Below are 111,634 nucleotides of genomic sequence, written 5' to 3'. Positions count from 1 at the left end.
GAGCTCCCGGACGGCATCCCCGAGACCATCGACGCGGCAGGCGAGAAGCTGACCGTCTGGATCATGCAGGACGACTACAGCGATTCCACGCTTGAGGCGATGAAGGCCGAGTTCACCGAGCGCACCGGCGCTGAGGTCGACGTGCAGGTCCAGCAGTGGGAGGGCATCGCCACCAAGCTCAGCACTGCGCTCGGCACCTCCACCCCGCCGGACATCGTCGACATCGGAAACACCCAGGTCGCCGGCTACGCGGCCAACGGCGCACTGCTCGACATCACCGCGTACAAGGAAGACCTGCAGCAGGGCAACACCTGGCTCGGTGGTCTCGAAGACCCGGCCACCATCGACGGCGTCCTCTACGGCATCCCCGGCTTCGCCGGCAATCGCGCCGTGATCTACAACAAGGTGCTGTGGGCTGAGGCCGGCATCACCGAGGCTCCGACCACGTGGGAGGAGCTGACCGCTGACCTCGACACGTTGGCCGCAGCCAACACGGCAGCAGACTTCTCGCCGATGTACGTCCCCGGCCAGCACTTCTACGTCGGCCTGCAGTTCCTCTGGGAAAACGGTGGCGAGGTCGCCGTCTCCGAGGATGGCGAGTGGACCTCCACTGCTGATTCGGACGAGGCCATCAAGGGCATCGAGGCCTGGAAGGAATTCCAGAACACCTACTCGGTCGCCTCTTCGCGAACCGTCGACGCTGACAACCCCGAGCAGGAGCAGATCTTCGCTGACGGCAAGGCCGGCGCGATCATCGCCACCAACGGCTCGATCAACGCCATCCTCGGCGCCAACCCCGACCTGACCGAGGACGACCTCGGCACGTTTGCCCTGCCTGGCCAGGTCGAAGACACTCAGCCGGTCATGCTTGGCGGCTCGGTCTGGGGCATCGCGGCGAAGAGCCAGAACCCCGACCTCGCGCTCGTCTGGGCTCAGATCGCCACCAGCGACGACATTCAGGTCGACTACGTCTTCGGGGAACAGGGTCTGATGCCCAACTCCGTCGAGATCGGTGAGAAGGTCGCCGCCGACCTGCCAGACACCAAGGTCGGCTTCTTCGCTGCCGCGCTCAACTCCCGTGCCACCCCGGCTTCCCCCGGTTGGACCGAGGTCGAGGGTGCACGCCTGCTGCAGGAACTGTTCTCTACCGTCGCTGCCGGCACCGCCACCCCGGAGGAGGCTGCGGCCACCTACAACACCAAGGCTGACGCGTACCTGAAGTGATCTCGAAGGGCGGGTACCGCACAGGTGCCCGCCCTTTCCTTCCCGCCGACCTGGAGAATGAAGTGACCAAGAACCCCCGCTCGGCGCGCGCTTTCGCCGACCGCCGACTCCCAGCGTTCCTGCTGCTGACGCCGGCGGGCCTCCTCCTCACTGCCGTGACATTCATCCCGCTCGGGGTGATGGTGTGGATGGCCTTCACCGACTACGACAAGCGCTCGCTGTTCACCGGTGCCTACGAGATGGTCGGCCTTCAGAACTTCGCCGATATCCTCGTCGACGGCGCCTTCTGGGGATCGTTCTTCCGCACGCTCTGGTTCACCGCCTCGCTTGTCATCGGCAGCCTCGTCATCGGCGTCGCCATCGCGCACCTGCTGACCCGGCTCGGATCGAAGATGCGCACGGTCGTCACGATCGTGCTCGTCTTCGCGTGGGCCATGCCGAACGTCGCGGCATCCCTCGTCTGGAACTGGATGTTCCAGCCCGGCTACGGCGTGATCAACTGGATCCTTACCCAGCTGCGTGTGTTCGGCGACATGACCGCCACCGACTGGGGCTCCAACACCGCACTCGCATTCACCTCCATCTGGATGCTCGTGGTCTGGGGCGCGGTGCCGTTCATCGCCCTCACCGTCTACGCGGCTGAAACCCAGGTCGGTGCCGAGTACGTCGAGGCCGCGCGTCTGGACGGAGCATCCGAACGGAGCATCTACTTCAACGTGACGCTGCCGTTCCTCAAGCCCACAATCCTGCTCATCACGATCCTCTCCGTCATCTGGGACTTCAACGTCTTCAACCAGATCTGGCTCGTCTCCAAGGGCGGCCCGGACGGTTCGACCTCGACGCTCGGTGTCTTCACCTACATCACGGCATTCGTCGGCCTCGATCTCGGTACCGGTGCGGCCCTCGCGCTCATCACCGCCCTGCTGCTTGCCGCGCTGACCAGCGTCTATATCCGCCATCTCATCCGCTCGGGGGAGGACAACCTATGAGCATCATGACTCCCACCACCACGACTTCCGTCACCACGCCTCCCACCGCCACGACCAAGGCTCTCGCCAAGAAGCGCCGCGGCCGCAAGCTCGGCACTCCATCGCCGACCGCCAACATCGTTGCGCTTGTCTTCTGCGTGCTCTGGGCCTTCCCGATCTACTGGATGGTCAAGACAGCGTTCACCCCACGTCGTGACGCACTGCAGTCGACGCCGCAGTTCATTCCGATGAACCCGACGCTCGATAACTTCTACACCGCGATCTTCCAGGCCGGATTCTTCGACAACCTCAGGAGCTCTCTGATCGTCGTCACCGGTGCCGTGATATTCGCGATCCTCACCGGTCTGTTCGCGGCTGCCGCGCTCTCGCGCTTCCGCTTCAGCGGGCGTCGTTCGATCCTCGTGATCATCTTGCTGATCCAGATGATCCCCGGCGGTGCGACCCTCATCCCGCAGTACCTCGTCTTCAATGAGACGGGCCTGCTTGGTACCTATTTCGGTCTGATCCTCGCTTACGTTTCGGCGACCCTGCCGTTCTCGATCTGGATGATGCGCAGCTTCTTCCTGGCGTTGCCCGCAGAGCTCGAAGAAGCCGCGCAGCTCGACGGAGCCAGCACGTGGCAGGTGCTCACCCGCATCCTGTTCCCGCTCGTGCTGCCAGGCGTACTCGCGACCAGCGTGTTCACGTTCATGAACGCGTGGAACGACTACCTCATCGCCTACACGTTCATGAAGGACCAGACGATGTACACGCTTCCCGTCTGGCTCGCCTCGTTCAGCTCGCCGATCACCGGCACTGACGTCAGCGGTCAGATGGCGGCATCCGTTCTCTTCTCTCTACCCGTGGTGGTGTTCTTCGTGTTCTTGCAGCGCAAGCTCGTGACCGGAATGACGGCAGGGGCGGTGAAGGGCTGATGCTCGCGCACACTCTCATCCCTCGTCCTCGCCTGTTCGAGACGGCAATCGGTGAATTCGTCATTGCAGAATCCGTTGCGGTCGTGCAGATTCCGGGTGCCACGGACGCTGTCGCTGTCCTCACCGAACGACTGTGGGCCGGTGCTCGCATCCGCGTGGACAACTCAAAGAGCGATGGTGCCGGCATCCACTTCGTGGAGGATGCTGCGCTGGCGTCTGAAGCGTATTCGATCGAGGTGACGACGCTCATCATCACGATCACCGCGGCGGATGCCACCGGCTTCCGCTACGCGGTCGCGACCCTGTTGCAGCTCATGGGAGAAGGAATCTGGCGGGCGGCATCTGCTCTGCCTCGTACCATCGAGATCCCGGCCTGCCGCATCGAAGATGAGCCAGCATTCGAATGGCGCGGAGTCATGATTGACGTGGCGCGGCACTTCATGCCAGTGCGCGAGGTGCTGCGCATCGTCGATCTGCTCGCGATGCACAAGTTCAACCGTCTGCATTTCCACCTCACTGATGATCAGGGTTGGCGGGTCGAGATCCGCGCCTTCCCTCGTCTGACCGAAGTGGCCTCCTGGCGTGACCGCACGCAGGTAGGCGCCGACGACGCGACCGCTCCTGAAGTCACGCGTCCGCACGGTGGCTTCTACACGCAGGATGACATTCGCGAGATCGTCGCGTATGCCGCAGGCCGTGGGGTCGAGGTTGTTCCCGAAATCGATCTGCCTGGACACTCACAGGCCGCCATCTCGGCGTATCCCGAACTGGGCGTTCCTGGCCCGGGCGGTGCGCTGCAGGGGGTCGAGGTCTACCCACGCTGGGGCGTCAGCCCGTACCCGCTCAATGCCGAGAACACCACCGTCGACTTCTTCCGTACAGTTCTCGACGAGGTGCTCGAACTGTTCCCCTCCATCGACATCGGTCTCGGTGGCGACGAGGTGCCTGCGGGGCCTTGGGAAGCCGACCCGCGCTCGCAGCAGTTGGCGCGTGAACGTGGCCTGACTGGTCCGCGGGAGTTGCAGTTCTGGTTCCTCGAGCAGTTGCGCACGCACATCCAGCAGAAGGGGCGGCGGATGCTGGCCTGGGATGAGGTGCTCGAGCACGAGGTCACCTCCGATGTCACGGTGCTCGGATGGCGAGGGGATGCCGGGATCGGTGAGGCCCTGCGCCGCGGCATTCCGGTCATCGCCTGCCCCGACAATCAGCTGTACTTCGACTACCGCCAATCCGAGGATCCCCGCGAGCCGATTCCCGTCGGTGTGGTCGTCGGGCTCCGGGCGGTCTACGACTTCGTGCCGGTACCGGCATGGGCAACACCCGAACAGGCGTCGTTCCTGCGCGGTGCGCAGGCGAACCTGTGGGCTGAGCACATGGAAGATGCGCGAGTGCGCGATTACATGCTGTGGCCCCGCGCGTGTGCACTGGCCGAGGTGCTGTGGAGCGGCCCCGGAGGCGACTTCGACGAATTCGCCGCGCGCCTCGACACGCACTTGCGGCGTCTCGATGAGCGTGGCGTGGAATACCGGCGCACCTCTGGGCCGCTACCGTGGCAGGAGCGTCCCGGAGTGAGCGGACGCATCCAGAACCAAACGGACCGGCAGCAGGAGATCGACGCGCTGACGTCCGCGATCGTACGGTGAACGTGCGAGAGAAGGATGACATGGCACGACAGGGCGAGCCGCCTCGCCGGGCAACCGGCATTCTGGCGCTGACCCCGACGGAGTTGCGCGCGCTGCGACGTGAGCCGCAGTCTCCCGGCGGGCCCGCGATCCACGTCACCAGGCAGCACAACCTGTCGGTCATCCGCCGTCTGCTCTACGCGAACGGACCGCAGACCAGGCCCGAGCTTGCTCGTCTCAGCGGCCTGTCGCTGCCGACCGTCGGCGGACTTGTCTCAACGCTGGTGGATGCCGGCACGGTGCAAGATCTGGGTGTGATCGCGCGGGCCAAGGTGGGCAAGCCCGCATCGCGCGTGGCGATCGATGCCGCCGGTAACGTCTCGATCGTGCTCGATCTCACACACGACGACATGTTCATCGGTGCGCTGGTCGACTTGGACGGCACTGTGGTCGACCGAGTGCAGGTCAACATCGGCGATGCCAGCGGTGACGCCGCGCTGGAGCACGCTGCGGATCTCGCGGCTCTGCTGATCGACCGAGCGACGGCGCAGGTCGTCGGAATCGGGGTGGCGTCGCCTGGGCTCGTGGACGATCGCGGTCAGGTGCATGTCGCCGATCGGCTGCGCTGGCGCGATGTGCCGCTCGCCGACGTGTTGCAGGAACGCACCGGCATCCCCACCGTCGTCGGCAACGACGTCAATCTGCTGGCGCTCGGGCTCAGCCGCTTCCGCAACCGCTCAGGACGCGACGCGATCGTCGTCGCGCTCGACAACGGTGTGGGTGCTGCGGTGCTCGAGGGTGGCGAGCCCGTGCTCGGCGAGCAGTTCGCGGCGGGGGAGATCGCGCATCTCACCGTCGCCGCCGACAGCGAGATGTGCCCGTGTGGACGACGCGGATGCCTCGACATGATCGTTGGCGCTCAGCACCTGGCCCGACGGCTCGAGGCAGAGGGCGAGGGAATCCTCGAACCGTCCGGGCGCATTCTGGGCGAGGTGCTCGCTCCCATCGTGATCATGCTGAATATCAATGTGATCGTGGTGGTGGGGCCGGCATCGCTCGTCGAAGGCCCGTTCGCGGATGGTGTTGTCAGCGGCATCCACTCACGGCTACGCCCCGCGATCATCGAGGGCTTGGATATCGAAGTCGGCGCAAACGATCCCGATCTGGTTCTGCTCGGTGCCGCGGCCACGGTGATGGAGTCTCAGCTCGGCATGCGCTGAGCGCTCTTTACTCCGGAACGCCAGGTCACCGGGTGACGTCGGTGGATGCGCTCGCTGGCCGCGGCTTCGCGTGGAGGACACCGGACATGGCGCCGAGCGCCGCACCGACCACCGTGTCGATGATGCGCTCGAAGGCGATGTCCATCGATCCGATCTGACCGGTGGCGGCGCCCGTTAGCAGTAGTACGAGCGGAGTGATGATCATGAGCGCGAGGGCGTAGTGGCGAACCACCACGAGTTCGACCGAGAACTGCATGATCCCGAGCAGGAGCGCGATCCAGAGACCCGAAGGATGCAGCAGCGCCAGCAATGCATAGACGCCGACGCCGAGCACCGTGCCCAGCATTCGGTGCAGGCCGCGCTGGAACGCAGCCTTGCGCGCGGCGGCTGAACCGATCACGGCGATGGCGGCTCCGACGATCCAATAGCTGCGACCAGGATCGACGAAGGAAGCGATCAATACCCCGAGCACTGACACGATAGCCACGCGCAGAAGCAGCACCTTCGCATCGGCATCGAGCGCCGGGCCGGGTAGCAACTCGCTCAGAGGGCGCGCACGTCTGGCTCGTACTCGGGGGATGAGCAGCGGAGACACGGCAACCAGATAGGCGAACAGGCAACCGCCAGCAACGGCGGCGGTGTAGTCGAGTGGCGTGATCTGAGCATGGGCGACGACCTGGGCCGACAGCCCGAACATCAGCACGAAGAACAGCGGGCCGGGTGGGCCAAGTCGGAATCCGAACGCGAGTCCCGCGCTGACGAGCGCCACGACCACGACGCCAACGCTGACCAGCCAAGGCTCCGCCGCAGCAAGGGCGCCGGACATGGCACTCAGGGTGAGCCCGATGCCGACGAACGGCAGCACTCTGGCGCGCTCGACCACGGGGGACGCACCGGCGAAAAGTACGGTGAACGCACCGGATGCCGCGATATACCCGAGCGTGGGCATCCCCAGCAGCGTCAGCACGACGATCGGCATGGTGAGTCCGATCGCAGCCTGCAGTCCCAGCTGCCAACGAGGACCATGGGACGGGGCGAAGGCGAAAAGACTCACACGTCTATTGTCCTCCCGTCTCCCGCGCGCTTCCGCCGGTCAGCCGCTTCCGGGCTCAGCTGCGGAGAAGGTTCACTCGCGGTCGAGTCCGAAGGTGCGCTTCACAAGCGCCTGCACATCACGGTCGAGTCCGTCCATTCGGCCGTTCATCGCGTCGAGACGAGTGTTCACCGCGTCGAAGCGTGCGCTCATCTCTGCGCGCAGGCCGCCGATCTCGGCACCGAGTTCACCTCGCAGGCCGCCGATCTCGGTGCGAACCACGCGAATGAAAAGCGTGGAGACGACAGTGAGCATGCCGAACATCAGGGCGATGAAGGCCCCGATCATCGTCCATATCTGTGCATCGTTCAATGCGTCCACCCCTTCATTGTCATCGACAAGGTCCACCTTGCCAAGTGGGTCGCCCACAACGCGGAATCGGTGGATAAGTCCGCCGGGCGGACAATTGCGCAGTACGAGTCAGCGGTCGTGCTCAGCGCGCCGTGAGCCAATCCGCGAATGTCTGACGGCCCAGCGCGGCTCCTGGTCCTGGCAGGGCGTAGCCCGCACGCATCCCCTTCATCTGCGCCGTGGGCAGGTTGATCGAGGGGATCCACCCGCGGTGTCCCTCGGCGCGCGCATAGGCCTTGATCATCGCGTCGAGGGCCTCTTCTTGGGGGCCAGCGACGTCGCGGGTGCGTCCCTGAGGAGCCCCTGCGGCGAGGGCGGCAAGGCGCGCGCCCACCTCGCGGGCTGCGATCGGCTGTACACGGGCGCGCGGGGCGAGATGGAGTGGCCCCGCCTTAGCGCGGGCGAACAACTGCGCGGCGAACTCATGGAACTGCGTTGCACGCAGGATTGTCCAGGGCACGGGCGACTCCTCGTACACCTTCTCCTGGGCGATCTTGCCAGCGTAGTAGTCGTGCGGCATCCGATCGATGCCGACGATCGACACCAGCACGAGATGACCGACTCCGGCATCAGCAGCCGCGCGCACCAGATTTCCGGATGCGGTCGTGAAGAACTCGATCGCAACATCCGCTTTCAACGTCGTCACATTCGCGGTGTCGATGACGGCGTCGACACCGACGAGTGCAGAGCTCAGGCCCGTGCCGGTGATGAGATCCACTCCGTGCGAGCGGCTCAGCACCACCGCCTCGTTTCCTGCGGCCTGCACGGCGTCTACGGTGTGCCGACCAACGACGCCCGTACCTCCTGCCACTGCGATCTTCATGCGATGTCCTCCTTCGGTTCGATGATATTCCTGGGCGGTTCTCGGCGCGCGCGGGTTCGGGGCATGAGTACGCAGCGCTCGCTCCTGCGGGCGGCTATTCTGGCTCGATGACTGCAGTGACAGCGCGGCCGGGCATCGCTGACCGGCTCTCTCGGATGATCCAGCTGCCGACGGTGTCCGCTGAGCTCGAAGAGCGCGGAAACGGGCCGTTCGAGGACTTCGTCGCGCTGATCGCAGAGCTGTACCCGCTCGTCCGTGAGCGGCTGACACTCGAGCGTCACACCGATTTCGGGCTGCTGTTCCAATGGAAGGGTCGGACTGTGGCACCCGACGGCCCGCTCGTGCTGATGGCGCACTACGACGTTGTCCCGGTCGATGAGAGTGATTCCTGGACGCATCCGCCGTTCTCTGGCACCATCGCCGATGGCCGCGTCTACGGACGTGGCGCACTCGACGACAAGGGGCCGCTCATCGTAGTGCTCGAAGCCGTGGAGAATCTGCTCGCTGCCGGCTTCGTTCCCACGCGCGACGTATACCTCTCGTTCGGCGGGAACGAGGAGACCTTCGGCGCCGCAGCCGTGGAGATCGCCCGTGTCCTGAAGGACCGAGGAATCGTGCCGTGGCTCGTGCTCGATGAGGGCGGTGCCGTGGTGGATGCGCCGCTGTCGTTCATACAGGGCCGTGCCGCGATGATCGGTGTCGGCGAGAAGGGTGTTCTCACTCTGAAACTCAGCACTCGTGGCGACGGTGGTCACGCCTCGGCGCCGCCGACGCTCACGGCAGTTCGTCGCATCGCCCGTGCGGTGAGCCGACTCGATCCAAGAACGTTCCGTCCTCGCACGCCGAAGGCGATCTCGCGGATGGTGTCGCAGTTCTCCGAACAGGCATCCGGACCATCGCGCCTGCTGCTGAAGGTGCTGGCAGGCGTGCCCTTCCTGACAGCGCGTGTGTTCGCGGCGCTCGGCGGGGAACCAGCTGCGATGGTGCGCACAACGGTCGCCGCGACCATGCAGTCCGGAGGAACAGCGGCCAACGTCATCCCATCGCAGGCATCCGCGACCATCAATCTGCGTATCGCGCTAGGCGAGACGGTCGACGACGCCGTCGTCCGCGTGCGCAAGCGCATCAACGACCCGCTCGTCTCGATCGATGTGCTCGAGGGCAGTGAGCCTTCGGCGGAATCGCCCACCGACAATGCCCAGTTCGCGTTGCTGGGCGAGGCGCTGGAACAGGCTTTTCCCGGCGTCCGGCCGGTGCCCTACGTGATGATGGCCGCAACCGACTCGCGCCACTTCCACCGGTATTCGCCGGCCGTCTACCGCTTCGCGCCGCTGGAGATGTCGAATGCCCAACGGGCATCGATCCATGGCGTGGATGAGAGTGTCGAGATCGCCACTCTGGAGCGTGGCGAAATCTTCCACCGAGCGCTGCTCGAACTGCTGAATTGAGGACGAAGATGTCTCGTACTGCCACACTGGGCGCCCTTGCGTCCGTCGTCGGATTCCTCGCGTTCGTCGAGTTCACCAGCGGCGTGCTGCAGGGCTATTACACGCCGATGCTCTCCGACATCGCTCGCCACCTGCAGATCCACGATGCAGATGTCAACTGGTTCGAGGGCACGCAGCTCATGCTGTCGGCCCTCGTGGTGCCCGCGTTCGCAAAGCTCGGCGACATGGTCGGCCACAAGCGGATGCTGTTGATCTCGACCGCCCTCACGGCCGCTGCCGCGTTGGCGCTGCCGTTTACCGACTCGTTCTGGGTGTTCCTCGTTGCGTGGACGCTCATGGGCTTCTACGTCGTCTGGTTACCGTTGGAGATCGCGCTGATCTGGTCGCGGTCGCGGCGGATGGAGGGGCGCTCGATCATCACCGCTCGCGCTGCCGGACTGCTCGTCGCGGCGCTCGAGATTGGGGCCATTGCGGGCGCGCTCGTCGGTGGTGCACTGATAGATGTGCTGCCGCTCACGATCGTGCTGCTGATTCCGGCGCTGCTCGTTGTGGTGTGTTTCTTCGTCATCCTGTTCGGTGTGAAGGAGTCGCCCGACTCCACCGGGGGCGTGCTCGACACCGTCGGACTCGTGCTCATCTCGATCGCTCTCATCTGCTTCACCGGCGGCCTCAGCCTGCTGCGTCTGGAGGGCGGCCTCGTCAATCCGTGGTCGTGGGCCGTCGTGGTCCTCGGAATCCTGCTCATCGTGCCGTTCGCGTTGTGGGAGCTGCGTCATGACGATCCGCTGATCGACGTGCGCATGTTCCGCTCGCCCGCGCTCGGCCCGGTATTCCTCACCGCCGGCCTGTTCGGTGTGAGTGTGCTCGGCGCTCAAGCTCCGCTGTCGACCTTCGCGCGCACTGACCCGGATGTCTACGGCTACGGTCTCGGAACCACCGGGTTCGCAACCTCGCTGATCATCGGCATCTACCTCGTAGGCATGATCACCGGTGCACTGCTCTACTCGCGGATCGCCCGCCTGATCACGCCCCGGCTCACGCTCATCGGGGCGGCGCTGCTGGTCGGCATCGGGTTCCTGCTGTTTCTGCCGTTCCACGACGCCTACGCGCAGGTGATCACGAACATGGTGATCGTCGGTATTGGTTCCGGGGCGCTCGTCGCCGCTCTCCCGGCGGCCGCGGCTTCCGCTGCTCCCGAAACGCAGACCGGCGTCGCGACTGGTCTCACCAACTCGGTGAAGACGCTCGGTGGGGCGATCGCCTCGTGCGTGTTCGGCATCGCGCTGATGCACGGGGTCGCCACGACAGCCGGGGCGACCGAAGGAACGGCCGGATCGCTTCAGGGCTACATGACGGTGTGGGTCGTCTGCGGTGTGACAGCACTCGTGGCGGCCGCGCTGCTGGTGTTCGTGCCGAAGCAAGCGTTCACTGACCGTGCGGCGGACGAGGCGGAGGTAGTGCCCGCTCCGTGAGCAGGACCTGCGAGCGCGTTTCTCGATCGCACGCTCAGAACAGCGCGGTCGGAAGGGCGCCTTCGAATTCCAGTAGCCAGCGCTTTGTCACGAGCCCTTGGCCGCTGTCACCCCCGGAATAGCCGCCCAAGCCGTCGCTGGCGACCACACGATGGCAGGGAACAATGATGGGGATAGGGTTCGCACCCATGACGGCGCCGACGCCGCGGGCAGGGATGCTCGTGCCGCTCCTGGCCGCGAGCTCGCCATAGGTAATTGACTGCCCGTGCTCGACGGTCTCTGCCAACGCGGTCAGGACTGCGCGCGTGGTGTCGGACTGCTGGCCGAGATCGAAGGGAATGTCGAACGTCGTCAGCCGGCCGTCGAAGTAGGCGCGCAGCTGCCGCAGGGCTTCGGCGAGGAGCGGATCGTGTGGGTGATCGGTCGACGGCAGGGGAGTCGTTCTCCACGCCAGGCGCGTGATCGCCTGGCCATCGCTCACGACAGTAAGCAGGCCCACCGGGGACGCGAGAGTGTCAGACGATGACATGCATCCGACCCTAACGGCAGCCAGAGACACTGTCAGTGCGGGGTGTGGTACTCGGCTTCGCCGCGCTTCCAGTACCCCTTCACGATTGCCCGCGATGAGTCGATATCCCAGCGCTTCAGCAGCGCACGACCGGGCTTGACGATGGCCTGCTCAGCGGCGATGAAGACGAACGGGTCGTTGCCCACGGCATCCGCTTCGGTGAGCCCCTCCAAAAGGATGATCAGCGCGGAACCCGCCGGGGCATCGCCGCGGTGCAGCCATTCGACGTCGACCGGTGCCTCGATGTCGAGCTCTTCTTCGGCGTCGTGCACTTCGATGACGATGCGTGCTGGCTGTTCGCCGATCAGTGCTGCGAAGCGACGGATCGCAGGGATCGCCGTCTCATCGCCCACCAGGAGCCACGAACCGGGGGTTCCGGTGATCACCGCAGATCCCCGCGGTCCTCCGACGCCGATCTTCGAGCCGATCGGAGCGCTCGCCGCCCATACTGCCGCCACACCCTCGTCGCCGTGCACGGCGAACTCGACCTCGAGCCAGTTGTCACCCCACACCAATGGTGTGTATTCGCGGCTGGGTGCGGCTCGCATCTCCTCGACGGAGTCGGGCATCTCCTCAGGGAAGAACAGCCGCATGTGGTCATCGCTACCGAGAGAATCGAAGCCGAAAAGATCATCGCCCTCGAGGCGTACACGCACAAAATTCGGAGCGAGCTGCTCGCGCGCCGTGAGCGCGACGGTGCGGAACTGGAGATCGAGTGGATGACGCTCCAGCGAGAAGGCGGATTTCGGATCGGTCATGAAGTTAGGCTAGCCTACATAACGACGAGCTGAGGTAAGCCTTACCTTTCTCCGCACCTTCCCCGCACACTCCAGAGGAGTCCTCTATGTCTTCGCGACGTCCACTCGCCGCAGCATCCTTCGTTCTCGTCTCCGCGCTGGCCCTCGCTGGCTGCGCATCAGCGACGGCAGAGGCCGAACCCGACACCACTGCGGCGGAACAGGAGACCCTGACCTTCGCCTGGGACCGCAACGTCGCCGGTGAAGATGAAGACCCAGAGTACGAGGAGACGACCGTCGAGGTTCCCCGCAACCCCGAGAAGATCGTGGCATTTGAGATGGCCAGCGTCGATACCATCGGCGCGTTGGGCGGCGAGGTCGCAGGCGCTCCGCTCGACTCGGTGCCGGAGTACCTGCAGGACAACCTTGCGGATGACGCATTCAACGCAGGCACGCTGTTCGAGGCCGACCTGATCGAGATCGAGGCGCAGCAGCCCGACCTCATCATCATCGGCGGACGCTCCTCCGGTCTCTACGAAGCGCTGAGCGAAATCGCGCCGACCATCGACCTCGGGATCGCCGGCACGTACCTGGAGACCCTAGAGCGCAACACCACGTTCTTCGGTGAATTGCTGAGTGCGGAAGCCGAGGCAGAGCAGGCGCTCAGCGATCTGAACGACGGCATCGACGAGGCCAAGGCCGCGGCCAAGGAAGCAGGCAACGGACTGGCCATGATGGTCTCCGGTGGCGAGCTCAAGGCGATGTCCCCGACTCCGCCCGAGGGCGGCAGCGCAGCGGTGCGCGGTGGTCTGATCTACGACGTGTTCGGTGTGGAGCCCGCGATCGAAGACATCGCCGCAGCGACGCACGGCGACCCGATCTCCTTCGAGTTCCTTCTCGAGCACAACCCCGACACGCTGTGGGTCGTCGACCGTGACTCTGCGACCGGTGAGGTCGAAGCAGGAAACGCTGCGGCGGAGGTGCTCGACAACGACATCGTGAAGCAGACCAGCGCGTTCCAGGACGACAACATCGTCTACCTCAACCCGACCGCGTGGTACATCGTGTACGGCGGCGTCGAGACGACGCAGCTGCTGATCGACGACGTGCTGCAGATCGCAGAGTGATCGCACTCCTGCACGTTCTCTTCTCGTTGTGACCGTCACCGCCCCCGCGGCGCAGAGCACCCCCACCCAGGCTCGACCTAGTCGTACCTGGGTGGGGGTGCTCATCGGCGTCTGCCTTGTCGTCCTTGCCGTCGTCAGTCTCTTCGTCGGAGTCTCTGACGTCTCGCCGATGTCGCTTCTCGACGGCGGGTCGGACAGCACCCCGGCGTTCCTCCTGTTCGCCAGCCGCATCCCGCGAACCGTCGCCGTGCTGCTCGTCGGGGCGTCTCTCGGAATCGCCGGGCTCATCATGCAGATGCTCGTGCGAAACAAATTCGTCGAGCCAGGCACCACCGGCGTCACTGAGTTCGCGACCTTCGGCATGCTTCTGGTGATGGTCTTCGCGCCGGGCATGGCGCTGCTCGGAAAGATGGGTGTCGCCGCCGTCTTCGGCCTCATCGGCACCTGGGTCTTCCTGCAGGTCGTCAAGGCGGTGCCGGTCAGGCAGCTCGTGCTGGTGCCGCTGGTGGGCATCATGCTTGGCGGCGTCGTCGCGGCCGTCACCAGCTTCTTCGCGTACCGGTTGGACCTGCTGCAGTCGCTCAGCACCTGGGCGCAGGGCAGCTTCGCCTCGATCATGCAGGGGAGGTACGAGTTCCTCTGGATAGCCGGAGCGATGGTCATCGTCGCCTGGTTCGCCGCCGACCGATTCAGCGTCATCGGCCTCGGCGAGGAGTTCGCCACCAACCTGGGTCTGGACTACCGCAAGGTCGTGGCGATCGGGATGGTCGTCATCGCCATCATTACCGCTGCAGTGCTCGTCACCGCCGGTGTCATTCCGTTCCTCGGACTCGTCGTTCCGAACGTTGTCAGCATCATCATCGGCGACAATGTGCGCCGTGCCATCCCATGGGTCGCAGGGCTCGGTGCGGTATTCGTGCTCGCGTGTGATCTGGTCGCACGCGTGGTTCGCTTCCCCTACGAGATGCCGCTGTCGGTCATCGTCGGCGTGATCGGCGCTGTCCTCTTCCTCTGGCTGCTGCTGCGAAGGAGGAGCCGTGCACACTGACACTCTCACTCGCGCAGCACCTTCGCGCTCGCGCATCCGCAACGCGTGGGCGAAGCCGCAGGTTCGGATCGGCACTCTCGTCGTCGTCGTTCTCGCGCTCGCTGCGGTGTACCTCTTCACCGACATCCCCGGTTCTCTGTTGTTCGCACTGAAGGTGCGCAGTCTCACGGTCGGCGCGATGCTCGTCATCGCCACCGCTGTCGGCGTCTCCACGGTGGTTTTTCACACCATCACCCAGAACCGCATCCTCACTCCATCGATCATGGGGTTCGACGCGTTCTACGTGCTCATCTCCACGATCATCGTGTTCTTCTTCGGCTCGGCATCCTTCCTCGGCGCAGACAAGCTCACGCTGTGGATCGTGCAGGTGATCGTGATGGTCGCCTTCAGCGTCTTCCTGTTCACCTGGCTGTTCGGCGGCAAACGACGTTCCATCCATCTGATGCTGCTGGTCGGCATCGTGCTGGGGACGTTCTTTCGTGGATTCACCGAATGGATGCAGCGGATGCTGGACCCGCTCGACTTTCAGATCCTCTCCGACGCGATGTTTGCCTCGATCACCAGACCCGATCCGACGCTGCTCATTTTCACCGCGATTCTCGTCGTGCTAGGCATCGTCGCCGTCATCCCCATGCTGCGCACCCTGGACGTGCTGACGCTGGGGGAACCGGCCGCCGTCGGGCTCGGCGTGAACCACAAGAAGACGGTGATGGCGCTGTTCATGGTCGTCTCGATCATGATCGCGGCATCCACAGCCCTGGCGGGGCCGATTCTTTTCTTCGGGCTCATCGTGGCGAACCTGGCATATACCTTTGCCGGAACCTTCCGGCACGTGTGGACCCTTCCCGCGGCTGCACTCATCGGCGTCGCCTGTCTGCTGCTCGCCCAGATCGTGCTCGAGCAGATCTTCGGGTTCGGCGGCAGCCTTTCGATGGTCATCGAGTTCGCCGGTGGTCTGTTCTTCCTCTATCTCGTTCTGCGAAAGGGGGCGCGATGATCGCGCTCGGAGGCGCCACAAAGCGCTATCACTCCCAGACTGTCCTCGACGACGTCACCATCGAACTCGGTGACGACGGCGTGACGGCGCTGATAGGACCTAACGGTGCGGGCAAGTCGACGTTGTTCGGGCTTATCGGCCGTCTCATCAAGCCGGATGCCGGCACGATCGAGGTGGATGGGATGGACGTGTCCGTTGCGCCCTCACACGAGCTGGCCAAGACGCTCGCGGTGCTGAGACAGGACAACCACATCGCCGCGCGCCTCACGGTGCACGACCTCGTCGAGTTCGGTCGCTTCCCGCACTCGCGAGGGCGGCTCACTGTGGAGGACCGCACACATATCGACCAGGCGATCGACTACCTCGATCTCAACCAGTTCAGGGAGCGCTTCCTCGACGAACTGTCTGGTGGACAGCGGCAGCGTGCGTTCATCGCGATGGTGCTCGCTCAGGACACCAAGTACGTGTTGCTCGATGAGCCGCTGAACAACCTCGACCTGAAGCACATGACCGAGATCATGAAGCTCATCCGGCGAATGGCCGACGAACTCGGCAAGCGTGTCATCGTGGTGCTGCACGACATCAATTTTGCGGCGACCTACGCTGATCGCATCGTCGCGATGCGCGACGGGCAGGTGATCGCGGATGCTCCGGCGGCCGAGATCATGCGCCCCGAGGTGCTCGAAGAGGTCTACGGCACACCAGTGGATGTGCGAGAGATCGATGGGCAGCGCGTCGCGCTCTACTACAGCTGAGAATGTCGGTGCTGAGCTAGAGCTCGATGCCGTGCGTCTCGTCGTTGACGCCCGCGTTGCCGCCCTTGCGTGATTCGGCGGAGATCAGCCAGACCAGCGACACGATCAAAGCCAGCAGCAGGCCGAGCCACACGTTCTGAAGAATCAGTCCGATCACCACGCCGAGCACGATCAGGGCGATGGTTCCGCCGAGCCACGTCAAACGCTGCTTCTTCGTCGCTGCCATGTGGCCAGCCTAGTGGTCGGGGTCGTCGGGGCCCCGGGGTAGCGTCCACGCCCCGGTCTAGGTGCGTCCCTAACGGCGGGCGTCGGCGGTGAGCAGGGGCGTCGGCGAGCAGAGCGCCGTCCGGCTCAGCGCGTGCGATGGTCCTCCGGAGCGAGGCGCGGGCCGCGGCGAGCCTCGCGTGGGCCGCCGGCCAGGATAAGACGGATGACGCGCTGGCGGTGGCCCGCCCATGGGGCGAGGAGTTCCAGCATCCCATCGTCGTCGACGCGGGCGCCGGTCAGTGCGAAGCCGACCTCATGAGCGAGGTGGTAGTCGCCGACGCTCACAGCATCCGGGTCGCCTAGCGCACGTATGCGGGTCTCGGCTGCAGTCCAGGCCCCGATGCCGGGCAGGCTCGTGAGGATGCGCTCGCGGTCGTCACCGGTCTCGGCTGCGATCACAGCATCGGCGATGCGCTGCCCGCGCTCCGCCGCGCGAACGATCGCACGGGACTGCGGCGGCTCGACACCAGCGCGGTGCCACGCCCAGGACGGGATGCGTTGCCAACCGTCGATCGTGGGTGGTGCGAACATCGGTCGAGGGGTCGGGCCAGGTGCACGTTCACCGAAGCGGGCAATGAGGGTGCGCCAGGCGCCGAAGGCTTGAAGGGATGTGACCTTCTGCTCGATCACGGCGCTCGCAAGTGCATCGAAGACCAGGTTGGTGCGGGTGAGTCTGCTGCCGACTGTTCGACGGGCGATGTCGGCGAGAATCGGATGCCCCGCTACATCGAATCCGCTCGCATCGTCGTCAGCGCCGCAGAGCGCGGGCAACTGTTCGAGCACCCAGTCTGCTCCGGGTCCCCACGCCGTGGCGTGGATGCCCTCGCCGCTTTGCCGCAGTGCCAGGGTGGCGATGCCCTCAGGTGTGCGGCTGGCGCGCCACAACGTTGAGCCATCGACGACCGTCGTCGGATCCTTCGGCCCGCGCATGAGCACGCCGACCGTGCGGAAGAGGTTCAGCGGGTGTGCCGGGTGGTATGTCGCGGTGAGCGGGGCCGGCATATTCGGCGCGGCATCCGCTGTCATTGACATGCGAACACCCTACGCCGAGTGTCCGACACGGTAATGTCTCGGCACCCTCCGGGTTCGGGAGGTGACGCACTTTGTCGGGTAACTGCGGCAGTAGCGACCATGTGCGACCCCCGATGGGAGCCTCGGGGTCTGCTTGCGTCGGGAGGTGGCGCACATTGTCGCGTGGCTGCGGTATTGGCGACCATGTGCGACCCCTGCGGGGAGACGTCTGCGGGGAGACGTCTGCGGGGTGACCTCGCGCGGTGCCGAACCGCGGTTGTGCTCAGAAGCGGTCAGGCGAAGGCGTGCCGTGGCCGTAGCGGATGACGACGTCAGCGTGACGGTCGAAGCGGTAGCCGACGCCGCGCACGGTGCGCACGATGTCTTCGTAGCGGCCGAGCTTGGCGCGCAGCCGACGCACGTGCACATCGATCGTGCGCTCGCCGGGGGTCTCGTCATCCGGCGACTGCCACAGTGCACCGACGAGCTCAGTGCGCTCGATCGTGCGGCCCTCGCGGAGTACGAGGTATTGCAGCAGCTCGAATTCCTTGTAGGTGAACGCGGCGGATTCGCCGTCGATCAGCACGCGCTTGCGGGAGATGTCGACGGTGACGCCGTAGTTCTCGTCCTGCTCCTCTTCCTCTGCTGCCTTGGTGCGAGCGATCGCACCCGGCTCCTGCAGGGCGAGGCGGACGACGTCAAGGTCGCGGCCACCCGAACCGTGAGGTGCGAGAGCGACGGTGGCGTGCGTCTCGGCACCGGGGGCGAGTTCGGCGAGCGTGCGGCGGAGCGCGTCGACGAGAACCGGCAGGCTGACGCCGGCTTCGGCGGCCTTGAGCTCGTCGAGTCCGACGTAGAGGGCGAAGCCACGCGGCGAGCGGGTGGCGGGAAGATCAGCGGTGACAGCGGGAGCGACAGCAGGCTGCTCGGCGAGTGGCGGAACAGCGCGGAGGTGCGGGGCGCGGGTGGCTGGACGCTCGAGGAGTGCGGATTTCGACATGATGATGGGTCCTTGCGAAGGGGTGAGCCGATACGGCTCTAATGTGTTGCGTGAATGACCGAGAGGGCCGGGATCGAGCACGGGGGTGGGTGCTCGGGGCTCAGGCGTCGCAGATCGCGAATTCACCGAGCGTGGCGGGGTGGCTGTGGTCAACTACACATTCGGCAACACATGCCAATGCAGCCGGGCATCATCATCCCGGCAGTCCTGTTCGCCTCCTGGGCGGACAAAGGGCGCGCATTGGTGGTCATGGGGGGATTATTACTGACGAAGTCGTACCGTGTCAAAACGAGTCCCCGCGTGTCAAAGGCAGATAGCGTGGAGATGTGACCACTTCGACCACCATCGACGGCTTCATCCTCACTGATGAGAAGGATGCTTCGCGCTACACGCTCATGCGAGATGGAGTGCTCGTCAGCGCTCTCGACTACCGCGATGATGGGTCGACGATCGCGCTGACCAGGGCCTTCACTATCCCGACTTTCCGCGGGCATGGGCATGCGGCACGCGTGGTTGCTGGTGCCGTCGCCGAGATCGAGAGCCGTGGCGATCGTAAGGTCGATCCCGTCTGCTGGTACGTCGCCGAGTGGTTTGAGCAGAACCCCGATCACGCAGGGCTGCTGCGCCGACGCTGAGTCCGGATCGTGTGACGTTCTGTTACGACAGCCTTGCCGCATCCGTCTCGTTTTCACAGGGACACGCACGTTAGAATATATCTCTGCTCAGCACCGTTCGCTGAGGCGGTCAGCCTTCCGAACGGGAGCTGGTCCGAGGCTTGAAACCTCCGGCATCCTCATCAGACACCGGAGGTTTTCTCATGTCTCAGACTCTGCGCGCCCACCCCAAAGCCAAATGGTGGGCCCTGTTCGTCATCTCTCTGACGCAGCTCGTCGTCGTCCTTGACGGCACCATCGTCAACATCGCCCTGCCGCAGGCGCAGATCGCCCTGGATATGGACGATCACCTGCGTCAGTGGGTTGTCACCGCCTACGCGCTCTCGTTCGGAGCCCTGCTGTTGCTCGGCGGGCGTGTCGCCGACTACTGGGGTCGCAAGCGCACCTTCATGGTCGGCATGGTCGGCTTTGCCCTGGCATCCCTCTATGCGGGTCTCGCGGCCGCAGGTTGGGAGCTGATCCTCGGACGCGCCTTGCAGGGTGTCTTCGCCGCGATGCTGGCGCCCGCCGCACTCGCGCTGCTGACGACGCTGTTCCCGTCCGGCAAGGAGCGCAACATCGCCTTCGCTGTCTTCGGAACGGTCGCCGGTACCGGCGCCGCAGTCGGCATGGTGCTTGGCGGATTCCTCACCGAGTTCTTCGACTGGCGCTGGTGCCTGCTGGTGAACCTGTTCTTCTGTGCGGTCGGTCTCATCGGCGGTGCGCTGTTCCTCACCGAGAGCCGGGCAGACGGCGACAAGCGGTACGACCTGTGGGGAGCGCTGCTGGTCACTGCCGGCCTCGCATCGTTCGTGTACGGCTTCAGTCTCGCTGAGACCGGCTGGACCAACCCGCTCACGGTCGGCTTCATCGTGCTCGGACTCGTCCTTCTCGCGGTGTTCGTGTGGGTTCAGGCGAAGGTCTCCAACCCCTTGCTGCCGTTGCGTGTTGTGACGAATAAGGTGCGCGGAGGGGCCTTCCTCATCCAGGCCGTCGCCGGCAGCGTCATGATTGGCGCGACCCTGTACCTCACCTTCCACCTGCAGATCGTGCTCGGCATGGGCGCGCTCGAAGCCGGCGTCGCCAGCCTGCCGCTGCCTCTGGGCACCATGGTGCTGGCCGGACTCGCGACGAAGATGCTCGGCCAGATCGGTCCGCGACTGATGCTCATCAGCGGACCCCTCGTGGTCGCAGCGGCACTCGTGTATCTCTCGTTCATCACTGCGGACGGCAACTACTTCGTCCAGGTCGCCCCGGCGCTGCTGGTCATGGGCTTCGGAATGTCGTTCGTCTTCATTCCGTTGCAGAACCTTGCCCTCACCGGCGTGGCACCGCACGACGCCGGTATCGCCTCTGCCGTCACCAACTCGGCGATGCAGATCGGCGGATCGGTCGGACTCTCGATCTTCACCGCCGTCTATGCCGCGATCGTCGGCGGCCACGCGCAGGGCGAGGTCGGTCTCGACACACTCACGGACGGCTACGGCGGAGTGTTCCTCGCCGCAGCGGTCGCCATGGTGCTGGCATCTGTCGTCGCGTTCACGATGGTGCGCGGTCGCAAGGAAGACCTGATGCCCCAGCACGCTGCGGTTGCCGCGGATAAGCCAGCGTCCTCGGACACAGACACGCTCTCTCTGGCGCGCTGATCGGGATGCCACGGCGGGCCTCGGCGGTAATGTCCGAGGCCCTCCGTACGGTGTGAATATGCGAATCCTGCACACCTCTGACTGGCACATCGGCCGCACCTTCCATGGCACCTCGACCATGGATGCGCTGGCCGAGGTGCTGTCGGCGCTGGTCGAGCAGGTGCGCGGCAACGCGGTGGATGCTGTGATCGTCGCGGGCGACGTGTTCGACTCTGCTACGCCTGCTGGCCCCGCCTACACACTGCTGGGTGACATACTCGCCGCTCTCCACGACACCGGCGCAAAGGTCATCGTCACGAGCGGCAACCACGACTCCGCGGCCCGACTCGGATTTCAGGCGCGACTTCTGCGTGACGGCATCCACATGATGACAGACCCGCTTTCTATCGGCGAGCCGATCACGATTGACGATGCCGATGGGCCTGTGCATTTCTACGGCATCCCCTATCTCGAGCCTGCGATCGTGCGGCAGCACTGGCCAGAGGTGCTGCTTCGCACCCAGGCACAAACCATGGCGCACGCGATGTCACTCGTGCGGGCCGGTATGGCATCGCGCGAGGGACGCTCCGTGGCGATCGCGCACTGCTTCGCGGCAGGTGTGGATGCCACGGCCGGACTCGAACGCGAAGTGCGCCAGGGCGGACTCGATGTCGTGCCGCTAAGCGTGTTCGACGGGCCGGACTACATTGCTCTCGGTCACATTCACGGACGCCAGGCGCTGAGCGAGCGGGTCCGCTACGCCGGAGCGCCGCTGCACTACAGCTTTGGCGAGCAGCACAAAGAGCGCGGCTCGTGGCTGATCGATCTTGATGCTTCTGGCCTCGCCTCAGTCGAGTGGCTGGCGTTGCCGGTGCCGCGTCGTCTCATCACCCTTACCGGAACGCTCGACGAGATCCTCTCGGCGGAGAATGTCGCCACCCACGCAGATGACTGGGTGTGCGCCGTCTACACCGACGCATTGCCGCAGGCCGAACCGATGCGGCGCCTGAAAGAGCACTTCCCGCACTGCGCGATGGTGCAGCACGCCCCCGTCAGCGGCGCCGAGCGTGTGGAGCGGTCCTACGCCGCGCGGCTGGAATCGGCTGTGACTGATACCGAGCGCATCGAGGCATTCCTCGAGCACGTGCGCGCCGGCCAGGGCGCGAGCGAGCGAGAGAGCGAACTCATCCGCGAGGTGCTCGATGAGCGCGTGGTGGCAGAGGCTCTCGTCTAGTGCGTCTTCACCGCCTCGAGATCCAGGGCTTCGGCCCGTTCCTCGATCGACAGATCGTCGACTTCGACAGCTTCGCTGACGACGGTATCTTCCTCATCGCTGGGCGTACCGGTGCGGGGAAGTCGAGCATCCTGGATGCCGTCTGCTTCGGCCTGTACGGGGGAGTGCCACGGTACGAGAGCGGCGATAAACGGCTGCGCAGCGACTACTGCGCTCCTGAAGATCTCAGCGAAGTCGTCGTCGAGTTCACTACGACGGCCGGCAGGTATCGGGTGACGCGCTCGCCGGAGTACATGCGGCCCGCTAAACGTGGCGGAGGCTTGACGAAGCAGGCCTCGGGTGTCCAGCTTGATACTCTCGCCGACGCTGGTTGGGTCACGCTAGCTGCGAAAGAGCGGGAGGTCGGGCACGAGCTCGACGAGATACTTCAGCTGAGTCGCGAACAGTTCCTGCAGGTGATCCTGCTCGCACAGAATCGGTTCGCCCGGTTCCTGCTCGCCGACAGCAAGGAGCGACAGTCGCTGCTGCGACGGCTATTCGGCACTGAGCGCTTCGAAGACGTGCAGTCGCGTTTCGACGATCGACGCAAGACGGCAGAGAACGCGCTCGCCGGGCGCTTCGCCACTGTCAACGCGGGGCTTCAGCAGGCGGAGCGGATGGTGACTGCCGCGCAGCTGTGGGGCGAGCATGAGCCGGTTGATACATCTGCGGAAACGACCCAAATGCGCCTCGAGCAGCTTCGCGTCGCGCTCGATCGGGCCGAGTACCAGGTCGAACGCCGGGTCGCTGAGAGCGCTGAAGCCGAGACCCGAAGCACCGCGGCGGAAGCAGCCCTGACCCGCGCACGCGAGGAGCGTAAGGCGCAACAGGATCGGGACGCGACCCGAATCGCCGTACAGCGAATCGACGCCGAAGAATCCGAGATCGCCGCGGCCCGCACGACGCTGCAGCAGGCGAGAACGGCCGAGGCACTGCGCGCAACCCTCAACGCCGCAGATCGGGCCGCCAACGACCGCGAGAAGGCCGAGATCGCCGAACGCGCAGCCCGCGAAGTCTGGGGTGCCGCTGACATCGAACTTGTTGACATCGAACGCGGCGAGGTCACCGCCGAGGCACTGGAAGCATGGGCTGAGCAGCGGACCAGCCAGAGTGGCGAGTGGAAACGTGCGGCTGAGCTCGAGCGGAGCGCCACAGCTCTCGCTGTGGAGCAGGCGGACGCTGTGGAGCAGGTCACCGTAGCATCCACTCTCGTCGACGCGCACGATACTGAACGGGCAGAACTTCCGGCGCGGGTCACCGAGCTGACCGCCCAGCGGGATGCCGCGCAGCGCAGCGCCGACCGCCTCGATGACCTGCTCACAACGCTGAACGCCGCGAAGGCACGCCGAGACGCGGCAGTGAAGGCCGAGCGGCTTCATAGCGACCTCGACAAGGCCGAACGCGCGCTCGTAGCCGCCAGCAGTGCGCTCGACGAGGCGCAGCTCGCGCTCACACAGTTGCGCCGCCGCCGTCTGGACGGCTTCGCCGGAGAACTCGCGACCGCACTGATTCCGGGGGAGCCCTGCACCGTGTGCGGGGCCACCGAGCATCCCTCACCGGCCGAACACAGCGATCCCGTCTCGCAGGAAGACGTCGAGGCGGCCGAAGCCGTGCGCGACACCGCAGCAAAGAACGATCGCGAGGCGCTCGACAGGGTGTCCGACCTGAAGCGCAATCTCGCAGCCGTTGACGCGATGGCTGAAAAGCGCTCTGTCGCTGTGGCTGAGGACGAGGTCACCGCTGCGACATCCGCGCATACCGAGGCACTGGCCGCCGCCGGTGCACTCCCTGCCGCGGTCGCTGCGCTTGGCGAAGCCATTGCGCGTTCTGCGCAGCTCGAGAAGGACCGCGCAGAGGCGGCAGATGCGCTGGCGAAGGCGCGCGAGTCGCTCGCCTTGATCACGCAGCGCAGCGCCGAGGCGCAGACCGTCATCACCGCGGCACGCGGATCCTTCGGCACTGTCGCCGCGCGTATCGCCGAGGTTACCGCGCACGTCGCAACCGCCCACGCCCTGGCGGATGCTCTCGAAGAGGGCGCCCGGCGGGAGAGGGCACTCACCGAGGCCGCGGCGGAGCAGGCACGCGCGCTCGCGGCATCCGACTTCGACGACACCACGGCCGCGCGGCTGGCGCTGCGGTCAGCAGCCGAGCAGCAGGGGCTTGAAGATCGCATCTCGGGCCACAACGTGCAGCGCGAGAAGCAGCGCGAGCTGCTATTGGCGCTGGAGATGCGGGCGCTTCCCGAGGAGCCGATCGAGCTCAGCGGGGTTGAAGAATCAGCGGCCGGCGCTCGTACGGCATGGAAGGACGCGATCGATGCCGCAGGGCGAGCGAAGACCACAGTCGAGCAGCTGGGCGGACTCATCGACTCGGCCGCGGCCGAATACGCAGCCAGCGCCGCGCAGCAGGCCGACTTTGAGGTGCTGAAGGGCCTCGCCGACACCATTGCCGGTCGTGCCGGCAATACGCACAAGATGACGCTGGAGACCTTTGTGCTCGCCGCCGAACTCGAAGAGATCGTGGGGGCAGCCAACCGCCGCCTCAGCGACATGTCGACCGGGCGCTACCAGCTGCAGCACTCCGACGCACTCGCGGCACGTGGTGCGGCATCCGGCCTGGGAATCGTCGTATTCGATGCGTTCACCGGACAGACGCGTCCCGCACAGTCACTCTCCGGAGGTGAGACGTTCCTCAGCTCACTCGCGCTCGCGCTCGGCCTCGCCGAGGTCGTCACGGCCAGAGCCGGCGGCATCCAGCTCGACACGCTATTTATCGATGAGGGCTTCGGATCTCTCGACGCCGACACGCTCGAGGTCGCCATGCGCACGCTTGACGAACTGCGCTCTGGCGGGCGCACCGTCGGCATCATCAGCCATGTCGAGTCGATGCAGGAGCAGATTCCCGCGCAACTCGTTGTGGAACAGACCGCGAGCGGGCCGAGCCGCATCCGCTCCTGACACGAGACGGCCGCGTCATCCCTGTTCGGGACGACACGGCCATCAGTCCACACGAGGCGGGTTCACGCGTTCGACGGAACCCATTCCGACACGGCGTTCAGCGCCCGTACGTCGTCGGACGCCAACTCGAGTCGTGCTCCGGCGAGAAGTCCGGCGACCTGGTCGACCCGTGACGCACTGGCGATCGGCGCGGCGACGGTCGGTTGCGCTCGCAGCCACGCCAACGACACGGACGCGATCGACGCATCGTGCTGGCCGGCGATGCGCTCGAGCTCCCCGATGATGCGGAGTCCGTGCTCGGTGGCGTACTTTGCGGCACCGCCGGCGCGCGGAGAATCGACTGCCGCAGCATCCGTCGAACGGTACTTGCCGGTGAGGAACCCTGCCGCCAGCGCGTAGTACGGAACCAGGCTGAGCCCGAACTCCGAGGCTGTGGGGATGATGCTCTCCTCCACATCGCCCCGGTGTACGAGGTTGTAGTGCGGCTGGACGGCGACGGGAAGGGCAGTTCCGGCCTCCTGTGCGAGCGAGATCCACGAGCGGATGCGGTCGGCCGAGTAGTTCGACACGGCGGTGTAGCGCACCAGACCGTCGGTGACGAGCTGTCCGAAGGCCGCGACGGTTTCCTCCAGCGGCGTCTCGGTGTCATCGAAGTGCGCGTAGTACAGGTCGATCGTGTCGACCCCGAGACGATTCAGCGACGCCTCTGCGGCGGCGCGGACGTTCTTGGCCGACAGACCCTTGAACTCTGGGTGGCTGCTGACCTTCGTCGCGACGACGACGTCGGAGGGCCCCCGTGAGGCGAGCCACTCGCCGATGATTGTCTCGCTCTCGCCGCCGCTGTTGCCCGGCACCCAGGCGCTGTAGCCGTCGGCAGTGTCGATGAAGTTGCCGCCTCCGGACACGAAGGCGTCGAGGATCTGGAACGACGCATCGCGATCGGCGGTCCAGCCGAACACATTGCCGCCGAGGGCGAGCGGGAAAACGTCGAGGTCGCTGCGGCCGAGGAGGGTCATGGAATCTCTCTTTCTTTCGTCTACCCGAGTCAAGCGCATCCGCGGCATGCATATTCGGAGTCCGTCACGGAGACGTAACACTCAGGGGAGATACTGGACGCATGACGCTTCAGCAGCAGATCGCGCAGACCCTCGGCGTGCACGCCGAAATCGACCCGGCGGCCGAGATCGAACGGCGCGTGCAGTTTCTTGTCGACTACCTTGTGAAGACCGGCGCGAAGGGTTTCGTGCTCGGCATCTCCGGCGGGCAGGATTCCACTCTTGCGGGGCGCCTCGCGCAGCTTGCCGTCGAGCGCGTGCGTGCGAGTGGCGGTGCTGCCGACTTCACCGCGGTGCGGTTGCCGTACAAGGTCCAGCACGATGCGGATGACGCTGCCGCCGCGCTCGCCTTCATCACGCCAGATCGCTCGGTTGAGGTCAATATCCAGGGCGGCGTGGACGGTGTCGAGAAGGACATCGAGCAGGCGGCCGGGGCCGACGTCTCAGATTTCAACAGAGGCAACATCAAGGCACGCATCCGCATGGTCACGCAGTATGCGCTCGCGGGGCACGATGGACATCTCGTGATCGGCACCGACCACGCCGCCGAGGCGATCACGGGCTTCTTCACGAAGTTCGGTGACGGCGCGGCCGATGTTCTGCCGTTGGCAGGCCTCACCAAACGCCAGGGCAAGGCGTTGCTGCGCGAGCTGGATGCTCCGGACCGGCTTTGGCTGAAGGTTCCCACCGCTGACCTTCTTGACGGGCAGCCCGGGCGTGCAGACGAGGATGAACTCGGACTTACCTACGAGCAGATCGACGACTACCTCGAAGGCAAGCCGGTGGATGCTGACGCTGCTGCCAGGCTCGAAGGCAAGTACCTCGCCACACAGCACAAGCGCCACCTTCCGGTCGGCCCTGCAGATGACTGGTGGCGCTGACGGGTCGAGTGCCCGTGCGGGGCGAGCACTGTCTGACGTCCCCGCTAACCTCGAAGCATGCGGATCGATACCCAGGCCCAACGCGTCATCTTCAGCGCCACTGACCTGAAGGCTGCCGCAGAGTGCGAGTTCGCCTGGGCGCGCGCGATCGATGCGAAGCTCGGACGAGTTCCCGCTGTCGAAGAGACGGTGGATGCCACGCTCGCTCGGGCGGCCAAGCTCGGCGATGCGCACGAGCTGAAGGTGCTCGAGGCCTACCGCGAACAGTTCGGTTCGGATGCCGTGTACGAGGTGTCGAAGGTGTCATCGGCCGACCCTGCTTCACTCGCTGCCGTCGTCGCTGAGACGGGGGAGGCGCTTCGCTCCGACGCAAAGGTGCTGTTCCAAGGAGCGTTCTCCACCGAGGAGTTCGTCGGTTTTGCGGATTTTCTGCTTCGCGAAGACGACGGGCGCTGGCGCGTGCAGGATTCGAAGCTCGCCCGCAAAGCGAGAGTAACCGCACTCATGCAGCTGGCGGCATATGTTGACCAGCTGGACGGCCTCGGCATCCCGCGATCCGACAAGGTCGACCTCATCCTTGGTGATGGAACGATCAGCACCCACTCCGTCGACGATCTGCTGCCACTGTTTCACGTTCGTAGAGCGCGACTGCGCGCCGTGATCGCCGACCGCGACGTGCCTGCTGGTGCGGCGGGTGCTCCGCTCGCCTGGGGTGACGGCAGAGGAGACCTCGACATCTCTGCGTGCGGACGGTGCGCGACGTGCACAGAGCAGGTAGACGCTGCGCGTGATCTGCTGATGGTCGCTCGCATGCGTCCGGTGCAGCGTGCGCGGCTGCGCGCCGCCGGAATCGAGACTATCGACGACCTTGCCGCGGCAGGGGCTGCGCCTGATGGCATGAACGTCGACACGTTCGAGTCGCTGCGCGCCCAGGCGCGACTGCAACTGCGTGCCGATGCCGATGACGCTCCGACGTTCGACGTCTATCATCCGCAGGCCATCCACAATCTGCCGCGACCGAGTCGGGGTGACATCTTCTTCGACTTCGAGGGTGACCCGCTCTATACCGAGCCCGCTCCGGACGGGCACGCGCAGTGGGGCATCGATTACCTGTTCGGTTGGGTCGACAACGACGACCAGTACACCCCGCTCTGGGCGCACACATTCGCCGACGAGAAGCGCGCACTCGAGCAGTTCCTCGATTTCGTGAATGTGCGAAGGGCCGCCCACCCCGACATGCACATCTATCACTACGCGCCGTACGAGACATCTCATCTCGTCGCGATGGCATCGCGCTATGGCGTCCGCGAGGGCGAGGTCGACAAACTACTGCGCGAGGGCGTTTTCGTCGACCTGTACCCGCTCGTGCTGCGAACAGTGCGCGTTGGATCACGCTCATATTCGATCAAGAAACTCGAGCCGCTCTACATGGGCGACGACGTGCGAACGAGCGACGTGCAGAAGGGCGACGACTCGATCGTGCAGTACGTCGCTGCACGCCAGCTGGCGGCGGCAGGCGAGACGTCCGATTCCGAGGCAGTGCTTGCCGATCTCGCTGACTACAACCGCTACGACTGCGTCTCGACTCGGCGCCTGCGCAACTGGCTGATCGAGATCGCGAAAGCAAGGGGTGTTAACCCCGCCCCACCGGACGCGGCCGAGGAGCTGGTGTATGAGCCTTCGCATCGTTCGGTCGCCCTGCTTGCCGACGCCGAGCGCGATGTCGAGGCTGGCGGCGACGGTGAAGTGCATCGCGTAGCCGCGGCGGCGATCGACTACTATCCGCGTGAGGCGAAGAGCTTCTGGGTATCGCATTTCCAACGACTGCGTGAGCCGGTGTCGATGTGGGATCAGACTCGCGACGTCGTGCGGGTGGATGCGACTGGCTCCGTGCTGCGACGTGACTGGAGCGTCGAAGAGGGGCGCCGCGTCATGTCTCGCGAGATCGAGATCCGCGGCGAGATCTCGCCCGGCACGACACTCGGCGAGGGGGCGAACCCGTTCGCACTGTATCCGTTCCCGGCGCCCTTCGATGTCGAGGCGCCATCCCGCGCGATCCACGTGCCGCGCACAGTAACCGTTGTCGAGACGCTCGACGACGGCTACGTGATCGCTGAGACGGCGGTGGGCGGACAGACCTGGGGCGAGTTTCCGCTCGCGTTGACACCAGCGGCACCGCCCCGCGTCGTCTCGCTGCAGGGTGCGATCGATGAGTGGGCGGATGCCGTGCATGAAGCGGCACCGTCATTCCCCTCAGACGCCGCGACCGACATTCTGCGCCGTATCCCTCCGCGCACGGTCTCCGGCGCGGGGCTGCCTGCGGCGGGGGATGACCCGATCGATGCGATCGTGCGGGGCCTCCTCGATCTGGACCGCAGCTATCTCGCAGTGCAGGGACCTCCAGGAACGGGCAAGACCTACACAGGATCGCGTGTGATCGCGCGCCTCGTGAACGAGTACGGCTTCCGAATCGGAGTCGTTGCGCAGTCTCACGCCATCATCGAGACACTGCTGGAGCGTGTCGTCGCCGATGGGGTGCCACCGGGGCAGGTGGCGAAGGCGCCGAAGGAGAAGGGAAGCGCGCCGAGTTACACGGTGATCCCGAAGAGCGGCATGGCGTCGTTCCTCTCCGAACGACAAGGCCAGGGCGTCGTCGTCGGCGGCACCGCCTGGGACTTCAGCAATACCGGACGTGTAGAGCGCCACGGCCTAGACCTGCTCGTGATCGACGAAGCCGGCCAGTTCTCGCTCGCCTCCACGATTGCCGTCGCAGCGGGAGCTGCGCGGCTGTTGCTGCTCGGCGATCCACAGCAGTTGCCACAGGTCAGCCAGGGTGCGCATCCAGAGCCGGTCGACACCTCCGCACTCGGCTGGGTGATGGACGGCGACGCCGTCGTCCGCCCGGAGTACGGATACTTCCTTGATCACAGCTGGAGGATGCACCCGGCAGTCGCTGGACCGGTCTCACGGCTGTCGTACGCGGGGCAGCTGGCCTCGGCAAGCGGCACCGAACGACGCGCAATCGACGGGGTCGAACCAGGGCTGCACGTCGTTCCGATGCGTCACCGAGGCAATGCGACACAGTCCGCTGAGGAAGCGGCCGAGGTCGTGCGGATCGTGCGTGAGCTGCTCGGCCGCGAGTTCACCGACATGGACCCCGAAGCGGCGCCCCGGCCTCTGACCGAGGCGGACTTCATCGTGGTCGCGCCCTACAACGCGCAGAAGCAGTTGGTGATCGACGCGCTCGCGGCGGCAGGGCTCTCCGGCGTTCCGGTGGGGACGGTCGACAACTTCCAGGGCAAGGAAGCAGCGGTGTCGATCACGACTCTTGCGGCCTCCAGCGGGCGGGATGCGCCACGCGGTCCGGAGTTCCTGCTGCTGCAGAACCGGCTGAATGTGGCGATTTCACGCGCTCAGGTTGTGGCGTACCTGATCCACTCACCCGCGCTGCTCGACGACCTGCCTTACACGCCAGAAGGAGTCGCGCGGCTCAGCGCCTTCGCACGCCTGGTTGGTGCCGGTTGAATCCGATGAACGGATGTCGGACGCCGATGCTAGCGTCGCGGGCATGACATCAAACCCACCACACCACTCGCTGAACTATGTCGAGCTGACCGTCACTGATATCGGCGCGGCCAAATCCTTCTACGCAGATGCCTTCGGCTGGAGCTTCGTGGATTATGGGCCGGATTACGCCGGGATCGCATCTCCCGCGAATGATGGTGAAGAAGTCGGAGGGCTCCTCGCTGCTTCTCATCCGCGCCCGAACGGTGGTCCATTCGTGCTGCTCTTTTCAGACGACCTGGATGAGTCGGAGCGCGCCATCGTCAGAGCAGGCGGCGCGATTGTGCAAGCAGCCTATGCGTTTCCGGGCGGTCGCAGACTGCACTTCACTGACCCCAGCGGTAACGAACTCGGAGTCTGGGCGCGGCAGTAGTCGGTCACCGGTCGCGGTCAGCGGGCTGCAGTTCCGCAGCCATCGGAAGAGTCAGACCGTGCCGTACAACCGGTCGCCGGCATCGCCGAGGCCGGGAACGATGTAGCCCTTTTCGTTCAGGCCCTCATCGAGAGCACCCAGGACGAGGGTCACATCTCGGTCGCCGACGATCTTCTCGATGGCCGCGACACCCTCGGGTGTGCCGAGCAGGCAGATTGCCGTGACATCCTGCGCACCGCGCGCGAACAGGAACTCGATTGCCGCGCCCAACGAGCCACCGGTGGCAAGCATCGGGTCGATGGCGAAGCACTGGCGGTCACTGAGATCGTCGGGGAGGCGCTCGGTATAGGTCGTCGGCTCGAACGTCGTCTCGTCGCGAATCATTCCGAGGAAGCCGACCTCAGCGGTGGGAAGGAGCTTCACGAGCCCCTCCAACATTCCGAGGCCCGCGCGCAGGATCGGAACGACGATTGGCCGCGGCTCAGAGATCTTCACACCCATGGTCTTGGTGACCGGGGTGGTGATCTCGACCGGAGTGACCTTGACGTTACGGGTTGCTTCATAGGCGAGCAACGTCACGAGCTCTTCCGTCAACTGCCGGAAAACAGGAGACGGGGTGCGCACATCGCGCAGCACCGTGAGCTTGTGGGTGATGAGAGGGTGGTCGGCGACGTGGACACGCATAAACACCAGATTAGTGCGCCACAGCCTGTCTGAATGATGTGGGTTTATCGGGGAGCCGGTCTCAGGCCTCTTCGGCGAGACGCGCGGCCCGGCGCTCGCGCCACTGTGCGTTGATCTTCTTCGAGTTCAGGGCGAAGAAGAGAGCGGTGATGAGAGGTGCAGCAGAGACGATGAGGACGTGGGCGAAAGTTTCCATGCCTTGAATTTATCGAGCCGCAGATTCACCCGAATCCGCCGCGGGGTGGATCTTCGGCAAGCGGCGGCATCCCCCGCAAGGCGGATGCGCCGCCAGAAGAAAGCCGTCTCACGCAGTCGGGTCTGGATGCTCGATGTCGAGGCGCACGCGCTGTGCGGCGAAGCGGGTGATGAGGTGCTGCAGAGGGGTGCCGTCGGGGAATGCGTCGAGCGATTCCGTGACGAGGACGATCGCGCCGGCGTCCAACCCCAGCAGGGCGGACTCTGACGCGGTCGCGTGTCGCGCCGAGACGACGGTCGACACGCGCACGTAGTCATCGACGCCGCTGGCACGCAGCGCCGAGGTGACCGAGGCCGTGCGGCGCAGCGAGGCGGCGATGTCGGGGAACTTTGCGGCATCGAACCAGCGCGTGCCGAGCGCGAAGGGCTCCCCGTCGACGGTTCGCAGCGACTCGACACGAACGGCGTCTCCATCGGTGATCTGCAATCTGCGCGCGACGTGCGCCGGAGCGTGTTCCACAGCGCTCTCGATCACTCGGCCGGCGGCGGAACGCTGTCCGCCCAGGCTGGTGGTGAGCCTTGTGCGCATGCCGATGCGGTGCACATGCACTGTGCTGCTCGTCACGAAGGTGCCGCTGCCGCGGCGGGATTCGACGAGTCCGTCGGCGGCGAGGGAGGCGAGCGCCTGCCTTGCGGTGTGCCGATTGACGCCGAATCGCGTCGCAAGCGCGGTCTCGGCTGGCAGTCGGTCGCCGGTATGCAGGTGCCCGTCTGCGATGTCCGCGCGCAGCTCCTCCGCGATGAGGCGCCAGGCGGAATAGCCGGTTGCGCGCGGCGGTACTGCATCGCTCACTGCTTCTCCTCATGCTTGTTCACCGGACGTTCACGCGATCGTCGGCTGTTCGTTCCGCCTTGCAGGTTCCTTGGTTCTCATCTTGCCACTAGCGTTGCAGTTGTCTAGAAAGATAGACAACTTTTCGAGAGGTGAAAATGAATCGGGATGACGACACCGCACGCGCTGAGGCAACACGGCGGCGCACGGCGCGTGTGCTCGCAGGCGCGTCCGAAGCTGACCTGGCGGCGCTGTGGGATGCCTGGCCCGACCGGCCGGAGATCGAGTACGTCCGAGGCCCGGAGGCGGGACTGGTGATGGTGCAGGGCCGCGTCGGCGGCACCGGCGACCGGTTCAACTTCGGGGAGGCCACGGTGAGCCGTGCAACGGTCGTGGCCCGCGGCATCCGGTCAGAGACCGTCGGCACCGCCTATGTTCTGGGCAGTCATCCCGAGCACGCCGGTCTTGCCGCGATCTTCGAGGCGCTGTTGGCAGGTGAGGCGCGCGAGCGCGTCCTCGCAGACGTCATCGTGCCCCTCGAGAATGCCCAGACCGATCGGGATGCCCGCACACAAGCGGATGCGCGCAAGACGGTCGTGGATTTCTTCACTGTTGCGCGCGAGAACGAAGGTCCCGATTACGGAACGGATGACGAGGACGACGAATGACGACTCACTTGGACTCGCGGATGCCTGGCACAGGGCGCCATCTTCCCGGCTTCGCCGACCCGGTGCAGGACGCACAGCTGATCTTCCGCGCAACCCTCGCCGCTCTCGCCCGCCCGACTCTCACTCAGGACTTCGTGCCGGCGACGCAGCCGCCAGCACCGCTCAGCGCGGCGACGGGGGCTGTGCTGCTGGCGCTGTGCGACGAGCAGACTCCGATCTGGCTCGACAGCGTGCTGCGCGCGTCCGATGATGTCTGCGCGTGGCTGCGTTTCCACACCGGAGCACGCCTCGTCGATGCCGAGAGCGATGCCCTCTTCGTCGTCGCATCGTCCCCATCCACCGCACCGCGTCTCACCGAGCTCGCCGCGGGCACGGACGAGGAACCGCACCGCTCAGCGACGCTCGTGATCGACGCCACTGGTGCCCCCGGAATCGGCAGGCTCACCGCGACCGGTCCCGGCGTGAACGGCTCCGTCGACTGGGATGGTGCCGGCCTCCCGGCTGGATTCCTCGCGCAGTGGCAGGAGAATCACGCACGCTTCCCTCGCGGCGTGGATGTCATCCTCACCGATCACGAATCGATCCGGGGTCTGCCCCGCAGCACACGGCTGCAGGGCGCCGAGAACAGGAGCGTCTGATGTACGTCGCCGTCAAGGGAGGCGAGAAGGCGATCGCCAACGCGCACGCCCTCCTCGCCCAGCGTGGACGTGGCGAGGAATCCGCCGCACGCATCGACTACGAGCAGGTACGCGACCAGATGGGCGTGCTCGTCTCGCGCGTGATGGCGGAGGGTTCACTCTACGACCCGGACCTCGCTGCGAAAGCGCTGCTGCAAGCCCAGGGCGATGTGCTCGAGGCCGTGACGCTGATGCGCTCGTACCGCACGACGTTGCCCCGCTTCGGGGTGACCATCGCGATCGACACCGCGGGCCTTCCACCGGAGCGGCGCGTGTCGGCGACCTTCAAGGACATCCCCGGCGGTCAGCAGCTCGGCGCGACCTTCGACTACACGCACCGACTGCTTGCCGACGATCTCGACGACGTCGATGATCTCGACGCCTTCGAGCCGGCAGGAGACCAGCTTGATGGCGAGCCGATGCCGCGGGTTACGGATCTGCTGGGCGTCGACGCGCTCATCGAGCCGGACCGGCCGGAGGGCGAGGACTGGACGGATCCGGATCCTGCTGACCTGACTCGCGAGCCCACATCGCACCCGATGAGCCGCGCCGAACGGCTGCAGGCGCTCAGCCGTGGCGACGAGGGCTTCCTGCTGTCGCTCGGCTATTCCACGCAGCGCGGCTTCGGCCGCACCCACCCCTTCGTGGGTGAGGTTCGAGTGGGCGAAGTCGAGATTGAGTTCGACGCCCCCGAGATCGGTCATGCCGTTCCGATCGGCCGCATCGAGGTCACCGAGTGTCAGATGGTGAGCCAGTTCGTCGGCGGTGCGGATCGTCCGCCTCAGTTCACCCGTGGCTACGGACTCGTCTTCGGCCGCGGCGAGCGCAAGGCCATGTCGATGTCGCTCGTCGATCGTTCGCTGCGGCACGAGGAGTTCGGCGAGCTCGCGAATGCGCCAGCCCAGGACGAGGAGTTCGTGATCAGCCATGCCGATAACGTGCAGGCGACCGGATTCGTGGAGCACCTGAAGCTCCCGCACTACGTCGACTTCCAGGGGGAGTTGGTGCTGCTGCGCCAGCTGAATCAGGACTTCCGCAAGCGCAGAATCTCCCAACAGCGCATCTCCGAACAACAGAGAGTCGCCGCAGAAGCACAGGAACAGGAGCAGGACGCATGAGTGCGCCGCGCATCGTCTACAACGAGGGCTACCTCGACGAGCAGACCAAGCGTGTGGTGCGCAGGGCGCTGCTGAAGGGCGTCGCCATTCCGGGGTTCCAGGTGCCGTTCGCCTCAAGGGAGGTCCCGATGCCGCGCGGCTGGGGCACCGGCGGCGTGCAGGTGACGGCATCCATCATCGGACCATCCGACACCCTCAAGGTGATCGATCAGGGCGCGGACGACACGACCAACGCGGTCTCGATCCGGCAGTTCTTCGAGAAGGTCGCCGGCACCAGTGTCACTACGCGCACCGATGAGGCGACCGTCATCCAGACCCGCCACCGCATCCCCGAGACGCCATTGGGCGACGGACAGATCATCGTCTATCAGGTGCCGATTCCCGAGCCGCTGCGCTTCCTCGAACCGCGCGAGACCGAGACCAGGCGGCTGCACGCCCTCGAAGAATACGGCCTGATGTACGTCAAGCTTTACGAGGACATCGCCCGATACGGTCACTTCGCGACCACCTACGACTACCCGGTGCTCGTGAACGACCGCTACGTCATGGCGCCGTCACCGATCCCGAGCTTCGACAACTCGAAGATGCATCAGAGCCCCGCTTTGCAACTGTTCGGCGCCGGCCGTGAGAAGCGCATCTACGCGATCCCGCCGTACACGGATGTGGTGAGTCTCGGCTTCGAGGACTTCCCCTTTGAGCCGCAGCGCTTCGACACGCCCTGCGAGATCTGCGCGTCCGAGGGCGTATACCTCGATGAGGTCGTCATGGACGACCGCGGCGCCGTGATGTACGTGTGCAGCGACACCGATCACTGCGAGCGCACCGCCGCTCGGAAGGAGGCACTGCTGTGAAAGGCGACGCAGACACGACGGACGAGCAACCGCTGCTGAGCGTGACGGACGCGGGGCACGCCTACGGCGATACCTTCGGATGCCGGAACGTGAGCTTCGACCTGTGGCCGGGGGAGGTGCTCGCGATCGTCGGGGAGTCCGGCTCGGGCAAGTCGACGCTGCTCGGGATGCTGTCGCAGCGCCAAAGCATTGATGAGGGCACCGTGCAGTACCGCACGGCCTCCGCTGGCGGGCCCGCCGAGCTCGTCGACCTCGCCTCTCTCAGCGAGCGTGAGGTTCGACGGCTGTGGCGCACCGAGTGGGGCTACGTGCACCAGAACGCGATCGACGGGCTGCGCATGCACGTCAGCGCTGGCGGTAACATCGGCGAGCCGCTCATGGCGAACGGATGGCGTCACTACGGCCAGATCCGGGAGCAGGCCGAGCAGTGGCTCGCTCGCGTCGAGATTCCGATCGACCGTATCGATGACGCGCCGATCACCTTCTCCGGCGGCATGCGCCAGCGTGTGCAGATCGCCCGCAACCTCGTGTTCGGGCCGCGACTGGTCTTCATGGATGAGCCGACGAGCGGCCTCGACGTGTCGGTGCAGGCGCGTCTGCTCGATCTCATCCGCTCACTCGTCGCCGATCTCGGTCTCGCCGTGGTGATCGTCACCCATGACCTCGCGGTGGCGCGGCTCATCTCGCACCGCACGCTCGTGATGAAGGATGGCGCGGTCATCGAATCCGGGCTGACGGATCGCGTGCTTGACGATCCGCAGGCCGCGTACACCCAGCTCCTCGTCTCCTCGATCCTTCAGGACTGACATGAACCAGAAAAGTGACATGACCTCCGATCCGGTGCTCAGCGTGCAGGACGTCTCGAAGAGCTTCACCCTGCACCTGCAGGGCGCGCAGCAGCTGCCGGTGGTGAGCGGACTGACCTTCGACGTGCCGCGCGGCACCTGCGTGGTGCTCGGCGGGGAGTCCGGATCAGGTAAGAGCTCGGTGATGAAGATGGTCTACGGCAGCTACGGCGTCGACTCCGGACGCATTCTGCTGGCCCAAGACAGCGGAGAGCTCGACCTGGCGACGGCGCAGCCGCGTCAGGTACTCGCCGCCAGGCGCTCCACGATGGGCTATGTGAGCCAGTTCCTGCGAGCGGTGCCGCGTGTGCCGGCGATCGACGTCGTGGCCGAGCCGCTCGTCGAGCGCGGTGTGGATCGCGAGACCGCGCGTGAGCGGGCAGGCGAGCTACTCGCGCGCCTGACAATCCCGGAGCGACTCTGGCAGCTGCCGCCGGCGACCTTTTCCGGCGGTGAGCGCCAGCGCGTGAACATCGCGCGCGGTTTCGTCCTCGAGCGCTCGCTGCTCCTGCTCGACGAGCCGACCGCATCCCTCGACGCCCGCAACCGCGAGGTCGTCATCGGTCTGGTCCGCGAAAGCCTCGCGCGGGGCGTCGGAATCCTTGCGATCTTCCACGACGCCGATGTGCGGGACGCCGTGGCGGATGCGACCGTCGACGTGCAGCGGTTCGCTCCTGCTGCAGCCATGGCGGGAGTTGCCGCGTGACACGCTACGCGGTGTACGCCGTGCCAGGGGTGCTCGGCGAGGGCGATGACCCCGCGGCCGTCCGCCTGAGAAGCGCAGTCGAGGCCTGGTACACGCAGGAATCGTTCCGCGACCTCACGGTGGATGCACGTCGCTACGGCTTCCACGGCACGCTCAAAGCACCCTTCCGTCTGGCGGAGGGACGGGCCGAGGCGGAACTGCGTGACGCTGCCGAGGACTTTGCGTCCGCACGCGCATCGGTCGTCCTGCCAGGGCTTCAGGCCCGCAGCTTGGGCGGGTTCCGCGCACTGCTCCTGCACGGCGACGAGACCGGCATCCGGTCACTCGCCGACGAGGCGGTGCGCTCGTTCGATGAGTTTCGTGCGGCACCGGATGCCGCTGACATCCGCCGTCGTCGGCCAGAGAAGCTGCCACCGCGGCAGCGGGAGCTCTTCGAGCAGTGGGGCTACCCCTATGTGCTCGACGAGTTCCGCTTTCACCTGACGCTCACCGATCGCATCCGACTCGAGCGAGAGAGCGAAATCGACGAGGCCCTCGCCGAGCACTTCGCCGCTGCGCCGACGGACGTTGTCCTCCGCTCGATCGCGCTGTTCGTCGAGCCCGAACCCGGGGCTGCGTTCGAACTGCTCTCCGTCCACCCGCTCAGCGCTCATGATTCCGAACGCGCCACTGATTCCGAACGCGCCCCTGAATTCGACACCGACCCGCAGGAGACCGTCTGATGCCGTCCACGATTCTCACCAACGCCCACATCGTCCTCGGCGACGAGGTGATTCACGGATCGCTGAGAGTGGAAGGCGGAGTTATCGCCGAGATCTCCGATGACCCGACTCTTCCCGGCATCGATCTGGCCGGCGACTATCTCATGCCCGGCATCGTGGAGCTGCACACAGACCAGGTCGAGACGCATTTTCAGCCCCGACCGAAGCGCTACTGGGATCCGATCACCGCGGTGATCGCCCACGACGCGCAGATGGCAGCGTCTGGGATGACGACCGTGCTCGATGCTCTGCGCATCGGCACTGGGCCGACCGATGGCAACCGTATGGCGGCGAACGCGCGGCTGCTCGTCGACGCGGTCATCCACGCGGCTGAGTCGGGGCTGCTGCGGGCTGATCACTTCGTACACCTGCGCTGCGAGGTCTCCACACCTGATGTGGTGGAGGTCTTCGACGAGGTCGGAGCACACGAGCGCGTGCGGATGGTCTCGCTCATGGACCACACTCCTGGTCAGCGCCAGTATGCGGACGTCGAGGCATTCCGCACCTACATGGTCGGCAAAGGGCGGCTGGCCGACTCAGAGTTCGACTCGCACGTCGAGGAGTTGCATCGGCTGTCGGCACAGTACGCAGACCCGCACCGGCGGTTGATGGCTGAACGCGCCACCGCACGGGGCATCACGATGGCAGCTCACGACGACGCAACGCAGGCGCATGTGGACGAAGCATCGGCGCTGGGCGTGCGGATCTCGGAGTTCCCCACGACAGTCGATGCCGCGGTGGCGGCGCGGGCTGCCGGCCAGCTCGTGGTGTCCGGCGCGCCGAACATCGTGCGCGGGGGATCACACTCCGGAAACGTCGCGGCCGTCGACCTGGTGCGAGCGGGTCTGCTTGACATTCTCTCGAGCGATTACGTGCCGGCGAGTTCGCTCCAGGCCGCGTTCGTGCTGGTCGCTCGTGGCGACGCGACTCTGCCGCAGGCCTCGAGGCTCCTCAGCGCGAACCCGGCTCGTGCGGTCGGCCTTGACGACCGCGGGGTCATCGAGCCCGGCCTGCGAGCGGACCTGATCCGCGTGCATGCCTACGAGGGAGCATCGAGCGAACAGCATCCGCTTGGGTCCGCAGTGCCGGTGGTACGGAGCGTCTGGCGCGAGGGCGAGCGGGTCGCATGAGCGGCGCAATCGTTGCGGTGGTCGGCGCGAGCGGATCTGGCAAGGACTCGGTCATCGACTCTGCCCGCGCACTGCTCACCGAAAACGCAGTGCGCACCGACGGCGCCGCCCCCACCGACGGATGCACCGGATTCGTCTTCCCTCGCCGGCTCATCACGCGACCGGTAGGGCCAGGCGAAGACCATGTACCCATAAGCGTCGCCGACTTCGCGAGGATCGAGGACGAGGGCGGATTCGCGCTGAGCTGGCGTGCACACGGGCTTTCGTACGGAGTGCCCGCCGCGGTCCTTGACGCAGTGCGAGGCGGCGACGTCGTGGTCGTGAATGTCACACGAGGGGTACTGCAGGGGCTTGCCGAGCGCTTCGTACGTTCCGCCGTGGTCCGCATCTCCGTGCCTGAGGAGCTGCGCCGTGCGCGCATCGCCGACCGCGGTCGGGAGGTGGATGCCGACATCCACGCGCGGATGAGCAGGGCCGATCCGTCCCCGAATTTTCCTGTCGACCTTGAGATCGTCAACGACTGCGCTCTCGAAGACGCCGGTCGCACGTTCGCCGACTTCCTGAACACCCTGTCTTCGCGCCTCGCCGATCACACCGAGGGCGTGGCGGCGGGGCAATAAGCTCGGAGCATGGGCAAGGCGGATGACGACGGGATGCTGCGAGCTCTCGCGCTCGCCGCAGAAGCTGCAGCTGCGGGGGAAGTGCCCGTCGGCGCGGTCGTGCTCGACGGCTCCGGTCGCATCATCGCCGAGGGGCGCAACATCCGCGAGGAGACGTACGACCCGACCGGACACGCCGAGGTCGTCGCGCTGCGGCAGGCCGCGGCATCCATCGGGTCATGGAATCTAGAAGGTCACACGCTCGTGGTCACCCTTGAGCCGTGTGTGATGTGCGCGGGGGCGATCCTGCAGTCGCGAATCGGGCGGGTGGTGTTCGGTGCCTGGGATGAGAAGGCAGGAGCCGCGGGGTCGATGTACGACGTGCTGCGCGACCGTCGGCTGCCGTACCGCGCCGAGGTCATCGGGGGAGTTGCAGAGGAGTCCGCGACCGCACTCCTGCGCGACTTCTTCGAACAGCGTCGCTGACCGTCCGAGGCCTTGAGGCGGGTCAGTCGGCAGACTTCAGCACGAACGCATCGGTCGGGGGCTCCGGATCGATTGCCGGACGGTAGATATCCGGCTCGATGTAGATCGCACGGGCGACGGGAACGGCATCCCGAATCTGCTTCTCGATGTGATTGATGTCGTCTGCGGCTTCGCGCACAGTCTTGTCCGAGGTCAGCGCGATCTTCGCAGCCACCAGGAGTTCATCCGGACCGAGGTACAGCGTCTTGAGGTGGATGATCTTTTCCACGTCGGGGCATCCGACGATGGCATCCATGATCAGGTCGAGATCGGCCTGGTTCGCGCCCTCGCCGACCAGGAGGCTCTTTGTCTCGATGCCGAGAACCAGCGCGATCAGCACGAGCAGCACACCGATGGCGAGCGTACCGAGGGCGTCAAACACGCTGTTGCCGGTGATGACGGTGAGCCCGACACCGAGGAGCGCGAAGGTCAGACCCGTGAGAGCGCCGACATCTTCCAGCAGCACGATGGGCAGCTCTGGGGCCTTCGAGCGTCGCACGAACGACACCCAGGACTGCCCGCGCTCGCGCACCAGGTTGCTCTCTTTCACCGCGGTGCGTAGTGAGAACGACTCCAGCCCGATCGCGATGACGAGCACGACGAGCGGCAGCCACCACCACACCGGATCAAGCGCGTGCGGGTGCGTGAGCTTGTCGATGCCCTCGTAGATCGCGAACAGCCCACCGACCGAGAACAGGATGATCGACACCACGAAGGCGTACACATAGCGCTCGCGCCCGTACCCGAACGGATGATCGCGGTCTGCGGAGCGCTTGGCTTTGCGTCCGCCGAGCATGAGCAGCAGCTGGTTGCCGGAGTCGGCGACCGAGTGGATCGCCTCTGCAAGCATCGAGGCAGAACCGGAGAGCGCCCACGCCACGAACTTCGCAATTGCGATGCCCAAGTTCGCCAGGAACGCCGCGAGGATCGCCTTGCCACCACCGGATGCACTCATGCCGCGATTCTAGTTCCGCACGTGGGGAAGTGTAGGAGCACCTTCGGCGTCGTCGGATGCCGCGAATAGGATGGCCGCATGGCTGAATCGCTTCCTTCTCTCGCGTTCCTTGGTGCCGGATCCATGGGTGGAGCCATTCTGCACGGCGTCGTCGCCTCTGGGCTCGAGGTCGACGGTGGCATCATCGCGACCAATCGCACGGCCGCGAAGGCCGCGAGTCTCGCAGGCCTCGAGGGCGTGACGGCGATTGCGCTAGACGAGCAGCCGACCGGAAATACGGCTGCTGCGGCTGCTGCCCGCATCATTCTTGTCGGAGTGAAGCCGGCGATGGTCCCCGACCTGCTGCGCGAGATCGCGCCTGCTGTGCGAGACGATGCGATCGTCGTGAGCCTTGCCGCCGGCGTCACTCTGGCGACGTTCGCCGAGCACCTCGGCGCTGATGTCAGTGTCATTCGTTCGATGCCGAACACCCCGTCCACCGTAGGCAAGGGTGTCACGGGGCTTGCCGCCGGGGCTGCGGCATCGGCTGAGGATCTCGCGGTCGTTCGCCGCTTGTTCGAACTGGTCGGGGCCGTGGTCGACGTACCAGAAGACAAGATCGATGCGCTGTCCACCATCTCCGGCTCGGGTCCTGCCTACGTGTTCCTGCTCATCGAGGAGCTTACGAAGGCGGCGATCGGCAAGGGCTTCAGCGAGGCGGATGCTCGTCTGATGGCAGAGCAGACCTTCATCGGCGCGGCCGCTCTGCTTGCGGCGTCCGGAGAGAACCCCGCCGAGCTGCGTCGCCGAGTGACGAGCCCGAAGGGCACCACGGAGCGGGCGATCGCGGTGCTGCAGGACGCCCATCTCGATCAGGTCTTCGCCGAGGCGACGGACGCTGCGCTGGCGCGCGCGAGAGAGATGGCCGCGGGGAACTGATCGCGGGCGGTTACCTGTCGAGGCTGGCGAATCGCTCGATATCGCTGTTGGTGCCCGAGACGATGATCAAGTCATGGTTCGTGACGACGGTGTCGGCCTCGGCATAGCGGAATGGCTTGCCGGGGCTCTTCACACCCACGACCGTGACCTTGTACTTCGAACGCACGCCCGACTCGTTCAGCCCGACGCCGCGAATGAACTTAGGCGGGTACATCTTCGCCAGCACGAAGTCGTCGTCGAAACGGATGAAGTCCAGCATCCGGCCGCTGACGAGGTGCGCGACGCGTTCGCCGGCCTCGCGCTCGGGGTAGATGACGTGGTTTGCGCCCACGCGAGCGAGGATCTTGCCGTGCGACTGAGAAACAGCCTTGGCCCAGATCTGCGGGACCTTCAGGTCGACGAGATTCGCTGTAATGAGCACGGATGCCTCGATGAGCGAGCCGACCGCAACGACAGCGACCTGAAAATCCTGCGCGCCGATCTGCTTGAGGGCATCGATGTTGCGGGCATCGCCTTGCACGGTGTGCGTGACTCGATCTGACCACTTCTGGACGAGCTCGAGACTCTCGTCCATCGCGAGCACCTCGCGATCGAGACGGTCGAGCTCTCCCGCGCACGCAGCGCCGAATCGACCGAGTCCGATCACAAGCACGGGAGCATCTCCCCGGAGCGCTTCAACCAACGATCGGCCTTTCCACGGGCAGCGAGTAGAGCTGCGAACGCGATGTCGCGGCGACTGCCGCGGCGAGAGTCACTGTACCAATGCGCCCCATGAAGATGGTGACGGCCATGACGTAGGTGGCAGAATCAGGCAGTTCCGCGGTCAGGCCCGTCGAGAGCCCGACGGTACCGAACGCGGAAATCACGTCGAAGAGTACATGTTCGAGCGGGGCCTTCGTGAGCTGCGTGATGATGATGGTCGACAGCGCGACAATCGTCGCGCCCCACGCCACAACGCTGAGCGCGACGCGCTGCACGTCGCTTGGGATGCGGCGACCGAACGCCTCCACGGACTGACGTCCGCGTGCCTCGGACCACACGGCGATGGCAAGGACGGCGAGAGTGGTGACCTTGATACCACCCGCTGTCGATGCCGAGCCGCCGCCGACGAACATGAGCATCGACATGACGAGCGTGGAGGAGCCGTTCAGATCAGCGATCTCGATCACGCTGAACCCTCCGGATCGGGTCATCGCAGAGAGGAAGAACGCCTGGAACGTGGTGTCTCCAGCGTCCATCGAACCGAATGTGAGTGGGTTGTCGTACTCGAGAATGAGGAAGACTGCGGCTCCGGCGATGAACAGGATCACCGTCGTGATCAGCGTGAGCTTGGAGTGCAGCGACCAGCGTTTCACGTGCCAGTGGTGCTTGGCGAGCGTGTAGATCACCGGGAAGCCGATACTGCCGAGGAAGACGCTCACCATGAGCACGGTGAGAACGAAGTAGTCATCGGCGAACTCGGCAACGCCGGTGGCGTTCGGCGCGAAACCGGTGTTGGTGAACGACATCGCCGCGTAGTACGGAGCTTCCCAGAGGGCGGCGAGCGGCGGAATGCCTGCCATCAGCAGGCCGGGGTAGAGCAGCGCCGCCACAATGAGCTCAATCACCAGCAGCGACATCGCGACGGTCGTCAACAACTGCCCGACCTCACCGAGCCTCACCGTCTGACCCTCGTTGACGACGCCACCATGAGCGCGCAGCGGGTTGGTGTCTCCGGCCGCCATCAGCTTGGCGCGCAGCCCGAGCCTCTTCGAGATCACAAGGCCCAGCAGTGATGCCAGGGTCAACACGCCCATGCCGCCGATATTCACCCCGAGGAAGATCAGCACATGTCCGAACGGCGACCAGTGTGTTGCCATGTCGACGGTGGCGAGGCCGGTGACGCAAATCGTCGACACGGCAGTGAACAGCGCATCGCTGATCGGCGTGATCGTGCCGGACGCTGAGGCCAACGGCAGTGAGAAAAGGCCGGTGAAAAGCAAGATCAGAGCGACGAAGATGGCGATCGCAAAGCGTGACGGTGACGAGGTGATGAGCCGGCGAATGAAGTGCCAGAGATCGCCCGCACGCGTGCGCGACGACGACGACAGTCCAATGCTGGACATCGAGACCCTCCCTGAGCTTCTTCTGAGATACCCGTCGAGGATCGTTCGACAAGTCATCGACATGGTACTCCGCGACCGGGGCGACTAACCTGATCTCATGACCGACATCTTCGACGTGATCGCAGACGGCACCAGGCGCGATATTCTTCAGCTCCTCCTGCGCCGGTCATCTGAGGAAGACGCCGGCATCAGCGTCTCGCACATCGTCAGCGAACTCGGAATCAGCCAGCCGACGGTGTCGAAGCACCTTAAGGTTCTGCGCGAAGCAGAGCTGGTGAGCGTGCGCGAAGACGGGCAGCGTCGCTTCTACAGCATCGATGTTGGGCCGCTCGAGGTCGTTGACGATTGGCTCGTGCCCTTCCTCGTCGACGCCTTCGGCGACGACGCACCAGACATCGATTTCTCTCTCGTCCCGCTTCCCGATGGTGCCGCGCACGCCGCCGAGGTCTTCGGCCGCGCCGCGGCATCCGCAAAGCATGTCGTCACCACGGCGCTCAAGCGCCTCGGGACCTGAGCCGCACGCAGCCCAGGTCCCGAATACCGCGCTGTTTCAGCGCTGACCGGCCTTCCGGCGGAACAGCCGCGCGCCCCACACCACGGCGACCGCAAGGATGCCGACGCACCACGCGATCGCCCACCACGGTTCGGCATTCAGTGGTGTGCCCATCAGGAGCCCGCGGATCGTCTCGACAATTGGAGTGATCGGCTGGTTCGCCGCGATCGGCTGCAGCCACTGCGGCATGCTCGCGACCGGCACGAAGGCGCTGGACAGATACGGCAGGAACAGCAGCACGAAGCCGTAGCCGTTCGCACCCTCCGGCGAACCTGCCGCAAGCCCGATCGCGGCGAACAGGTAGGTGATCGCCAGGATGTACAGCGCGATGAGCGCCGCGGCGGCGATCCATTCGGCGAGATTCGCATTCGGGCGGAACCCGACAAGCGCGCCAACCCCGATCACGATTGCGGTGGCGACGAGGTTGCGCACCAGGCTGGCCACCACGTGTCCGGTGAGGACGGCCCCTGCGCGCAGCGGCATCGTACGGAATCGGTCGATGATGCCGGTGCGCATATCGTTCGCGACGGAGACTGCCGTCGAGGAGGCACCGAATCCTGCGCACAGGATGATGATGCCCGGCACGACATAGTCGACATAGTCGCCTGAGGAATCGATGGCCCCGCCGAAGATCCAGGTGAACATCAGCATGAGCATCACCGGCAGCATGATCCCCATCAGTAGAGATTCGCCGTCGCGCAATGAGTGCCGAAGGCTCCTGCCCACGAAGACACGCTCCGCGGAGATACCTCGCAATGGTGGGCGGACGGACGGGGGAGCGGATGCCGCGGTAGCGGCGAGTGCGGTGGTCATGCGATCTCCTTCACAGGGGTCCTGTCGGTGGACTTAGCGGCGCTCGTGACGGCGAGAAACACGTCGTCCAGCGTCGGGCGGCGCAGCGTCACGACCCCGTCTGTGCCCTGCTGGTCGAGTAGATCGAGCGCTCGCCGCAGATCGGAGACGGTGCCGTCAGTGGCGATCTCTCGGAGCAGTTCGCCATGCTCGTCGTGGAGTTCGACGGTGTCGCCGCCGATGCGAGCTTTCAACGCTGCAGCGGTGCCGAGCGCGGCGATGCGTCCCTCGTGCAGCACCGCGATACGGTCGGCGAGCTGGTCGGCCTCCTCGAGATACTGCGTGGTGATGAACACCGTGGTTCCGGCCGCGGCGAGGGAGCGAATGATGTCCCAGAGGTCGCGACGGCTGCGAGTGTCGAGGCCGGTGGTCGGTTCGTCGAGGAACAGCACCTCCGGCGTCACGACGAAGCTCAGCGCCAGGTCGAGCCTGCGGCGCATGCCTCCGGAGAAGGTGCTGACTTTGCGGGCCGCGGCATCCAGGAGGGCGAAATGAGTGAGCAACTCCGTCGCGCGTCGGTGGGCGGCCGTGCGTCCTAGACCGCACAGACGACCGAACATCACGACGTTCTCAAAGGCAGTGAGCACGTCGTCCACCGCGGCGGACTGGCCGGTGAGACTGATTCGTCGTTGCACCTGCGTGGGCTCGGATGCCACGTCGAATCCGCCGACGCTCGCGGTGCCGGCATCCGCCTTGACGAGCGTCGTGAGGATATTGATGGCGGTGGTCTTGCCCGCGCCGTTCGGGCCGAGCAGAGCGAACACCTCGCCGCGCGCGACGGTGAGATCGAGGCCGTCGAGAACGGTCTGAGCGCCGAAGCTCTTGCGGAGCCCTCGGACATCAATGGCTGGTGTGGTCATGAGCAGATCTTTCTGTGTAGGACGCAAACTGTGTATGGCATTAACAACTGTGTATGACCGTAACACACTGTTTACTAAATAAACAGAACTAGGATTGGCGACATGAGTGACATCGAACTGCCAGAGCTCCCGAGAGGGATCGCCCTCGCCTGGGGAGTGGCTGCCAATCCGCAGCGCGGGCCGAAGCGTGAGATGAGCGTCGAGAAGATCGTCGCCGCAGCTGTCGAACTGGCCGATGCGGAAGGGCTTGGCGCGGTGTCGATGGCTGCTGTCGCTGCGTCGCTCGGGTTCACCCCGATGTCGTTGTATCGCTACGTCACAGCGAAGGACGATCTGCTGCTGCTCATGCAGGAGGAAGCGACCGGGCTGCCGCCGGAGGAGCATCGTGAGCAGGAGGGATGGCGCGCGAAGCTGCGCGCGTTGTTCGAGGCGCAGGTGTTGCACTATCTCGCCCATCCCTGGATGCTGTCGCTTCCGATCACAGGGTCGCCGATCACACCGAACAGCTCTGCGTGGATGGATGCAGGGCTGGCGAGCCTCGAAGGCACGCCCCTCACCGACATCGAGCGTCTCGCGGTCGTGCTCACGGTGACGGGAGCTGCCCGCTGGTACGGCATCGTGCTTGCCGGGTACACGCAGCAGGAACGCTCGACGGGGATGTCGTCCGAGCAGATCGCGGTGTACGAGGCAGAGATGTTCGATCGTGTCATCACTGCCGATGAATACCCCGCGCTGCGAAGGGCGATCGATGCAGGTGTCTTTCTGGCGGAAGATGATCCGTTCCGCTTCGGCATCGAGCGTAGCTTCGACGGCATCGAGGCGTACATCGCAGGCCTTGACCGCGGGGATCAGCGCGTGATCACTGATCAGTGGGTCGAGATCGAGCCTCCTGAACTCGCCGTGGATAAGAAGGTTCGCGAGGCGCGAAAAGCCGTGCGAGTGGCAGAGAAGGCTCTGCGTGACGCCCGCAAGATCGAGCGGCAAGTGCTGAAGGATGCACGCGAGCGCCTCGCGCGGGGGCGCTGACCGTGCCCTATTCACACAGGCCACAATCGCCCCGCAGGTTTACACGCGTCCCACCTTCCCTCTAGAGTGTGCTTCAGAGAAAGGGGTAATGGGGATGCCCGAAGTTCCAGATGTTCGATTCCTGACGGTCGCAGAGGTCGCAGAGATCATGCGTGTGTCGAAAATGACCGTCTATCGACTGGTGCACTCCGGTGAGCTGCCGGCGATTCGTTTCGGACGCAGTTACCGCGTGCCAGAGTCGGCAGTTGCCGACGTCCTCCAACGGCCGATCTCAGAGGTCGGCTGACCGTCTCGGCTCGTTCGCCATGGTCGTGCACTTTGCACCGGCCGTGGTTTGATAGAATGATCCGAGGCATTTTCCGTGCCCGTACCCGGGTGTCCGACATACTGCGACGCCCAGCCCCTTGACTTAGTGAGGTTTCCGTGGGTTCTGTCATCAAGAAGCGCCGCAAGCGCATGGCGAAGAAGAAGCATCGCAAGCTGCTTCGTAAGACTCGCCACCAGCGCCGCAACAAGAAGTAAGCGCGGCAAAAGACACAAGCGCCCCCGGCCTGCTCACAGAGCTTGTCGAAGGGGCGCTTCGTGTCTGTATCGCCATTTAAAATCTGTGTCGCCGTTAAAATCAGCCGCCGTTTTATCTCAGAGACACGACCGTGAGGATGTCATGAAGTCGATCAACATCGCAGACCTCGCCGCGCGCGAGAACACCCCGCTCATTGATGTGCGCGAGAAGGACGAGTTCGCGGCAGGGCATGTTCCCGGTGCGGTGAACATTCCGATGTCTGAGATCGCAGACCGACTCGAAGAGCTTCCGGCCGAGGCCTTCGACGTCATCTGCCAGGCCGGCGGGCGCTCCGCACGTGTCGTTCAGGCGCTTGAGCCACGCGGCTATGACGCGACCAACGTCGAAGGCGGCACCGGTGAATGGATCGCCGCCGGTCACCCGGTCGAGGTTCCTGCCGCGTGACGACGATCACGATCATCGGCAAGCCGGGCTGTCACCTGTGCCCCACGGCGCTGGAGATCGTGGAGACCGTGGTGGCTGAGCTGCCTGATGAGATCGGCGACGACATCGAGATCGTCGAACGGTCGATCGAAGACGATCCTGCCCTGTATGAACTTTGGTGGGAGAAGATTCCTGTCGTGCTCATCGACGAGGAACTGCACGCGCACTGGCGGGTTTCCCCCGACCGGCTGCGCCAGAGACTGGAGCAGAAATGACGATTCGCCACGTGGTCACCTGGAAGCTCAAGAGCGAGGATGCTGCGGAGCGCGGCGAGCAGGCTGCCGAGGTCGCTCGGCGTCTGAACGCGCTGGACGGCGTCGTGCCCCAGTTGCTCTCAATCTCGGCGGGTGCGAACGTGGTGTACCCGGATGCGAACTGGGACGTCACGCTGGTCGCCGACTTCGCCTCGGTCGAGACGCTCGAGCAGTATGTGGTGCACCCGGCTCATGAGGATGCCGCGGTGTACATTCGCTCGGTCGTCGCCTCGCGCGTGGCTGTCGACTTCGAGGTCTGAAGCCGCGGCATCCGGCAGGGCTCGCATGAGTGAAACGCAAACGTAACCCTATGAGTGGGTGAGTATGTGTCGCCCCGTGTCAGGATGATCTGCATACCCGTCCGTGGGCTTAGCCGCCCCGTCACCTTGGAGCGGTCATGCCCCGTCGCCGTAATCTCATCTTTGGTCTTGCTCTCGTAGCGACCGCCACGCTAACTCTTGCCGGCTGCGCTGGTGGAAGCGATGCGGGCGGAGAGGGCGCCACGCCCACAACCGGCGGAGACGACTACGGCCTCATCGAAGCTGGCGTTCTCACGGTCTGCTCCGACATTCCGTACGCTCCCTTTGAGTTCGAGGATCCCAGCACGGAGACCGGCTACTCGGGCTTCGACATCGATCTGCTCGGTGCCGTCGCGGAGAAGCTCGATCTGACGCTCGCGGTGCAGGACGTCGGTTTCGACGCGCTGCAGTCGGGTACAACCCTTGCCGCAGGCCAGTGCGATGTCGGCGCATCGGCGATGACCATCACTGACGAGCGCAAGGCGAACATCGACTTCGCCGACTCGTACTACGACTCGCTGCAGTCGTTGCTGGTGCGCGCCGATTCCGGCATCGAGTCGATCGAAGATCTGGACGGCAAGACCGTCGGTGTCCAGCAGGGCACCACCGGCGAGGCATACACGAACGAGAACGCCACTGGTGCCGAGGTTGTCTCGTACCCGTCGGACGGTGAGCTGTGGCCGGCATTGCAGGCAGGAAACATCGACGCGATCCTGCAGGACCAGCCGGTGAACATCGAGCACGAGAAGGCCGATTCGACGTACACGATCGTCGAGGAGTACGACACGGATGAGGCCTATGGTTGGGCCTTCGCGAAGGGCGAGCGCGGCACGCTGATCGAAGCGGTCAACACGGCGCTGCAGGAGCTGCGCGATGACGGGACCTACCAGACGATCTACGACTCCTACTTCTCGGCGAAGTAGTAGGGGCGGTTGCGGGCGATGGCGATGAGACGTACAACCCGGAAGAAGCTATACCGGGTCACGATGTATGCGATCTTCATCGCCATTGTCGTGTGGGTGGCGATCGCCACCGACTGGGTGAAGATCACGACGGTCTTCTTCAACGTCGAAGTGGCGATCAAGCAGTTCCCCAACATCATCGTGATCGCGCTGCGAAACACGGTGCTGTTCACGCTGATCGCGTTCGTGGGTGGGGCGATTCTCGGGGTTCTGTTCGCGATCATGAAGCTGTCCAGCGTCGGGCCGTACCGATGGTTCGCCACCGCGTGGATCGAGCTGTTCCGGGGCATGCCAGCCATCCTGACCCTGTTCATTATCGCCTACGGTCTTCCGATCGGGCTGGGGTTCAAGATGCCTGGCGGGGCCATCGTCTCGGGCCTTCTCGGCCTCATCATGGTGTCATCCGCCTACATCGCAGAAGTCGTGCGATCGGGGATCCAGGCAGTGCCAAAGGGGCAGACCGAGGCCGCTCGGTCTCTCGGGATGTCGCCGATGAAGACCATGTTCTGGATCGTGCTCCCGCAGGGATTCCGCATCATCATTCCGCCGATGACCAACGAGTTCGTGTTGCTGCTGAAGGACACATCACTCCTGTTTGTCGTCGGATCAACGATCGCGACGAAGGAGCTCACCACCTTCGCCCGTGACGCGCAGTCGATGGACGCGAACTCGACGCCGCTGATCATGGCGGCGCTGCTCTACCTGGTGGTGACGATTCCGCTCACACGGGCGGTTGCGTGGCTGGAACGAAAGATGGCGAAGCAGCGATGAGCACCGACATGATCGACATCAACGCCCCGGCCATCGAGGTCCGCGGGCTGCGAAAGAGCTTCGGCGACAACGAGGTGCTAAAAGGTATCGACCTCACGGTGACCCCCGGCGAGGTGGTCTGTGTGATCGGGCCCTCCGGATCGGGCAAGTCGACGCTGTTGCGATCGGTGAACCTGTTGGAGGAACCCACCGCCGGCAAGATTCTCATCGAGGGTATCGACGTCATCGATCCTGATATCGACATCGACCGCGTGCGCACCCGCATCGGGATGGTGTTCCAGAGCTTCAATCTGTTTCCGCACCTGAATGTGCTGGGCAACCTCACACTCGCGCAGCGCCGCGTGCTCAAGCGTTCCAAGGCGGATGCCGAAAAGGTCGCTCACGAGATGCTTGATCGCGTCGGTCTCGCCGAGAAGGCCGATGAGTATCCGGGACATCTTTCCGGCGGTCAGCAGCAGCGCGTGGCTATCGCACGGGCGCTGTGCATGAACCCCGACATGATGCTGTTCGACGAGCCGACCTCAGCGCTTGATCCTGAGCTCGTCGGCGAGGTGCTGCAGGTGATGCGCTCGTTGGCGGACGAGGGCATGACGATGCTCGTCGTCACACACGAGATGGGCTTTGCCCGTGAAGTGGGTTCACGCCTGATCTTCATGGATGGCGGAGCGATCGTAGAAGAGGGCGACCCGCGCGAGGTGCTCGCGAATCCCCAGCATCCACGTACCCAAGACTTTCTGTCGCGCGTGCTCTAGCGTCCCGCGCGCCAGCGCCCCCTGGTACCGTCGAGGCCCCCAGTCGGAGACGTCTGCAACGGGAGGCCTCGATGGGAACAGGGGGCGCCGGTGTCAGTCTTCGACTTCAGCGCCTCGATGACACGCTACTTGGGTCGCACGGCTACCGGAACGGGTTCGACAGCGAGATGTACGCGGTCGCCGAACGCGGGGTGGAACTGCGCGTCGTGCTGCACGCGCACCAGCTCGCCGGAATCGGTCTTCACGAGAGTGCGGCGGATGCTGCCGAGGAAGGTGCTTTCCTCGACGATTCCGCTGGTTGCGGCATCCGCTTCACCCGCGAATCGAAGGTTCTCCGGGCGGAGATGTACCTCGACCTCGCCCTCGGCAGGGGAGTTGGTCGGCAGGTCCCGGCCCCAGACCGTGACGCGGCCACCCGCCGCGACACCCGAGACGATGCTGGAGAGACCGACGAAGGCAGCGACATGCGCGGTCGCGGGCCGCAAATACAGCTCCTCAGGGGTGTCGATCTGGTCGATGCGTCCGGCATCCATAACCGCGATGCGGTCGGAGACGGCCAGCGCCTCCTCCTGATCGTGGGTGACGAAGACTGTCGTGATCCCCAGGCGCAGCTGGATGCGGCGGATCTCGTCGCGCAGTTGCACGCGCACTTTGGCGTCGAGCGCCGAGAGCGGCTCGTCGAGCAGTAGTACACGCGGTTCGGTTACCAGTGCGCGGGCGAGTGCCACGCGCTGCTGCTGCCCACCGGACAGCTGGTGCGGGAATCGGTCGGCGAATCCCTCGAGCCCGACGAGCGCGAGGGCATCCAAAGCGCGCTTTGCTGCCTTCGCCTTGCCGACGCCACGGCGACGCAGTCCGAACGCGGTGTTGTCGTCGACGCGCAGATGAGGAAAGAGAGAGTACGACTGAAAAACCATGCCGATGTCACGCTTGTTCGTCGGCACTCGGGAGACGTCCTGTCCACCCAGCAGCACAGCGCCACCATCAGCGTTCTCGAGCCCCGCGAGCACGCGGAGCGCGGTGGTCTTGCCGCAGCCGGACGGGCCAAGCAGCGACACGAACTCGCCAGGCGCAATGTCGAGGTCGACGCCGTGCAGCACACGGTTCGAGCCGTAACTCTTCTCGATGCCCTGGAACTGCACGCGGGTTCCCTCGCCCGCCTCGGACAACAGCATGTTGTCCTTCGTCGGGGGGAGAGTGTTCGGGGTTGTCATGAACGGGCCTTTCGGTTGCCGCGGGCAGCGCGGCCGATGACGAGCAGCAGCAGGAAGCAGAACAACAGCGCCAGCAGTGTGAAGATCGCCGGGGCGTAGGCGTCCTGCTTCTGCACGACGACCAGCGCGGTCTGGAAGACCTGACGGTTCAACAGCGAGGCGATCGTGAACTCGCCGAGCACGACGGCGATGGAGATGAGGGAGCCGGCGAGCAGCCCCTGACGGATGTTCGGGGCGAGCACCTTCACGACCACGACCGGCCAGCTTGCGCCGAGCGAACGGGCGGCCTCTGAGAGCGTCTTCAGGTCGGCGGCATCGATGGATGCCTGGATCGATCGGAACGCGAACGGCAGCACGGTGATCCCGTAGGCGAACGCCAGCGTCCACGTGCCGGTGCCGAGTGTACGACCGATCTGCAGGTAGATCGGGGCAAGACCGACGACGAGCACGATCGCGGGGATCGAGATCGGCAGCAGCACCACGAATTCGAAGAACGGCTTCAGCTTCGGAAAGCGCAGGTTCATCAGGATCATCGTGGGTGCCAGCAGCAGGAGCACGATCGCCACAGTGACGACGGCGAGGATGAGTGAGTTGCCTAGTCCCGTCCAGATTGGCTTGATCGCGGCGGAGGCAGCAGGGTCGAACAGCGCTACCCAGCGATCGAACGAGAAGCTGCCATCCTTGCCGCGCACCGTGTAGAGGAAGGTCGATAGCAACGGGATCGCGAAGAACGCGCCGACCAGGATGCCGATAATCCAGCGGGTCGCGCGGGAGGGGGCGATACGGTTCATGACTGCCACCTTGCTGCCCGGCGCTGGATGACTGAGTACAGCCCCATCACGATGCCCACCACGATGATCATGCCGAGGGCGAGTGACCCTGCGAGGTTCTCGCGGCCGAGCACGGTCTCGCTGGTGAGCGCGGCACGAATCTGCAGCGGGACGATCTGAGAACCCTGGCTGATGAGGGCGGCAGCCGTGGCATATGACGAGAACGCGTTCGCGAACAGCAGCAGCAGGCTTGCGAAGAACGAGGGGGCGAGGACAGGGAAGCCAACGTGTAACCAGAAACTCGCGCGCGTGCCGCCGAGGGTGAGGGTGGCCTCTGTCCACTGCGGCTTGAGTGCCGCGAGTGCGGGCATGAAGGTGATCACCATGAGGGGCACCTGGAAGTACAGATAGGGCATGATCAGGCCGGGCACCTCGTAGAGCCACATCCCGTTCTCATACAGGTCGAGCCCGAAGGTGTCCTTGAGGAACAGTGTCATGACGCCTTGTCCGCCGATTGCCGCGATGAAGACGAACGCGAGCATGACACCGCCGAACTGGGCGAGCACGCCTGCTGCGGCATCCACCGTCGAGCGCACAGCGCCCTGTGGGTTCATGCCGAGCAGTGCGTAGCAGACGACGGCGCCGACGACCGCGCCGACGACCGCGGTGAGTACGGAGAGGCCGGCCGAACTGGCGAAGGTGTTCAGTACAACGGGATCCGCGAGCGCGGTGACGTTGCTCCACGTGAAGGAGCCGTCTTTGGTGAAGAAGCCCGATCCGATCGCGAGGAGTGTCGGTACGGCTAGGAAGAGCAGCACATATGCCGAGAACGGCACAAGTCCCAGCCATGCCCACGATGGCGCAGACCGTCGGGCCGTGCGAGACGGCCCGACGGCGGTGGGGGCGGATGCCGAGGCATCCGCCCCCAGGGTCGCAGACGTCACTGGATCGCCGCAGCCCACTTCTCACCGAGCAGCGTGCCGGCGTTGGTGCTCTGCTCCTCGGTCGGGACGACCGTGTCTGCCGGCACCTCTGGTAGCGCTGCCGCCAGGTCTGCATCGATCGTGCCGGCCTCTGTCATGGCCTCCATACGCACCGGTCGGGCGCCGCCCTTGAGCCACAGGTTCTGCACGTCGTCGCTGTAGAGGAACTCCTGCCACAGGCGGGCAGCCGCCGGGTTCGGGGCATCCTTGTTGATCGCCTGGTTGTAGTAGCCGGCGTAGCCGACACCATCGAGAACGACGACCTTCCAGTCAGGATTGTCGGTGGAGAGTCCGGCGTTCAGGTAGTCCCAGTCGAAGACGATGGGGGTTTCGCCGCTGGCGACCGTGGCCGGCGTCGCGTCGACCTTGAGGAAGTTTCCGGCCTTCTGCAATTCGCCGAAGAAGTCGATGCCAGGCTGGAAGTCATCCAGCGTGCCGTCGGACTGGACAGTGGCCAACCCCACAGCGGCGAACGCGGCACCGGCCTGCGTCGGGTCACCGTTGATCGCGACGGCACCCTTGTAGTCGGCGCCCAGAAGATCGTCGAGCTCGGCCGGAGCGTCGAACTTCGAGGAGTCGTAGCCGATCGACAGGTATCCGCCGTAGTCGCCGACGAACAAACCGGTCGGCTCCTTCAGAGCGTCAGGGATCTCGTCCCAGGTCTGCACCTGGTAGGGAGCGAAGACGTCGGTGCTCGAAAGCGCCACGGCGAGGCCGAGGTCGAACACGTCAGGGGCAGTGTCGAGGCCCTCATTGGTCTTCGCGGCCGTGATCTCCTCGGCGCTGGAGACGTCGGGGGACTGCTCGTTGATCGTGATCTCGGGGTATGTCTCGGCGAACAGGTCGAGGACCTCGCCGTAGTTGGCCCAGTCGCGGGGGAGGGCGATGACGTTCAGCTGGCCCTCGGCCTTGGCCGCGGCCTCAAGGTCTTCGAACGAGCCGAAAGCGTCTACAGATGTCGCCGTCGCGGCATCCACGCCGGAATCTCCACCATCGCCTGTGGTGTCATCTCCGCCGGAGGCGCAGGAGGTTAGTACGAGGGCGGCAGTCGCGGCCAGGGCGATGCCTGCGACGAATCGCTTACGAGGGGTGAAGCTTGCCATGATGTTCCTCTCGGTGTCCGGCGCTGTGGAGCCGGTTTCGGGTTGCGAGAGGACGCTACGCGCCGGCGGTTACCCGCTGTCTCAATTCACGTGAACGAGAGGTAACCGACCGGTGGCGCGCGGTATCCACCTGCTCTCCGCACACTAGCGCCGGATGAGTACCGAGGTCTAGACCCGAGCCCGCACCCGCGGGGTGAAGAACAGCCGACACCCCTACACAGCGACGAGACCCGTGTTGCAGACGTCTGCAACACGGGTCTCGGGGACAACCCGGGGCCTCGGCGTTAGGACTCGTCCTCTGGCACGAAGTCGACTCCGGCCTCAGCGCGCTGCGCATCGGTGATCGGCGCCGGCGCCGAAGTCAGCGGGTCGAAGCCGTTGCCGGTCTTCGGGAACGCGATGACCTCGCGGATCGAGTCGGTCTTGGTGAGGTGCTGCAACACGCGGTCCATGCCCAGCGCGATGCCGCCGTGCGGCGGGGCACCGAACTTGAACGCGTCAAGCAGGAAGCCGAACTGCTCATCGGCAACCTCATCGCTGATGCCCATGACCTCAAAGACGCGCTTCTGAACGTCCTCGCGATGGATGCGGATCGATCCGCCGCCGAGTTCTGAGCCGTTGCAGACGATGTCGTATGCGTAGGCGAGCGCAGATCCTGGATCAGTGTCGAACGTGTCCGCGAACTCCGGCTTAGGGCCGGTGAAGGCGTGGTGAACGGCTGTCCAGGCGCCAGCGCCGACGGCGACGTCACCAGATGCCACAGCGTCGGCCGCAGGCTCGAACATCGGGGCGTCGACCACCCAGGTGAATGCGAAGACGTCTGGATCGAGGAGGCCGAGACGGCGACCGATCTCCACGCGGGCAGCGCCGAGCAGCGCACGGCCTTCCTTTGCAGAACCGGCGGCGAAGAACACGCAGTCGCCTGCGGCAGCGCCCACGAGGTCGGCGAGGCCGGCCTTCTCAGCATCCGAAAGGTTTTTGGCGACAGGGCCGCCGAGCGAGCCATCCTCGTTGAACAGGACGTATGCAAGGCCACGCGCTCCGCGCTGCTTGGCCCAGTCCTGCCAGGCATCCAGCTGCTTGCGTGGCTGGCCGGCGCCACCAGGCATCAGCACAGCGCCGACGTAGTCGGCCTGGAACACGCGGAACGTGGTGTCCTTGAAGTAGTCCGTCGCCTCGACGAGCTCGAGACCGAAGCGCAGGTCGGGCTTGTCGGAGCCGTACTTCGCCATGGCGTCTGCGTAAGTGATGCGCGGCAGCGGAGTGTGGACCTCGACGCCGATAGTTGCCCACATCGCGGGGATGACGGCCTCCATCATCTCGATGATGTCTTCCTGGTCGACGAAGCTCATCTCGATGTCGAGCTGGGTGAACTCCGGTTGACGGTCGGCGCGGAAGTCCTCATCGCGGTAGCTGCGCGCCATCTGGTAGTACTTCTCGATGCCGCCAACCATGAGCAGCTGCTTGAACAGCTGCGGGCTCTGCGGAAGGGCGTACCAGCTACCGGGGTGCAGGCGCGCGGGCACGACGAAGTCGCGGGCGCCCTCAGGCGTGGAGCGTGTGAGCGTCGGAGTCTCGACCTCGACGAATTCTCGTGTCTCGAGCACATCGCGTACTGCCTTGTAGACCTTCGAACGCAGACGTAGAGCGGCTGCCGACGACGGACGACGGAGATCAAGATAGCGGTACTTGAACCGAACATCCTCACCGATCGTCTCGGTGTCACCGAGTCCGGTAGACACCTGGAACGGCAGGGGAGCGGACTCGTTGAGAACTTCGACTTCGGATGCGATGATCTCGATGTCGCCGGTGGGGAGGTTCGGGTTCGCGTTGCCTGCGGGGCGCTGCGAAACCTGGCCAGTCACCTTCAGCACGAACTCGCTGCGCAGCGGGTGTGCAGTCTCTTCGTCGCGGATGACCACCTGGGCGATGCCAGAGGCATCGCGGAGATCGATGAACGCGACTCCTCCGTGATCACGACGACGATCAACCCACCCCGTGAGGGTGACGGTCTGACCAATGTGTTCGGCTCGCAGGGAGCCGGTCGTGTGAGTGCGAAGCACGGAAGATTCCTCCAGTTCAGTAAAGGGAACTCCGCCATTCTACGTGGGCACGTCGTGCGTGCCGTCGCGCCTGACTCACCGCTGCGACATCCCTAGACTGACCTCATGCCTGCCGACCGCCTTCATCTCGTCCGCCACGGCGAAGTGCACAATCCCGAACGGGTTCTCTACGGTCGCCTTCCGAATTATGGGTTGAGTGAAGCAGGCAAGGCGATGGCGCGGTCCGCCGCAGAGTACATCGCGGGACTCGATCGCTCGGTGACCTCGTTGCGCTGCTCACCCTTGCAACGCGCTCAGGAATCAGCAGAGCCTTTCACCGAGATCTTCGGGCTGGACCCGATCATCGATGAACGCGTCATCGAGCCGACCAACGTCTTCGAAGGCACGCGGATGAGTCGCTCACTGCGCAACCCGCTCAATTGGTGGCACCTGCGTCGACCATCGGTTCCCAGCTGGGGCGAGCCGTACGCGTTGATCGCCGATCGTGTGGAAGAGGCAATGAACAGCGCCTGGCACGAGACCGACGGTGGCGACGTCGTGTTCGTCTCGCATCAGGCGCCGATCTGGATCACACACCTTAGTGTCGCTGGACTCCCGCTGCGCCACGATCCACGCACCCGCCGCTGCGCGCTGTCGAGCGTGACCTCTTTCGAGCGGGTTGGCGATGTCTGGCGGGAAGTCGACTACGCCGAACCCGCTGCGACCGGCGGCGCCGTCGACGTCGGCGCCGTCTGAGCCGCCGCGTCTACATCACGCGCTCAATTCCTGCACAACGAACGCCGCGGCCAGCTGTCCTGCGGCGGCAGCCTGGATGACGGATGCAACAGGCCCCGGCATCGTCGCGCGGTGAGCGAGATCACCCGCGGCGAAGATCCCGGGTGCGGAAGTGCGCCCGAAATCATCGATCTCGATCGCACCGCTGGGCAACATCTGTAGTTCTGACTGCGCGGCGAACGGAGCACGCTGACTGATCGATCCGGCCGCGACGAACAGCCCGGCCAGCGCGGTGTCGGTTCCGCCGGCGGCGACGATCACGCCACCGTCCGGCCCCGGTCGCACCGAATCAACGACGTGGGCGGACACCCGTGCTCCCGCCGTCTCCAGCATTGCTCTCTCGTCTTCTGTCACGGCGACGTCGACGGGGAACACCGTGATTCCGCCGACCACCGGACCGAGCAGTGCAAGAAGGTGTCCTGCTCGCTGTCCGGCGCCGATGATGCCGATCTCGGCACCATTGAACTCGTGGCCGTCGCAGAACGGGCAGGCGAAGGCACGGTGGCCCCAGAGGTCATCGAGCCCAGGAACAGCCGGGAGATCATCGGTGACACCAGTCGCGAGGATGATTCGCCGTGCATGTTCGAACTCGCCGCCTTCGAGCGAGACCCTGAAGTCGTCTGCAGCCCCGACGATGCTCTCCGCCACGGCAGTCCTGAACTCCACATCGGGATAGGCCGATAGTTGCGCGCGAGCCCGTGCGCGGTGTTCGGCTGGGGGAGTACCGTCGTCGGCCAGCACGTTGTGCATATGAGACACCGGGCCATTTCGGTACTGTCCGGAGTCGAGCACGAGCGTGCTGCGATGCATCCTTCCAAGGGTCAGCGCTGCCTGCAGGCCTGCGGGTCCAGCACCGATCACGATCGCGTCATACATGGGTGGGTTCCTCTCTGATCTTGCGTTCTGGACCAGTGTGTGACTTCATGTCAACATGAAGTCAAATACGTCGAGTTCATGGTCCGTCGGCGAGGTCGCGGAAAAGTTCGAACTGCCCAGCAATGTGCTGCGGCACTGGGAGAGCGTGGGGCTCCTCCGCCCCGAACGCGACTCGGCCGACCGCCGACGATATGGCGAGGATGACATCGTGCGCATCGCCGTGATCAAGCGAAGCAAGGCCGCAGGAATGACCCTGGAGCAGATTGCGGTGCTACTGGATGACGGACGCAGGGGGCGCCACGAAGTGCTCTATGCGCACCTCGCAGACATCGATCAACGGATGCTGGAGATGCAGCGCTCGCGTGAGATGACCGAGCATGCACTGCAGTGCAGCGCCCACGACATCACCACCTGTCCGAGGTTCAGAGCCGGGGTTGACGACGTGCTTGCCCGATTCTGAGAGGCCCGTCGATGCGTCCAGATCACCCATAGAATCCCAGGCTTAGACTGGTTGACGTGCCACTCGCTTCGACGATTCGACCGATTCGCGACGGCCGCCTCTCCCGCACTCGACGTTCGCGTCGTGTGGCCGGAGCCGCGTTCGCCGTGCTGTTCGCTGTCGCTCTGACCGCCTGCACCGCCGACCCCGTCGCTCAGCAGTTTCTCGAGGGCGATGACAAGGGTTACATCTCGGCAGAGCTCACGGTCGTTGAAATCGCTCCTGACGATCGTGGTGAACCCGTCGAGTTCGGCGGTGTCACAGAGTCCGGCGACGAGTTCGCGAGCGCAGACATCGCCGGCGATGTCACGGTCGTCAACTTCTGGTACGCCGCCTGTGGCCCGTGCAGGGTCGAAGCGAAAGACCTTGAGTCGGTCTGGCAGGAGTACGAGGGCGACGGAGTCTCGTTCGTCGGCGTCAACACCTATGACCAGGCCGATACCGCACGCGCGTTTGCTGAAGAATACGACGTGACCTATCCGAGCCTCATCGACGTGGACAACGGCGACGCGAAGCTCGCATTCGCCACGGTCACTCCGATTCAGGCGACCCCGACCACGCTCGTGCTCGACAAGCAGGGTCGCGTCGCAGCGCGCATCATCGGTCCACTTGATGGCCCGTCGATTCTCTCCACGCTCGTGCGGGATGCACTCGCGGAGAGCGCGTGAACACAAACGAACTGATCGGTTCCGGCGCACTCTGGCTCGCGATTCCGGTCGCGATGCTCGCTGGGCTCGTGTCGTTTCTTTCGCCGTGCGTGCTGCCGCTCGTGCCGGGCTATCTCGGCTTCCTCGGCGGTGCGGTGGCGCCGCGGGGCGCTTCTGACGCTGCGGGGAACGCATCAGTGGCCGGACGCGGACGCCTTGTGCTCGGTGTGCTGCTGTTCATCCTCGGTTTCAGCGTGGTGTTTATCGCCTTCACCGTGATCGGCGGCACGGCGGCGGTCTTCTTCTTGCAGTGGGGCGAGCTGATCACCCGCATCCTTGGCGTCGTCATCATCGTGATGGGCCTTGTTTTTCTCGGGCTGTTCGGCTTCGCGCAGCGCGAGTTCCGCCTGCACGTCAACTCGAAGACCGGCCTGATCGGCGCGCCTCTTCTGGGGTTCGCACTCGGGATCGGATGGGCACCGTGCATCGGGCCGACGCTGGCCGCAATCACTGCAGTCTCGTGGACGCTCGGCGATCCTGTCCGGGCCGGCCTCCTCGGCTTGGCGTACAGCCTCGGCCTTGGCCTCCCGTTCCTGCTCGTCGCCCTCGGTTTCGGCTGGGCAACGAAGACGATCGGGTTCCTGCGCCGCCACATCCGCATCGTGAACATCATCGGCGGGGCCATGCTCATCCTGCTCGGCATCCTGATGGTCAGCGGCCTGTGGACCGACATCATGTCGCGACTCGGGGCGGTGATGGGCAGTGTCATCCTCCCGCTCTGATTCCCGTCCAGATCTGAAGAACAAGGATGCTGTGAACAGCGACGCCTCCGATCCTCTGCGCCCCTCCGATCACATCGACGGCGATGGCGGGGGGATCACCCAACCGAAACTCGGCTTCGTCGGATGGCTGCGGTGGGGCTGGCGTCAGCTGACCTCGATGCGCACCGCGATCATCCTGCTGCTGGTGCTCGCGATCGCGGCGATCCCCGGCTCGATCTTCCCGCAGCGAATGGCCGACCCGAACGGCGTCACGCAGTGGCAGACTGACAACCCCGATCTGTTCCCTGTGCTCGACGCGTTGAACCTGTTCGACGTGTACCTTTCGCCGTGGTTCTCGGCGATCTATCTGCTGCTGTTCATCTCGCTGGTCGGATGCGTGATTCCGCGCATCAAGCACCATCTGAAGGCGCTGCGCGCGCGGCCGCCACGTACGCCGGCGCGACTGCAGCGGCTCGAAGATCACCGTGAGGTCACGCGACCTTCTGCGGGCGCAGGAGGCGCGGCGGATGCCGATGTTGAAGCATCCCGTGCGATCGATGTCGCGCAGAAGCAGCTCAAAGCACTCGGCTATCGCGTCGAACGCTACGACAGGGGCCGCACCTACTCGGTCTCTGCTGAGCGCGGATACTGGCGTGAGACCGGCAACCTGATCTTCCACCTCGCACTCGTCGGCGTGCTGCTCACCGTCGGCATCGGCGGCAGCTTCGCGTACACCGGACAGCGCGTGATCGTCGAAGGGCAGACGTTCGTCAACACACTGCTCGACTACGAGTCGATGAACCGCGGACGTTTCGTCAGTGACGACGCGCTCAGCCCCTATGCGGTGACCCTGGACTCGTTCGATGTGACGTACCAGGAGTACGGCTCCGCGGCATCCGGCCAGGCAGGCAATTTCTCCGCCAACGTGTCGGTGCGCGAGAACGGCGAGACGAGCGAGGACGCCGTACGGGTGAACCATCCGCTGAGCGTCACCGGCGACAAGATCTACCTGCTCGGCAACGGCTACGCGCCCACGCTTACCGTGCGCAACGCTGAGGGCGAGGTTGTCTACAGCAACTCGGTGCCCTTCCTGCCGCAGGACAACAACATGACCTCGCTCGGAGTGGTCAAGGTCACCGACGGGATGCCGCAGCAGCTCGGCATCGCGGCGTTCTTCTACCCGAGCGCGGCCAAGCTCGACACCGGCGCCTTCACCTCGGCGCACGGCGAGCTGCTGTCACCGTTGCTGACTCTGGATGTATACGAGGGCGACCTCGGCATCAACGAGGGAACACCTCGCTCGGTGTATGTGCTCGACACAGGGGAGCTCACGAAGCTCACCGGCCGCACGACCGACGTCGCATCGATCGAGCTGCAGCCAGGTGAGAGCGCCGACCTGCCGAACGGGCTCGGAACGATCACCTTCGAAGACGAGTCGCCCGCTGGCGCCACTAACTATGAGCAGTCGGTCAAGCGCTTCGTGTCTCTGCAGATCCACCACGACGATTCGGCCGTGTGGGTGCTCGTTTTCGCACTGCTCGCACTTGCCGGACTCATGCTCGCGCTGTTCGTTCCTCGCCGCCGTATGTGGGTCAAGGCGAGCGCCGCAAGCGACGCCGTGCAGCTTGAGTATGCCGGTCTTGCCCGCGGGGAAGACCCGACTCTTGCCTCCGCGGTCGATGATCTCGTCGCCGGCCACACACGACTGCTCGATGTCGGCCCCACCCTCGATAAGCCGCGAAAGTAGACTGGCACCATGGACCTCGATTCCCTCTCGATCCTGTTCATCTGGACAGCGATCGCGATTTACGCGGCAGCATTCATCGCCTACGCATTCGATCTTGCGCGGCGCTCAGAGGTGAGCGCCGATGCGCGTCTTGCGCGCGAGGGTGTGCTGGTCAGCGCCGGCGCCGGTGCGGCTTCTGGTTCGGTCCTGACGGCAGATGTGGCATCCACAGAGCCAGCCAAGCCGCGCTATCTGATGGCACGGATCGGCACCACACTCACCACGCTGGCGTTCGTGTTCCACCTGGCGGCGACGGTGCTGCGCGGTATCGCCGCACAGCGCGTGCCGTGGGCGAACCTGTATGAGTTCGCGATGATCGGCACCCTGCTGGTCGTACTCGTCTATCTGTTGATGCTCACCCGCGTCGATCTGCGCTTCCTCGGCACGTTCATCACAGGTCTGGTCATTGTTCTGATGGGGGCTGCGGCGATCAGCTTCTATGTCGGCGTCGTGCCGCTGATGGACCCGCTGAAGAGTGTGTGGCTCGTCATCCACGTCTTCGTGGCGTCGTTGTCGACGGCGTTCTTCGCGTTGGCGTGCGGACTGTCAGTGCTGCAGTTGATGCAGGAGCGTCGTCAGCGTCGCATCGCTGAGAACGCCGAGAAGCCCGGTCCGGCATTCCTGCGCACGCTTCCCACGGCCGACCGGTTGGAAGGCATGGCGTTCCGCTTCGCGATCGTCGGCTTCATCCTCTGGACCTTCACGCTCATCGCCGGCTCCATCTGGGCTCAGGACGCTTGGGGCCGCTACTGGGGCTTCGACGTCAAGGAGACGTGGACCTTCATCGTCTGGGTGCTCTATGCCGGGTACATCCACGCGCGCGCCACTCGCGGCTGGCGCGGCAATCGCTCAGCATGGCTGTCGATCGTCGGCTTCACCGCGGTGATCTTCAACTTCACGATCGTCAACGTCTTCTTCAAGGGTCTGCACGCGTACTCCGGCCTGAGTTGAGCCGGCGCTTGCTGATCGGGCGTTTCCGCGTGTGACAGTCTGACCTCCCACTGCCGCGCCCGGTCGCTGTAGGCTCATCGCGGGGGCAAGGGTACCGTGGCAGCCAGCGGAGGGATGACCAGAATGCCCATTCTCGTTGGAATCGTTGAGGATCATCCTGCGATGCTGCTCGGAACCGTCGCGATCCTGAACAACACCACAGACATCCGTGTCGCCGCGAGTGGAGCCACGGCGGCCAACATTGTTACTCGAGGACGACGCCTCGATGTGGTGTTGCTGGATCTGTCGCTCTCGGACGGCACCGATCCAGCCTCGAACATCCGCACGATCGAACCGCTCGGGGCCAGCGTTCTCGCCTACACCTCTGGTGAGCGGCCGTATCTCATCCGCGAGGCGGCACGGGCCGGAGCCGCGGGTATGATCCGCAAGTCGGAGCGGATCGAGGTCATCATCGACTCCGTGCGCCGTGCTGCCCGTGGACAGACTGTCGCCTCCCCGGACTGGGCCGCCGCTCTCGACTCCGATCGCGACTTCGTCTCGGCCCATCTCAGCCGGCGTGAAGCCGAGGTGCTGTCGCTGTACGCCTCGGGGGAGACAGCAGAGCGCGTCGCGCAGGCCCTGTTCGTGTCGCGGGAGACCGTCACCGACCATGTGCGACGCATTCGTGCGAAGTACGCGGCCGTCGACCGCGCCGCTCCCACGAAGGTTGACCTGTTCCGCAGGGCCGTTGAGGACGGTCTCGTGTTGCAGGATCGATGAGCCACAAAGCGGTGACTGCCCCTGCTGTCGACCGGAAGCTCGGGTCGATAATCGCGGTCTGCGGTCTCCTTGCGACGCTCGCGGCGTGGCAGCGCATCATCGCCCAGACCCCGCAGTTCGCGCTGTGGTGGACAGCCATCGCCTTCCTGCCGGTCGTGCTCTTCGGGGTCCTGGCCGTTGCGGGTCGCCGGGTTCCGTACGATGTCCTTCGGATTGTCTGGGGCGTCATCGTCCTGGTGGTGGCGTTCGTGCAGGTGACGATGTTCCTGGGATACGGCGGAACCGATCCGGATGCGCTGCGCTCCTGGGCATGGATGCTCGAGCCGGTGGCGATCTGCCTGCTGCCGCTGCTTGTCCGCCCGACCGCGGCCATCGCGATCGGCGTGCTCGTCCCGTTCACATCGGCATTGTCCGCGCTGTTGTTCGTTGGGCGGGTCCCCGAGATGGCGCTCGCGATGACGCCGATCCATTTCGGGAACATCGCGGTGCTCGTCGTAGTGATGGGTGTGCGCACTCGCCTGTGCCGCCTCGAGATTGCCGAGCATCGCGCCCGCGGGCTCGAGGCGCGCTCGCTGCGGACTCAGGCGCGACTGCGGCGACAGCAGGCGGTCGCCCGCCTCGTACACGATGATGTGCTCTCCGCGCTCACCGCGGCGAGTCACCTCTCCGGATCGACCGGTCCCGAGCTGCGCCAGGCGGCTGTCGCTGGTCTTACATCCCTCCGGGTCGCAGCCGGTGGCGGGGCGGTCGCCGACCCGGACTCGGGCGACGTCGACGCGGCCGAGGCCCGCGGTGTCCTGCTCGGCATCGCCGCAGGCTCGGCCCCGGGTGAGAGTACGCGGATCAGGCTGCGTCGAGGGACAGTGCCAGCCGAGGTGCTCGCGCGCTCCTCTCATGCGCTCACCGAGGCGTTGCGCAATAGCGTGACCCACGCACGAACCCAGCTCGCACCGACGGTGATCGGCAGCGTCGGAGACGGGCGACTCAGCCTCGTCGTTTCGGACCAGGGCTCCGGTTTCGACGTGACCGCGACGGATCCCGAACGACTGGGCATGCGGCTCAGCATCCTCGGGCGCATGCGCGATCTCCACGGCGGCACGGCGACGGTGACGTCCGGTCCGCACGGGACGCGCGTCGAGGTCGGCTGGCAACGCACGGCGTCCGAGGTGATCGACACCGGCCTCTCCACTCCGACCGCGCGCATCGCCCTCATCGGAGTGTGGATGACGGGAGTCGTGCACGGCCTGCTCGTCGGACACCTCCCGGGGACGGGCGCCGGACCGACGTACGCGGCTGCACTAATCGGCGTGCTGCTGGTGACGACGCCGCGCCCAGGGGCGCTCCGTCGGGCCACTGCCTTCGCTGGCATCGGCTGCAGCATCGCGATCACCGCATCCGTGCTGATCTACTTCGACCTCATCGGTGCGCGTGCGGCCGAGATCTGGCTGCTGACCTTCGCGTCCTACATCGTCGCGGTGATCGCCGCGCGCGGCAACACAGTGATCGGCGGAATCGGGGCGGGCACGATTCTCGTGCTGCTGGGTGCATGGGGCGTCATGCGGAATCAGGACGCGATAGATCTGGCCGCGATGGCTACGCCGACGATGATCTCGCTGCTGGTCGGGTACACCTGGCTGACCGGCGTCGTCGCCATCACCCGGAAGGAGCGCGGCGTGCAGTCCGCGGTTCGACGTGCCGCCACGAGTGCCGCAGTCGCCGCTTCTGAGAGGTGGGCCTCCCGTCGTGAGCTGACGGAGATCCTCGGCCTGGCAGAACCTGTGCTCACTCGCATCGCCACCGGCGAAGCGGTGGATGAGGAGCTCCTTCGAGAGGCCAGGGCCGTCGAGGGCAGCATCCGCGACCGCATCCGAGCGCCCTTGCTGCATCATGTCGTTCTGGCGGAAGCCGTGTCCGCAGCTCGGCGCCGAGGGGTGCAGGTGCTGCTGCTCGCCGACGAGGATCCGCGCTCCGCGCGGATCTCGCGCAAGCTCGCGACGGCGATCGCCTGCGCGCTCGCGCAGGATGACGCATGCGCCATCACCATACGTGCGTTCGCAGCGGGCGGCGAGGACGTCGTCTCGATGTCGATTCAGTGTGCGGACGGTGGGGGCGAACGAATCGTGTTCGATCGCGAAGGTCGATCGATCGGGGATCAAGCGATTCAGCTCGTGAACGGCCAGATCAGCGGCACGTAGAACACCGCCACGGCGAAGAACAGCACCATGAGGGGGAGTCCGAGCTTGGCGTAGTCGCCGAAGTGGTAGCCGCCCGGTTCCATCACCATCAGGTTGGCAGGCGTGGCGACGGGGGTGAGGAATGCGGCGGCTCCGGCGATCGTGAGCGCCATCATGAATGGCTGCGGCGAGACATTCATCGCGACGGCCAGCGCGATTGCGACGGGGGCGACGATGAGCACGGTCGCGGTGTTGCTGATCAGCTGGCCGAGCACCAGCGTGATGAGCACGATCACGGCGACGGCAGCGTAGGGTCCGGCATCCCCGAGCATGTCGCGCAGTCCCTCAGCGATGAGTCGGGCTGCGCCCGTCTCTTCGAACGCCGTGGCCAGCGGGATCATGCCGGCGACGAGGATCACCGTCGTCCAGGAGATTGCCCGGTAGGCCCTGGTCATCGAGACGACGCCGGTGAGGATTAGCGCGCCAGCCGCAAGCAGGCTCGCGATCGCCGCCGGCACGATACCGGTCGCGAGCAGGATGATCATCGCGACCAGGATCACGAGGGTGCGCTTGGCGCCGGTTCCGAGCGGGACGGATCTCCGCAGTGTGTGCGGTGCGTCGACCACTAGCACTTCGTCGCGCTTCGCCGTGTGCCGCTGCAGGTCATCCCATGAGCCGTCGAGCAGGAGCGCGTCGCCCGCTCGGAGGTCGGTCCCTGTTTCGTCGAGAGCCTCATCGCCGCGGCGGACGCCCAACACCACGAGATCTCCGCTGGGAGTGCTCATGCCGGGGAACACATGCATGCCGATCAGTGAGGAGCGCGGTGGCACCACGACCTCCGAGACACCGCGACCCGATGACATCAGAGTGCGCTCGGGGGCGATCTGGTAGTCCGTCCGCAGCGTCGAGGCCAACTGCTCGAGGTCGATGGGTGCTGCGGCCGGGGTGCGATCGGGCAGCAGCCGTGACCCGAAGAGCAGGATGATCGCCAGAGTGCCGACGAGCAGCGGGAGACCGGCGAGGGCGAACTCGAAGAATCCGAACTGCCTGCCGCCGCTGTCTGCGGCCATGTCGGAGACGATGATGTTCACGGGCGTGCCGGTGAGCGCCAGCATGGAGCCGGCGTGCGCCGAGAATGCGAGCGGCATGAGCATCTGCGACGGTCGGATGCCGGCGCGGGCGGCGACCACGACGACCAGGGGCAGCAATGATGCCACTGAGCCGTTGACGCTGATCACGGCCGTCAGAAGGGCGGCCAGCAGACCGATGGTGAGAAGCAGTCGAATCCTGTTCGTGCCAGTGCGATTGATGACCTCGTTGCCGGCCCATGCGACGATCCCGGTGGATTCCAGCGCCTCGCTGACGACGAACAGCGCGGCGATGAACAGCACGGTCGGGTCGCCGAAGCCGGCGAGTGCGCTGTTCAGATCAAGAATGCCGAACAGGTACAGGGCGATCGAGACGCCGACGGCGACGATACCGAGCGGTACCCGGTTCGACACGAAAGCGATCACTGCGCAGAGCAGGATGACAAGGGTCGTGACGATCGGATCCATATACCTTGACGATAGAGGGCGCATCCGCACGGGGTATCCCCCACTTCTGGGGGGACGGGTTGCAGCCGAGATCGCGCGTCACGATTATTAGGGCATGGCTGCTGAAAAGGCGTTGAGTGCCCCGGATGCCGAGAGCAAGGGGTTTTTGAACTGGATTGAGAAGGTCGGCAACAAGGTGCCGAACCCGACGATCATGTTCGTCTACCTGATCGGCATCATCGCAGTGCTCTCCGCGATCCTGTCATGGGTCGGCGTTTCTGTCACGGACGACGTGGTCACACCCGTGCCCCGTGACGAGTTCTCGCAGATCAATGAGCACCTCGGCGGCACGTGGAGCATCTACGACTCGACCACTGGCGAGCCCGCGGAGGTTCCCGACTACATCGTCGAGGAGCGCACCTTCGATGTGCGCAACCTCCTCTCGGTCGAAGGTGTGCGCTTCTTCTTCAGCTCCTTCGTCGACAACTTCGCCGGTTTCGGCGTCGTTGCGGTCGTGCTAATTGCGATGGCCGGCGTTGGTGTCGCGGAGCACGCCGGCCTGATGGGGGCTCTCATCAGGCGGGTTGTCAAGGTCGCCCCGCCGCGCTGGCTGGCATTCATTCTCATCTTCGTCGGTGTGCTGTCGTCAGTGGCGACGGACGCCGGCTACCTGATTCTCGTGCCGTTGGCGGCGGCCGCCTTCCTCACAGTCGGGCGAAATCCGCTCGCGGGTCTCGCCGCCGCGTTCGCCGGTGTCGGCGCCGCATTCGGGGCGAACCTGCTGATCACGCCGAGCGACAGCATGCTCACCGAGATCACCAACGAGGTGCTGACCTCTGCCGGCATGCAGCCGATCGAGGTCACGCAGAACTTCTACTTCGGGATCGTCTCGTCGTTCCTGCTCGCGGCCGTCGCGCTGGTGGTGACGGTGTTCATCACCGAGAAGCGGCTGGGCAAGTATGACCGGAGCGAACTCACCATCGCGGACGATGCCGAGGCGGTCGATCACGACGCCGAGGCGCGCGGGCTGAAGTTCTCGTTCTGGGCGCTGATCGCGTTCGTCGTGTTGATCCTGCTGCTGACGCTTCCCCCAGGGGCACCGCTGCGCGATCCGGATACCGGCGACATCATCGGCACGACGCCGTTCATGGCCAGCCTGGTCTTCATCATCTCGCTCGCATTCCTCGTCTGCGGTGTCGCCTACGGCGCCGGAGCGAAGACCCTTCAGGGCGGTTCCGCCGCAGTCGGCGCCATCGGCAAGACCTTCGCGAGCCTGGGTGGGTTGCTGGTGATGTTCCTGATGATCGCCCAATTCATCGCACTGTTCAACTGGACGAACCTTCCGACGGTTGCTGCCGTCTCCGCTGCCGATCTGCTGCAGCAGGCGAACGTTCCGGCGATCGTGCTGTTGCTCGCCTTCATCCTGGTGATCGTGATCCTGGACTTCATCCTCCCCGGGCTTGTGCCCAAGTGGGTCATCTTCGCACCGGTGTTCATCCCGATTTTTGCCTCGCTCGATGTCGCTCCGCAGACGCTGCTCGCCGCCTACCGCGTCGGCGATTCGCCGGTCAACGTGCTGACGCCGCTGATGGTCTACCTGCCATTCATGGTGACCGTCGCCCAGCGGTACAAGAAGGATGCCGGCATCGGCACGATCATCGCCCTGATGATCCCCTACGCGATGTGGATGCTCCTGGCATGGACGGCGCTGTTCACCGTCTGGTTCTTGCTCGGTATCCCGTGGGGGCCAGGATCCCCGGTGGACATGGTCGGCTGAGCCGCTGCCGCGACTGACTGACGCTGAACGCATTCGAACAGAAGGAGCAGACCCATGCAACGCAGCCCCAACAAGGTGATCCCCGTCGACCTCGCCACGATGCCAGGCCTGGACGCACTCGACGCCGCCGTGATCACGATCGGTACGATCGGGGCCGACGTCGAGGCGATCGGCGTCGGGGTCTACTCGGATGCAGATGTACCGGGCGAGCTCGGATTCGATCGTGCAGCACTCGAGGGTGCCGGGTTCACAGCATCCGAGGGCAGCACGCTCCTGCTCCCGCGGGCAGGTGAACCCGACCTCGTCGCGGTCGGACTCGGCGCGCGCGCCGACGCGGATCCGCGCGTGCTGCGGGATGCCGCGGCTGCGCTCGCGCGTGCGGCATCCCGCCGCTCCCGCCTCGGGCTGCGCATCGACGACCTCGCCGGTGTGGATACAGCGGCGGCCGTTCGGGCGCTCGTCGAGGGCGCACTGCTCGCCCGATACCGCTACACCGTTCTCAGCGCCTCGTCGAAGCATGTGGGTTTGGTAGCACTGACGGTCGACGTCCCGGGCGGGACGGACGCGTCCGCCGTCGAGGCGTTCGCGACCGCTCGCGCGGCCGTCGTCGCGCGCGATCTGGCGAACACCCCGCCGGGCCACCTGACCGCCAGCAACATGGGGGACATCGCCGTCGATCTCGGTGCACGGTTCGGCTTCGACGTGGAGCTCTTCGACAAGGCCGCGCTCATCGAGCTCGGTTGCGGCGGGCTGCTCGGTGTGAACCAGGGCTCAACCGAGGAGCCGCGGATGATCAAGCTGACCTATGCGCCGTCGGGCTCCGTCCGCCACCTCGGTCTCGTGGGCAAAGGCATCATGTATGACTCCGGCGGCATCAGCCTGAAGCCGAGCGACCCGATGCACCTGCTGATGAAGATGGACATGGGCGGCGCTGCCGCGGTGCTTGGGGCGTTCACAGCGCTGCGCGACACTGGCGTCACCGCGAAGATCACCGGGTGGCTGATGTGCACGGACAACATGCCCTCCGGGACGTCGTACAAGCTCGGCGACGTGCTCACCACGCGCGGCGGAACGACCATCGAGGTGAAGAACACCGATGCCGAGGGACGCCTCGTGATGAGCGATGCGATGGTGCTCGCCAACGAAGATGGCGTCGATGCGATCATCGACATCGCGACCCTCACTGGCGGAGCCCTGGTGTCACTGGGCCCGTCCACCGCACCGGTGTTCGGCAACGACCAGTCGACGGTCGATCTGGTCCGCGCGGCATCCGAGACCGTCGACGAGCCGGTCTGGCAGCTTCCGCTCGAGAAGAAGTATCGCAAGCAGCTCGACTCTGAGATCGCCGACATCGCGAACCTCGGCGGCCCGTTCGCGGGGGCGACCACTGCGGCGCTGTTCCTGGAGCACTTCGTCGGTACGACGCCGTGGGCGCACCTCGACATCGCCGGCACCATGCAGACGGAGAAGGACGACTCCTGGCGCACCGCGGGAGCGACCGGCTTCGGCGCGCGGATCCTGCTCGAATCGGCGCGCAATTTCGCGCCGGATGGGCAGTCCTGACGGACGCCACGTCGTGCACCAGCTGACCTGACCTCATCCAACACACCAAGGAGTAACACGTGCCATTCTGGTCCACGATCTGGGACACCATCTGGTGGTTCCTGACCATCTTCATATTCGTCGCCTATCTGATGGCGCTGTTCTCGATCATCAGTGACCTGTTCCGGGACCGGAAGCTCAACGGGGTCGCCAAAGCGATCTGGCTGCTCTTCCTGGTTTTCCTACCGTTCGCCACAGCACTGGTCTACCTGATCGTGCGCGGTCGAGGCATGGGCGAGCGCGCCCAGCGCCAGGTCATCGATGCGCAGGAGTCGACGAACGAGTACATCCGGTCGGTCGCTGGGACGGCGGCGACGCCGACCGAAGAGATATCGCAGGCGAAACAGCTGCTGGATGCTGGCGCGATCACGGCCGAAGAGTTCGCCACCTTGAAGCAGGCGGCTCTCGCCAAGGCCTGAATCTCGGTCAGCGTGCGCCTTCACCGGCGCGCGCTGACCGACTACCACGCACGGCGGTGTGTGGGAAACTGACCGCAAGTCGCATTCTCATCTGCAGGAGGAACCCATGCCACTGTCCGCATACATTGGGCCGCTCAGCTTCACCGTTCTCGCAGTACCCGTCGGCGCGGATCTCACCGACGTCGTCGGCGATCTGCAACGGCTGCGCGGATCACACACGATTGAGGTTCTGGACGTCGAGCTGATCGAACGCGACGCCGAAGGCGTGGTGCGACGGAACGTTCTGTCAGACGAGGCCACCGATGCGGTGCTCGGCGAGCTGTCCGCAGTCGAGACCGACCTGCTGGACTCCGAGGACATTGAGCAGATCGGCTCTGAACTTGAGCAGGGTGAACAGGCCCTGGTCATCGTCTATGAAGACCGGAGCCTGGCATCCGTCGGCGACCGGATCATCGGTCTCGGCGGTCGCGAGATCTTCTCTGGCGGCATTGACGTCACTGACCTGGATACCGATGGCGACAGCGCCTCGGAGGAGGAATCATGAGCCTGCTACGCACCGCGGCCCGCGCATCCGTCGCGGCACGAGTGGTCGGAAATGTGCAGCGTCGGCAGCAGAACCAATGGGCGGCACAGGATGCAGCCGCCGCGGCTGCCGCGCCGCCAATTCCGCCGGTGCCGGTGGCGCCCGCACCAGCGGCACCCGCGGGCGCTGCCACGCCGACGGACGAGATTATCCGCGCGAAGCAACTGTTGGATGCTGGCGTGCTCACGGCAGCCGAGTTCGAGACTCTGAAGCAGGCGGCGCTGGCCAAGGCGCTCGCATGACTATTCGTTTGGCGAGGACGTGGAATCCGACCAACCGGTGAGCGCACAGCCAGAGCGGACCTCTGACGAGAAGCCTCCCATCGGTATCGGAACCCTGGCGACGTCGACCGGAGGTGTATACGGCCTCATCATCGTGGCCGGGATGATCGTCGTCAGCAGCAATCTGAGCGATGACACCGGCGCGGCGTTTCTCTCCGTCGTCGCCACGCTGCTGGTCTTCTTCGCAGCCCATGTTTACGCGGCAGCCGTGTCGTGGATGGTGAGCCCGGAAGGTGAGCGCCGTGGAATGGGCGAAGCATTCCGCCATGGCCTACACGACTCGGTAGGCCTGCTCCTGCTGGGCGCGATCCCCATCGCCGTGCTGGCCCTCGGAGTCATCGGCGTCCTTCGCGACGCCAACGCGGTCTGGCTCGCTCTCGGAGTCGACGCGCTGCTGTTGGGCGCGCTCGGCTGGTTCATCGCGGCCACGCGCACTGACAACATCTGGGCACGACTCGGTGGCGCTCTGCTTACGGCCACGTTCGGCGGCATTCTGATCGCCCTCAAGGCGATGGTCCATCACTAAGGATGCTGTGAACACGAATACCTCGACCCCCGACACCACGCACAGCAAGGCTGAAGGCCCCCGTCGCTGGTGGGCTCTCGACCCCGGCGGGTCGATCGGTGGGCTGTTCCTGGCGATCCTTTCCGTGACCCCGTCGCTCCTGCCGCGGCCGGCGCTGTTCCAGGGTGCGATCGCGGCCGTCGCGTTCGGGCTCGGGTACATGCTCGGTGTCGCGGTCTGGGCGATCCTCCGCCGCACCATTCCTTGGCGCCCAAGCCGAACAGTGCAGCGCGCCTTATGGATCGTTTATGGACTGCTGTGGCTCGTCGCGCTCGGCGCCCTCTCTGTGCTCTCTTTCGTCTGGCAGAACGAGGTGCGATCACTTGTGGAGATGCCGCCGCTGCCCGGCATCGATGTGGCGGCATTCCTGCTTGGTTTCCTTCCTGTTGCGGCGCTCCTGGTCGCGATCGGCAAAGGAGTTCGGCGACTGCATCACGCGCTTCGCCGAACCTCCGGCGCTGTCATAGGTCTCCTCGGCACGCTGACCGTCATCGTCGCGGCGCTTGGTGCTTTGCTGCTCGCCGTGATGATCGCCGTGGACGGGATCTATCTGAATCTCAACGGAGTTGCGGATGCGGATGCTGTGCAACCCGCTTCCACCTACCGTTCTGCCGGTGTCGACTCCACGATTGATTGGGACACCCTCGGCCGGCATGGGTCGAACTTTGTCGGCGGAGGCCCGACGGCATCCGAGATCGAAGCGGTGACTGGCGAGCCCGCCCTCGAACCGATCCGGGTGTACGCGGGGTTGGAATCTGCACCGACGGCTGCCGAGCGAGCGGATCTCGTGGTCGCTGAGCTCGAACGGACGGGCGCTTTCGAGCGTTCAGTGCTGGTCGTGGCGACGGCGACGGGATCCGGCTGGCTTGAACCGCAGACGGTCGACGCGCTCGAATATCTGCACGCGGGTGACACCGCAATCGCCGCGATGCAGTACGCCTACACGCCGAGCTGGGTATCGTTCCTGTTCGATGCGGATGCCCCGGTCGAGGCCGCAGGATCGCTCTTCGATGCGGTGCATGAGCGTTGGGTTCAGCTCCCGGCGGACGATCGGCCCATGCTCATCAGCTATGGGCTGAGCCTCGGCGCGCACGGCAGCCAGGCACTGTTCGACGATATCGATGATGTGCGTGCACGGACGGATGGGGCACTGTTCGTCGGTAGCCCGAACGGTGCGGAGCTGTGGCGGACGCTGCAGGAATCTCGAGATCCGGGGAGCCCCGCATGGCAACCCGTACTGAACGACGGTAGCCAAGTGCGGTGGCTGTCGAAGCTGGGCGACGAACAGGTACTCGCAGGCGAGTGGTCAGAGCCCAGGGTGCTCTATTTGCAGCACGCGACGGATCCGGTGACATGGCTGGGCCCCGAACTCATTTGGAGCCAGCCGGAATGGCTGGACGCCGACCAGCGCGGTGCGGACGTGAGCCCGTCGATGCGATGGATACCGGGGGTCACCGCGGTGCAGGTTGCCGTCGACATGCTGATGGGGGAGTCGGTGCCAGCGCGCCATGGGCACAACTTCGGCGACGTCATCACCACGGGTTGGCGAGAGGTCACCGGTGACGCAGGACTCGATGCTGCGGCCATCGCCCACATTCAGGCGGTCATCGAAGCCATGAGCGTGGAATCAGACTGATCGGCCAGGTCGGCCCAGCGGGATGACCTCGCCCGGCGCTTCCGCGCGTCCGGGTGTCGCAGATTGCCGCGTTGCCTGCCTGAATGCGGCAACCTGCGACACCTGCGACGATCTGCGCTCGCGGGAGGGGCCGCACATTGCCGCCTCCCAAGCCTGAATGCGGCAACCTGCGACACCTGCGACACCTGCGACGATCTGCGACACCACAAGTCGGGTACCGGTTCGGCTCAGCCCAGCGGGATGACCTCGTAGTGCTCGACCCCACCCTGGTACCAGACCAGCTCCGCCTCGTATACGACCTCCGTGGGTTGATCGGAGTACTCGCGCGCCACCGCGGCCGCAACGACGGCCCACGCCGGCGCATCCATTGTCTTCCCGTAGACGACCGACAAATGGAACGTCCAGTCCTCGAGACTGCGCTCGTCGAGACGACGGAAGTCGGTGCTGGCGAGAAGGTCGGTCAACGTCGAGTACGCCGACACGAGGGATGCCGTGCGCGCGAGTCGTGCGATGACGATTTGCCACGGAGCGGGGAAGATGTCGATCGCTTCGGTCGCGACTTCAATCGGATGCTGCGCCGCACCCCATCCGCGCACGAGAGCGCGGACATCGTCCAAACGATCCGCCTCGGAGAAGCCGCGCAGCGTGACGTGCGCGGCGTGCGGGTGCGTCACTCCGACCGGAAGCGTCTTGAGAACGGCATCCTGCACTGCCGCGTAATCGTCGGCGACCGCTCCGACGGGCCGCAGCAGCAGGTACTGCTGCCCCTCCAGCGAAGCGAGCTGGGCGGGATCGATCATGATCGGGCGACGCATGGGACGACGATAGACCCGCACCGAGGGGATATTGAAATCCCCTCACCACAAGACTGTGGAGAGGGGATTCTCGTACTTCGCTCGATGCTAAGCCGCGGCGAGCACAGCCTTTGTTGACGTCGTGCGACGCAGCGCCACTACGACCGTCGTCGCGACGAGAGACAGCACACCCCACACGACGAGCGCTGCGATCGCGCTGCCGTTTGCGGCGATCAACCCGGTGAATGCGGACGCAGTCGGCAGTGCGCCACCGATCGAGGCGAGCCAGCCGGGCACAGTCGAGATGAGGCCGGTGGCCACGGCGATGACACCGACCAGCGCGCTGACCCAGCGTCCGATCCCGCCAAACAGAGCGACCAGCGCCTGATTCACCGCGGCGAACGCGATGCCCGCCAGCACGGCCGTGCCGGCGAACGCCCACCATGCGCCGGCGTCGTACTGAGCGACGATCTGAACGATCACTGCCACGAGCACACCCTGCCCGGCGCCGATCAGCGCGGCCGGTGCGAACGCCTTGAGCGTCAACGCGGCGGAAGACCGGCGGGAGGTCAGCGTGCGTGCCGTGTGAGCGCGCATCACGATGAACGATGCCAGAGCGCCAAACCACAGCACCACAGCGGCGAGCAGCGGAATGGCGGTGGGCCCGAAGATCGTGTTCGCCTGCGAATTCGAGGACACGGGATTGGCGATGACGGATGCCAAAGAGGTCGACTCCTCGTCGTCGAACGAGGGAAGCGACTCGGATGCTGTCTGAAGCCCACCGGCGAGATCTCCGGTGCCCGTCGCGAGGGTGTCAAGACCGGTGGCGAGTTCGCTCGCTCCAGTGCCCAGGGTGGTTGCTCCGCTGCTCAAGGAAGTTGCTCCGCCGCTCAGCGAGCCTGCCCCACTGCTCAGCGCTGCGGCACCTGACGCAGACTGGTCGATGCCTCCGGCGAGCTGTCCTAGTCCGTCAGCCAGAGTGATCGCGCCTGACCCCGCAGCGCGCATCTGCCCAGCGAGTTCCTGCGAAGCCGCCGTATCGAAGGAGGTCAGACCGCCCGCAGTGCCGGCAGCGGCCTGTGAAGCCTGCCCGGCAGCGCCCTGCAACGCAGGCAGCGTGTCGGTGATCTGCGCAAGCCCCACGCACACCGGGTCGGTCGTTTCGCGGCCGGCGCATGCCGCTTGCAGTGCGCCAAGGCCGGTGGCCAGTTCATCCAGGCCGCCTTCGACGCCGGCGGTCGCCTGCTGGGCGCCGTTGGCCGCAGTGAACAGTTCGTCGGGTACGAGTCCGTTCTGCTCGAGCGCCGCGGCGCCATCGGTCAGCCCCGTTCCCAGCGTGGTCGCTCCGGCACCCGCCTCTCGCGTCTTGGCCGAGAGCGTGCCGAGGCCTGCCGAAAGCTCGGAAGCCCCGGAGCCCAGCTCCGTTGCGCCGTTGGCCAGCTGGGAGGCCCCGTCCGCGAGCTGCGTAGCGCCGCCCGGAAGTGCCGCAGCGCCATCCGCCGCCGACCGTGCACCGGTCGCAAGTTCCAGCGCACCGGATGCCGCCTCGCCGATCTGGTCCCCGATAGTCGTGAAGCCGACCAGCACGTTCTCCATGGTCGCCTCCGACAGCATGGTTCCCATCGTGGCTGCCGCGGCATCCGCAATCTGCCCTGTGATCAGGTCGTCGGCGACGAGCCCGTCATCCGGCGTCGTCACGCTGATCATCGCCTGCTCTGCGTTGCCGCCGCCGTCAGAGATCGCCTTTCCTGCCGATGTGGCGGATGCTGAGAACTCCGCGGGGATCGTGATGACTGCCTGGTAGCTGCCATCGGCGAGGCCCGCAGCGGCATCCGCTTCATTGGAAATCACCCAGTTGAGGTTGGAGTCCAGGTCGTCAGTGCCCTCCACGAGACCTGCGGAAAGCTGCCGGCCGAGTGGCGTGTACTGATCATCGATCGTGACCGGCTCATCGAGGTTGACGATCGCAGCGGTCATGCTGTCCAGGCGTTCGGTCGGGTTCTGCAGGGCAGCGACCAGGATGCCGCCAATCAGGGCAGGCAACAGCAGGACGCCCAACAGTGTGAGCCAGGAGATGGGCCTGCGGGAGCGGGCCCGTTCAATTGAGAGGGTCATGCGTTTACCTCAGAGGAATCGTCGTGAATCGATGTCGAAACAGTTGAAGCCCCGCTGTGCGGTGCGGAAGCATCGAGTATGTCGACGGTCGGCCAAGAGGCCTCCGCCAGGATGAGGCAGGCGAGAGCGGCGTCGGATGCGGTGGCGAACACTGCGAGCTGGCGCGAGGCCGTGGCATCCCGAAGCATCGCCGTGGCCTGATCTCGCTGGCCGCCGGTGAAGCGGTCGATGCCGTCGACCACGATGATCTTCGACGTTCCGCGCAGCGCTTCTCGCAGGTCGAGCAGTGCGGCATCCGCGTCATCCACCAGTACGCAGCCGACGTGACTGCGCACCCACGCGGCGCGTCCGGGCATCAGGTGTCCCGCGACGCGCAGCTTGCCGTCATCCGGGGTGAGTCTGCCGGCGACTGCCAGCGCGAGCGCACGGCGCGCGCGGCCGTTGTATCCGGTGGCGACCATAGCCCCGCCAGGGGCGACGCGCAGTGTCAGGGCCTCGATGACCGGAGCATCCGCGCTGAGCACGAGGTCGTCCGCGGCGACGATCGAGTCGTCACCGGGCCACGCCGCGAGGTGTCGTTCGCGTTCGACGGCTTCACCCTCGATGTCGACGCTGGGGAGGATCTTCTCGAGCCATGCCGGTAGCTCCCAGGCGCGCTCGCCGAGGATCGCCATGAGTGCGGGGATGAGCGTCATGCGCACGAGGAACGCATCGATCGCAATGCCGGCAGCAAGGCCGAGTGCGATCGGTTTGAGCGAGGAGTCGCCCTCCGGCACGAACGCCACGAACACGGCGAACATGATCAGGCCCGCAGCCGTGACGACCTTCGCCGATCCCGTGAAGCCGCTGCGAACTGCGCGGAGCGCAGCAGCCCGGCGCGTCGCACGGTAAGGCGATTTCGAATCGGGGTCATGCACGAAGTCCTCGCGCATGCGGGAGACCAGGAACACCTGATAGTCCATCGCGAGCCCGAACAGCACGCCCATGAGGATGATCGGCATGAAGCTGATGATCGGCCCGACCTTCGCGACGTGCAGGAAGTCGGCGAGCCAGCCCCATTCGAACACGGCGCCGACGATGCCGAATGCGGCGATGATCGAGAGCAGGTATCCGAGGGCGGCGGTGATCGGCACCCAGAGCGAGCGGAACACGATCGTCAGCAGAATCAGCGACAGCCCGATTACGAAGATGCCGAACGGCAGCAGGGCGCCGCCGAGCTGATCCGAGATGTCGATTGCAACGGCGGTGAAGCCGGTGACCTTTACATCGATGCCGAACTCTTCGAGCCATTCATCGTGGTGCGCGCGCAGTTCGCGCACGAGATCGCTGGTCGCCGGGTCATCCGGCGCAGTTTCGGGAATCACCTGAACGATGCCGGTGTCTGCCGTCTCGTTCGGGGTGGCGAGGACAACTTCCTTCACGCCGTCGATCTGGGCGACGGCATCTCCGAGGTCTTCCATGAGCACAACCGGATCCGTCGAGGTGACGATGGTTCCGGTGAGCACCAGCGGGCCGTTGAATCCAGGGCCGAATTCTTCTGCGACGAGGTCGTAGCTCTGTCGGGCCTCGTCCTTGGGGGCAAGCACGCCGGCGTTGGGCAGTGCGAGGTTGAGGCTGAGCGCGGGGATCGCGACGACGCCGAGTCCGATGACGACGGCGAGCGAGGTGAGTATCGGATGCTTCGTCACTCCGCCGACCCAACGTTCGCTGAATCCGCGGCGGGGTTTCGTCTTTGAAGTCTCGGGAGCTTCTTTGCCCTTCTTCGGCGCCCTCACGCGCTTCGGTCGGCCGACGATCCGTCCCTTCATAAACCCGAGCACAGCGGGCGTCAGGGTGACAGCGATTGCGACGGCAATGGCCACGGCGACGGATGCCGCGATACCCATCGTCGTCAGGAACGGGATGCCGGCGAAGCCGAGTCCGATCAGAGCGATGAGCACGGTGATACCGGCGAATACCACCGCCGAACCCGCCGTTCCAACAGCGCGGGCGGCGGACTCCTCCGGATCAACGCCGTCGCGCACCTGATCCTGGTGTCTGGCCATGATGAACAGGGCATAGTCGATGCCGACGGCGAGCCCGAGCATCAGTGCGAGCAGCGGAGTTGTAGATGACACGCTCGCGAAGGCCGTCGCGGCGAAGATGCCGCACATCGAGATGCCGACGCCGAGCATCGCGGTCAGCAGGGGGAGTCCCGCGATCACGAACGAGCGGAAGGTGACGATCAGCACAAGCAGCGCGATGATCAGGCCGACGGCTTCGGTGAGCGTCACGCCCGGGATTGAGATCGCGAAGAGATCGCCACCGAGTTTGAGCTGCGAGCCTTCGGGAAGCTGCCCTGATAGATCATCGACCGCTGCGGTGAGCGTGTCTTTCGTCTCGTCGGACACATCGGTGGCCTGACCGTCGAACTGCAGTTGCACGATGGCCGCCGTCTCGTTCTCGTTGATCATGCCCGAGATCATCTCGTCATACGGGGAGGTGACAGCGATCACTCCATCGAGGTCGGCGAGCTCGTCGACGGCATCCTCAATCGGCTCGCGGTAGGCGTCGTCAGTGATCGAATCGCCGGAGGCTGCCACCACGATGAACTGCGCGTTCGTGCCGCTCACCTGGGGGAAGGAGCGCGAGAGCTGCTCGAGGCCGTCCTGCGACTCAGTGCCGGGGATGCTGAAGGAGTTGTCCGTGCCCTGGTTGAGCGCGAGGGCTCCGCCGCCGGCCGCGGCCAGGATGATCAACCAGGCGACGAGTACACGCCACGGGTGTACGAAAGACCAGCGCCCGAGAGACGACAGCAGTGTGGACACAGATTCCTCCGAGAGTCCGGATGGGAGAATGGATACAGAGGTGTATCCGATACATCTGTGTATCCTACGGTGAGTCAGAAGTGCGAATCTGTGCGCCAGATGTGAAACTTGCGGCAGGCTCAGGACTCGCCCTGCGACAGAGCGCTGGCGCCCTTGCTCAGTGACCGGTATGAATGGAGGACGATGTCAATTCCCGTGACGAGGCGGCGCGAGAACACGCGTGCGCGCCTGCTGGACGCCGCATCTCAAGTGTTCGCGGAAGTCGGCCTCGAAGGTGCCAGCGTCGAGGCGATCTGCGAACGTGCGGGCTTCACTCGTGGCGCCTTCTACTCGAACTTCGAATCGAAGGATGAGCTGTTCCTTCAGTTGGCATCGGTAATCGCCGAGAGGCGGCTCGCGCTCGTGCGTTCGCGCATCGATGAGTTCGTCGAAGCTGGAGTGCTGAGCCGCGACGCCGACCCGATTGACCTCGTGCGGCAGGTGATGGAATCGGGCGAGGACGATCGCCTCAGCGTCCTGATGATGAGTGAGATTCGCATTCGTGCGCTACGCGATGACGCGTTCGGTGCGGCGTACCTCCTGCAGGAACGCGAGCTTCGCGCCAGCATCCAGCAGATCATTCAGGGCATCGTCGATGCCGGTCTCTTCGCGCTGCGTATTGACGTCGCGACTGCGGCGGGGCTACTGATGACGGTCTGGGAGCACTCGATGGCATACGGTGCGATCGAAAGGCAGTCGCCTGCCCAGCTGCAGCATTCCGGTAGCGAATCCCTCGGCGAACTGGTGAAACTGATCGTCCGCACAGACTGATTTGGACTGGCTGATCCGCACGTAACCCGGATGCGTCGAGCGGCGCTCGCTAGCAGTGCGGCCAGCGGCGCTCGCTACAGCAGCGCGTGGCAGCGGGTCAGCCGCTCGAGCCACCAGTCACGACGGTCGGCGGATGCCGCGAGCCGCTCAAGCGTCGACCCATCGGGGATGACTCGGCCGACTGTGATCGCCCCGTCGAGAGGTAAGAGATCGGCGACGTCCTCTACAAAAAGTGCTCCGGTGCCGAGACCACAGTCGAAATCGAGGTGGGGGAGTGCGGCCGCGAGGGCGGCGCCCTGGCTGAGTCCGACGGCAGTGTCCAGAGCGCTGGAGACCACTGCCGGAAGACCCGATTCGGCGACGATTTCAAGCGCTCGGCGAATGCCGCCGAGCGGCTGTGCCTTGATGACGATGAGGTCGGCGGCGCCCGCTCGGGCGACGGCGATGGGATCCTCGGCCTTGCGGACGCTCTCGTCAGCGGCGATCGGGATGCCCATGTACTTCACGCGTGCGCGCAGCTCTGCGAGCTCGTCGACTGTGGAACACGGCTGCTCAGCGTATTCGAGATCGCACTCGGCGAGGGCGTGCAGGGCACGTTCGGCCTCATCAACATTCCAGGCGCCGTTCGCATCGACCCGCACGCGGCCCTCAGGGCCGAGCACATCGCGCACGGCGTGCACGCGGGCGATGTCGTCGCTCAGGAGCTGGCCGGGGTCTGCGACCTTGACCTTGGCGGTGCGGCATCCGGGAAAACGAGCCAGTACCTCGGGAACGCGGGCGGCGTCGACGGCAGGCACCGTGGCGTTGACGGGGATGCGGTCGCGTAGCGGCGCGGGCTGAGCGTTCCAGGCGTAGTCGATCGCCGCGGCGAGCCAAGTGGCTGCCTCGGCATCCGCATATTCAATGAACGGGGAGAACTCGGCCCATCCCTCTGGCCCCTCGAACAGCAGTGCCTCACGCACATCGATGCCACGGAATCGGGTGGACATCGGCAACGCGACGACGCGGGCGGTGCCGAGCAGATCTGCGATCGGGACGTTCATGTCCCCATCATGCCCTCTTCGTGTCCGCATCGCCGTTCCCGTCGCGATTTCTGTCGCCTGAGTCGAGCTCCAACGACAGAAATCGCGACGAGAACGTCAGGTCAGGTGTTTCTGGAGCTCGGCCATGCGCTCTGACGGGGCGAAGCCGAGGTGGGTGTTGATGGCGAGCATGTGGGCATTCACGCCGGCGTTGTAGGTGTAGACCGACGTAACGGTGGGGGCGTGGGTTTGCAACATCCGCAGGTTGGCGATCTTCACGGCCATGCCCAGTCGGTGTCCGCGCGCGGCGCGGTGCACCAGGGTGCCCCACTGATACGCGTTTCCATCGTGTCCGGACACGACGATATGCGTGAACGCAACGGCTCGGCCGTCGGCATCCAGGGCGATCGTGCCGTAGCTGGTGCGGTCCTGCTGCAGGAGCAGGGCCTCGGTCTCGCGCACGTTGGCGATATCGACCGTCTTCGCCTCGATGTAGCGATCGCCGACGGGGGCCTCGGTATCGACAGCGGCATCCAACTCGGCCCATCCGGCGACGTACTCTTCCGGAACTGCACCTATCCACGAGTGCAGGGTGTACCCGGCGGCGCGTGCGGATGCCTCGGCCTCAAGCCGGTCGAGCAACCCGCCATCCACCGGAAGATGCAGCCGACTCTGCACATCGCCGAGCGCGAGTGCGTATCCGTGGCGTCGGGCGAACTCGCGGCCGGGAACTCCTGCGCCGTCTTCGCCTGCGGCATACGGCCAGGAGGTCTCGCCGTCCAGGATGCTGCGCTCGGCAGCCCGCGCCTCTGCCTCAAGTGTGGCGAGCACCGCGCTGCCGATCCCGCGGCGTCTGAGCGCTGGCACGACGTGCACGCCGATGCCCGCGCTGCGCACATTGTCGCGCAAGGGCAGGGCGAGTCGACCTGCGGCCACAACCTCGCCGTCGATGTACGCGAGATGTGCGCGCCGTTCGATCGTGTCAGTGCGCTGCTGAAGCTCGAGGCGTGACTCCTCGAGGGTCCACACCGAGGTGTCCGCTCCGCGATCAGCACGCTCTGCGGTCGCGTAGATCTCCCACCAGGTATTCACATCAGCAGTGTCGAAGGGGTCGATCTGGCGCACATCCATGAACTCGACGCTAGTCGCGTCCTCCCCGCTCCCGTCGCAGCTTGTGTCTCTTTCGCGCGCTTAGAGCCGAACCAATTGCGACGGGAACGGTGGTCGAACGACAAATATTAATGTGCGCTTGACTATAGTGTGTGAGGCACAGTAATGTGATGGGCATGAACGAGACGCTCGATACTCACCTGCAGGAGCTGCGACGCGGCACAGTGGTGCTCGCGTGTCTGCAGCTGCTGCGTACACCGGACTATGGGTACGCACTGCTCGAAGAGCTGGAACGCAGAGGCTTCGCCACCGATGCGAACACGCTGTACCCGCTGCTTCGCCGACTGGAGAAGCAGGAATACCTCACCAGCGAGTGGAACACCGACGAGGCGCGGCCCCGCAAGTTCTACCGCACCTCAGACGCAGGCATCCGCCTCGCCGACACACTCACCCAGGACTGGCTCGCGCTCACTGCCGCGATCGCCACGCTCACCTCCACATCTTCAGACACAGAGGAACGCTGAAATGACCTCCACGCTCACCGAGCGGTACATCGCCGCCGTCACAAGAACTTTGAACCCCACAGCCCAGGATGACGTGCGTATCGAGCTCGAGGCATCCATCGCCGATGCCGTCGACGCGCGTCTCGAGCAGGGGCAGACACAAGAGGATGCCGAGCGCACCGTGCTCACGGAACTCGGCGATCCGGCAGCGCTCGCCGCGGGATTCGCCGATCGACCGCTGCTGCTGATCGGTCCGCGCTACTACCTCACCTGGTGGCGGCTGCTCAAGCTGCTGCTGATCATTGGTCCTGTCTCGGTGGCCGGTGCGGTCGCGCTCGGTCAGGCGATTGCGGGCGGGACCATCGGCGAGATCATCGGGTCGGCCATCGGAATCGGGCTGAGCGTCGCCATGCACATCGCATTCTGGGTGACGCTGGTGTTCGCCGTGTTGGAGCGCACCGGCGCAGATACCGGGGTGCGCTGGAACGTGGACCAGCTTCCAGAGCCGCAGGCGAAGGATGCGTCGCTAGCCGAACTCATCACCTCGCTGGCATACCTGGTGATCGTGACAGGCGCGGTGCTCTGGGATCACTTCCGCGGTTTCTTCCCCACCGACGGCGAGCACATCCCCATCCTCAACCCTGAGTTGTGGCCCTGGTGGATCACGGGACTCTTCGCGCTCCTGGTGGCTGAGGTCGTGATTGCGATCGCCGTCTACGGGAACCGCCGTTGGAACAAAACCCTCGCCATCATGAACACAGCTGTTGCGGTGCTGTTCGTGAGTTGGTGGCTGACGCTTCTCGGTCGCGGTCAGCTGATCAACCCCGACTTTGTGGAGTTCGCCTTCACCGGCGCTGTCGATGAGAACGTGCTGCGCATTCTGGCCGTGCTGACCGGGTTCGTTGCTGTCGGCATCGCAGTCTGGGACTCTATCGACGGCTGGCGCAAGGCACGCCGCGCGGCACTCCAGGCATAGGCTGGGCCCATGGTCTCCGAGCTCTTCGATCCTGCGGAATGGGCGCTTGCGCCCGGCGCCGAGGACTACACAGACATCACCGCCCACGTCACACACGACGGCGGTGTCGCGCGCATCGCGTTCAACCGTCCGGAGGTGCGCAACGCCTTCCGCCCGCACACGGTTGACGAGCTATACCGCGCGCTTGACATCGCCAGGCAAGATCCGAAGATCGGCGCGGTGCTCCTCACCGGCAACGGCCCGAGCGCGAAGGACGGGGGCTGGGCGTTCTGCTCCGGCGGCGACCAGCGCATCCGCGGACGTGACGGGTACAAGTACTCCGAAGACGAGACATCGGTGGCCAACCCTGCGCGCGCCGGACGCCTGCACATTCTCGAGGTGCAGCGACTGATCCGCTTCATGCCGAAGGTCGTCATCGCTGTGATTCCCGGCTGGGCAGCGGGAGGCGGACACTCGCTGCACATCGTCTGCGACCTGTCGATCGCCTCCGCCGAGCACGGAAAGTTCAAGCAGACGGATGCCGACGTCGGCAGCTTCGACGCCGGTTACGGCTCGGCGTATATGGCGCGCCAGACCGGGCAGAAGATCGCTCGTGAGGTGTTCTTCCTCGCCGAGGAGTATTCCGCGCAGCGCGCGTATGAGATGGGCTCGGTGAACCGGGTCGTGCCGCACGAGGAGCTGGAGCGTGAAGCGCTGAAGATGGCGCGCACCGTACTAACGAAGTCGCCGACGGCCATCCGGATGTTGAAGTTCGCGTTCAACGCGGCTGACGATGGGATGGTCGGCCAGCAGGTGTTCGCGGGTGAGGCGACGCGTCTGGCCTACGGCACCGATGAGGCTGTGGAAGGTCGCGACGCGTTCCTGGAGAAGCGCGCCCCCGACTGGACCTCCTTCCCCTACCACTTTTAATCCGACCACCACAGCGCGCGAGACTTCACTTATGTCCCAGATTGACTCCGAAAACAGCACACACGCGAAGTCTCGCGCGCTGATTTCGACGAATGGGGAAGACCCGCTTGCGCTGCAAGCGGCGCTGCGAGCGGCACTTGATGGTGGACCGGCACTCGGACTAGGGATGCTGGGCGATCAGCCTGCGACCGTCGATGTGGGTACGACCGTGGTGATCGGCACCTCCGGTTCCAGTGGCATCCCCAAGCGGGTAGTCCTGAGCGCCGAGGCCCTGCGCGCAGGTGCCGAGGCGACTGCGCGTCGGATCGGCACGGGCAGCTGGCTGTTGGCGCTGCCCGCGGGATACGTTGCCGGCTTGCAGGTGCTGGTCCGTTCGATTCTCGCGGGGACTACGCCCGCCGTAGTGGAAGGCGCGTTCTCACCCCGCGCGTTCGCTGAGGCGACGCTGTTGATGCCGCGGTCATCGGACGCTGAGCAGCTGTTCACCTCACTCGTGCCCGCTCAAGTGGCGACCCTGCTGGAAGCGGCCGAAGAAGACACCACAGTACTTGCCGCGCTGCAGGCATACCGTGCCATCCTCGTGGGTGGGCAGGCGCTGCCCGAACCAGTGCGCGTACGCGCGGCCGAGATGGGCGCACGGCTGGTGCGCACCTACGGTTCGACCGAGACGAGCGGCGGATGCGTGTACGACGGCATCCCGTTGGAGACGGTCGCAGTGAAGACGGTCGACGGAGAGCTGCGCATCGCGGGTCCTATGCTCTCCGACGGATACCTCGGCGATCCCGGCCTCACGGAGCGGACTTTCGTGCGGGATGATCTCGGCATCCGCTGGTATCGAACCGGCGACCTTGGCATCGTCGACGACGGCGTCGTTCGGGTGCACGGCCGCGCCGACAACGTGATCGTGTCAGGCGGTGTCAACATCTCACTCGATCGTGTCGAGCAGCTGGTTCGTAGCGTCCCTGGACTCACCGGTGCCGTGGTTGTCGGCGTCGAGGACGAACGATGGGGCGAAGCATCCGTGATCGTCGCCGCGCGCGGTGAGGCGCTACGCCGCAGCGAGGCCGAGCAGCTCGAGCATGCGCGCGAGGTCGTCGCCGCAGAATTGGGCAAGCCCGCGCGCCCCGCCAGACTCATCATCGTCGACGAGCTGGCGCTGCTGGCATCCGGCAAGCCCGACCGTGAGGCAATCCGCCGCATGCTCTGACATTGCTCGCGAGACTTCACGTGTGACGCCGAATCGGGCGATTTTTATGACACAAGTGAAGTCTCGCGAGCGCGGCGGGCGTGGGATGCTGGGGCGATGACCACGTACACCCACGGGCATCACGAGTCGGTGTTGCGCTCGCACAGCAATCGCACGATCGCGAACTCAGCCGAGTACCTACGGTCACACCTGCATGCTGAAGCGCTTCTGCTCGATGTCGGTGCGGGCCCCGGTACGATCACGGCCGAGTTCGCAGAGCACGTCGCACGAGTTATGGCGACAGAGATCGGTGTCGACGAGCTCGCGCTCTCCCAGGCACGCGCTGCAGAACTGGGCGCGGCGAACATCGACTTCTCCGTGGAAGACGTGCACGCGCTGAGCTTCGCTGATGACTCTTTCGACATCGTGCACACACACCAGGTTCTGCAGCACGTCGCTGATCCGGTGCAGGCGCTGCGCGAGATGCGGCGGGTTGCCAAGCCCGGCGGCATCGTCGCTGCACGCGATGCCGACTATGCCGGCTTCATCTGGTTCCCGCTGCTGCCCGAACTCGATGAGTGGCTGAGGCTGTACCGTGCTGCGGCACGCACGAACGGTGGGGAGCCGGATGCCGGACGTCGACTGCTCTCGTGGGCCCGAGCCGCGGGGTTCGAAGATGTCACGGCGACAGCATCCACCTGGTGTTATGCAACGCCAGATGAGCGCGCGTGGTGGGGTGGCATGTGGGCCGACCGCATTCTCGAGTCAGCGCTTGCGCGTCAGCTGGTCGACAGTGGGATGGCGACCGGCGCGGACCTCCAGCGCATCAGCGCCGCGTGGCGGGCGTGGGCGGACGACGGCGACGGCTGGTACCTCGTGCCGCACGGCGAGATCATCGCTCGCGCGTGAGGCAATGCTTGTTGCGCCTGTTGGAGGATGTTGCGGGCGTCGGAGATTATCGGCCGATTTCTCCTACAGGTGCAACACCCTCCCGTGTACGTGCCGCGTCAGATACATCGCGCGACGGATGTTGCGAGCCGGCACCTCGCGTAGCGTGAGAGGGTGATCCGGCCGCTGTCTCGCACCTCGCTCGTCCTCGACATTGTCGGGGCGTTCGTGCTGTTCGCGGTGCTGACACCGACTTCCCTGGCGTTCTACGCACCAGGAGGCCTCAACACGGCTGTGCCGGAGGCCATCGGCATCTTGGCACTGGTCATTGCGGGTGTGCTGCAGTTCGGCGCGGTCGCGATCGGACGACTCGCTCCGGGAATCGCGCTCATCGCCGCCTGGGCGGGAGCGATCGTGCAGCTGGCGGGCGGCCACGGCCCGCTGCCGATCAACCTTGCGATCCTGGGCGTCCTATATGCGACCGGCGCGTGGGGCACGACTCGCGTCTTCTGGGCGGGGCTTGCCTCGTCGTTCGTCGGCGGCATCATCGCTGCCGCGCAGATCATGTTCGTTACCGAGGGGCTGGCGACGACCGGATTCGCCAGCATGATGGCAACGTTCGTGCTCGTGGCCTTCATGAGCATCCTCGCGCTCGGTTCTCCCTGGCTTGGAGGCTTCGGGTGGCGGATGGTGCTGCGCTGGCGCGCCAGCCGCGAGGCACAGGCGATCGCCGAGGTCGCCGCAGCGGAGGAACAGGAACGGGTCCGCATCGCCCGCGACATGCATGACATCGTCGCGCACTCGCTGGCAGTGATCGTCGCGCAGTCCGACGGCGCGCGCTACGCCGCAGCATCCGATCCTGGAGTGGCCACCGAAGCGCTCGGCACGATTGCGCAGACGGCTCGCGGAGCGCTGTCTGATGTGCGGATGCTGCTGACGCAGCTGCGCCACCGCCAGGGTGACGGGCCGCAGCCCACCATCGCCGACCTAGAGCAGCTGTTCGTGCAGGTGCGACAGGCGGGGCTGGATCCGCGCGTCACAGTCGATCCGATGCCGCCGGGGGAGCCGCCGGCGGCGATTCAGCTCGCTGTGTATCGCATCCTGCAGGAGGCGTTGACGAATGCGATCAGGCACGGTGCGGGCGGCGCCGGTGCTGTTGTCGACGTGAAACTGGCATGGCTGGCCGATCGGATTGACTTCGAAGTGCGCAACGCGGTCAGCTCTGCTGCTGCTCAGGGAGCGCCCGGCGGGCACGGCCTGGTCGGCATGCGCGAGCGAGCGCAGCTCATTGGCGGCGCGCTCAGCGCCGCGCGCGAGGGCGACGAGTTCGTCGTGCGCGGGACACTGCCGATCGGCGTGTCATCAGACGGCTTTGAGGCTCCGGAGGGAAACGCATGATCCGCGTACTGCTCGTCGATGACCAGTCCCTATTCCGCGCAGGCATCCGGATGCTGGTCTCATCTCAGCCCGATATGGAAGTCGTTGCAGAGGCCGGCAATGGGCAGGAGGCGCTCGCCGCGGTCGCGCAGGCGACGCCAGACGTCGTACTCATGGACATTCGGATGCCGGTGATGGATGGTCTGACTGCCACAGCAGAGATCCTCAAGGCACCGGATGCACCGAAGGTCGTGATGCTCACCACCTTTGACCTGGACGAGGCTGCGGCACGAGCCATCCGTCAAGGCGCCAGCGGGTTCCTGTTGAAAGACGCTGACCCCGAGTTTCTGCTCGCGGCGATCCGCACTGTGCATTCCGGATCGAACGTGATCGCAGCATCCGCCACCCGCGAGCTGTTCGAACACTTCACAGAGCGGACGAGACCGGTGCCGCCGTCATTCGCCTCATTGACGGATCGCGAGAAGGAGATCTTCGCGCTCGCCGCGCGCGGCCTGTCGAACGCCGAGATCGCGGGGCGAGAGTTCCTGAGTGAGGCGACGGTGAAGACGCACATCAGTCGCATTCTCGCCAAGCTCGCGCTGCGCGACCGGGTGCAGCTCGTCGTGTTCGCCTTCGAGCACGGGCTGGCATAGCCGCCGCTCGCGAAACAACAAAACCACGCCGAGACGACCGCGTATCGCCGTCGTCTCGGCGTGGTTTTGCGGACTCGGGATCATCCTCTGGATGTAGGCGGATGCTACCCGCGGCCGATGCAGCCGAGAGGCATCGTTCGTAGCGTCGTAGGTATGGAGATCACTACCAGCGACCTCGGGCTCGCAGCCCGCGTCCAGCACCTGACCAAGTCCTATGGCACAGGCGAAGGCGCCGTCACAGCGCTCGATGACATCAGCGTCGGCATCCGTCGCGGACAGTTCACGGCGATCATGGGTCCCAGCGGCTCGGGCAAGTCCACGCTGATGCACATCATGGCGGGGCTGGATGCTCCGACCGAGGGGCGTGCCTGGATCGGCGATACCGACATCACTGGCCTGGGCGACCTTGACCTGACCATCCTGCGGCGTCGCCGCGTCGGCTTCATCTTCCAAGCGTTCAACCTGGTGCCGACTCTCGACGCTCTCGGCAACATCATGCTGCCGTTCGAGCTCGACGGGCGCAGGCCGACCGCGATCGAGCGCGCACGTGTCAACGGCCTCATCGAGCGGCTCGGGCTCTCGACGCGGCTGAGCCATCGTCCGCACGAGCTCTCCGGAGGACAGCAGCAGCGCGTCGCAATCGCGCGTGCGCTCTCGACCGCCCCCGACCTCGTCTTCGCCGACGAGCCGACGGGGAACCTCGACTCGGCAACGGGCCGAGAGGTGCTGCAGTTGCTCGCCACGGCGAGCCGGGAGCATGGCCAGTCGATCGCGATGGTCACGCACGACGCGATCGCCGCGAGTCACGCCGACCGAGTGCTGTTCCTCGGTGACGGGCGTATCGTCGCCGATCATCCGCGGCAAAGCGCAGAGGAGATCTCGGCATACATGCTGGCAGCGGAGGTGGCGGCATGAGCGCGGTGGCGACATTCGTTCCCGAATCAACGGCCACCGGCCCGCGGTTCGACTGGTTGCGCGATCGGGGGATGGGCGCCAGCATCCTGGTCGCGGCGCTTGCGTCGGCGTTCGGTGTCGTGCTCGTCGAGGCCACCGCATACATCGGCGTGATGCTGAGGTCGGATCCCTATATCGGCGACAGCGGCACGCTTGCCGTGGTCGTCTCGATCCTCACCGTGCTGCTTGTCGGCGTCGCGCTCTATGTCGCGGCGATCGTCACCGCGAATACCTTCTCGACGATCATCGCTGGCCGCACCAGGCGCATCGCCCTGATGAGGCTGATCGGCGCGAGCGCGCGCTCACAGCGAGCGGAAGTGGCCAAGCAGGGGCTTGTCGTCGGCGTGATCGGAGCCGTACAGGGGCTGATTATTGGGCTGCTGCTCGCGGCATCCGGTGTGTATCTTGCCGAGAGGTTCCTCGGCCCCGTCGCCGACTTCACGATCGCTCAGCCGGCGATCTTCATTCCGGCGGTCGGTGTCGCTCTCACGACCTGGGCAGCGGCCTGGAGCGGTTCGCGCCGGGTGCTTGCGGTGACGCCGTTGCAGGCGATCGCCGGTTCCGTCGAGCGTTCGCATGAGGATGCTTCGGCACGCCCCACCCGGCACGTCGGGGCGCTGCTCTTGCTGCTCATCGGTGCCGCGCTGCTGGTGTTCGGAATCATGGTGGGTTTGGTCTCACCGCTGGGCGTCGTGATCGCGTTCTTCGGCGGACTGCTGTCGTTCACCGGACTGTCGGTCGGTGCGGTGCTCGTGATGCCGCCGGTGCTGAGGGTCGTCGGAGGCCTGTTCGGGCGTTCGGCGACGGCCAGGCTCGCTGCCGAGAATGCTCTACGGTATCCGGAGCGCTCGAGCCGCATGGCAATCGGCGTGGTGATGGGTGTGACGCTCGTGACGATGTTCGCCGTGGCCTTGGAATCAGTGAAAGTGCTGTTGGCGAAGGCTGCCGGCGGTGAGCTCGATCCGCAGTTTGCGGTAATCATGGACAGCTTCGCGGCCGTGATGATGGTGCTGGTCGGTATCTCGGCGGTCATCGCCGGAGTGGGGCTCGTGAATCTGCTGACGATCGGTGTCGTGCAGCGTCGACGAGAACTCGGGCTGCTGAGGGCGATCGGACTGTCGAATCGACAGGTGCGGCAGATGATCCTGCTGGAAGCGTTGCACATCACGATCGCGTCGACCGTGACTGGACTCGTGCTGGGGGTGCTGTACGGCTGGATCGCCGCGCAGTCCCTGCTGGGGTCGGTGCGGATGCCGCCGTTCTTCGAAGAGACGGCCGGCCTGGTCGCTCCCGCGGTGCCGTGGATTCCCGTTGTCGTGATCGTTGTCGCAACAGCGGTGCTCACGCTCGTCGCAGCGGCGGCACCGACGCGCCTCGCGACGCGAGTCGCTCCCGTCGAGGCGCTCGCCGTGGACTAACCGCGGACCAACCGCGATTGGCTGGCCGGGTTGAGTGGCCCGGTTGAACGGCCCGGATTGAGCGGAGCGTCAGTGCGTCTTCTGACTGAGCAGCTCGGCCGAACGATCCCAGAGCTCGCGCGCGAGATCGCGATTGAGAGTCTGCGGATTGTTCCGGCGTGCTGGCTTCCGCTTCTCGTAATAGACCCCAGACTGCCACTCGGAGCCGGGCGTTGCCGTAGCCAGCCACACCAGTTGATCGGCACCTTTCTCGGGACTCAACATCACTGCCCGTCCGAGGCGACTGTTGTAGAACCACTTCATGAAGCTCGCGCTTTCGGTGGCGAACCCGGTGGCGACGAGACCGGGGTGGAATGCGGCAGCAGACAGCCCCTGTGCGTGGTATCTACGGTGAAGCTCGGTCGTGAACATGATGTTCTCCAGCTTTGCGGTGCCGTAGGCGAGTTGTGGCGTGAAATCACGGTCGTGGTCGAGATCATCCATATCCACCCTGCCGAAGAGGCGTGCGCCGGCGCTCGACGTTTGAATGACACTTGCGTTGCTCGCGACCAGCTTGTCCAGCAGAAGCGTGGTCAGCAGGAACGGGGCAAGGTGGTTGATCTGGAAGGTCTTCTCGAATCCATCGATCGTCTTGGTGCGGTCACCGAAGATGCCACCGGCGTTGTTGGCGAGAACGTCGATACGCGGATAGGACGCATCGAGTTCTGCGGCGAGAGTCCGCACCTCCGTCAGGTTGGCGAAGTCGGCAACGAAGTGATCCGCGCCCAGTTCCCGGGCAACCGCCTCGGTCTTCTGCCGAGACCTGCCGACGATGACGATCCGGTGCCCGTTTCGATGAAGCTGACGGGCCGCAGCGGCACCGATGCCGTCGCTTGCTCCGGTGATCACGATGGTCTTCGGCATGACATCCCTCTCGTCGCTCGTCATGAGCAAGGCTACGAGAAGACGACCGCGTCATCGAGTCGGCGCCGTCGCTGAACTTTCGTCGACGCCCCGTCTCCGCGTCGAGACCCCGTCGCAATTACGTGATTGCGACGGGGTCTCGGCGGCAGGACGGGGCCGCGGTGATTCGAGCTCAGACGCGGTGCGGCTCGACGATCGACTTGATCGTCGCCGGGTCTGCGGTGGACTCCAGGGCGTCCTGAGCCTGTTCGAGAGTGAACGTGCCGGTGACCATTGCGTCGAGATCGACCTGTCCGGTGGCGGCGAGTGCGATCGCTGCCGGCCACGTGTTCGCGTAGCGGAAGACGCCGGTGAGAATCAGCTCGTGGGACTGGATTCGTCCCACGGGGAGCGCAAGCGTGCTCTGCCCCATGCCGACGAGCACCGCACGGCCGCCGGGGCGGAGCGCCTCGATGCCGCTCCACACGGCGGGTGCTGCCCCTGAAGCGTCGATGAACGAGTCGGCGTGCACGCTCGCGATCGCCGAAGCGTCGGTGCTCGGGTCGAGTACCGATGTGGCGCCGAATTTCAGAGCGGAAGCGCGGCGCCCCTCGCTGATGTCGGTGACGATGATCTCGGCCGCACCGGCGGCACGCGCCACCTGCGCCAGTGCCAATCCGACCGGCCCCGCGCCGGTGATGAGCACTCGGTCGCCGGGGGCGATCTGCGCCTTGCGTGCGGATGCCACGGCGACGGAGAGCGGCTCCAAGAGCGCCGCGGCCCAATCGCTGACGGCATCCGGGATCTCGTGAGCGAAATGACTCTGGATCGTCACGTACTCCTGGAAGGCCCCGTCGGTGCCGGGGATCGCGTAGAACTTCATCGCTGGGTCGAGGTTGTAGTCGCCACGCAGCGACTCCGCCGATTGCGTCGAAGGATGCTGCGGCTCCACCGAAACGCGCTGCCCGATCCGCGTCGGGCTGATGTCGGCTCCGACGGCGACGATGACTCCGCCGGACTCATGGCCGAGCACGAGGGGCCCGTCCAGCGTCCAGTCTCCGAGGTGGCCGTCCTTGTAGAAGTGCACGTCAGAGCCGCACACGCCGACCGCAGTGACACGTACAAGTACCTCGTCGGCCGCGGGGGTGGGCGTAGGACGTTGCTGCAGCACGACCTCGCCGGCCTTCACCAGCACGCTCGCGCGCATCGTCGGCGTCGGGAGGTGCGCGATGTCTTTATTAGTGCTGGCCACGATGCCTCTTCCTCATGTTCACATTCGAAGTTGACATCGGAATGTGATGTTTCTATGTTGAATATAACGTAGTTACGTGTCAAGATCACAGAGAACCTAACATAGGCCCGTGACGAAAGCCGATGGCGGCGAAAGCACAAACAGGAGCAAAGATGCGCGCAATTGTATTCACGTCCGAAGGCCAGCTGGCACTCGAGGAGCGTCCTACGCCGACGCCCGGATACAAAGAGATCCTCATTGAGACTGCTGCGGTCGGCATCTGCGGAACCGACACGCACGTGTTCGATGGCGAGTTCGAGGGAACGGTGTTCCCCCTGGTTCCCGGACACGAGGCGACCGGCACGATCGTCGCTCTCGGCGAGGGTGTGAACAGCGGCGTCTTCGACTTCAAGGTCGGCGACCACGTCGCGGTGAACCCGAGCACCACCTGCGGTGAGTGCGAGTTCTGTCTCAATGGCCACCAGAACCTCTGCCGTTTCTGGAACGGACTGGGTGTGGTCGCCTCTGACGGTGCGGCGCAGCAGTTCTTCACCGCACCAGCCGGCAACGTCTACAAGCTCAAGCCGGAAACAGACATCTATCAGGCAGCGCTCATCGAGCCGCTCGCGTGTGCGATCCGCGGGTGGGATGTTCTGCCGCGCCGCCTCGGCGACCACGTCTTGGTCTACGGCGCCGGGACCATGGGCCTGCTGATGGCGCAGCTCGCGGGAAAGGCTGGAGCCGCCACCGTCACGATCGTCGACCTCAACGCTGCCCGCCTCGAGACCGCTGCTGAGTGCGGGATCGAGCTGCGCTACACCAGCCCCGACGAAGCAGAGCGTGAGAAGTGGGATGTCGTCATCGACTGCACCGGAAACATTCGGGCGATCGAAGACGCACTCACCCGCGTGAAGCCAGCCGGGTTCTTCCAGGACTTCGGCGTTGCGCCAGCAGATCAGATGGCGAAGTTCTCGCCGTTCCGCGTTTACCGCGACGAGATCTCGATCGTCGGAACCATGGCGGTCCTCAACTCCTTCGGACGCGCCGTCGAGCTCTTCGAAGCAGGGGCGATCAACGCTCCGGCCATGATCAGCCACTCGTTCATTCTCGACGATTACTCAGATGCGCTGGATCTGTTCCGGCGGGGTGAGGGGCGCAAGCTCCAGATCCGTCCGAACGACACCGAATCGCGAGTGTTCCTGTGAGCGGGGCGACCAGCGCCACCACGTCGAAAGCGCCGCGCAAGAAGCTCTCTCCCGGCGCCAAACGCGGCGTCTGGATCGGCGTGATCGTTCTCGTCATCCTCGGTATCGTCCTGGGCACCAAGGCCGTCCCGAGTGACGATCCGCTTGCCCAGGGGGCCGTGGCGTTTGACCCGGCGACCTTCGGCGCGGACAACTTCCCCACTGTTCAGGAGGGAATCGTCGATCGTGCGACTTCTGCCGCTACGCTCGCCGAGGCCATTGCGGCAGATCCGGACGCCGCGGCTGCCGAGTACGCGGTTGCCAGCTCCGGAGGGCCCGTTTACAGCGTCAAGTTCACTGGCGTCGTCGGCGAAGGACAATCGGGCATCTATCCGGTGACCGTCGAGGGCGTGCCGAGTGACCTCCTCATCCGCGTGCAGACCGGCCCCGCCATCAACGGCACCGAACTGCGTGACGCGAGCGGGGATATCGAGTTCGGTCAGTTCAAGAACCAGATTGACTTCCAAAATGCTGCCGCTGCGCTCAACGAGCAGTTGAAGGTCGACGTTCTCGCAGACATCGATGCCTCAGCCCTTGCCGGCAAGACAGTCACAGTGACAGGTGCATTCACCATGGTGAACCCGGCCGGATGGCTGGTCACCCCGATCGAGATCGACGTCGAATGACTGACGCTCCCGGCTTCGACGACGTCGTCCTCGAAGCCCGAAACATTGTGAAGACGTACGGGGGAACCCGTGCGCTCAAAGGTGTGAACTTCGAGATCCGCAAGGGAACCGTCACGACGCTCTTCGGTGAGAACGGCGCCGGCAAATCCACGCTCATGAAGATTCTCTCCGGGGTGGAGCAGCCGACGTCGGGCGAGATCATCCTCGACGGTGAACCTGTTGTCTTTACCTCGACGACCGTTGCTCGAGACCGCGGCATATCGATCATCCACCAGGAACTCAGCCTGGCCCCGAACTTGTCAGTGCGCGACAACATCTTCATGGGTCGCGAGATCACCGGTGCGTTCGGGGTCGACTATGCGGAGGAAACTCGCCAGGCGAAGGCGCTTCTGCTCGATCTGCAGTTGCCGATCGAGCCGGACACCCTGGTCGCAGACCTCCGGGTCGGCCAGCAGCAGATCATCGAGATTGCTCGCGCGCTGTCGGTGAACTCTCGGATCCTCATCATGGACGAGCCCACATCGGCGCTCGCCGCCGCAGAGGTCGAGGTGCTGTTCGGGATCATCCGTGATCTGCTCGCTCGCGGTGTGGCGATCGTGTACATCTCTCACCATCTCGAGGAGGCGCTGGAGGTCACCGACCACGCTGTCGTCCTCCGCGACGGCGCGATGACTGCCAGGGGCCAGCGTGCTGACATCGACCTCGAGTGGATCGTCCGCAACATGGTGGGCGAGAACTTCGATCTGGGTTCACCACCCGCCGGTTACGAATTCGGCGACACAGTGCTCAGCGTCAAGGGCCTCACGGTGCTTGACCGAGAGAACCCAGAGCGCGCGATCGTCAACGGGCTCGATCTCGACGTCAAAGCCGGCGAGATCGTCTGCATCTACGGTCTCATGGGGGCCGGGCGCACCGAGTTGCTCGAGGCGATCGCGGGCAAGGAGCCTGTCGCTGAGGGGGACATCCTTCTGGACGGTGAATCCATCCTCTCGAAGTCGATTGCGAGTCGCATCACCTCTGGCGTCGGTCTCGTCCCCGAGGACCGTCAGCGTGATGGGCTCGTGCAGACCTTCGATGTCGGCACGAACCTCACCCTCGCGAGCCTGGACAGCAGCCTTGTACGCGGAATGATCTCGCGCCGCGTGGAGAAGGCCCGATCGCAGGAGCTCATCAAGTCGGTCACCGTCAAGACGCCAGGGCCGGATCTCCCGATCGGCTCGCTGTCCGGCGGCAACCAGCAGAAGGTCGTGATCGGAAAGATCATCGCCACGAACCCCAGGGTCATGCTGCTCGACGAACCCAGCCGCGGGATCGACGTCGGAGCGAAGGGCGAAGTCTTCCGCCTACTCGCCGAGCGTGCACGCAGCGGCCTCGCGGTCGTCTATTCCACCTCCGAAGTGGGCGAATGCCTCAGCATCGCGCATCGGATCATCGTGATGCGACGTGGCCGGATCTCTGCCGAGTTCACGCCCGACGTTTCCAAAGACATGATCATGGCCGCCTCCGGCGAGGCCGTGGCCGCCTGAATCCCAGATCGGATCCGACAATGACGACGACAACGACCACCGCCATCGTGGCAGGTAAAAAGCAGTTCTCATTCACGAAGCTGCTTATTGAAGGGCGCGCCTTCCTCGCGCTCATTCTGATCATCATCGTGTTCTCAGTGATGTCGCCGAACTACTTCACGGTCGACAACATTCTGATCATGGCCTCCCACGTGGCCATCTACGCCCTCCTGGCACTTGGCATGCTGATGGTGATCCTGAACGGAGGAATCGACCTTTCGGTCGGATCCACTCTCGGGTTCTCCGCGGTCATCGCCGGCTTCCTCCTGCAGGGTGTTCCGATCAACTTCCTGGGGATGACGCTGTATCCGAACGTTCCCGTGGTGGTGCTGCTCTCGTGCGGCGTCGGCGCTCTCGTCGGACTCGTCAACGGCATCCTGGTCTCGAAGTTCAACGTCGCGCCCTTCGTCGCGACGCTCGGCATGCTCTATGTCGTTCGCGGCCTCGCACTGCTGATGACGAACGGGCTCACGATCAACAACCTGTCTGGCGCCCCCGAACTCGGAAACACCGGGTTCGACTGGCTCGGGTTCAACCGCATCCTGAACATTCCGATCGGCGTCATCATCATGGGCGTCGTCGCGTTGATCCTCGGTGTCGTGCTCGGGCGCTCGAAGTTCGGCCGCTGGCTGTACGCATCGGGCGGCAATGAGCGGGCAGCAGAACTGTCGGGTGTTCCTGTCAAGGCCGTCAAGATCTGGGTTTATGTGATCTCGGGCACGTGCGCCGCGATCGCAGGTCTCATTCTGGCGTCGACTCTGACGAGTGCGAGCCCGACGGCCGGCAACACCTACGAGCTCACCGCGATCGCTGCCGTCGTCATCGGAGGAGCTGCCCTCACCGGTGGCCGAGGCAACGTCCGCGGTACGCTGCTCGGCGCTTTCGTCATCGTCTTCCTCTCTGACGGTCTGGTCATTGTCGGCGTCTCCGCCTACTGGCAGATGGTCTTCATCGGTGCGGTCATCGTGATCGCCGTGCTGCTCAACACACTGCAGTACGGGCGTCGTCGTAAGCCTTCCGCTTCCAGCGCGGCTGCCCCTTCGTCGCCGGCGTCTGTCGATGCCGCGACTCCCACAGCGTCGGAAAAGGATGCTTCGGCTACGGCCGAGCCCAAATCCTAACCACGAACTCGGCACCGACGAACGTTGCCGAGCCATCAAGAAAGGACACAATCACATGGTGCGCATGAAAGCACTTGCTGCCTTCGCAACTGCGGGCGTGCTCGTCCTCGGCCTCGCTGGCTGCGCCAGCGGCGGTGCAGACGAATCAGCCGAGCCGACCGATGGTGGAAGCGGTGACGGCGGAGGTCTCATCACGATCATCGTCAACGACCCGTCCAACCCGTACTGGAAGACCGAAGGCGACGTTGCCACGGCTGTTGCCGAAGAGCTGGGCTACGAGGCAACGGTGGGCGCTCACAAGGGCGACGCCAACACCGAGAACACGCTCATCGACACGGCCATCTCGAACAAGTCTGTCGCGATCATCCTCGACCCGGCGAACGCTGACGGTTCGATCGCTGCGGTGAAGAAGGCCAACGCGGCGGACATCCCGGTGTTCCTGGTGAACGCCGAGATCAACGAGACCGGCCTCGCGAAGGCGCAGCTTGTCTCGAACAACGCTCAGGGTGCTGCTCTCGGCGCTCAGGAGTGGGTCTCCGCCATGGGCGAGGCCGGCGAATATGTCGAGCTTTTCGGTGCTCCGGCAGACAACAACGCTCAGACGCGCTCGAACGGTTTCACGACCGTGATCAGCCAGTACCCCGAGCTCGTTCAGGTCGGCAAGGAAGTCGCCGACTGGGACCGCACCAAGGGTCACGACAAGATGCAGTCACTGCTGCAGGCCAACCCGAACATCAACGGTGTCATGGCAGGCAACGACGAGATGGCGCTCGGCGCGATCGCGGCTCTCAAGGAAGCAGGCAAGCTCGAGGGCATGGTCGTCGGTGGTTTCGACGGTGCACCTGACGCTGTAGAGGCTGTCATCTCTGGCGAGATGGCCTACACGGTGCTGCAGCCGGTCGCTGTCTTCGCCGAGGAAGCCGTTGTCCTGGCGGATACCTTCATCCGCACCGGCGAGGCTCCTGCGGAGGAGAAGCAGTCCTTCGACTGCATCCTCATCACGGCGGACAACGCGGCCAACATGACGGCGCCGTTCACCTACACGCCCTGATCGGCTGAGTAACATCTCGCGCGAACCTGCGCGAAACAGCGGGGGCGGGAGCCTGCCGGCATCCGCCCCCGCATTTTCACCCCAAGACCGAGAGACACTATGAGCTACGTTGTGAATGACCCAGCGGCCTTCGCCGATGAATCCACTCTCGGATTCATTGCGGCGAACAAGGCTCTCGTGCGGCGCGTGACCGGTGGCGTCGCACGTCGATCGGCAACGCCGGACGGACAGGTCGCGATCGTCGTCGGCGGTGGATCCGGTCACTACCCCGCCTTTGCCGGCCTTGTCGGCGCGGGGCTCGCGCACGCTGCGGCATTGGGCAACGTCTTCGCATCGCCGAGCAGCCAGCAGGTCTATTCCGTCGCCAAATCTGTGGCGACGAAGGCCGGAGTTCTCCTGAGTTACGGGAACTACGCCGGCGACGCATTGAACTTTGATCTCGCGCAGCGCAGGCTGATCGCCGAGGGCATTCCCTGCCATACGGTGCGCGTGACTGATGACATCTTCAGCGCCTCGGCGGAGGAGCGAGAGAAGCGCCGCGGAATCGCGGGAGATCTTGCGATCTTCCGAGCTGCGGCATGGGCCGCCGAGCAGGGGCTCGACCTAGACGCTGTCGCCGCGATCGCCGGCCGTGCGAACGAGCGAACACGGTCCATCGGCGTCGCCTTCTCAGGGTGCACTCTCCCCGGAGCATCCGAGCCGCTATTCACTGTCCCGGCCGGGCAGATGGCGGTCGGAATGGGCATTCACGGCGAACCTGGCATCGAGATGAGGCCCTTGCCCACCGCGCGCGAGATGGCGGAGTTCCTCGTCGAGAGTCTGCTCTCAGAACTCCCGGACGGCGTCGTGCTCGAGGGTGCCAAGGCAGGCATCATTCTGAACGGCCTCGGCGCAGTGAAGTCAGAGGAGCTGTTCGTCATCTACGGCACTGTCGCCGCAGAGCTGGAAGCCGCCGGGATTACCGTGGTCGACCCTGAAGTCGGCGAGCTCGTCACCAGCTTCGAGATGGCCGGTGTCTCGCTGACTGCTTTCTGGCTCGACGACGAGCTTGAGGCGGCGTGGACCTCGCCCGCATACGCCCCGGCGTACCGCAAGGGCGTTGTGGCGCGTGGGGATGCGATTGATATCGCCGACGAGGCCATGGACGAGACTTTTGCCGCCGTGGGCGACGCCTCTGCCGCTTCGGTAGCAAGCGGGCAGCACGTGGCCGCGGTCATCGAAGCAATTCGGGTGGTCATCGATCGCGAGGCCGACGAGCTGGGACGGCTCGATGCCATCGCCGGTGATGGTGACCACGGCATCGGAATGAAGCGTGGTTCGCGCGCCGCTGCTGCGGCGGCGGCGGAAGCGGTCAAGCGCGGCGCGGGGGCAGGTACCGTGCTTACGATCGCGGGAGATGAGTGGGCCGACAAAGCAGGTGGCACCTCTGGCGCGCTGTGGGGCGCCGGGCTCCGCGCGGTAGGCGAGACGATCGGCGATCAGGATGCTCCGGATGCCGGAAGTATCGCCGCAGGAGTCGAAGCTGCTCGTGCGGCGATCCAGGACTTCGGAAAGGCGATTGTCGGGGACAAGACCCTCGTCGACGCGCTGGTCCCGTTCGTAGAGACGCTGGCAGCGCGGGTGGCCGATGGAGCCGGACTCGCTGCGAGCTGGACGGATGCCGCAGCAGCAGCGAACACCGCGGCCGACGCGACGGCAGACCTGCTGCCGCGGATGGGACGGGCCCGCCCGCACATGCAGAAGAGCCTCGGCACCCCTGACCCCGGTGCGATTTCGCTCGCGCTGGCGATGACCGCGGCATCCGCCGTGCTGAACGATGTCGCGCAGAACAGTGCAGAACCGAAGGAGAACTCATGACCGCTCAGTGGCGCATTGTCGTCGGATCCGACGACGCAGGATTCCAGTACAAGGAAGCACTCAAGGCCGACCTGGAGAATGACCCGCGCGTGGCGTCGGTCATCGACGTGGGAGTGGATGCGGACGGGCACACTGCTTACCCTCGTGTGGCGATCGCTGCGGCTGAGAAGATCCGTGCGGGTGAGGTCGACCGTGCTCTGCTCGTCTGCGGTACCGGCCTCGGTGTCGCGATCGCAGCCAACAAGGTGCCAGGTATCCGTGCGGTCACCGCGCATGACAGCTACAGCGTCGAGCGCAGCGTGCTCAGCAACAATGCTCAGGTCCTGACCTTCGGACAACGCGTCGTCGGCCTTGAGCTCGCGCGCCGCCTGGCGAAGGAATGGCTCGGCTACGTCTTCGATGAGAGCTCTGCCTCTGCTGAAAAGGTCGCTGTCATTGAGGAGTACGAACAGACAGGTACCTGTGAGTGACCAGTCGACGGCTTCCGGGAGACCGGCATCCGAACGGCCGGTGATTCTCGGGGTGAGTCTGAAGCTGTACCTCGACATCGCTCAGACCTCACAGTGGGCGCGTGACGTCGCTGTGATCGCACGCGAGCATGAAGCGGTGCAGAGCGGGGCAGTCAAACTGTTCGCGCTGCCCTCTTTGCCGGCGCTTCCTGCTGTGCGCGCTGCGCTGACAGGCAGCGAAGTGGCCTGGGGTGCGCAGGATCTCCACTGGGAGGATCGCGGCCCGTTCACCGGTGCGATCAGTGGCACGGATCTCGCCGCTGTCGGCTGCAGTGTCGTGGAAGTCGGTCACGCCGAGCGACGGCACGTGTTCGGCGAGAGCGACGAGGTGGTCAAGCGCAAGCTGGAAGCAGCCTTCCGCAACGGATTGACACCGGTGTTTTGTGTCGGCGAGCAGGAGGAGATGTCGGCGGATGCCGCGGCCGCGGAGTGCATCGCTCAGCTCGATGCGGCGCTCGACTCCGCACTCGACGCTGCATTCGCGCACTCTGATGCCGATCAGCAGGATCTCGCCAGTGAGCTGATTGTCGCTTACGAACCGGAATGGGCGATCGGCAGGGCAGAACCGGCGTCGGTGGAGCATGTCATCGCTGTAGCGGGAGCATTGCGCGCACGGCTGGCTTCCGAATCATCGTTGCGTTCCTCCTGGGTGATCTACGGTGGCAGCGCGCAGCGCGGCACCCTGACCGCCCTTGGTGACAGCGTCGATGGGCTCTTCCTCGGCCGTTTCGCCCATGACCCAGAGGATCTCGCTCACATCATTGACGAAGCCGCCGCGCTACGGTGAATGGCGGGAGGTCGAATTCGATGGACAGCGCGATAGATGAGGACGAGACCGCGGCGAGTGAATCGCGGCAGAGTCGACAGCTGACACGCCAGCGCGCCATCACTGAGGCTGTCATGGCCGAAGGTTCGGTTCGGATCGAACAGCTTGCGGAGCGCTTCGATATCAGCGTCATGACGGTGCACCGTGACCTCGACGACCTCGAGGGGCGCGGGCTCCTGCGCAAGAACCGGGGAGTCGCCACCGCGCTGTCGACGGCACTCGTTGAGTCCTCCGACGTGTACCGGTCGGGTCGAGAGGGCACTCAGAAAGAGGCGATCGCACACGCCGCGCTCGAATTCATTGAGCCGGGGCAGGCAATCATGCTTGATGATTCGACCACCGCGATGCACCTCGTCCCGCATCTGAGGGCGAAGCGGCCGCTGACGGTGATCACCCACACGCTCACGATCATGGATCAGCTCCGTGGCGCCAATGGCATCACCCTGCTGGGGCTGGGCGGTGAATATCACAACTGGTGCAGCTCGTTCATGGGACACATCACCACCACCGCCATCAAGGCGATGCGTGCCGACCTGTTCATCATGTCCACAGCGGCGATCACCGATGACGTCGCCTTCCATCAGACGCTGGAGACGGTGGATGTCAAGCGCGCCATGTTCGATTCTTCGATGAAGCGGATTCTTCTGGCTGACAACACGAAGTTCGACAAGCGGGCGCTGCACGCACTGTTGCCGCTGACCGAGTTCGATGCTGTCATCGTCGATGCAGACACAGACGTGAGCCATATTTCTCGTCTGCGCGACAAGGGCGTCGAGGTCGTAGTTGCGCGCCGAGTGTCGGCTGTGCGCTGAGCTGAGCGGTCCGTACTCGCGAGTCCCCGGCCATAGGCTGGAGTGATGTCGCAGCCGTTCGATCAGTCCTCGTATCAAGTCCGCCACGAGTGGGGAGTCACGGGTCTTCAGCGACTCGCGCCAGCCGATATCGTCGTGGTCGTGGACGTGCTGCGTTTCTCGTCGACGGTGACGGATGCCGTGGCATCTGGGCGCACAGTCTCATTGACGGATGCCGTGGGCTGGTCGCGCAACGGCGCAGCCACGGCCGCTGCCGCAGCGGAAACCGGTGCGACCGTGCTGCTCGGGTCGCTGCGCAACGCCTCTGCCGTCGCGCGCACCGTGCTCGAGATCCAGAATCGCCGCCAGCAGCGCACCTCAGTCGCCGTGATCGCGGCGGGCGAGCTCACAGATGCCGGAGAGCTCCGCTTCGCCGTTGAAGATCAGCTCGGTGCGGGAACGATCATCGCGGCTCTCAGCGATCTGGGTGCCGACCACACTTCGCCGGATGCCGCGGCAGCATGTGAGTCGGCCAGGGGGCTGCGCCGGGCGATGAGGCATTTGCTCACCGCATCCGGGTCTGGCAAAGAACTCGCGGACGGTGTCGACGCGACTGCACGCATCGAGGCGGCCGGCCTCATCCCGACCGAGACAGCCGCAGCCGCCGAGGTTGATGCGAGCGATGCCGTGCCGGTCCTCGTGGATGGCGTCTTCGTCGCGTTCGAGGCTTAATCGCGCGGCATCTGCGCGGCGAGCCGCACGGCCGCGCTGATCTCGCGGCGCACCCAGCTGAAGGCGAATCGCGCATCGAACGCCCGTGAGCACTTCGCGCATGACGTCGGCCGGTTCGGCTGCCGGTGTCTGTACGTCACGTGGCCTGCAGGGCAGGTGCCGACCCACGGTGCCAGCTCTTCCGCCGTCTCACCGCGGTGCGTCGTGCCCCCGACGTAGCCGAGGTCACCGGCGATGCGCTTCCATTTCGCTCCATGCGCAGCCCGGTGCCCGGCGAGTGCATGCGCGACTTCATGCAGCAGCACCTGATGGATCTCATCGTCTTCGAACCTGGCGGCGAGATAGCGCGAGACGGTGATCCGTTTCGCGCGAAAATCGCACTGACCGGCGCGACGCTTTGCATGGTCGAAACCGAACGACCAGGATTCGTCAAGGTGCAACCGGATCAGCGCTTCGCCCCAGATGCGCACACGGTCAAGTTCCGCCATGCGCCAAGGCTAAATCATCCCGCCGACATTACGCGACAGGTGACGAAAACCGTGCCGGTCAGCCCGAGATGAGTTGCCCGCTGCTGCGCTTCTGCGCGGCTTCGATCGCCAGCAGTGCGGTCTCAAGTTCCTGGTCGGGGGCACCAGTCTCTCGGCGCAGAAAAAGCGCGCGCTTGAAACTTTCGCGCGCAGCGTCGTAGTCGCCGGCGTCATAGGCATTCTTGCCGTGATGCTGGTGCGCGAACGCCGCGATCGATGCCCAGCCCTGCCCTTCGGCTTCCGTCGCACACGTCGTAAGTTCCTGCTCGGCTGCCGCGTACGCACCGCGGTATTGCAGGATCGTCGCGTGCAGCACGCGCGAGCGCAGCACATCTTTGCGGGTGCCGGCCATTCGTGCCACTCGCACCGACTCGTCAGACAGCGTGAGCGCTTCATCCAGACGGTCGAGGACCTTTAGCAGCCAGACACGTTCCAGCAGCGCAGGCAGGCTCCGCTGTGACTCGATCTCGGCCAACCGGTCGGCGCATTCGCGCTGATCGACCTGTTCCCGAAGAGTCTCTGAGTCGTAACCCCTGATGTAACCCATGTGCTCTCCTCTCGCAGCGCTCCTCTCAGTGTGCCTGTCAGTTCAGCGGACTGACGGTTGGCGCGCCCCGGACAGCGATTTCAGCGCAGGAAGATCGACGCGTCAGGCTTCGGGGATGCCACGGCGTCCGCATCGGTGACGATCCGCGCACCCTTCGCGAACGCTTCTACTTCCGCATCCTGAGCGATCTTTGCCGGGTGGGGGCCCGCTGCCAGCATCCGCGGCAGCCATTCGGTGGGTAGGGGAGAAGCGGATGCCGCGACCACAAGGTTCCCGAATCGACGGCCCTTGAGTACCTGGGTGTCGGCGAGCAGTGCGACTTCTGGAAGCACCTGCGCGACGGTCGCGACCTGACGCCTGGCGAACGCGAGGCCCGGACCGTCGGCGACGTTGATGAGCAGCACTCCGGTGGGAGCGAGCAGGGCGCGCAGCTCGGTGTAGAACTCGACGCTGGTCAGGTGCGCCGGCGTCTGAGCGCCGGAATATACATCCGAGACGACAAGGTCGCATGCGCCGACGAGTGCGGCTGGAAGCTTCTTCACACCCTCGCGGGCATCACCGATGCGGATGCGGATCGATGCTCCGCGCGGCAGCGGAAGGTGCTCGCGGACGAGAGTGGCGAGAGGGGCTTCCAGCTCGATCACCTGCTGTCGAGAACCCGGCCGCGTCGCTTCGATGTAGCGCGGCACAGTCAGCGCACCTGCGCCGAGATGCACGGCGGTGAGAGCCTCGCCGGGAGAGGTCAGCTGATCGATCACCGCACCCATTCGCACGACGTACTCGAAGTGCAGATGTGTGGGGTCGTCGAGGTCGACGTGTGACTGGGGCGTGTCATCGACGATGAGCTCGAACCCGCTCGTGTACTCCGAGGGGATGATCCGCGCGATACCGCCGTGATCGAGGCGGGCCTCAGGATGCTCGGTGTCCTTCGCGCGCGTTCTGCCCATGCTCTTGAGCCTACGACGTGCCCGGGCGGCACTGATCAGGTCACGCAACGTTACCGAGCTGATACCGGATCGCAACATGGATGGGTTTGGATTCCAGGAGCGGGCTGGGTAGCGTCGAATCATCACCGTGATGAGAGCGACGACGCTCTCAGCACGCGCAATGAAGCGCCCCACAGGGAAGGTACACAGCATGCTCCACTCATCCATGCGCCGGCGAGGACTCATCGCCGTCACCGGAACCGCGATCGCAGCGCTACTGCTCGCGGGTTGCGTAGCCAGCGATCGCGGCGACGACACAGGCGAGCCCGCTGAGGGCGCGGGGGACGTCGACGGCACATTCGTCTTCGCCGCGTCATCAGACCCGGCCAGCCTCGACCCGGCCTTCGCTCAGGACGGCGAGACATTCCGCGTCTCACGTCAGATCTTCGAAGGACTCGTCGGCACCGAGCCCGGCACAGCCGACCCCGCCCCGCTGCTCGCCGAGTCGTGGGAGCCGTCTGAGGACAACATGGCGTACACCTTCGCGCTGAAGGAGGATGTCACCTTCCAGGACGACACCCCGTTCAACGCTGAAGCGGTCTGCTACAACTTCGACCGTTGGTTCAACTGGGAGGGCCTCGCCGCTTCTGAGGCGTTCGGCTACTACTACAGCAAGCTCTTCCACGGGTATGCGTCCAACGCCGCGGATGCCGTCTACAAGTCCTGCACCCCGGACGGCGATTACTCGGTCACCATCGAGCTGAACAAGCCGTTCGCCGGCTTCATCCCCTCCCTCTCGCTGCCCGCATTCTCGATGCAGAGCCCGTCCGCCCTCGCTGAGTTCGAAGCGGATGCCGTGAGCGGCTCGGCCGAGGCGCCTCAGATGTCCGAGTATGCGATGGGGCACCCCGTCGGTACCGGGCCGTACCAGTTCGACTCCTGGGCGCCAGGTGAGAACGTCACCCTGACGAGCTACGACGGCTACTGGGGCGACAAGGGTCAGATCAACGAGATCATCTTCCGCACGATCGATGACCCGACTGCGCGCCGCCAGGCACTCGAGTCCGGCTCCATCGACGGCTACGACCTCGTCGGTCCCGCCGACACCGCTGCCCTCGACGAGGACGGCTTCACCATGGTGCCGCGCCCGCCGTTCACGATCCTTTACCTGGCATTCAACCAGGCGATTCCTGCACTGCAGGACCCGAAGGTGCGCGAGGCGCTGTCCTACGCGATCGACAAGGACGCCCTGATCACTCAGGTTCTGCCTGAGGGCACTGAGAAGGCCATCGAGTTCATGCCGGACTCTGTCAACGGCTATAACCCGGACGTCACGACGTACGACTACGACCCCGAGAAGGCCAAGGCGCTGCTTGCTGAGGCAGGATACGACGAGGCCAACCCGTTGGCGCTTGACTTCAACTACCCCGTCAACGTGTCGCGTCCATACATGCCAGACCCCGAGCAGATCTTCACCGTGCTGTCCACGCAGCTCGCCGAGGTCGGCGTCGAGACCACTCCGGTCTCCGAGGAATGGGTCGAGTACCTCGACCGCACCACCGGCACCCCTGACCACGGCATCCACCTGCTGGGGTGGACCGGCGACTACAACGACACAGACAACTTCGTCGGTGTGTTCTTCGGCGCGCAGAGTTCGGAGTGGGGCTTCGACAACCCGGAGCTCTTCCAGAAGCTCGCTGACGCCCGCGGGGTTTCTGACCTCGACGAGCAGAGCGCACTGTACGAGGAGATCAACGAGGACGTCGCAACGTTCATCCCCGGAGTGCCGCTCGCGCACCCCGCTCCCACGCTGGCATTTGACCCGCGTGTGGAGAGCTACCCGGCCAGTCCGGTGAACGACGAGGTCTTCACAGACATCGTCCTCACCAAGTAGGGCTCACTCGGTGCGACACCCCTCCGACCAGACTGATCGGAGGGGTGTCGTGCCGCACCTGAAAAGCTGGGAGATACCTCTTGCTGCGTACCATCGGCAGGCGACTGCTGTTCCTCATACCCACACTGATCGGCCTGAGCATCCTGCTCTTTGCCTGGGTCAGGGCCCTTCCAGGCGGCCCGGCCGTCGCTCTTCTCGGCGAGAAGGCGACACCGGATGCGATCGCCAGGGTCAACGAACTTTACGGCTTCAACAAGCCGCTCCTTGAGCAGTACTTCATCTGGGTCGGCCGGCTCGTGCAGGGTGATTTCGGCGCATCGATCCAGACGAACCGTCCGGTGCTCGAGGAGTTCCTCCGCCGGTTCCCTGCAACGATCGAGCTGTCTATCGCGGCGCTCATCTTCGCGGTGGGCGTCGGCGTCCCGTTGGGCTACTGGGCCGCTCGCCGGCACGGGAAGCTCACCGACCATGCCTCCGTGGTGCTGAGCCTGATCGGCATCACGATCCCGGTGTTCTTCCTGGCATTCATCCTGAAGTACGTCTTCGCCGTGCAGCTGGGCTGGTTGCCCTCCGACGGCCGCCAGAATCCAAGGATCGACGCCACTCATCCGACCGGGTTCTACGTCTGGGACGGCATCATCACTGGGGAGTTCGACGCCTCATGGGATGCCATCCTGCACCTCGTTCTGCCGGCGCTGGCATTGGGCACGATCCCCCTGGCGATCATCGTACGCATCACCAGGGCGAGTGTCCTCGAGGTGCAGAACGCCGACTACGTGCGCACCGGCCGGGCGAAGGGCGTCGCCCCGGCGACGCTGCGGAATCGCTTCATCCTCCGTAACTCCATGTTGCCCGTGATCACCACGATCGGGCTACAGACGGGACTGCTGATCTCCGGCGCGGTGCTCACCGAGACGGTGTTCGCCTTCCCTGGCATCGGCGCTTTCCTTGCGAGAGCGATCTTCACCAGGGACTTCCCGGTGTTGCAGGGGTTCATCATCTTCATCGCGATCGCATATGCGTTGATCAACCTGGCTGTTGATGTTTCCTACAGCCTGATCGACCCGAGAGTGAGGGTCCAATGAGTGCAGTTCTTCCCCCAGCCCAAGGCGGCGGGATCATCGATACCGTCGCTGTCGCACAGGCGGAGCTCAAGGACGGATCCGGCGGGTTCTGGCAGGACGTCTTCCGCCGCATCCGTCGCAACCCGACCGCATGGGCCGGCGCGGTGATCGTCGTGCTGTTCATACTCGTCGCGGCCTTCGCGTCGCTTCTCGCTCCGTACCCGGAGACGGCGCTGCCCGGCGCGAAGTTCATCACGCCGACTCACATTCCAGGGCCGGGCGAGCTGCCAGAATTCCCCCTGGGGCTTGACCGGTTCGGCGGCGACGTGCTCTCCAAACTCATCTGGGGTGCGCGGGCGTCTTTGCTGGTCGGTGTCATCTCCACAGCCCTTGGCTTGGTCGGCGGCATGATTCTCGGACTGGTCGCCGGCACATTCGGCGGCTGGGTCGACACGGTCATCATGCGCATCGTCGACATCATCCTGTCGGTTCCGAACCTGCTCCTCGCCGTCTCGATCGCTGCGATCCTCGGGCAGACTCCGTACGCGGTGATGATCGCCATCGGAGCATCCCAGGTGCCGATCTTCGCCAGGCTGCTGCGCGCATCCATGCTGCAGCAGCGCTCATCTGACTACGTGCTCTCCGCGCAGACCCTGGGTCTGGGTCGCGGCAGGATCACGATGTCGCATGTCCTGCCGAACGCGGTCGGACCGGTCATCGTACAGGGCACGCTGACGTTGGCGACCGCCGTGATCGACGCGGCGGCGCTCTCCTTCCTCGGCCTCGGCGGAGGACGGCCGGAGACGGCTGAATGGGGGCGGATGCTCACGTACGCGCAGAGCGAGCTGGCGATCGCGCCGTGGCTGGCATTCTTCCCTGGCATCTGCATCGCGGTCACCGCGCTCGGCTTCACCCTCTTCGGTGAAGCTCTGCGTGAGGCCATGGATCCGAGAACGAGGGCACGCTGATATGTCGAAGGAACAGAACATGAGCACCGCTCCGCTGCTATC

Annotated in this window: 112 protein-coding genes (2 of these 112 running past the window's edge); 78 read left to right on the top strand and 34 right to left on the bottom strand. The window is 65.2% G+C overall.

All coding sequences use genetic code 11. The annotated features are described in order from the left end of the window. The 5 genes from AC1C2O_RS08760 to AC1C2O_RS08740 form a co-directional block, all read left to right on the top strand. On the top strand, positions 1-1,224 hold the 3' portion of the coding sequence (locus AC1C2O_RS08760) for an extracellular solute-binding protein (protein WP_495430045.1). Its footprint begins 99 nt before the window's first position; 1,224 of the gene's 1,323 nt are visible here — the last part of the coding sequence; its start codon lies off the left edge, out of view; it ends in the stop codon at positions 1,222-1,224. A gap of 62 nt (positions 1,225-1,286) precedes the next feature. Continuing rightward, complete coding sequence (locus tag AC1C2O_RS08755; protein ID WP_495430044.1) at positions 1,287-2,213, top strand: carbohydrate ABC transporter permease; 927 nt, start codon at positions 1,287-1,289, stop codon at positions 2,211-2,213. Then, complete coding sequence (locus AC1C2O_RS08750) at positions 2,210-3,127, top strand: carbohydrate ABC transporter permease (protein WP_495430043.1); 918 nt, start codon at positions 2,210-2,212, stop codon at positions 3,125-3,127. Before AC1C2O_RS08755 ends, AC1C2O_RS08750 begins: the two co-directional genes overlap by 4 nt. Next, positions 3,127-4,770 carry a beta-N-acetylhexosaminidase gene (locus tag AC1C2O_RS08745; protein WP_495430042.1) on the top strand — a complete coding sequence of 548 codons (1,644 nt, stop codon included), beginning with the start codon at positions 3,127-3,129 and terminating at the stop codon, positions 4,768-4,770. Before AC1C2O_RS08750 ends, AC1C2O_RS08745 begins: the two co-directional genes overlap by 1 nt. A 20-nt stretch (positions 4,771-4,790) precedes the next feature. Continuing rightward, positions 4,791-5,969 (top strand): ROK family protein, encoded by a 1,179-nt coding sequence (locus tag AC1C2O_RS08740; protein ID WP_495430041.1) that lies wholly within the window; start codon positions 4,791-4,793, stop codon positions 5,967-5,969. A 25-nt stretch (positions 5,970-5,994) separates the two neighbouring features. Here AC1C2O_RS08740 and AC1C2O_RS08735 read toward each other — a convergent pair whose 3' ends face one another. The 3 genes from AC1C2O_RS08735 to AC1C2O_RS08725 all read right to left on the bottom strand — a co-directional run bounded on the left by AC1C2O_RS08735 (position 5,995) and on the right by AC1C2O_RS08725 (position 8,236). Continuing rightward, on the bottom strand, positions 5,995-7,023 hold the full coding sequence (locus AC1C2O_RS08735) for an FUSC family protein (RefSeq protein ID WP_495430040.1): 1,029 nt from the start codon (positions 7,021-7,023) through the stop codon (positions 5,995-5,997). Between the two features lie 72 nt (positions 7,024-7,095). Beyond that, positions 7,096-7,383, bottom strand: coding sequence for a hypothetical protein (locus tag AC1C2O_RS08730; protein WP_495430039.1), 288 nt, complete (start codon positions 7,381-7,383; stop codon positions 7,096-7,098). A 112-nt stretch (positions 7,384-7,495) separates the two neighbouring features. Further along, the gene (locus AC1C2O_RS08725) at positions 7,496-8,236 is read right to left on the bottom strand and encodes an SDR family oxidoreductase (RefSeq protein ID WP_495430038.1); all 741 of its coding nucleotides are present in this window, start codon (positions 8,234-8,236) and stop codon (positions 7,496-7,498) included. Positions 8,237-8,343: 107 nt separating this feature from the next. On the opposite strand from AC1C2O_RS08725, the gene AC1C2O_RS08720 reads away from it, so the two are divergent. After that, complete coding sequence (locus AC1C2O_RS08720; RefSeq protein WP_495430037.1) at positions 8,344-9,684, top strand: M20/M25/M40 family metallo-hydrolase; 1,341 nt, start codon at positions 8,344-8,346, stop codon at positions 9,682-9,684. 8 nt (positions 9,685-9,692) lie between these two features. Continuing rightward, positions 9,693-11,156 carry an MFS transporter gene (locus AC1C2O_RS08715; protein WP_495430036.1) on the top strand — a complete coding sequence of 488 codons (1,464 nt, stop codon included), beginning with the start codon at positions 9,693-9,695 and terminating at the stop codon, positions 11,154-11,156. Positions 11,157-11,190: 34 nt separating this feature from the next. Here the strand turns inward: AC1C2O_RS08715 and AC1C2O_RS08710 are convergent, their stop codons facing one another. Both AC1C2O_RS08710 and AC1C2O_RS08705 read right to left on the bottom strand, forming a co-directional pair. Then, on the bottom strand, positions 11,191-11,685 hold the full coding sequence (locus AC1C2O_RS08710) for a methylated-DNA--[protein]-cysteine S-methyltransferase (protein ID WP_495430035.1): 495 nt from the start codon (positions 11,683-11,685) through the stop codon (positions 11,191-11,193). A gap of 32 nt (positions 11,686-11,717) precedes the next feature. Beyond that, a complete protein-coding gene (locus AC1C2O_RS08705; protein ID WP_495430034.1) occupies positions 11,718-12,482 on the bottom strand; it encodes a siderophore-interacting protein in 765 nt (254 codons plus the stop codon). A gap of 86 nt (positions 12,483-12,568) precedes the next feature. On the opposite strand from AC1C2O_RS08705, the gene AC1C2O_RS08700 reads away from it, so the two are divergent. From AC1C2O_RS08700 to AC1C2O_RS08685, 4 genes are read left to right on the top strand one after another with little or no spacing between them, the layout of a single operon-like run. Further along, a complete protein-coding gene (locus AC1C2O_RS08700) occupies positions 12,569-13,588 on the top strand; it encodes a siderophore ABC transporter substrate-binding protein (RefSeq protein WP_495430033.1) in 1,020 nt (339 codons plus the stop codon). A gap of 28 nt (positions 13,589-13,616) precedes the next feature. Further along, a complete protein-coding gene (locus AC1C2O_RS08695; RefSeq protein ID WP_495430032.1) occupies positions 13,617-14,636 on the top strand; it encodes an ABC transporter permease in 1,020 nt (339 codons plus the stop codon). Then, a complete protein-coding gene (locus AC1C2O_RS08690) occupies positions 14,626-15,633 on the top strand; it encodes an iron chelate uptake ABC transporter family permease subunit (RefSeq protein ID WP_495430031.1) in 1,008 nt (335 codons plus the stop codon). The genes AC1C2O_RS08695 and AC1C2O_RS08690 overlap by 11 nt, the downstream gene beginning before the upstream one ends. Then, entirely contained in the window at positions 15,630-16,388 is a 759-nt protein-coding gene (locus AC1C2O_RS08685; protein WP_495430030.1) for an iron ABC transporter ATP-binding protein, read from the top strand. Before AC1C2O_RS08690 ends, AC1C2O_RS08685 begins: the two co-directional genes overlap by 4 nt. Positions 16,389-16,404: 16 nt before the next feature. Here AC1C2O_RS08685 and AC1C2O_RS08680 read toward each other — a convergent pair whose 3' ends face one another. The 3 genes from AC1C2O_RS08680 to AC1C2O_RS08670 all read right to left on the bottom strand — a co-directional run bounded on the left by AC1C2O_RS08680 (position 16,405) and on the right by AC1C2O_RS08670 (position 18,666). Continuing rightward, complete coding sequence (locus AC1C2O_RS08680; RefSeq protein ID WP_495430029.1) at positions 16,405-16,614, bottom strand: hypothetical protein; 210 nt, start codon at positions 16,612-16,614, stop codon at positions 16,405-16,407. A gap of 125 nt (positions 16,615-16,739) precedes the next feature. Continuing rightward, the gene (locus AC1C2O_RS08675) at positions 16,740-17,687 is read right to left on the bottom strand and encodes a DNA-3-methyladenine glycosylase family protein (protein ID WP_495430028.1); all 948 of its coding nucleotides are present in this window, start codon (positions 17,685-17,687) and stop codon (positions 16,740-16,742) included. Between the two features lie 262 nt (positions 17,688-17,949). Beyond that, entirely contained in the window at positions 17,950-18,666 is a 717-nt protein-coding gene (locus tag AC1C2O_RS08670) for a winged helix family transcriptional regulator (RefSeq protein WP_495430027.1), read from the bottom strand. Between the two features lie 326 nt (positions 18,667-18,992). On the opposite strand from AC1C2O_RS08670, the gene AC1C2O_RS08665 reads away from it, so the two are divergent. The 4 genes from AC1C2O_RS08665 (at position 18,993) to AC1C2O_RS08650 (ending at position 25,174) form a co-directional block, all read left to right on the top strand. Next, positions 18,993-19,301: a GNAT family N-acetyltransferase gene (locus AC1C2O_RS08665; protein WP_495430026.1), complete on the top strand. Its 309-nt coding sequence runs from the start codon at positions 18,993-18,995 to the stop codon at positions 19,299-19,301. A 182-nt stretch (positions 19,302-19,483) separates the two neighbouring features. Continuing rightward, entirely contained in the window at positions 19,484-20,965 is a 1,482-nt protein-coding gene (locus AC1C2O_RS08660; protein ID WP_495430025.1) for an MFS transporter, read from the top strand. A gap of 58 nt (positions 20,966-21,023) precedes the next feature. Further along, positions 21,024-22,178 (top strand): exonuclease SbcCD subunit D, encoded by a 1,155-nt coding sequence (locus AC1C2O_RS08655; RefSeq protein ID WP_495430024.1) that lies wholly within the window; start codon positions 21,024-21,026, stop codon positions 22,176-22,178. Further along, positions 22,178-25,174, top strand: coding sequence for an AAA family ATPase (locus AC1C2O_RS08650; protein WP_495430023.1), 2,997 nt, complete (start codon positions 22,178-22,180; stop codon positions 25,172-25,174). The genes AC1C2O_RS08655 and AC1C2O_RS08650 overlap by 1 nt, the downstream gene beginning before the upstream one ends. A 62-nt stretch (positions 25,175-25,236) precedes the next feature. Here the strand turns inward: AC1C2O_RS08650 and AC1C2O_RS08645 are convergent, their stop codons facing one another. Beyond that, positions 25,237-26,190, bottom strand: a complete 954-nt coding sequence (locus AC1C2O_RS08645; RefSeq protein WP_495430022.1) for an aldo/keto reductase — start codon at positions 26,188-26,190, stop codon at positions 25,237-25,239. Positions 26,191-26,291: 101 nt separating this feature from the next. On the opposite strand from AC1C2O_RS08645, the gene nadE reads away from it, so the two are divergent. From nadE to AC1C2O_RS08630, 3 genes are read left to right on the top strand one after another with little or no spacing between them, the layout of a single operon-like run. After that, positions 26,292-27,110 carry an NAD(+) synthase gene (gene nadE, locus AC1C2O_RS08640; RefSeq protein ID WP_495430021.1) on the top strand — a complete coding sequence of 273 codons (819 nt, stop codon included), beginning with the start codon at positions 26,292-26,294 and terminating at the stop codon, positions 27,108-27,110. A 57-nt stretch (positions 27,111-27,167) separates the two neighbouring features. After that, positions 27,168-30,635, top strand: coding sequence for a TM0106 family RecB-like putative nuclease (locus tag AC1C2O_RS08635; RefSeq protein ID WP_495430020.1), 3,468 nt, complete (start codon positions 27,168-27,170; stop codon positions 30,633-30,635). 43 nt (positions 30,636-30,678) lie between these two features. Beyond that, entirely contained in the window at positions 30,679-31,047 is a 369-nt protein-coding gene (locus AC1C2O_RS08630) for a VOC family protein (RefSeq protein ID WP_495430019.1), read from the top strand. A gap of 51 nt (positions 31,048-31,098) precedes the next feature. Here AC1C2O_RS08630 and upp read toward each other — a convergent pair whose 3' ends face one another. The 3 genes from upp to phnF all read right to left on the bottom strand — a co-directional run bounded on the left by upp (position 31,099) and on the right by phnF (position 32,779). Further along, positions 31,099-31,731: a uracil phosphoribosyltransferase gene (upp, locus tag AC1C2O_RS08625; protein WP_495430018.1), complete on the bottom strand. Its 633-nt coding sequence runs from the start codon at positions 31,729-31,731 to the stop codon at positions 31,099-31,101. 61 nt (positions 31,732-31,792) lie between these two features. Further along, positions 31,793-31,927: a hypothetical protein gene (locus AC1C2O_RS08620; protein WP_495430017.1), complete on the bottom strand. Its 135-nt coding sequence runs from the start codon at positions 31,925-31,927 to the stop codon at positions 31,793-31,795. A gap of 108 nt (positions 31,928-32,035) precedes the next feature. Then, positions 32,036-32,779, bottom strand: coding sequence for a phosphonate metabolism transcriptional regulator PhnF (gene phnF / locus AC1C2O_RS08615; RefSeq protein ID WP_495430016.1), 744 nt, complete (start codon positions 32,777-32,779; stop codon positions 32,036-32,038). A gap of 137 nt (positions 32,780-32,916) precedes the next feature. Between phnF and phnG the strand changes: the two genes are divergently transcribed. The 10 genes from phnG to tadA are packed head-to-tail and all read left to right on the top strand — an operon-like array spanning position 32,917 to position 40,599. Beyond that, on the top strand, positions 32,917-33,426 hold the full coding sequence (gene phnG, locus AC1C2O_RS08610) for a phosphonate C-P lyase system protein PhnG (protein WP_495430015.1): 510 nt from the start codon (positions 32,917-32,919) through the stop codon (positions 33,424-33,426). Beyond that, complete coding sequence (gene phnH, locus AC1C2O_RS08605) at positions 33,423-34,064, top strand: phosphonate C-P lyase system protein PhnH (protein ID WP_495430014.1); 642 nt, start codon at positions 33,423-33,425, stop codon at positions 34,062-34,064. The genes phnG and phnH overlap by 4 nt, the downstream gene beginning before the upstream one ends. Continuing rightward, positions 34,064-35,221: a carbon-phosphorus lyase complex subunit gene (locus tag AC1C2O_RS08600; RefSeq protein WP_495430013.1), complete on the top strand. Its 1,158-nt coding sequence runs from the start codon at positions 34,064-34,066 to the stop codon at positions 35,219-35,221. The genes phnH and AC1C2O_RS08600 overlap by 1 nt, the downstream gene beginning before the upstream one ends. After that, on the top strand, positions 35,218-36,072 hold the full coding sequence (locus AC1C2O_RS08595; RefSeq protein ID WP_495430012.1) for an alpha-D-ribose 1-methylphosphonate 5-phosphate C-P-lyase PhnJ: 855 nt from the start codon (positions 35,218-35,220) through the stop codon (positions 36,070-36,072). The genes AC1C2O_RS08600 and AC1C2O_RS08595 overlap by 4 nt, the downstream gene beginning before the upstream one ends. Then, entirely contained in the window at positions 36,069-36,878 is an 810-nt protein-coding gene (gene phnK, locus AC1C2O_RS08590; RefSeq protein WP_495430011.1) for a phosphonate C-P lyase system protein PhnK, read from the top strand. Before AC1C2O_RS08595 ends, phnK begins: the two co-directional genes overlap by 4 nt. 19 nt (positions 36,879-36,897) lie before the next feature. Then, complete coding sequence (gene phnL / locus AC1C2O_RS08585) at positions 36,898-37,623, top strand: phosphonate C-P lyase system protein PhnL (RefSeq protein ID WP_495430010.1); 726 nt, start codon at positions 36,898-36,900, stop codon at positions 37,621-37,623. After that, positions 37,620-38,345 carry a DUF1045 domain-containing protein gene (locus AC1C2O_RS08580; RefSeq protein WP_495430009.1) on the top strand — a complete coding sequence of 242 codons (726 nt, stop codon included), beginning with the start codon at positions 37,620-37,622 and terminating at the stop codon, positions 38,343-38,345. Before phnL ends, AC1C2O_RS08580 begins: the two co-directional genes overlap by 4 nt. Continuing rightward, complete coding sequence (locus AC1C2O_RS08575; protein WP_495430008.1) at positions 38,345-39,514, top strand: alpha-D-ribose 1-methylphosphonate 5-triphosphate diphosphatase; 1,170 nt, start codon at positions 38,345-38,347, stop codon at positions 39,512-39,514. The genes AC1C2O_RS08580 and AC1C2O_RS08575 overlap by 1 nt, the downstream gene beginning before the upstream one ends. After that, entirely contained in the window at positions 39,511-40,134 is a 624-nt protein-coding gene (locus AC1C2O_RS08570) for a ribose 1,5-bisphosphate phosphokinase PhnN (RefSeq protein ID WP_495430007.1), read from the top strand. The genes AC1C2O_RS08575 and AC1C2O_RS08570 overlap by 4 nt, the downstream gene beginning before the upstream one ends. Positions 40,135-40,143: 9 nt before the next feature. Next, positions 40,144-40,599, top strand: a complete 456-nt coding sequence (gene tadA, locus AC1C2O_RS08565) for a tRNA adenosine(34) deaminase TadA (protein ID WP_495430006.1) — start codon at positions 40,144-40,146, stop codon at positions 40,597-40,599. A 22-nt stretch (positions 40,600-40,621) separates the two neighbouring features. Here tadA and AC1C2O_RS08560 read toward each other — a convergent pair whose 3' ends face one another. After that, positions 40,622-41,593, bottom strand: a complete 972-nt coding sequence (locus AC1C2O_RS08560; RefSeq protein WP_495430005.1) for a cation diffusion facilitator family transporter — start codon at positions 41,591-41,593, stop codon at positions 40,622-40,624. Between the two features lie 78 nt (positions 41,594-41,671). On the opposite strand from AC1C2O_RS08560, the gene proC reads away from it, so the two are divergent. Further along, positions 41,672-42,511, top strand: a complete 840-nt coding sequence (gene proC / locus AC1C2O_RS08555; RefSeq protein WP_495430004.1) for a pyrroline-5-carboxylate reductase — start codon at positions 41,672-41,674, stop codon at positions 42,509-42,511. A gap of 10 nt (positions 42,512-42,521) precedes the next feature. Here the strand turns inward: proC and AC1C2O_RS08550 are convergent, their stop codons facing one another. After that, positions 42,522-43,193: a potassium channel family protein gene (locus tag AC1C2O_RS08550; protein WP_495430003.1), complete on the bottom strand. Its 672-nt coding sequence runs from the start codon at positions 43,191-43,193 to the stop codon at positions 42,522-42,524. Further along, positions 43,186-44,616: a TrkH family potassium uptake protein gene (locus tag AC1C2O_RS08545; RefSeq protein WP_495430002.1), complete on the bottom strand. Its 1,431-nt coding sequence runs from the start codon at positions 44,614-44,616 to the stop codon at positions 43,186-43,188. Before AC1C2O_RS08545 ends, AC1C2O_RS08550 begins: the two co-directional genes overlap by 8 nt. Positions 44,617-44,713: 97 nt before the next feature. Here AC1C2O_RS08545 and AC1C2O_RS08540 point away from each other — a divergent pair, with 97 nt between their 5' ends. After that, on the top strand, positions 44,714-45,130 hold the full coding sequence (locus AC1C2O_RS08540) for an ArsR/SmtB family transcription factor (RefSeq protein ID WP_495430001.1): 417 nt from the start codon (positions 44,714-44,716) through the stop codon (positions 45,128-45,130). A 36-nt stretch (positions 45,131-45,166) separates the two neighbouring features. On the opposite strand, the gene AC1C2O_RS08535 is transcribed toward AC1C2O_RS08540, so the two are convergent. Together AC1C2O_RS08535 and AC1C2O_RS08530 are read right to left on the bottom strand one after the other, a co-directional pair. Further along, a complete protein-coding gene (locus AC1C2O_RS08535) occupies positions 45,167-45,982 on the bottom strand; it encodes an ABC transporter permease (RefSeq protein ID WP_495430000.1) in 816 nt (271 codons plus the stop codon). Then, positions 45,979-46,881: an ATP-binding cassette domain-containing protein gene (locus AC1C2O_RS08530; protein ID WP_495429999.1), complete on the bottom strand. Its 903-nt coding sequence runs from the start codon at positions 46,879-46,881 to the stop codon at positions 45,979-45,981. The genes AC1C2O_RS08535 and AC1C2O_RS08530 overlap by 4 nt, the downstream gene beginning before the upstream one ends. 102 nt (positions 46,882-46,983) lie before the next feature. On the opposite strand from AC1C2O_RS08530, the gene AC1C2O_RS08525 reads away from it, so the two are divergent. The 9 genes from AC1C2O_RS08525 (at position 46,984) to AC1C2O_RS08485 (ending at position 51,951) form a co-directional block, all read left to right on the top strand. Beyond that, on the top strand, positions 46,984-47,907 hold the full coding sequence (locus tag AC1C2O_RS08525) for a TetR/AcrR family transcriptional regulator (protein WP_495429998.1): 924 nt from the start codon (positions 46,984-46,986) through the stop codon (positions 47,905-47,907). A 94-nt stretch (positions 47,908-48,001) separates the two neighbouring features. After that, entirely contained in the window at positions 48,002-48,193 is a 192-nt protein-coding gene (locus AC1C2O_RS08520) for a helix-turn-helix domain-containing protein (RefSeq protein ID WP_495429997.1), read from the top strand. Between the two features lie 137 nt (positions 48,194-48,330). Continuing rightward, positions 48,331-48,429, top strand: coding sequence for a 30S ribosomal protein bS22 (locus tag AC1C2O_RS08515; protein ID WP_003792170.1), 99 nt, complete (start codon positions 48,331-48,333; stop codon positions 48,427-48,429). A 142-nt stretch (positions 48,430-48,571) separates the two neighbouring features. Beyond that, complete coding sequence (locus AC1C2O_RS08510) at positions 48,572-48,874, top strand: rhodanese-like domain-containing protein (protein ID WP_495429996.1); 303 nt, start codon at positions 48,572-48,574, stop codon at positions 48,872-48,874. Next, complete coding sequence (locus AC1C2O_RS08505) at positions 48,871-49,128, top strand: glutaredoxin family protein (protein WP_495429995.1); 258 nt, start codon at positions 48,871-48,873, stop codon at positions 49,126-49,128. The genes AC1C2O_RS08510 and AC1C2O_RS08505 overlap by 4 nt, the downstream gene beginning before the upstream one ends. Then, positions 49,125-49,427 carry a Dabb family protein gene (locus AC1C2O_RS08500; protein WP_495429994.1) on the top strand — a complete coding sequence of 101 codons (303 nt, stop codon included), beginning with the start codon at positions 49,125-49,127 and terminating at the stop codon, positions 49,425-49,427. The genes AC1C2O_RS08505 and AC1C2O_RS08500 overlap by 4 nt, the downstream gene beginning before the upstream one ends. A 137-nt stretch (positions 49,428-49,564) precedes the next feature. After that, the gene (locus tag AC1C2O_RS08495; protein ID WP_495429993.1) at positions 49,565-50,389 is read left to right on the top strand and encodes a transporter substrate-binding domain-containing protein; all 825 of its coding nucleotides are present in this window, start codon (positions 49,565-49,567) and stop codon (positions 50,387-50,389) included. Between the two features lie 24 nt (positions 50,390-50,413). Continuing rightward, positions 50,414-51,199, top strand: coding sequence for an amino acid ABC transporter permease (locus AC1C2O_RS08490; protein ID WP_495429992.1), 786 nt, complete (start codon positions 50,414-50,416; stop codon positions 51,197-51,199). Continuing rightward, the gene (locus tag AC1C2O_RS08485; RefSeq protein ID WP_495429991.1) at positions 51,196-51,951 is read left to right on the top strand and encodes an amino acid ABC transporter ATP-binding protein; all 756 of its coding nucleotides are present in this window, start codon (positions 51,196-51,198) and stop codon (positions 51,949-51,951) included. The genes AC1C2O_RS08490 and AC1C2O_RS08485 overlap by 4 nt, the downstream gene beginning before the upstream one ends. Positions 51,952-52,076: 125 nt before the next feature. Here the strand turns inward: AC1C2O_RS08485 and AC1C2O_RS08480 are convergent, their stop codons facing one another. The 5 genes from AC1C2O_RS08480 to aspS form a co-directional block, all read right to left on the bottom strand. Further along, positions 52,077-53,165 carry an ABC transporter ATP-binding protein gene (locus AC1C2O_RS08480; protein ID WP_495429990.1) on the bottom strand — a complete coding sequence of 363 codons (1,089 nt, stop codon included), beginning with the start codon at positions 53,163-53,165 and terminating at the stop codon, positions 52,077-52,079. Beyond that, entirely contained in the window at positions 53,162-53,956 is a 795-nt protein-coding gene (locus AC1C2O_RS08475) for an ABC transporter permease (protein WP_495429989.1), read from the bottom strand. The genes AC1C2O_RS08480 and AC1C2O_RS08475 overlap by 4 nt, the downstream gene beginning before the upstream one ends. After that, positions 53,953-54,879, bottom strand: a complete 927-nt coding sequence (locus AC1C2O_RS08470) for an ABC transporter permease (protein WP_495429988.1) — start codon at positions 54,877-54,879, stop codon at positions 53,953-53,955. The genes AC1C2O_RS08475 and AC1C2O_RS08470 overlap by 4 nt, the downstream gene beginning before the upstream one ends. Further along, entirely contained in the window at positions 54,876-56,021 is a 1,146-nt protein-coding gene (locus AC1C2O_RS08465; RefSeq protein ID WP_495429987.1) for an ABC transporter substrate-binding protein, read from the bottom strand. The genes AC1C2O_RS08470 and AC1C2O_RS08465 overlap by 4 nt, the downstream gene beginning before the upstream one ends. A gap of 284 nt (positions 56,022-56,305) precedes the next feature. Further along, positions 56,306-58,084, bottom strand: a complete 1,779-nt coding sequence (gene aspS / locus AC1C2O_RS08460) for an aspartate--tRNA ligase (RefSeq protein ID WP_495429986.1) — start codon at positions 58,082-58,084, stop codon at positions 56,306-56,308. Between the two features lie 105 nt (positions 58,085-58,189). Here aspS and AC1C2O_RS08455 point away from each other — a divergent pair, with 105 nt between their 5' ends. Further along, positions 58,190-58,819 carry a histidine phosphatase family protein gene (locus AC1C2O_RS08455; RefSeq protein WP_495429985.1) on the top strand — a complete coding sequence of 210 codons (630 nt, stop codon included), beginning with the start codon at positions 58,190-58,192 and terminating at the stop codon, positions 58,817-58,819. Positions 58,820-58,834: 15 nt separating this feature from the next. Here AC1C2O_RS08455 and AC1C2O_RS08450 read toward each other — a convergent pair whose 3' ends face one another. Next, entirely contained in the window at positions 58,835-59,734 is a 900-nt protein-coding gene (locus tag AC1C2O_RS08450; RefSeq protein ID WP_495429984.1) for an NAD(P)/FAD-dependent oxidoreductase, read from the bottom strand. A 55-nt stretch (positions 59,735-59,789) separates the two neighbouring features. On the opposite strand from AC1C2O_RS08450, the gene AC1C2O_RS08445 reads away from it, so the two are divergent. The 7 genes from AC1C2O_RS08445 to AC1C2O_RS08415 all read left to right on the top strand — a co-directional run bounded on the left by AC1C2O_RS08445 (position 59,790) and on the right by AC1C2O_RS08415 (position 67,332). After that, positions 59,790-60,194, top strand: coding sequence for a MerR family transcriptional regulator (locus AC1C2O_RS08445; RefSeq protein ID WP_495429983.1), 405 nt, complete (start codon positions 59,790-59,792; stop codon positions 60,192-60,194). Between the two features lie 56 nt (positions 60,195-60,250). After that, the gene (locus tag AC1C2O_RS08440; RefSeq protein ID WP_495429982.1) at positions 60,251-60,901 is read left to right on the top strand and encodes a TlpA family protein disulfide reductase; all 651 of its coding nucleotides are present in this window, start codon (positions 60,251-60,253) and stop codon (positions 60,899-60,901) included. After that, positions 60,898-61,662, top strand: coding sequence for a cytochrome c biogenesis CcdA family protein (locus AC1C2O_RS08435; RefSeq protein ID WP_495429981.1), 765 nt, complete (start codon positions 60,898-60,900; stop codon positions 61,660-61,662). Before AC1C2O_RS08440 ends, AC1C2O_RS08435 begins: the two co-directional genes overlap by 4 nt. Continuing rightward, positions 61,643-63,388, top strand: coding sequence for a cytochrome c biogenesis protein ResB (resB, locus tag AC1C2O_RS08430; protein WP_495429980.1), 1,746 nt, complete (start codon positions 61,643-61,645; stop codon positions 63,386-63,388). The genes AC1C2O_RS08435 and resB overlap by 20 nt, the downstream gene beginning before the upstream one ends. A gap of 9 nt (positions 63,389-63,397) precedes the next feature. Next, on the top strand, positions 63,398-64,378 hold the full coding sequence (ccsB, locus tag AC1C2O_RS08425) for a c-type cytochrome biogenesis protein CcsB (protein WP_495429979.1): 981 nt from the start codon (positions 63,398-63,400) through the stop codon (positions 64,376-64,378). A 123-nt stretch (positions 64,379-64,501) separates the two neighbouring features. Then, positions 64,502-65,137 carry a helix-turn-helix transcriptional regulator gene (locus AC1C2O_RS08420; RefSeq protein ID WP_495429978.1) on the top strand — a complete coding sequence of 212 codons (636 nt, stop codon included), beginning with the start codon at positions 64,502-64,504 and terminating at the stop codon, positions 65,135-65,137. Continuing rightward, positions 65,134-67,332, top strand: coding sequence for an ATP-binding protein (locus AC1C2O_RS08415; RefSeq protein ID WP_495429977.1), 2,199 nt, complete (start codon positions 65,134-65,136; stop codon positions 67,330-67,332). The genes AC1C2O_RS08420 and AC1C2O_RS08415 overlap by 4 nt, the downstream gene beginning before the upstream one ends. On the opposite strand, the gene AC1C2O_RS08410 is transcribed toward AC1C2O_RS08415, so the two are convergent. Then, entirely contained in the window at positions 67,299-68,867 is a 1,569-nt protein-coding gene (locus AC1C2O_RS08410; protein ID WP_495429976.1) for an SLC13 family permease, read from the bottom strand. The genes AC1C2O_RS08415 and AC1C2O_RS08410 overlap by 34 nt on opposite strands. Positions 68,868-68,961: 94 nt before the next feature. On the opposite strand from AC1C2O_RS08410, the gene AC1C2O_RS08405 reads away from it, so the two are divergent. The 7 genes from AC1C2O_RS08405 (at position 68,962) to AC1C2O_RS08375 (ending at position 75,709) form a co-directional block, all read left to right on the top strand. Further along, on the top strand, positions 68,962-70,623 hold the full coding sequence (locus tag AC1C2O_RS08405; protein WP_495429975.1) for an AbgT family transporter: 1,662 nt from the start codon (positions 68,962-68,964) through the stop codon (positions 70,621-70,623). Between the two features lie 54 nt (positions 70,624-70,677). Then, on the top strand, positions 70,678-72,186 hold the full coding sequence (locus AC1C2O_RS08400; RefSeq protein WP_495429974.1) for a leucyl aminopeptidase family protein: 1,509 nt from the start codon (positions 70,678-70,680) through the stop codon (positions 72,184-72,186). Between the two features lie 59 nt (positions 72,187-72,245). Continuing rightward, complete coding sequence (locus tag AC1C2O_RS08395) at positions 72,246-72,644, top strand: SHOCT domain-containing protein (protein WP_495429973.1); 399 nt, start codon at positions 72,246-72,248, stop codon at positions 72,642-72,644. Between the two features lie 106 nt (positions 72,645-72,750). Continuing rightward, the gene (locus AC1C2O_RS08390) at positions 72,751-73,188 is read left to right on the top strand and encodes a hypothetical protein (protein WP_495429972.1); all 438 of its coding nucleotides are present in this window, start codon (positions 72,751-72,753) and stop codon (positions 73,186-73,188) included. Next, positions 73,185-73,469, top strand: a complete 285-nt coding sequence (locus tag AC1C2O_RS08385; RefSeq protein WP_495429971.1) for a hypothetical protein — start codon at positions 73,185-73,187, stop codon at positions 73,467-73,469. Before AC1C2O_RS08390 ends, AC1C2O_RS08385 begins: the two co-directional genes overlap by 4 nt. 19 nt (positions 73,470-73,488) lie before the next feature. After that, entirely contained in the window at positions 73,489-74,034 is a 546-nt protein-coding gene (locus AC1C2O_RS08380; protein WP_495429970.1) for a hypothetical protein, read from the top strand. 7 nt (positions 74,035-74,041) lie between these two features. Then, the gene (locus AC1C2O_RS08375; RefSeq protein ID WP_495429969.1) at positions 74,042-75,709 is read left to right on the top strand and encodes an alpha/beta hydrolase; all 1,668 of its coding nucleotides are present in this window, start codon (positions 74,042-74,044) and stop codon (positions 75,707-75,709) included. 227 nt (positions 75,710-75,936) lie between these two features. Here AC1C2O_RS08375 and AC1C2O_RS08370 read toward each other — a convergent pair whose 3' ends face one another. The 3 genes from AC1C2O_RS08370 to AC1C2O_RS08360 all read right to left on the bottom strand — a co-directional run bounded on the left by AC1C2O_RS08370 (position 75,937) and on the right by AC1C2O_RS08360 (position 81,425). Beyond that, positions 75,937-76,524, bottom strand: a complete 588-nt coding sequence (locus tag AC1C2O_RS08370) for a 2'-5' RNA ligase family protein (protein WP_495429968.1) — start codon at positions 76,522-76,524, stop codon at positions 75,937-75,939. 87 nt (positions 76,525-76,611) lie between these two features. After that, the gene (locus AC1C2O_RS08365) at positions 76,612-78,618 is read right to left on the bottom strand and encodes a YhgE/Pip domain-containing protein (RefSeq protein ID WP_495429967.1); all 2,007 of its coding nucleotides are present in this window, start codon (positions 78,616-78,618) and stop codon (positions 76,612-76,614) included. Further along, a complete protein-coding gene (locus tag AC1C2O_RS08360; protein WP_495429966.1) occupies positions 78,615-81,425 on the bottom strand; it encodes an MMPL family transporter in 2,811 nt (936 codons plus the stop codon). The genes AC1C2O_RS08365 and AC1C2O_RS08360 overlap by 4 nt, the downstream gene beginning before the upstream one ends. Positions 81,426-81,608: 183 nt before the next feature. Here AC1C2O_RS08360 and AC1C2O_RS08355 point away from each other — a divergent pair, with 183 nt between their 5' ends. Next, positions 81,609-82,235 carry a TetR/AcrR family transcriptional regulator gene (locus AC1C2O_RS08355; protein ID WP_495429965.1) on the top strand — a complete coding sequence of 209 codons (627 nt, stop codon included), beginning with the start codon at positions 81,609-81,611 and terminating at the stop codon, positions 82,233-82,235. A gap of 74 nt (positions 82,236-82,309) precedes the next feature. Here the strand turns inward: AC1C2O_RS08355 and AC1C2O_RS08350 are convergent, their stop codons facing one another. Next, positions 82,310-83,278, bottom strand: coding sequence for an o-succinylbenzoate synthase (locus AC1C2O_RS08350; RefSeq protein ID WP_495429964.1), 969 nt, complete (start codon positions 83,276-83,278; stop codon positions 82,310-82,312). A 96-nt stretch (positions 83,279-83,374) separates the two neighbouring features. Continuing rightward, positions 83,375-84,388: a GNAT family N-acetyltransferase gene (locus AC1C2O_RS08345; protein WP_495429963.1), complete on the bottom strand. Its 1,014-nt coding sequence runs from the start codon at positions 84,386-84,388 to the stop codon at positions 83,375-83,377. A gap of 155 nt (positions 84,389-84,543) precedes the next feature. Here AC1C2O_RS08345 and AC1C2O_RS08340 point away from each other — a divergent pair, with 155 nt between their 5' ends. The 9 genes from AC1C2O_RS08340 (at position 84,544) to AC1C2O_RS08300 (ending at position 93,231) form a co-directional block, all read left to right on the top strand. Next, a complete protein-coding gene (locus AC1C2O_RS08340; RefSeq protein WP_495429962.1) occupies positions 84,544-84,891 on the top strand; it encodes a PadR family transcriptional regulator in 348 nt (115 codons plus the stop codon). 1 nt (position 84,892) lies between these two features. Next, complete coding sequence (locus tag AC1C2O_RS08335) at positions 84,893-85,846, top strand: permease prefix domain 1-containing protein (protein WP_495429961.1); 954 nt, start codon at positions 84,893-84,895, stop codon at positions 85,844-85,846. A 9-nt stretch (positions 85,847-85,855) separates the two neighbouring features. Further along, positions 85,856-86,755: a 1,4-dihydroxy-2-naphthoyl-CoA synthase gene (locus AC1C2O_RS08330; RefSeq protein WP_495429960.1), complete on the top strand. Its 900-nt coding sequence runs from the start codon at positions 85,856-85,858 to the stop codon at positions 86,753-86,755. A 31-nt stretch (positions 86,756-86,786) separates the two neighbouring features. Beyond that, positions 86,787-87,962, top strand: coding sequence for an AMP-binding protein (locus AC1C2O_RS08325; protein ID WP_495429959.1), 1,176 nt, complete (start codon positions 86,787-86,789; stop codon positions 87,960-87,962). 96 nt (positions 87,963-88,058) lie between these two features. Continuing rightward, positions 88,059-88,850, top strand: coding sequence for a class I SAM-dependent methyltransferase (locus AC1C2O_RS08320; RefSeq protein ID WP_495429958.1), 792 nt, complete (start codon positions 88,059-88,061; stop codon positions 88,848-88,850). Between the two features lie 153 nt (positions 88,851-89,003). Next, the gene (locus AC1C2O_RS08315; RefSeq protein ID WP_495429957.1) at positions 89,004-90,227 is read left to right on the top strand and encodes a sensor histidine kinase; all 1,224 of its coding nucleotides are present in this window, start codon (positions 89,004-89,006) and stop codon (positions 90,225-90,227) included. Then, positions 90,224-90,859 carry a response regulator gene (locus AC1C2O_RS08310; RefSeq protein WP_495429956.1) on the top strand — a complete coding sequence of 212 codons (636 nt, stop codon included), beginning with the start codon at positions 90,224-90,226 and terminating at the stop codon, positions 90,857-90,859. The genes AC1C2O_RS08315 and AC1C2O_RS08310 overlap by 4 nt, the downstream gene beginning before the upstream one ends. A 153-nt stretch (positions 90,860-91,012) precedes the next feature. Continuing rightward, a complete protein-coding gene (locus AC1C2O_RS08305; RefSeq protein WP_495429955.1) occupies positions 91,013-91,774 on the top strand; it encodes an ABC transporter ATP-binding protein in 762 nt (253 codons plus the stop codon). After that, positions 91,771-93,231: an ABC transporter permease gene (locus tag AC1C2O_RS08300; RefSeq protein WP_495429954.1), complete on the top strand. Its 1,461-nt coding sequence runs from the start codon at positions 91,771-91,773 to the stop codon at positions 93,229-93,231. The genes AC1C2O_RS08305 and AC1C2O_RS08300 overlap by 4 nt, the downstream gene beginning before the upstream one ends. Positions 93,232-93,300: 69 nt before the next feature. Here the strand turns inward: AC1C2O_RS08300 and AC1C2O_RS08295 are convergent, their stop codons facing one another. Next, positions 93,301-94,158, bottom strand: a complete 858-nt coding sequence (locus tag AC1C2O_RS08295) for an SDR family NAD(P)-dependent oxidoreductase (RefSeq protein ID WP_495429953.1) — start codon at positions 94,156-94,158, stop codon at positions 93,301-93,303. A 148-nt stretch (positions 94,159-94,306) separates the two neighbouring features. Continuing rightward, on the bottom strand, positions 94,307-95,365 hold the full coding sequence (locus AC1C2O_RS08290) for an NAD(P)-dependent alcohol dehydrogenase (protein WP_495429952.1): 1,059 nt from the start codon (positions 95,363-95,365) through the stop codon (positions 94,307-94,309). Between the two features lie 152 nt (positions 95,366-95,517). On the opposite strand from AC1C2O_RS08290, the gene AC1C2O_RS08285 reads away from it, so the two are divergent. The 10 genes from AC1C2O_RS08285 (at position 95,518) to AC1C2O_RS08240 (ending at position 105,666) form a co-directional block, all read left to right on the top strand. Further along, complete coding sequence (locus AC1C2O_RS08285; protein ID WP_495429951.1) at positions 95,518-96,549, top strand: zinc-dependent alcohol dehydrogenase family protein; 1,032 nt, start codon at positions 95,518-95,520, stop codon at positions 96,547-96,549. Beyond that, positions 96,546-97,214 carry a DUF2291 family protein gene (locus AC1C2O_RS08280; protein ID WP_495429950.1) on the top strand — a complete coding sequence of 223 codons (669 nt, stop codon included), beginning with the start codon at positions 96,546-96,548 and terminating at the stop codon, positions 97,212-97,214. Before AC1C2O_RS08285 ends, AC1C2O_RS08280 begins: the two co-directional genes overlap by 4 nt. Then, positions 97,211-98,740, top strand: coding sequence for a sugar ABC transporter ATP-binding protein (locus tag AC1C2O_RS08275; RefSeq protein WP_495429949.1), 1,530 nt, complete (start codon positions 97,211-97,213; stop codon positions 98,738-98,740). Before AC1C2O_RS08280 ends, AC1C2O_RS08275 begins: the two co-directional genes overlap by 4 nt. Before the next feature lie 20 nt (positions 98,741-98,760). Then, positions 98,761-99,900 (top strand): ABC transporter permease, encoded by a 1,140-nt coding sequence (locus AC1C2O_RS08270; protein ID WP_495429948.1) that lies wholly within the window; start codon positions 98,761-98,763, stop codon positions 99,898-99,900. A gap of 55 nt (positions 99,901-99,955) precedes the next feature. Next, positions 99,956-100,951, top strand: a complete 996-nt coding sequence (locus AC1C2O_RS08265) for a D-ribose ABC transporter substrate-binding protein (RefSeq protein WP_495429947.1) — start codon at positions 99,956-99,958, stop codon at positions 100,949-100,951. 99 nt (positions 100,952-101,050) lie between these two features. Further along, positions 101,051-102,808 (top strand): dihydroxyacetone kinase family protein, encoded by a 1,758-nt coding sequence (locus AC1C2O_RS08260; RefSeq protein ID WP_495429946.1) that lies wholly within the window; start codon positions 101,051-101,053, stop codon positions 102,806-102,808. Next, positions 102,805-103,278, top strand: a complete 474-nt coding sequence (locus AC1C2O_RS08255; RefSeq protein WP_495429945.1) for a ribose-5-phosphate isomerase — start codon at positions 102,805-102,807, stop codon at positions 103,276-103,278. The genes AC1C2O_RS08260 and AC1C2O_RS08255 overlap by 4 nt, the downstream gene beginning before the upstream one ends. After that, a complete protein-coding gene (locus AC1C2O_RS08250) occupies positions 103,271-104,104 on the top strand; it encodes a triose-phosphate isomerase family protein (protein ID WP_495429944.1) in 834 nt (277 codons plus the stop codon). The genes AC1C2O_RS08255 and AC1C2O_RS08250 overlap by 8 nt, the downstream gene beginning before the upstream one ends. Before the next feature lie 20 nt (positions 104,105-104,124). Beyond that, on the top strand, positions 104,125-104,955 hold the full coding sequence (locus AC1C2O_RS08245; RefSeq protein ID WP_495429943.1) for a DeoR/GlpR family DNA-binding transcription regulator: 831 nt from the start codon (positions 104,125-104,127) through the stop codon (positions 104,953-104,955). Between the two features lie 45 nt (positions 104,956-105,000). After that, entirely contained in the window at positions 105,001-105,666 is a 666-nt protein-coding gene (locus AC1C2O_RS08240) for a 2-phosphosulfolactate phosphatase (protein WP_495429942.1), read from the top strand. Here AC1C2O_RS08240 and AC1C2O_RS08235 read toward each other — a convergent pair. The 3 genes from AC1C2O_RS08235 to AC1C2O_RS08225 form a co-directional block, all read right to left on the bottom strand. Then, positions 105,663-106,154, bottom strand: a complete 492-nt coding sequence (locus AC1C2O_RS08235) for a SprT-like domain-containing protein (RefSeq protein WP_495429941.1) — start codon at positions 106,152-106,154, stop codon at positions 105,663-105,665. The two genes, AC1C2O_RS08240 and AC1C2O_RS08235, sit on opposite strands and share 4 nt — an antisense overlap. 58 nt (positions 106,155-106,212) lie before the next feature. Then, the gene (locus AC1C2O_RS08230; RefSeq protein ID WP_495429940.1) at positions 106,213-106,740 is read right to left on the bottom strand and encodes a hypothetical protein; all 528 of its coding nucleotides are present in this window, start codon (positions 106,738-106,740) and stop codon (positions 106,213-106,215) included. A gap of 80 nt (positions 106,741-106,820) precedes the next feature. Beyond that, positions 106,821-107,687 (bottom strand): spermidine synthase, encoded by an 867-nt coding sequence (locus AC1C2O_RS08225; RefSeq protein WP_495429939.1) that lies wholly within the window; start codon positions 107,685-107,687, stop codon positions 106,821-106,823. A gap of 190 nt (positions 107,688-107,877) precedes the next feature. Between AC1C2O_RS08225 and AC1C2O_RS08220 the strand changes: the two genes are divergently transcribed. The 4 genes from AC1C2O_RS08220 to AC1C2O_RS08205 form a co-directional block, all read left to right on the top strand. After that, the gene (locus AC1C2O_RS08220; protein ID WP_495429938.1) at positions 107,878-109,560 is read left to right on the top strand and encodes an ABC transporter substrate-binding protein; all 1,683 of its coding nucleotides are present in this window, start codon (positions 107,878-107,880) and stop codon (positions 109,558-109,560) included. Between the two features lie 80 nt (positions 109,561-109,640). Beyond that, positions 109,641-110,645 (top strand): ABC transporter permease, encoded by a 1,005-nt coding sequence (locus tag AC1C2O_RS08215; RefSeq protein ID WP_495429937.1) that lies wholly within the window; start codon positions 109,641-109,643, stop codon positions 110,643-110,645. Then, positions 110,642-111,592, top strand: a complete 951-nt coding sequence (locus tag AC1C2O_RS08210) for an ABC transporter permease (RefSeq protein ID WP_495429936.1) — start codon at positions 110,642-110,644, stop codon at positions 111,590-111,592. Before AC1C2O_RS08215 ends, AC1C2O_RS08210 begins: the two co-directional genes overlap by 4 nt. A gap of 19 nt (positions 111,593-111,611) precedes the next feature. Then, positions 111,612-111,634, top strand: partial view of an ABC transporter ATP-binding protein gene (locus tag AC1C2O_RS08205; RefSeq protein ID WP_495429935.1) — the 5' end (the start) only. 1,618 nt of this gene lie beyond the right edge of the window; only the first 23 of its 1,641 coding nucleotides appear in the window; it begins with the start codon at positions 111,612-111,614; the stop codon falls past the right edge of the window.

This window comes from Microbacterium sp. Y355 (assembly GCF_059445345.1).
This window is presented reverse-complemented; position numbering and strand designations above follow the sequence as displayed.

Bases quoted from the DNA above. Each gene is read 5' to 3' on its own strand.
- AC1C2O_RS08750 (WP_495430043.1), top strand. From the start codon at position 2,210: ATGAGCATCATGACTCCCACCACCACGACTTCCGTCACCACGCCTCCC.
- AC1C2O_RS08745 (WP_495430042.1), top strand. From the start codon at position 3,127: ATGCTCGCGCACACTCTCATCCCTCGTCCTCGCCTGTTCGAGACGGCA.
- AC1C2O_RS08740 (WP_495430041.1), top strand. From the start codon at position 4,791: ATGGCACGACAGGGCGAGCCGCCTCGCCGGGCAACCGGCATTCTGGCG.
- AC1C2O_RS08725 (WP_495430038.1), bottom strand. From the start codon at position 8,236: ATGAAGATCGCAGTGGCAGGAGGTACGGGCGTCGTTGGTCGGCACACC.
- AC1C2O_RS08720 (WP_495430037.1), top strand. From the start codon at position 8,344: ATGACTGCAGTGACAGCGCGGCCGGGCATCGCTGACCGGCTCTCTCGG.
- AC1C2O_RS08715 (WP_495430036.1), top strand. From the start codon at position 9,693: ATGTCTCGTACTGCCACACTGGGCGCCCTTGCGTCCGTCGTCGGATTC.
- AC1C2O_RS08710 (WP_495430035.1), bottom strand. From the start codon at position 11,685: ATGTCATCGTCTGACACTCTCGCGTCCCCGGTGGGCCTGCTTACTGTC.
- AC1C2O_RS08705 (WP_495430034.1), bottom strand. From the start codon at position 12,482: ATGACCGATCCGAAATCCGCCTTCTCGCTGGAGCGTCATCCACTCGAT.
- AC1C2O_RS08700 (WP_495430033.1), top strand. From the start codon at position 12,569: ATGTCTTCGCGACGTCCACTCGCCGCAGCATCCTTCGTTCTCGTCTCC.
- AC1C2O_RS08685 (WP_495430030.1), top strand. From the start codon at position 15,630: ATGATCGCGCTCGGAGGCGCCACAAAGCGCTATCACTCCCAGACTGTC.
- AC1C2O_RS08680 (WP_495430029.1), bottom strand. From the start codon at position 16,614: ATGGCAGCGACGAAGAAGCAGCGTTTGACGTGGCTCGGCGGAACCATC.
- AC1C2O_RS08675 (WP_495430028.1), bottom strand. From the start codon at position 17,687: ATGTCAATGACAGCGGATGCCGCGCCGAATATGCCGGCCCCGCTCACC.
- AC1C2O_RS08670 (WP_495430027.1), bottom strand. From the start codon at position 18,666: ATGTCGAAATCCGCACTCCTCGAGCGTCCAGCCACCCGCGCCCCGCAC.
- AC1C2O_RS08660 (WP_495430025.1), top strand. From the start codon at position 19,484: ATGTCTCAGACTCTGCGCGCCCACCCCAAAGCCAAATGGTGGGCCCTG.
- AC1C2O_RS08655 (WP_495430024.1), top strand. From the start codon at position 21,024: ATGCGAATCCTGCACACCTCTGACTGGCACATCGGCCGCACCTTCCAT.
- AC1C2O_RS08645 (WP_495430022.1), bottom strand. From the start codon at position 26,190: ATGACCCTCCTCGGCCGCAGCGACCTCGACGTTTTCCCGCTCGCCCTC.
- nadE (WP_495430021.1), top strand. From the start codon at position 26,292: ATGACGCTTCAGCAGCAGATCGCGCAGACCCTCGGCGTGCACGCCGAA.
- AC1C2O_RS08635 (WP_495430020.1), top strand. From the start codon at position 27,168: ATGCGGATCGATACCCAGGCCCAACGCGTCATCTTCAGCGCCACTGAC.
- AC1C2O_RS08630 (WP_495430019.1), top strand. From the start codon at position 30,679: ATGACATCAAACCCACCACACCACTCGCTGAACTATGTCGAGCTGACC.
- upp (WP_495430018.1), bottom strand. From the start codon at position 31,731: ATGCGTGTCCACGTCGCCGACCACCCTCTCATCACCCACAAGCTCACG.
- AC1C2O_RS08620 (WP_495430017.1), bottom strand. From the start codon at position 31,927: ATGGAAACTTTCGCCCACGTCCTCATCGTCTCTGCTGCACCTCTCATC.
- phnG (WP_495430015.1), top strand. From the start codon at position 32,917: ATGAATCGGGATGACGACACCGCACGCGCTGAGGCAACACGGCGGCGC.
- phnH (WP_495430014.1), top strand. From the start codon at position 33,423: ATGACGACTCACTTGGACTCGCGGATGCCTGGCACAGGGCGCCATCTT.
- AC1C2O_RS08600 (WP_495430013.1), top strand. From the start codon at position 34,064: ATGTACGTCGCCGTCAAGGGAGGCGAGAAGGCGATCGCCAACGCGCAC.
- AC1C2O_RS08595 (WP_495430012.1), top strand. From the start codon at position 35,218: ATGAGTGCGCCGCGCATCGTCTACAACGAGGGCTACCTCGACGAGCAG.
- phnL (WP_495430010.1), top strand. From the start codon at position 36,898: ATGACCTCCGATCCGGTGCTCAGCGTGCAGGACGTCTCGAAGAGCTTC.
- AC1C2O_RS08575 (WP_495430008.1), top strand. From the start codon at position 38,345: ATGCCGTCCACGATTCTCACCAACGCCCACATCGTCCTCGGCGACGAG.
- AC1C2O_RS08570 (WP_495430007.1), top strand. From the start codon at position 39,511: ATGAGCGGCGCAATCGTTGCGGTGGTCGGCGCGAGCGGATCTGGCAAG.
- tadA (WP_495430006.1), top strand. From the start codon at position 40,144: ATGGGCAAGGCGGATGACGACGGGATGCTGCGAGCTCTCGCGCTCGCC.
- AC1C2O_RS08560 (WP_495430005.1), bottom strand. From the start codon at position 41,593: ATGAGTGCATCCGGTGGTGGCAAGGCGATCCTCGCGGCGTTCCTGGCG.
- proC (WP_495430004.1), top strand. From the start codon at position 41,672: ATGGCTGAATCGCTTCCTTCTCTCGCGTTCCTTGGTGCCGGATCCATG.
- AC1C2O_RS08545 (WP_495430002.1), bottom strand. From the start codon at position 44,616: ATGTCCAGCATTGGACTGTCGTCGTCGTCGCGCACGCGTGCGGGCGAT.
- AC1C2O_RS08540 (WP_495430001.1), top strand. From the start codon at position 44,714: ATGACCGACATCTTCGACGTGATCGCAGACGGCACCAGGCGCGATATT.
- AC1C2O_RS08535 (WP_495430000.1), bottom strand. From the start codon at position 45,982: ATGACCACCGCACTCGCCGCTACCGCGGCATCCGCTCCCCCGTCCGTC.
- AC1C2O_RS08530 (WP_495429999.1), bottom strand. From the start codon at position 46,881: ATGACCACACCAGCCATTGATGTCCGAGGGCTCCGCAAGAGCTTCGGC.
- AC1C2O_RS08525 (WP_495429998.1), top strand. From the start codon at position 46,984: ATGAGTGACATCGAACTGCCAGAGCTCCCGAGAGGGATCGCCCTCGCC.
- AC1C2O_RS08520 (WP_495429997.1), top strand. From the start codon at position 48,002: ATGCCCGAAGTTCCAGATGTTCGATTCCTGACGGTCGCAGAGGTCGCA.
- AC1C2O_RS08510 (WP_495429996.1), top strand. From the start codon at position 48,572: ATGAAGTCGATCAACATCGCAGACCTCGCCGCGCGCGAGAACACCCCG.
- AC1C2O_RS08500 (WP_495429994.1), top strand. From the start codon at position 49,125: ATGACGATTCGCCACGTGGTCACCTGGAAGCTCAAGAGCGAGGATGCT.
- AC1C2O_RS08495 (WP_495429993.1), top strand. From the start codon at position 49,565: ATGCCCCGTCGCCGTAATCTCATCTTTGGTCTTGCTCTCGTAGCGACC.
- AC1C2O_RS08490 (WP_495429992.1), top strand. From the start codon at position 50,414: ATGAGACGTACAACCCGGAAGAAGCTATACCGGGTCACGATGTATGCG.
- AC1C2O_RS08485 (WP_495429991.1), top strand. From the start codon at position 51,196: ATGAGCACCGACATGATCGACATCAACGCCCCGGCCATCGAGGTCCGC.
- AC1C2O_RS08480 (WP_495429990.1), bottom strand. From the start codon at position 53,165: ATGACAACCCCGAACACTCTCCCCCCGACGAAGGACAACATGCTGTTG.
- AC1C2O_RS08475 (WP_495429989.1), bottom strand. From the start codon at position 53,956: ATGAACCGTATCGCCCCCTCCCGCGCGACCCGCTGGATTATCGGCATC.
- AC1C2O_RS08465 (WP_495429987.1), bottom strand. From the start codon at position 56,021: ATGGCAAGCTTCACCCCTCGTAAGCGATTCGTCGCAGGCATCGCCCTG.
- AC1C2O_RS08455 (WP_495429985.1), top strand. From the start codon at position 58,190: ATGCCTGCCGACCGCCTTCATCTCGTCCGCCACGGCGAAGTGCACAAT.
- AC1C2O_RS08450 (WP_495429984.1), bottom strand. From the start codon at position 59,734: ATGTATGACGCGATCGTGATCGGTGCTGGACCCGCAGGCCTGCAGGCA.
- AC1C2O_RS08445 (WP_495429983.1), top strand. From the start codon at position 59,790: ATGAAGTCAAATACGTCGAGTTCATGGTCCGTCGGCGAGGTCGCGGAA.
- ccsB (WP_495429979.1), top strand. From the start codon at position 63,398: ATGGACCTCGATTCCCTCTCGATCCTGTTCATCTGGACAGCGATCGCG.
- AC1C2O_RS08420 (WP_495429978.1), top strand. From the start codon at position 64,502: ATGCCCATTCTCGTTGGAATCGTTGAGGATCATCCTGCGATGCTGCTC.
- AC1C2O_RS08415 (WP_495429977.1), top strand. From the start codon at position 65,134: ATGAGCCACAAAGCGGTGACTGCCCCTGCTGTCGACCGGAAGCTCGGG.
- AC1C2O_RS08410 (WP_495429976.1), bottom strand. From the start codon at position 68,867: ATGGATCCGATCGTCACGACCCTTGTCATCCTGCTCTGCGCAGTGATC.
- AC1C2O_RS08405 (WP_495429975.1), top strand. From the start codon at position 68,962: ATGGCTGCTGAAAAGGCGTTGAGTGCCCCGGATGCCGAGAGCAAGGGG.
- AC1C2O_RS08400 (WP_495429974.1), top strand. From the start codon at position 70,678: ATGCAACGCAGCCCCAACAAGGTGATCCCCGTCGACCTCGCCACGATG.
- AC1C2O_RS08390 (WP_495429972.1), top strand. From the start codon at position 72,751: ATGCCACTGTCCGCATACATTGGGCCGCTCAGCTTCACCGTTCTCGCA.
- AC1C2O_RS08385 (WP_495429971.1), top strand. From the start codon at position 73,185: ATGAGCCTGCTACGCACCGCGGCCCGCGCATCCGTCGCGGCACGAGTG.
- AC1C2O_RS08370 (WP_495429968.1), bottom strand. From the start codon at position 76,524: ATGCGTCGCCCGATCATGATCGATCCCGCCCAGCTCGCTTCGCTGGAG.
- AC1C2O_RS08365 (WP_495429967.1), bottom strand. From the start codon at position 78,618: ATGACCCTCTCAATTGAACGGGCCCGCTCCCGCAGGCCCATCTCCTGG.
- AC1C2O_RS08355 (WP_495429965.1), top strand. From the start codon at position 81,609: ATGTCAATTCCCGTGACGAGGCGGCGCGAGAACACGCGTGCGCGCCTG.
- AC1C2O_RS08350 (WP_495429964.1), bottom strand. From the start codon at position 83,278: ATGAACGTCCCGATCGCAGATCTGCTCGGCACCGCCCGCGTCGTCGCG.
- AC1C2O_RS08345 (WP_495429963.1), bottom strand. From the start codon at position 84,388: ATGGATGTGCGCCAGATCGACCCCTTCGACACTGCTGATGTGAATACC.
- AC1C2O_RS08340 (WP_495429962.1), top strand. From the start codon at position 84,544: ATGAACGAGACGCTCGATACTCACCTGCAGGAGCTGCGACGCGGCACA.
- AC1C2O_RS08335 (WP_495429961.1), top strand. From the start codon at position 84,893: ATGACCTCCACGCTCACCGAGCGGTACATCGCCGCCGTCACAAGAACT.
- AC1C2O_RS08330 (WP_495429960.1), top strand. From the start codon at position 85,856: ATGGTCTCCGAGCTCTTCGATCCTGCGGAATGGGCGCTTGCGCCCGGC.
- AC1C2O_RS08325 (WP_495429959.1), top strand. From the start codon at position 86,787: ATGTCCCAGATTGACTCCGAAAACAGCACACACGCGAAGTCTCGCGCG.
- AC1C2O_RS08320 (WP_495429958.1), top strand. From the start codon at position 88,059: ATGACCACGTACACCCACGGGCATCACGAGTCGGTGTTGCGCTCGCAC.
- AC1C2O_RS08310 (WP_495429956.1), top strand. From the start codon at position 90,224: ATGATCCGCGTACTGCTCGTCGATGACCAGTCCCTATTCCGCGCAGGC.
- AC1C2O_RS08305 (WP_495429955.1), top strand. From the start codon at position 91,013: ATGGAGATCACTACCAGCGACCTCGGGCTCGCAGCCCGCGTCCAGCAC.
- AC1C2O_RS08300 (WP_495429954.1), top strand. From the start codon at position 91,771: ATGAGCGCGGTGGCGACATTCGTTCCCGAATCAACGGCCACCGGCCCG.
- AC1C2O_RS08295 (WP_495429953.1), bottom strand. From the start codon at position 94,158: ATGACGAGCGACGAGAGGGATGTCATGCCGAAGACCATCGTGATCACC.
- AC1C2O_RS08285 (WP_495429951.1), top strand. From the start codon at position 95,518: ATGCGCGCAATTGTATTCACGTCCGAAGGCCAGCTGGCACTCGAGGAG.
- AC1C2O_RS08275 (WP_495429949.1), top strand. From the start codon at position 97,211: ATGACTGACGCTCCCGGCTTCGACGACGTCGTCCTCGAAGCCCGAAAC.
- AC1C2O_RS08270 (WP_495429948.1), top strand. From the start codon at position 98,761: ATGACGACGACAACGACCACCGCCATCGTGGCAGGTAAAAAGCAGTTC.
- AC1C2O_RS08265 (WP_495429947.1), top strand. From the start codon at position 99,956: ATGGTGCGCATGAAAGCACTTGCTGCCTTCGCAACTGCGGGCGTGCTC.
- AC1C2O_RS08260 (WP_495429946.1), top strand. From the start codon at position 101,051: ATGAGCTACGTTGTGAATGACCCAGCGGCCTTCGCCGATGAATCCACT.
- AC1C2O_RS08255 (WP_495429945.1), top strand. From the start codon at position 102,805: ATGACCGCTCAGTGGCGCATTGTCGTCGGATCCGACGACGCAGGATTC.
- AC1C2O_RS08245 (WP_495429943.1), top strand. From the start codon at position 104,125: ATGGACAGCGCGATAGATGAGGACGAGACCGCGGCGAGTGAATCGCGG.
- AC1C2O_RS08240 (WP_495429942.1), top strand. From the start codon at position 105,001: ATGTCGCAGCCGTTCGATCAGTCCTCGTATCAAGTCCGCCACGAGTGG.
- AC1C2O_RS08235 (WP_495429941.1), bottom strand. From the start codon at position 106,154: ATGGCGGAACTTGACCGTGTGCGCATCTGGGGCGAAGCGCTGATCCGG.
- AC1C2O_RS08230 (WP_495429940.1), bottom strand. From the start codon at position 106,740: ATGGGTTACATCAGGGGTTACGACTCAGAGACTCTTCGGGAACAGGTC.
- AC1C2O_RS08225 (WP_495429939.1), bottom strand. From the start codon at position 107,687: ATGGGCAGAACGCGCGCGAAGGACACCGAGCATCCTGAGGCCCGCCTC.
- AC1C2O_RS08220 (WP_495429938.1), top strand. From the start codon at position 107,878: ATGCTCCACTCATCCATGCGCCGGCGAGGACTCATCGCCGTCACCGGA.
- AC1C2O_RS08210 (WP_495429936.1), top strand. From the start codon at position 110,642: ATGAGTGCAGTTCTTCCCCCAGCCCAAGGCGGCGGGATCATCGATACC.